The sequence below is a fragment of the Humibacter ginsengiterrae genome (assembly GCF_054780115.1).
Genome location: NZ_BAAGWY010000003.1, coordinates 227714 through 339882 on the forward strand (window position 1 = coordinate 227714; position 112169 = coordinate 339882).

The 112169-nt window shown below is 68.3% G+C and carries 110 protein-coding genes, 1 tRNA gene and 1 pseudogene (1 of these 112 cut by a window edge); 64 read left to right on the forward strand and 48 right to left on the reverse strand.

Features of this window, described 5'->3' with window-relative positions; translation table 11 throughout:
- Both ACYVII_RS05940 and ACYVII_RS05945 read left to right on the forward strand, forming a co-directional pair.
- Positions 1–428 carry the 3' portion of an EamA family transporter gene (locus tag ACYVII_RS05940; protein ID WP_460532470.1) on the forward strand. Its footprint begins 502 nt before the window's first position, so the window shows 428 of its 930 coding nt (coding positions 503–930); its start codon lies beyond the left edge, outside the window; it ends in the stop codon at positions 426–428.
- A 56-nt stretch (positions 429–484) separates the two neighbouring features.
- On the forward strand, positions 485–1606 hold the full coding sequence (locus ACYVII_RS05945; protein WP_460532473.1) for a M24 family metallopeptidase: 1122 nt from the start codon (positions 485–487) through the stop codon (positions 1604–1606).
- Between the two features lie 11 nt (positions 1607–1617).
- Here the strand turns inward: ACYVII_RS05945 and ACYVII_RS05950 are convergent, their stop codons facing one another.
- Complete coding sequence (locus ACYVII_RS05950) at positions 1618–2847, reverse strand: NAD(P)/FAD-dependent oxidoreductase (RefSeq protein ID WP_460532476.1); 1230 nt, start codon at positions 2845–2847, stop codon at positions 1618–1620.
- A gap of 42 nt (positions 2848–2889) precedes the next feature.
- Positions 2890–3567 (reverse strand): GTP cyclohydrolase I, encoded by a 678-nt coding sequence (folE, locus tag ACYVII_RS05955; protein WP_460532479.1) that lies wholly within the window; start codon positions 3565–3567, stop codon positions 2890–2892.
- Between the two features lie 134 nt (positions 3568–3701).
- On the opposite strand from folE, the gene ACYVII_RS05960 reads away from it, so the two are divergent.
- A complete protein-coding gene (locus ACYVII_RS05960; protein WP_460532482.1) occupies positions 3702–4361 on the forward strand; it encodes a helix-turn-helix transcriptional regulator in 660 nt (219 codons plus the stop codon).
- A gap of 55 nt (positions 4362–4416) precedes the next feature.
- On the opposite strand, the gene ACYVII_RS05965 is transcribed toward ACYVII_RS05960, so the two are convergent.
- A complete protein-coding gene (locus ACYVII_RS05965; RefSeq protein WP_460532485.1) occupies positions 4417–4890 on the reverse strand; it encodes an SRPBCC family protein in 474 nt (157 codons plus the stop codon).
- Between the two features lie 34 nt (positions 4891–4924).
- Positions 4925–5317, reverse strand: coding sequence for an ArsR/SmtB family transcription factor (locus ACYVII_RS05970; protein ID WP_460532488.1), 393 nt, complete (start codon positions 5315–5317; stop codon positions 4925–4927).
- A 156-nt stretch (positions 5318–5473) separates the two neighbouring features.
- Here ACYVII_RS05970 and ACYVII_RS05975 point away from each other — a divergent pair, with 156 nt between their 5' ends.
- The gene (locus tag ACYVII_RS05975) at positions 5474–6406 is read left to right on the forward strand and encodes an arginase family protein (RefSeq protein WP_460532491.1); all 933 of its coding nucleotides are present in this window, start codon (positions 5474–5476) and stop codon (positions 6404–6406) included.
- Positions 6407–6524: 118 nt separating this feature from the next.
- On the opposite strand, the gene ACYVII_RS05980 is transcribed toward ACYVII_RS05975, so the two are convergent.
- Complete coding sequence (locus ACYVII_RS05980) at positions 6525–7301, reverse strand: IclR family transcriptional regulator (protein ID WP_460532494.1); 777 nt, start codon at positions 7299–7301, stop codon at positions 6525–6527.
- Between the two features lie 101 nt (positions 7302–7402).
- Here ACYVII_RS05980 and hutH point away from each other — a divergent pair, with 101 nt between their 5' ends.
- From hutH to hutI, 3 genes are all read left to right on the forward strand, one after another.
- Complete coding sequence (gene hutH, locus ACYVII_RS05985; RefSeq protein WP_460532497.1) at positions 7403–8965, forward strand: histidine ammonia-lyase; 1563 nt, start codon at positions 7403–7405, stop codon at positions 8963–8965.
- 169 nt (positions 8966–9134) lie between these two features.
- Positions 9135–10820, forward strand: a complete 1686-nt coding sequence (gene hutU / locus ACYVII_RS05990) for a urocanate hydratase (RefSeq protein WP_460532500.1) — start codon at positions 9135–9137, stop codon at positions 10818–10820.
- 40 nt (positions 10821–10860) lie between these two features.
- Entirely contained in the window at positions 10861–12072 is a 1212-nt protein-coding gene (hutI, locus tag ACYVII_RS05995) for an amidohydrolase family protein (protein WP_460532503.1), read from the forward strand.
- Between the two features lie 2 nt (positions 12073–12074).
- On the opposite strand, the gene ACYVII_RS06000 is transcribed toward hutI, so the two are convergent.
- Positions 12075–12329 (reverse strand): hypothetical protein, encoded by a 255-nt coding sequence (locus ACYVII_RS06000; protein WP_460532506.1) that lies wholly within the window; start codon positions 12327–12329, stop codon positions 12075–12077.
- 235 nt (positions 12330–12564) lie between these two features.
- Here ACYVII_RS06000 and ACYVII_RS06005 point away from each other — a divergent pair, with 235 nt between their 5' ends.
- Together ACYVII_RS06005 and ACYVII_RS06010 are read left to right on the forward strand one after the other, a co-directional pair.
- On the forward strand, positions 12565–16305 hold the full coding sequence (locus tag ACYVII_RS06005) for an AAA family ATPase (protein ID WP_460532509.1): 3741 nt from the start codon (positions 12565–12567) through the stop codon (positions 16303–16305).
- A gap of 22 nt (positions 16306–16327) precedes the next feature.
- Positions 16328–16546: a hypothetical protein gene (locus ACYVII_RS06010; RefSeq protein WP_460532512.1), complete on the forward strand. Its 219-nt coding sequence runs from the start codon at positions 16328–16330 to the stop codon at positions 16544–16546.
- 125 nt (positions 16547–16671) lie between these two features.
- Here ACYVII_RS06010 and mscL read toward each other — a convergent pair whose 3' ends face one another.
- From mscL to ACYVII_RS06025, 3 genes are all read right to left on the reverse strand, one after another.
- Positions 16672–17166 (reverse strand): MscL family protein, encoded by a 495-nt coding sequence (gene mscL / locus ACYVII_RS06015; protein WP_460532515.1) that lies wholly within the window; start codon positions 17164–17166, stop codon positions 16672–16674.
- A 69-nt stretch (positions 17167–17235) separates the two neighbouring features.
- Positions 17236–17553 carry an FmdB family zinc ribbon protein gene (locus ACYVII_RS06020; protein WP_460532518.1) on the reverse strand — a complete coding sequence of 106 codons (318 nt, stop codon included), beginning with the start codon at positions 17551–17553 and terminating at the stop codon, positions 17236–17238.
- A 9-nt stretch (positions 17554–17562) separates the two neighbouring features.
- Positions 17563–18144, reverse strand: coding sequence for a 5-formyltetrahydrofolate cyclo-ligase (locus ACYVII_RS06025; RefSeq protein ID WP_460532521.1), 582 nt, complete (start codon positions 18142–18144; stop codon positions 17563–17565).
- A 79-nt stretch (positions 18145–18223) separates the two neighbouring features.
- On the opposite strand from ACYVII_RS06025, the gene galU reads away from it, so the two are divergent.
- The 9 genes from galU to ACYVII_RS06070 all read left to right on the forward strand — a co-directional run bounded on the left by galU (position 18224) and on the right by ACYVII_RS06070 (position 26130).
- Positions 18224–19171, forward strand: coding sequence for a UTP--glucose-1-phosphate uridylyltransferase (gene galU, locus ACYVII_RS06030; RefSeq protein ID WP_460532524.1), 948 nt, complete (start codon positions 18224–18226; stop codon positions 19169–19171).
- 100 nt (positions 19172–19271) lie between these two features.
- Entirely contained in the window at positions 19272–19925 is a 654-nt protein-coding gene (locus tag ACYVII_RS06035) for a GNAT family N-acetyltransferase (RefSeq protein ID WP_460532527.1), read from the forward strand.
- Positions 19926–20065: 140 nt separating this feature from the next.
- On the forward strand, positions 20066–21187 hold the full coding sequence (locus tag ACYVII_RS06040; RefSeq protein WP_460532530.1) for a hypothetical protein: 1122 nt from the start codon (positions 20066–20068) through the stop codon (positions 21185–21187).
- A 184-nt stretch (positions 21188–21371) separates the two neighbouring features.
- Positions 21372–22550, forward strand: coding sequence for an OmpA family protein (locus ACYVII_RS06045; RefSeq protein ID WP_460532533.1), 1179 nt, complete (start codon positions 21372–21374; stop codon positions 22548–22550).
- Positions 22550–23167 (forward strand): hypothetical protein, encoded by a 618-nt coding sequence (locus ACYVII_RS06050; protein WP_460532536.1) that lies wholly within the window; start codon positions 22550–22552, stop codon positions 23165–23167. The genes ACYVII_RS06045 and ACYVII_RS06050 overlap by 1 nt, the downstream gene beginning before the upstream one ends.
- 23 nt (positions 23168–23190) lie before the next feature.
- A complete protein-coding gene (locus tag ACYVII_RS06055; RefSeq protein WP_460532539.1) occupies positions 23191–24894 on the forward strand; it encodes a class I adenylate-forming enzyme family protein in 1704 nt (567 codons plus the stop codon).
- 177 nt (positions 24895–25071) lie between these two features.
- Positions 25072–25147: transfer RNA gene (locus ACYVII_RS06060), tRNA-Ala, on the forward strand.
- A gap of 220 nt (positions 25148–25367) precedes the next feature.
- Positions 25368–25787 carry a cupin domain-containing protein gene (locus tag ACYVII_RS06065; protein WP_460532542.1) on the forward strand — a complete coding sequence of 140 codons (420 nt, stop codon included), beginning with the start codon at positions 25368–25370 and terminating at the stop codon, positions 25785–25787.
- Positions 25788–25806: 19 nt separating this feature from the next.
- Positions 25807–26130, forward strand: coding sequence for a carboxymuconolactone decarboxylase family protein (locus tag ACYVII_RS06070; RefSeq protein ID WP_460532545.1), 324 nt, complete (start codon positions 25807–25809; stop codon positions 26128–26130).
- 142 nt (positions 26131–26272) lie between these two features.
- Here the strand turns inward: ACYVII_RS06070 and ACYVII_RS06075 are convergent, their stop codons facing one another.
- Positions 26273–28192, reverse strand: coding sequence for a BglG family transcription antiterminator (locus tag ACYVII_RS06075; RefSeq protein WP_460532548.1), 1920 nt, complete (start codon positions 28190–28192; stop codon positions 26273–26275).
- A 232-nt stretch (positions 28193–28424) separates the two neighbouring features.
- On the opposite strand from ACYVII_RS06075, the gene ACYVII_RS06080 reads away from it, so the two are divergent.
- From ACYVII_RS06080 to ACYVII_RS06130, 11 genes and pseudogenes are all read left to right on the forward strand, one after another.
- Positions 28425–28793 carry a PTS sugar transporter subunit IIB gene (locus tag ACYVII_RS06080; protein WP_460532551.1) on the forward strand — a complete coding sequence of 123 codons (369 nt, stop codon included), beginning with the start codon at positions 28425–28427 and terminating at the stop codon, positions 28791–28793.
- A gap of 37 nt (positions 28794–28830) precedes the next feature.
- Positions 28831–29100 (forward strand): HPr family phosphocarrier protein, encoded by a 270-nt coding sequence (locus ACYVII_RS06085; RefSeq protein WP_460532554.1) that lies wholly within the window; start codon positions 28831–28833, stop codon positions 29098–29100.
- Positions 29087–30820, forward strand: a complete 1734-nt coding sequence (gene ptsP / locus ACYVII_RS06090; protein ID WP_460532557.1) for a phosphoenolpyruvate--protein phosphotransferase — start codon at positions 29087–29089, stop codon at positions 30818–30820. The genes ACYVII_RS06085 and ptsP overlap by 14 nt, the downstream gene beginning before the upstream one ends.
- A 44-nt stretch (positions 30821–30864) precedes the next feature.
- A complete protein-coding gene (locus ACYVII_RS06095; RefSeq protein ID WP_460532560.1) occupies positions 30865–32484 on the forward strand; it encodes a PTS mannitol transporter subunit IICB in 1620 nt (539 codons plus the stop codon).
- Entirely contained in the window at positions 32481–32948 is a 468-nt protein-coding gene (locus ACYVII_RS06100) for a PTS sugar transporter subunit IIA (protein WP_460532563.1), read from the forward strand. The genes ACYVII_RS06095 and ACYVII_RS06100 overlap by 4 nt, the downstream gene beginning before the upstream one ends.
- The gene (locus tag ACYVII_RS06105; protein ID WP_460532566.1) at positions 32945–34120 is read left to right on the forward strand and encodes a mannitol-1-phosphate 5-dehydrogenase; all 1176 of its coding nucleotides are present in this window, start codon (positions 32945–32947) and stop codon (positions 34118–34120) included. The genes ACYVII_RS06100 and ACYVII_RS06105 overlap by 4 nt, the downstream gene beginning before the upstream one ends.
- A 326-nt stretch (positions 34121–34446) precedes the next feature.
- The gene (locus tag ACYVII_RS06110) at positions 34447–35721 is read left to right on the forward strand and encodes an HNH endonuclease signature motif containing protein (RefSeq protein ID WP_460532569.1); all 1275 of its coding nucleotides are present in this window, start codon (positions 34447–34449) and stop codon (positions 35719–35721) included.
- Between the two features lie 420 nt (positions 35722–36141).
- Positions 36142–37302 (forward strand): annotated as a pseudogene (locus ACYVII_RS06115) (NRAMP family divalent metal transporter).
- Positions 37303–37321: 19 nt separating this feature from the next.
- On the forward strand, positions 37322–38104 hold the full coding sequence (locus tag ACYVII_RS06120) for a hypothetical protein (RefSeq protein WP_460532572.1): 783 nt from the start codon (positions 37322–37324) through the stop codon (positions 38102–38104).
- Positions 38101–38331 carry a hypothetical protein gene (locus ACYVII_RS06125; RefSeq protein ID WP_460532575.1) on the forward strand — a complete coding sequence of 77 codons (231 nt, stop codon included), beginning with the start codon at positions 38101–38103 and terminating at the stop codon, positions 38329–38331. The genes ACYVII_RS06120 and ACYVII_RS06125 overlap by 4 nt, the downstream gene beginning before the upstream one ends.
- A 9-nt stretch (positions 38332–38340) precedes the next feature.
- On the forward strand, positions 38341–39330 hold the full coding sequence (locus tag ACYVII_RS06130) for an alpha/beta hydrolase (protein WP_460532578.1): 990 nt from the start codon (positions 38341–38343) through the stop codon (positions 39328–39330).
- On the opposite strand, the gene ACYVII_RS06135 is transcribed toward ACYVII_RS06130, so the two are convergent.
- A complete protein-coding gene (locus tag ACYVII_RS06135) occupies positions 39327–40016 on the reverse strand; it encodes a helix-turn-helix transcriptional regulator (protein WP_460532581.1) in 690 nt (229 codons plus the stop codon). The genes ACYVII_RS06130 and ACYVII_RS06135 overlap by 4 nt on opposite strands.
- A 163-nt stretch (positions 40017–40179) precedes the next feature.
- On the opposite strand from ACYVII_RS06135, the gene ACYVII_RS06140 reads away from it, so the two are divergent.
- Positions 40180–41565: an MFS transporter gene (locus ACYVII_RS06140; RefSeq protein ID WP_460532584.1), complete on the forward strand. Its 1386-nt coding sequence runs from the start codon at positions 40180–40182 to the stop codon at positions 41563–41565.
- Between the two features lie 73 nt (positions 41566–41638).
- On the opposite strand, the gene ACYVII_RS06145 is transcribed toward ACYVII_RS06140, so the two are convergent.
- Together ACYVII_RS06145 and ACYVII_RS06150 are read right to left on the reverse strand one after the other, a co-directional pair.
- On the reverse strand, positions 41639–42241 hold the full coding sequence (locus tag ACYVII_RS06145; RefSeq protein WP_460532587.1) for a bifunctional 4-hydroxy-2-oxoglutarate aldolase/2-dehydro-3-deoxy-phosphogluconate aldolase: 603 nt from the start codon (positions 42239–42241) through the stop codon (positions 41639–41641).
- Between the two features lie 16 nt (positions 42242–42257).
- On the reverse strand, positions 42258–43220 hold the full coding sequence (locus ACYVII_RS06150) for a sugar kinase (RefSeq protein ID WP_460532590.1): 963 nt from the start codon (positions 43218–43220) through the stop codon (positions 42258–42260).
- Positions 43221–43279: 59 nt separating this feature from the next.
- On the opposite strand from ACYVII_RS06150, the gene ACYVII_RS06155 reads away from it, so the two are divergent.
- The 5 genes from ACYVII_RS06155 (at position 43280) to ACYVII_RS06175 (ending at position 48404) form a co-directional block, all read left to right on the forward strand.
- Positions 43280–44644, forward strand: a complete 1365-nt coding sequence (locus ACYVII_RS06155) for a type III PLP-dependent enzyme domain-containing protein (protein WP_460532593.1) — start codon at positions 43280–43282, stop codon at positions 44642–44644.
- Positions 44644–46311 (forward strand): N-acyl-D-amino-acid deacylase family protein, encoded by a 1668-nt coding sequence (locus ACYVII_RS06160; protein WP_460532596.1) that lies wholly within the window; start codon positions 44644–44646, stop codon positions 46309–46311. The genes ACYVII_RS06155 and ACYVII_RS06160 overlap by 1 nt, the downstream gene beginning before the upstream one ends.
- 4 nt (positions 46312–46315) lie before the next feature.
- On the forward strand, positions 46316–47047 hold the full coding sequence (locus ACYVII_RS06165; protein ID WP_460532599.1) for an IclR family transcriptional regulator: 732 nt from the start codon (positions 46316–46318) through the stop codon (positions 47045–47047).
- Between the two features lie 61 nt (positions 47048–47108).
- Positions 47109–47492 carry a RidA family protein gene (locus ACYVII_RS06170; RefSeq protein ID WP_460532602.1) on the forward strand — a complete coding sequence of 128 codons (384 nt, stop codon included), beginning with the start codon at positions 47109–47111 and terminating at the stop codon, positions 47490–47492.
- 123 nt (positions 47493–47615) lie between these two features.
- Positions 47616–48404 carry an alpha/beta fold hydrolase gene (locus ACYVII_RS06175; protein ID WP_460532605.1) on the forward strand — a complete coding sequence of 263 codons (789 nt, stop codon included), beginning with the start codon at positions 47616–47618 and terminating at the stop codon, positions 48402–48404.
- A 14-nt stretch (positions 48405–48418) separates the two neighbouring features.
- On the opposite strand, the gene ACYVII_RS06180 is transcribed toward ACYVII_RS06175, so the two are convergent.
- Positions 48419–48760, reverse strand: a complete 342-nt coding sequence (locus tag ACYVII_RS06180) for an Asp23/Gls24 family envelope stress response protein (protein ID WP_460532608.1) — start codon at positions 48758–48760, stop codon at positions 48419–48421.
- Positions 48761–48889: 129 nt separating this feature from the next.
- Here ACYVII_RS06180 and ACYVII_RS06185 point away from each other — a divergent pair, with 129 nt between their 5' ends.
- The 4 genes from ACYVII_RS06185 to ACYVII_RS06200 all read left to right on the forward strand — a co-directional run bounded on the left by ACYVII_RS06185 (position 48890) and on the right by ACYVII_RS06200 (position 52375).
- Positions 48890–49615 carry a tyrosine-protein phosphatase gene (locus ACYVII_RS06185; RefSeq protein WP_460532611.1) on the forward strand — a complete coding sequence of 242 codons (726 nt, stop codon included), beginning with the start codon at positions 48890–48892 and terminating at the stop codon, positions 49613–49615.
- Positions 49616–49662: 47 nt separating this feature from the next.
- Entirely contained in the window at positions 49663–50367 is a 705-nt protein-coding gene (locus ACYVII_RS06190) for an ASCH domain-containing protein (RefSeq protein ID WP_460532614.1), read from the forward strand.
- 41 nt (positions 50368–50408) lie between these two features.
- On the forward strand, positions 50409–50840 hold the full coding sequence (locus ACYVII_RS06195; RefSeq protein WP_460532617.1) for a protein-tyrosine phosphatase family protein: 432 nt from the start codon (positions 50409–50411) through the stop codon (positions 50838–50840).
- 188 nt (positions 50841–51028) lie between these two features.
- Positions 51029–52375, forward strand: coding sequence for a pyridoxal phosphate-dependent decarboxylase family protein (locus ACYVII_RS06200; RefSeq protein WP_460532839.1), 1347 nt, complete (start codon positions 51029–51031; stop codon positions 52373–52375).
- 50 nt (positions 52376–52425) lie between these two features.
- Here ACYVII_RS06200 and ACYVII_RS06205 read toward each other — a convergent pair whose 3' ends face one another.
- The 7 genes from ACYVII_RS06205 to ACYVII_RS06235 all read right to left on the reverse strand — a co-directional run bounded on the left by ACYVII_RS06205 (position 52426) and on the right by ACYVII_RS06235 (position 58445).
- Positions 52426–54126 (reverse strand): amidase, encoded by a 1701-nt coding sequence (locus ACYVII_RS06205; protein WP_460532620.1) that lies wholly within the window; start codon positions 54124–54126, stop codon positions 52426–52428.
- A 29-nt stretch (positions 54127–54155) separates the two neighbouring features.
- Complete coding sequence (locus ACYVII_RS06210; protein WP_460532623.1) at positions 54156–55274, reverse strand: NYN domain-containing protein; 1119 nt, start codon at positions 55272–55274, stop codon at positions 54156–54158.
- Positions 55275–55350: 76 nt separating this feature from the next.
- Positions 55351–56112: a dienelactone hydrolase family protein gene (locus ACYVII_RS06215; RefSeq protein WP_460532626.1), complete on the reverse strand. Its 762-nt coding sequence runs from the start codon at positions 56110–56112 to the stop codon at positions 55351–55353.
- A gap of 168 nt (positions 56113–56280) precedes the next feature.
- Complete coding sequence (locus ACYVII_RS06220) at positions 56281–56709, reverse strand: pyridoxamine 5'-phosphate oxidase family protein (protein ID WP_460532629.1); 429 nt, start codon at positions 56707–56709, stop codon at positions 56281–56283.
- A 101-nt stretch (positions 56710–56810) separates the two neighbouring features.
- The gene (locus ACYVII_RS06225) at positions 56811–57191 is read right to left on the reverse strand and encodes a PIN domain-containing protein (RefSeq protein ID WP_460532632.1); all 381 of its coding nucleotides are present in this window, start codon (positions 57189–57191) and stop codon (positions 56811–56813) included.
- Positions 57188–57442: a ribbon-helix-helix domain-containing protein gene (locus tag ACYVII_RS06230; RefSeq protein ID WP_460532635.1), complete on the reverse strand. Its 255-nt coding sequence runs from the start codon at positions 57440–57442 to the stop codon at positions 57188–57190. The genes ACYVII_RS06225 and ACYVII_RS06230 overlap by 4 nt, the downstream gene beginning before the upstream one ends.
- A gap of 22 nt (positions 57443–57464) precedes the next feature.
- Positions 57465–58445 (reverse strand): protein kinase family protein, encoded by a 981-nt coding sequence (locus ACYVII_RS06235; RefSeq protein ID WP_460532638.1) that lies wholly within the window; start codon positions 58443–58445, stop codon positions 57465–57467.
- Between the two features lie 44 nt (positions 58446–58489).
- Here ACYVII_RS06235 and ACYVII_RS06240 point away from each other — a divergent pair, with 44 nt between their 5' ends.
- Both ACYVII_RS06240 and ACYVII_RS06245 read left to right on the forward strand, forming a co-directional pair.
- On the forward strand, positions 58490–59152 hold the full coding sequence (locus ACYVII_RS06240; protein ID WP_460532641.1) for a maltokinase N-terminal cap-like domain-containing protein: 663 nt from the start codon (positions 58490–58492) through the stop codon (positions 59150–59152).
- 279 nt (positions 59153–59431) lie between these two features.
- A complete protein-coding gene (locus ACYVII_RS06245) occupies positions 59432–61723 on the forward strand; it encodes an MMPL family transporter (RefSeq protein WP_460532644.1) in 2292 nt (763 codons plus the stop codon).
- A gap of 8 nt (positions 61724–61731) precedes the next feature.
- Here ACYVII_RS06245 and ACYVII_RS06250 read toward each other — a convergent pair whose 3' ends face one another.
- Positions 61732–62352 carry a LysE/ArgO family amino acid transporter gene (locus tag ACYVII_RS06250; RefSeq protein WP_460532842.1) on the reverse strand — a complete coding sequence of 207 codons (621 nt, stop codon included), beginning with the start codon at positions 62350–62352 and terminating at the stop codon, positions 61732–61734.
- Positions 62353–62501: 149 nt separating this feature from the next.
- On the opposite strand from ACYVII_RS06250, the gene ACYVII_RS06255 reads away from it, so the two are divergent.
- Entirely contained in the window at positions 62502–63374 is an 873-nt protein-coding gene (locus ACYVII_RS06255; protein ID WP_460532647.1) for a LysR family transcriptional regulator ArgP, read from the forward strand.
- Here ACYVII_RS06255 and ACYVII_RS06260 read toward each other — a convergent pair.
- From ACYVII_RS06260 to ACYVII_RS06275, 4 genes are all read right to left on the reverse strand, one after another.
- On the reverse strand, positions 63363–63806 hold the full coding sequence (locus ACYVII_RS06260) for a nitroreductase family deazaflavin-dependent oxidoreductase (protein ID WP_460532650.1): 444 nt from the start codon (positions 63804–63806) through the stop codon (positions 63363–63365). The two genes, ACYVII_RS06255 and ACYVII_RS06260, sit on opposite strands and share 12 nt — an antisense overlap.
- A gap of 2 nt (positions 63807–63808) precedes the next feature.
- A complete protein-coding gene (locus ACYVII_RS06265; RefSeq protein WP_460532653.1) occupies positions 63809–64663 on the reverse strand; it encodes an LLM class F420-dependent oxidoreductase in 855 nt (284 codons plus the stop codon).
- 92 nt (positions 64664–64755) lie between these two features.
- The gene (locus ACYVII_RS06270) at positions 64756–64962 is read right to left on the reverse strand and encodes a cold-shock protein (protein ID WP_460532656.1); all 207 of its coding nucleotides are present in this window, start codon (positions 64960–64962) and stop codon (positions 64756–64758) included.
- 90 nt (positions 64963–65052) lie between these two features.
- Positions 65053–66051, reverse strand: coding sequence for a fatty acid desaturase family protein (locus ACYVII_RS06275; protein ID WP_460532659.1), 999 nt, complete (start codon positions 66049–66051; stop codon positions 65053–65055).
- 331 nt (positions 66052–66382) lie between these two features.
- Between ACYVII_RS06275 and ACYVII_RS06280 the strand changes: the two genes are divergently transcribed.
- Complete coding sequence (locus ACYVII_RS06280) at positions 66383–67390, forward strand: LLM class oxidoreductase (protein WP_460532662.1); 1008 nt, start codon at positions 66383–66385, stop codon at positions 67388–67390.
- Complete coding sequence (gene cofE / locus ACYVII_RS06285; RefSeq protein WP_460532665.1) at positions 67387–68826, forward strand: coenzyme F420-0:L-glutamate ligase; 1440 nt, start codon at positions 67387–67389, stop codon at positions 68824–68826. Before ACYVII_RS06280 ends, cofE begins: the two co-directional genes overlap by 4 nt.
- Before the next feature lie 145 nt (positions 68827–68971).
- Here the strand turns inward: cofE and ACYVII_RS06290 are convergent, their stop codons facing one another.
- The 5 genes from ACYVII_RS06290 to cofD form a co-directional block, all read right to left on the reverse strand.
- Positions 68972–69790 (reverse strand): LLM class F420-dependent oxidoreductase, encoded by an 819-nt coding sequence (locus ACYVII_RS06290; RefSeq protein WP_460532668.1) that lies wholly within the window; start codon positions 69788–69790, stop codon positions 68972–68974.
- An 82-nt stretch (positions 69791–69872) separates the two neighbouring features.
- Positions 69873–71345 (reverse strand): flavin-containing monooxygenase, encoded by a 1473-nt coding sequence (locus ACYVII_RS06295; protein WP_460532671.1) that lies wholly within the window; start codon positions 71343–71345, stop codon positions 69873–69875.
- Positions 71342–73969 carry a bifunctional FO biosynthesis protein CofGH gene (locus ACYVII_RS06300; RefSeq protein ID WP_460532674.1) on the reverse strand — a complete coding sequence of 876 codons (2628 nt, stop codon included), beginning with the start codon at positions 73967–73969 and terminating at the stop codon, positions 71342–71344. The genes ACYVII_RS06295 and ACYVII_RS06300 overlap by 4 nt, the downstream gene beginning before the upstream one ends.
- 138 nt (positions 73970–74107) lie before the next feature.
- On the reverse strand, positions 74108–74521 hold the full coding sequence (locus ACYVII_RS06305) for a PNPOx family protein (RefSeq protein ID WP_460532677.1): 414 nt from the start codon (positions 74519–74521) through the stop codon (positions 74108–74110).
- A 43-nt stretch (positions 74522–74564) separates the two neighbouring features.
- Entirely contained in the window at positions 74565–75578 is a 1014-nt protein-coding gene (gene cofD / locus ACYVII_RS06310; protein WP_460532680.1) for a CofD/YvcK family protein, read from the reverse strand.
- A gap of 81 nt (positions 75579–75659) precedes the next feature.
- Between cofD and ACYVII_RS06315 the strand changes: the two genes are divergently transcribed.
- Positions 75660–76190 carry a PNPOx family protein gene (locus ACYVII_RS06315; RefSeq protein WP_460532683.1) on the forward strand — a complete coding sequence of 177 codons (531 nt, stop codon included), beginning with the start codon at positions 75660–75662 and terminating at the stop codon, positions 76188–76190.
- On the opposite strand, the gene ACYVII_RS06320 is transcribed toward ACYVII_RS06315, so the two are convergent.
- The 6 genes from ACYVII_RS06320 to ACYVII_RS06345 form a co-directional block, all read right to left on the reverse strand.
- Complete coding sequence (locus tag ACYVII_RS06320; protein ID WP_460532687.1) at positions 76144–76794, reverse strand: DUF805 domain-containing protein; 651 nt, start codon at positions 76792–76794, stop codon at positions 76144–76146. The two genes, ACYVII_RS06315 and ACYVII_RS06320, sit on opposite strands and share 47 nt — an antisense overlap.
- A 39-nt stretch (positions 76795–76833) precedes the next feature.
- Positions 76834–77739, reverse strand: coding sequence for an Fpg/Nei family DNA glycosylase (locus ACYVII_RS06325; protein ID WP_460532690.1), 906 nt, complete (start codon positions 77737–77739; stop codon positions 76834–76836).
- A 43-nt stretch (positions 77740–77782) separates the two neighbouring features.
- A complete protein-coding gene (locus ACYVII_RS06330) occupies positions 77783–78610 on the reverse strand; it encodes an ABC transporter permease (protein ID WP_460532693.1) in 828 nt (275 codons plus the stop codon).
- A 55-nt stretch (positions 78611–78665) separates the two neighbouring features.
- Positions 78666–79673 carry an ABC transporter ATP-binding protein gene (locus tag ACYVII_RS06335; RefSeq protein ID WP_460532696.1) on the reverse strand — a complete coding sequence of 336 codons (1008 nt, stop codon included), beginning with the start codon at positions 79671–79673 and terminating at the stop codon, positions 78666–78668.
- Complete coding sequence (locus ACYVII_RS06340) at positions 79670–80758, reverse strand: LolA family protein (RefSeq protein WP_460532699.1); 1089 nt, start codon at positions 80756–80758, stop codon at positions 79670–79672. The genes ACYVII_RS06335 and ACYVII_RS06340 overlap by 4 nt, the downstream gene beginning before the upstream one ends.
- A gap of 84 nt (positions 80759–80842) precedes the next feature.
- Positions 80843–81685: a DUF72 domain-containing protein gene (locus ACYVII_RS06345; protein ID WP_460532702.1), complete on the reverse strand. Its 843-nt coding sequence runs from the start codon at positions 81683–81685 to the stop codon at positions 80843–80845.
- Between the two features lie 72 nt (positions 81686–81757).
- Here ACYVII_RS06345 and ACYVII_RS06350 point away from each other — a divergent pair, with 72 nt between their 5' ends.
- Positions 81758–82360 carry a cysteine hydrolase family protein gene (locus ACYVII_RS06350; protein WP_460532705.1) on the forward strand — a complete coding sequence of 201 codons (603 nt, stop codon included), beginning with the start codon at positions 81758–81760 and terminating at the stop codon, positions 82358–82360.
- A 42-nt stretch (positions 82361–82402) separates the two neighbouring features.
- Here the strand turns inward: ACYVII_RS06350 and ACYVII_RS06355 are convergent, their stop codons facing one another.
- Positions 82403–82561, reverse strand: coding sequence for a hypothetical protein (locus ACYVII_RS06355; protein ID WP_460532708.1), 159 nt, complete (start codon positions 82559–82561; stop codon positions 82403–82405).
- A gap of 62 nt (positions 82562–82623) precedes the next feature.
- Positions 82624–83496 (reverse strand): DUF2510 domain-containing protein, encoded by an 873-nt coding sequence (locus ACYVII_RS06360; RefSeq protein ID WP_460532711.1) that lies wholly within the window; start codon positions 83494–83496, stop codon positions 82624–82626.
- Between the two features lie 113 nt (positions 83497–83609).
- Between ACYVII_RS06360 and ACYVII_RS06365 the strand changes: the two genes are divergently transcribed.
- A complete protein-coding gene (locus tag ACYVII_RS06365) occupies positions 83610–84005 on the forward strand; it encodes an RNA-binding S4 domain-containing protein (protein WP_460532714.1) in 396 nt (131 codons plus the stop codon).
- A 10-nt stretch (positions 84006–84015) separates the two neighbouring features.
- Here ACYVII_RS06365 and ACYVII_RS06370 read toward each other — a convergent pair whose 3' ends face one another.
- From ACYVII_RS06370 to ACYVII_RS06380, 3 genes are read right to left on the reverse strand one after another with little or no spacing between them, the layout of a single operon-like run.
- Positions 84016–84234, reverse strand: a complete 219-nt coding sequence (locus ACYVII_RS06370; protein ID WP_460532717.1) for a DUF6186 family protein — start codon at positions 84232–84234, stop codon at positions 84016–84018.
- A complete protein-coding gene (locus ACYVII_RS06375) occupies positions 84231–84908 on the reverse strand; it encodes a hypothetical protein (RefSeq protein ID WP_460532720.1) in 678 nt (225 codons plus the stop codon). Before ACYVII_RS06375 ends, ACYVII_RS06370 begins: the two co-directional genes overlap by 4 nt.
- A gap of 2 nt (positions 84909–84910) precedes the next feature.
- Positions 84911–86095 carry an acyl-CoA dehydrogenase family protein gene (locus ACYVII_RS06380; RefSeq protein WP_460532723.1) on the reverse strand — a complete coding sequence of 395 codons (1185 nt, stop codon included), beginning with the start codon at positions 86093–86095 and terminating at the stop codon, positions 84911–84913.
- A 149-nt stretch (positions 86096–86244) separates the two neighbouring features.
- Between ACYVII_RS06380 and ACYVII_RS06385 the strand changes: the two genes are divergently transcribed.
- Both ACYVII_RS06385 and ACYVII_RS06390 read left to right on the forward strand, forming a co-directional pair.
- Positions 86245–87261: an aldo/keto reductase gene (locus ACYVII_RS06385; protein WP_460532844.1), complete on the forward strand. Its 1017-nt coding sequence runs from the start codon at positions 86245–86247 to the stop codon at positions 87259–87261.
- 70 nt (positions 87262–87331) lie between these two features.
- Positions 87332–87706, forward strand: coding sequence for a tautomerase family protein (locus ACYVII_RS06390; protein WP_460532726.1), 375 nt, complete (start codon positions 87332–87334; stop codon positions 87704–87706).
- A 33-nt stretch (positions 87707–87739) separates the two neighbouring features.
- On the opposite strand, the gene ACYVII_RS06395 is transcribed toward ACYVII_RS06390, so the two are convergent.
- The gene (locus tag ACYVII_RS06395) at positions 87740–88516 is read right to left on the reverse strand and encodes a nucleotidyltransferase domain-containing protein (RefSeq protein ID WP_460532729.1); all 777 of its coding nucleotides are present in this window, start codon (positions 88514–88516) and stop codon (positions 87740–87742) included.
- 74 nt (positions 88517–88590) lie between these two features.
- The gene (locus ACYVII_RS06400; protein ID WP_460532732.1) at positions 88591–89802 is read right to left on the reverse strand and encodes an MFS transporter; all 1212 of its coding nucleotides are present in this window, start codon (positions 89800–89802) and stop codon (positions 88591–88593) included.
- Between the two features lie 467 nt (positions 89803–90269).
- Here ACYVII_RS06400 and ACYVII_RS06405 point away from each other — a divergent pair, with 467 nt between their 5' ends.
- A complete protein-coding gene (locus ACYVII_RS06405) occupies positions 90270–92753 on the forward strand; it encodes a ribonucleoside-diphosphate reductase subunit alpha (RefSeq protein ID WP_460532735.1) in 2484 nt (827 codons plus the stop codon).
- Between the two features lie 142 nt (positions 92754–92895).
- Complete coding sequence (locus ACYVII_RS06410) at positions 92896–93879, forward strand: ribonucleotide-diphosphate reductase subunit beta (RefSeq protein ID WP_460532738.1); 984 nt, start codon at positions 92896–92898, stop codon at positions 93877–93879.
- A 15-nt stretch (positions 93880–93894) separates the two neighbouring features.
- Here ACYVII_RS06410 and ACYVII_RS06415 read toward each other — a convergent pair whose 3' ends face one another.
- Together ACYVII_RS06415 and ACYVII_RS06420 are read right to left on the reverse strand one after the other, a co-directional pair.
- Positions 93895–94635, reverse strand: coding sequence for a YidC/Oxa1 family membrane protein insertase (locus ACYVII_RS06415; RefSeq protein WP_460532741.1), 741 nt, complete (start codon positions 94633–94635; stop codon positions 93895–93897).
- 88 nt (positions 94636–94723) lie between these two features.
- The gene (locus ACYVII_RS06420; protein ID WP_460532744.1) at positions 94724–94999 is read right to left on the reverse strand and encodes a hypothetical protein; all 276 of its coding nucleotides are present in this window, start codon (positions 94997–94999) and stop codon (positions 94724–94726) included.
- A gap of 124 nt (positions 95000–95123) precedes the next feature.
- Between ACYVII_RS06420 and ACYVII_RS06425 the strand changes: the two genes are divergently transcribed.
- Both ACYVII_RS06425 and ACYVII_RS06430 read left to right on the forward strand, forming a co-directional pair.
- On the forward strand, positions 95124–96011 hold the full coding sequence (locus ACYVII_RS06425) for an alpha/beta hydrolase (RefSeq protein ID WP_460532747.1): 888 nt from the start codon (positions 95124–95126) through the stop codon (positions 96009–96011).
- Positions 96008–96949, forward strand: a complete 942-nt coding sequence (locus ACYVII_RS06430; RefSeq protein WP_460532750.1) for an RNA polymerase subunit sigma-70 — start codon at positions 96008–96010, stop codon at positions 96947–96949. Before ACYVII_RS06425 ends, ACYVII_RS06430 begins: the two co-directional genes overlap by 4 nt.
- Positions 96950–96966: 17 nt before the next feature.
- On the opposite strand, the gene ACYVII_RS06435 is transcribed toward ACYVII_RS06430, so the two are convergent.
- Positions 96967–99006: a DUF5107 domain-containing protein gene (locus ACYVII_RS06435; protein WP_460532753.1), complete on the reverse strand. Its 2040-nt coding sequence runs from the start codon at positions 99004–99006 to the stop codon at positions 96967–96969.
- Between the two features lie 260 nt (positions 99007–99266).
- Here ACYVII_RS06435 and ACYVII_RS06440 point away from each other — a divergent pair, with 260 nt between their 5' ends.
- The 11 genes from ACYVII_RS06440 to ACYVII_RS06490 all read left to right on the forward strand — a co-directional run bounded on the left by ACYVII_RS06440 (position 99267) and on the right by ACYVII_RS06490 (position 111646).
- The gene (locus tag ACYVII_RS06440; protein ID WP_460532756.1) at positions 99267–100889 is read left to right on the forward strand and encodes a periplasmic substrate-binding domain-containing protein; all 1623 of its coding nucleotides are present in this window, start codon (positions 99267–99269) and stop codon (positions 100887–100889) included.
- 90 nt (positions 100890–100979) lie between these two features.
- Positions 100980–102080 carry an ABC transporter permease gene (locus ACYVII_RS06445; protein WP_460532759.1) on the forward strand — a complete coding sequence of 367 codons (1101 nt, stop codon included), beginning with the start codon at positions 100980–100982 and terminating at the stop codon, positions 102078–102080.
- A gap of 1 nt (position 102081) precedes the next feature.
- Positions 102082–103164 (forward strand): ABC transporter permease, encoded by a 1083-nt coding sequence (locus ACYVII_RS06450; protein WP_460532762.1) that lies wholly within the window; start codon positions 102082–102084, stop codon positions 103162–103164.
- Positions 103161–104897, forward strand: coding sequence for an ABC transporter ATP-binding protein (locus ACYVII_RS06455; RefSeq protein WP_460532765.1), 1737 nt, complete (start codon positions 103161–103163; stop codon positions 104895–104897). The genes ACYVII_RS06450 and ACYVII_RS06455 overlap by 4 nt, the downstream gene beginning before the upstream one ends.
- A gap of 102 nt (positions 104898–104999) precedes the next feature.
- Complete coding sequence (locus tag ACYVII_RS06460; protein ID WP_460532768.1) at positions 105000–105500, forward strand: methyltransferase family protein; 501 nt, start codon at positions 105000–105002, stop codon at positions 105498–105500.
- 149 nt (positions 105501–105649) lie between these two features.
- Positions 105650–106291: an FMN reductase gene (gene msuE / locus ACYVII_RS06465; RefSeq protein WP_460532771.1), complete on the forward strand. Its 642-nt coding sequence runs from the start codon at positions 105650–105652 to the stop codon at positions 106289–106291.
- A gap of 243 nt (positions 106292–106534) precedes the next feature.
- Positions 106535–107446 (forward strand): ABC transporter substrate-binding protein, encoded by a 912-nt coding sequence (locus ACYVII_RS06470; protein WP_460532774.1) that lies wholly within the window; start codon positions 106535–106537, stop codon positions 107444–107446.
- Between the two features lie 4 nt (positions 107447–107450).
- Entirely contained in the window at positions 107451–108455 is a 1005-nt protein-coding gene (locus ACYVII_RS06475; protein ID WP_460532777.1) for an amino acid ABC transporter permease, read from the forward strand.
- 68 nt (positions 108456–108523) lie between these two features.
- Complete coding sequence (locus ACYVII_RS06480; RefSeq protein ID WP_460532847.1) at positions 108524–109276, forward strand: amino acid ABC transporter ATP-binding protein; 753 nt, start codon at positions 108524–108526, stop codon at positions 109274–109276.
- A 77-nt stretch (positions 109277–109353) separates the two neighbouring features.
- On the forward strand, positions 109354–109920 hold the full coding sequence (locus ACYVII_RS06485) for a PadR family transcriptional regulator (protein ID WP_460532780.1): 567 nt from the start codon (positions 109354–109356) through the stop codon (positions 109918–109920).
- A gap of 4 nt (positions 109921–109924) precedes the next feature.
- Positions 109925–111646, forward strand: a complete 1722-nt coding sequence (locus ACYVII_RS06490) for an ABC1 kinase family protein (RefSeq protein ID WP_460532783.1) — start codon at positions 109925–109927, stop codon at positions 111644–111646.
- Between the two features lie 39 nt (positions 111647–111685).
- On the opposite strand, the gene ACYVII_RS06495 is transcribed toward ACYVII_RS06490, so the two are convergent.
- Positions 111686–112147 carry a MarR family winged helix-turn-helix transcriptional regulator gene (locus ACYVII_RS06495; RefSeq protein WP_460532786.1) on the reverse strand — a complete coding sequence of 154 codons (462 nt, stop codon included), beginning with the start codon at positions 112145–112147 and terminating at the stop codon, positions 111686–111688.
- Between the last annotated feature and the right edge of the window lie 22 nt (positions 112148–112169).

Consider the following 112169-nt stretch of genomic DNA (forward strand, 5'->3'; position numbering starts at 1 on the left):
GGCCACGCACGGGCGGAGCGGGTTACGGAGCGCTGGCCGGGGCATCCTTCGCGCTGCTGTTCATCGCCCTGGAGCGCTCCGGCACGTCGTCGGGTGTGTGGCCGGTCGCCAGCGGGCAGCTGGTGGCGTGTCTGGCAATCGTTCCCCTTGTCCTGATCAGGATCCACCGCGGCAGGGCGCCCGCCACGGCGATGCTCCCCGCCCTGCGCCTCCCCGCGATCGCCGGTGTTCTCGGCGGGCTCGCCGCGTTCAGCTACCTCTCCGCTACCGGGCTCGGCGAGCTCGTCATCGTCGCGGTGCTGACCTCGATGTACCCGGCCGTGACGGTGCTGCTCGCCCGTTTCGTGCTCGGGGAACGATGGAGCCGGATACAGGCGGCCGGACTCGTGCTGTCGGCGGCATCCGTCGCGGCGGTCGCATTGTCCTAGCGTCGCGGCCGTCGCCCAAGTGAACGGGATCCGGCACGACCTCCTAGGCTCGGATCATGGCAGAGCCCGGGCAGAGATTCGCCGCATCCGTCTACGCCTCCCGGCTGGATCGCGCGGCAGCGCTCGCCGCCGACGCCGGCCTCGACGCAGTCATCGTGACACCCGGGCCCGATCTGCAGTACCTGATCGGCTCGCGCGCCAGCACGTTCGAGCGATTCACGGCGCTCGTGATTCCGGCATCCGCAACCCCGTTCGTCGTCGCACCGCGCATGGAGCTGGCCGCCCTGCGCGCGTCGGCGCTCGGCGACCTCGAGATCGAGGTGCGCGACTGGGTCGATGGCGATGACCCGTACGCGCTGGCTCTGAAGAGCCTCGGCGTCGTGCGCCGGTTCGGACTCTCCGAGGCGACCCCCGCGCTGCACTCGATTCCACTGACCTCGACGGCGGATGCCTCGCCCGAGCTCGCGACGCCGGTGCTGCGCCGCCTGCGCATGGTCAAGGATGCCGCGGAGGTCGAAGCCCTTCGTGAGGCGGGCAGCGCCATCGATCGAGTGCACGCCCGCGTCGGCGAGTGGCTGCGACCGGGACGCACCGAGCGCGAGGTCGCTGCCGACATCGCCGCGGCGATCGTGGGGGAGGGGCACGCGGAGGCGGACTTCGTGATCGTGGGGTCCGGTCCGAACGGTGCCGATCCGCACCACGAAGTGTCCGACCGTGTGATCGGTGAGGGCGAGACCGTCGTCGTCGACATCGGCGGACCTACGGCACTGGGTTACAACTCCGACAGCACGCGAACTTATGCGACCGGCGAGGTGAGTGCAGGCATCCGGGATGCCTATGCCGCCCTCCAGCGTGCGCAGCAGGCGGCCGTCGACGCTGTGCGTCCGGGTGTCACGGCCGAGAGTGTGGACGCGGCCGCTCGCCGCGTGCTGCAGGATGCCGGCCTCGCCGACCGCTTCATCCACCGCACCGGGCACGGCATCGGCCTCTCGGTGCACGAGGAGCCTTACATCGTCGCCGGCAACCCCACCGTTCTCGAGCCTGGCATGGCGTTCAGCATCGAGCCCGGCGTGTATTTCCCGGGCGAGTGGGGTGCGCGCATTGAAGACATCGTGGTCGTGACCGATGACGGCGTCGAGCCGCTCAACCGACGCCCGCACGTGCTCGCAGAGGTGTAACCGGCGACGCCTCAGAGCTCGGCGAACGGCACCGCGGGGTCCACGAGCCTGGCTGGATCCACACGCCGCCCCTCGGCGATGAGCGGCTTGACCTGATCGACCACGTCCCACACGTTCACGTTCATCGCGGCGAGGATGCGGTCGTCAGGGCCGACCCAGAACGCCACGAACTCGCGCGCCTTCAGGTCACCGCGAACGAGTACCCGGTCGTATGCGCCCCTCGGCGCGTGCCCGATGTACTCCATGCCGAGGTCGTACTGGTCGCTGTAGAAGTAGGGCAGCTCGGTGAACGCGGTCTCGTCTCCGAGCAGCGATGCCGCCGCGGCGGCCGGCTGATTCAGCGCGTTGGCCCAGTGCTCCACGCGCACACGACGACCGAGCACCGGATGCTCGTGGTTGGCGATGTCGCCGACTGCGTAGATGTCGGCGTCGCTGGTGCGCAGCGTGGCGTCGACGAGCACACCGTTGTCGATGTCGAGGCCGGCCGACTCCGCCAGGGCCAGGTCGGGGGCGACTCCCACGCCGATCACGACAGCGTCTGCCGCGATCGTCTCGCCGCCCTCCAGTTCGACGCCCGTCGCGCTTGCACCGTCGGTCGTGATCGCGACGAGGCGCGCGCCGAGCCGAAGGTCGACGCCATTCGCCCTGTGCAGGTCTGCGAACACCGTCGCAGCCTCGGGACCGAGCACATTAAGCAGGGGAAGCTCCAGAGCCTCAATGATGGTGACGTCGGTGCCCGCAGACCGAGCGGCCGCGGCAACCTCCAGTCCGATCCAGCCGCCGCCGATGATGACCAGTCTGCGGCCTTCGCCGAACACGGCGCGGATCGCGTCGGAGTCATCGACCGTGCGCAGCATGTGCACGCCCTTCGCGTCCGCGCCGGGGATGGGAAGCCGGCGTGGAACGGACCCCGTGGCGAGCACCAGCTTGTCGTACCCGAGCGAGCGGCCGTCGTCGAGACGCACCTCGTGTGCTGACGCGTCGACATCCGTGACGCGGGTGCCGGTGAGCAGCGTCACGTCATTGCTCGCATACCAGTCCGCGGGATGCACCGTGGCGTCCTCGAGCGTTGACCTGCCCGCCAGGTAGTCCTTCGACATCGGTGGGCGCTCGTAGGGAAGGTGGTTCTCTCCGGCGACGAGCGTCAGCTCCCCGCGATAGCCGTGCTCGCGGAGCGCTTCGGCGGTCTTCGCTCCGGCGAGGCCGCCGCCTGCGATGATGACGTGCTCTGGTGTGCTCATGGTCCGTCTCCTTCGGCGGCTGGTGCGTTGGCTGGTGGTGTGTCAGGCGGCTATGCCGCAGAGCGAGAGGAACTCCTGCCTGGAGCGCGGGTCGTCGCGCAGTCGCCCGAGCAGCGCAGAGGTTACGGTGCTCGTTCCCGTGGCGAGTGCGCCGCGGAGCGTCATGCAGCTGTGCTCGGCCGAGACGACGACGCCGACCGCTTGCGGGTGCAGGTGCTCGTCGAGCCACTGCGCGACCTGCTTCGTCAGCCGCTCCTGCGTCTGGGGGCGGCACGCGAAGTACTCGACGACGCGCGCGAGCTTGGAGAGGCCGACTATGCGCTCGCCTGGCAGGTAGGCAACGCTGGCGCGGCCCGTGAAGGGCAGCAGGTGATGCTCGCACACGGAACGGACCGGAATGTCCCGTACGAGCACGAGCTCGTCGTAACCCTCCTCGTTCGGGAACGTCGTGAGATCGAACGGGCGAGGTGTGAACATCTCGGACCACGCTCTGGCCATGCGACCAGGTGTCGCACGGAGGTGCTCGGACTCGAGCGAGACGCCGAGTGCCAGCAGGAACTCCTTCGCCGCCAGTTCTGCGCGCTCGAGATCCGGCTCGTCCGCGGCGGTCACGACCCGCAACGGGGCCACCTTGGCCGGGCGCTCCGAATCGCGGAGCGCGCTGCCATCGCGGTCGTCGGTGAGCGGGTCGGGCATCCGTCGCATCGCCGCGCCGCTCATCGTCGTCCCGCCCCATCGCACATGGTCGTCCTCCTCGAACTGTCGGCGCTCCGGCTCTACTGCCAATATCCGCTGGTTTTAGATTCGTCCGACGAAGACCTTTTGTCAAGGATGATTGTCAATAGAATGGTGGCATGGAAACGCAGCAGCCACCGGAGTCGCTGACGAGGATCAGTGCGCTCGCCGATCCGGTGAGGCAGCGGCTCTACGAGTTCGTGGCGAGTCAGGATGCGCCCGTTGGCCGAGACGCTGCGGCCGAGTCGGCGGGCATCAGCCGAACGCTCGCCGCCTACCACCTTGATCGGCTCGCCGAAGTCGGGCTGCTCGAGGTGAGCTATGCCAGGCAGAACGACCGCACCGGGCCCGGCGCCGGCAGGCCGGCGAAACAGTACGCGCGGTCCGAGAGCGAGGTCTCCGTGACCGTGCCGCCGCGGGACTTCGGGCTTCTGGCCAGGCTGCTCGCGACCGCCGCCGAGACCGACGAGACGGGCGTCGTCGGTACCGCGCTGAACCGCGCAGCCGTCGATGAGGGCGTCGAGGCCGGGCGTCGTGGGGGAGAGCTGATCGGATGCCTGCGCGAGAGCGGCTACGAGCCCGCCGTCGATGACGATGGGGACATCGTGCTGCGCAACTGCCCGTTCCATCAGGTGGCTCAGCGTCAGACCGAGCTGGTCTGCGGCATGAACCACGCACTGGTCCGCGGCATTCTGAGCGGGGCGGGAGACGACCCCGACCGTGCCGAACTGGCGCCGTGCCCGGGACGATGCTGCGTAGTGATCCACCCCGACGAGTGAGACTGCAGAGTCGTGTGGCGACGGAGGGTGCATCCTCCGTCGTCACACGACCCGATCAGGCGGTGACGAGCGCCTCGAGCTTGTCGTAGCCGTCGCGCATCCCGTGCTCCATGCCGGATGACACCATGCCGTCGCGGGCTTCGAGGCTCGGGTAGACCGCGTGCCCTGTCAGGCGGGTGCGACCATCGGGCAGCGACTCGAATGCGAGCGATTCGATGCTCACGACGTCGGGGACTCCACCGAACTCGAACGTCTGGATGGCGAACTCGTTCTCGCGCACGGTGTGGAAGACACCACGGAACTCGTACTCGTTGCCCTGCGTGTCGCGGTGAACGTAGCGGTACCGCCCACCGGTGGTGAAGTCGTACTCCGCGATATCCATCTCGTAGCCCCGCGGGCCGTTCCACTGCTTGACCAGCTCGGGGTCGGCGTGCGCCTGGAACACCCGCTCGACCGGCGCATCGAACTCCCTCGTGAACTCGATGAACGGCACGCCCTCGGGCGCCTCGATGGTCAGTTCCTTGCTCATGATGGTTCTCCTTCTGTATCGAGCGCCGGTTCTCTCAGCGCTTGTTCTCTTCTGTGTGGTTGCCGGTTCGTCGAGAAGGGTTCTGCAGGCCGGCCAGCACGCTGTCGAGAGCTCGGAACGAACGCTCGTGCGCGAGCCGGTAGCCGTCGATCCACGCCGTGAGCTCTTCGAGCGCGCCGGGATTGAGGTGCACAGGACGCCGTTGCGCATCGCGTGTGCGGGTGACCAGTCCGGCTTCTTCGAGCACGTGGATGTGCCGCGAGACCGCCTGCACGGTGATGCCGAACGGCTCGGCGAGCTCGTTCACCGTCGCAGGGCCACGGCTCAGCCGCGCGATGATGGCGCGCCGCACGGCGTCGCCGAGCGCGTGGAACGCCCGGTCAAGGCGCTCCTCGTCCTGCGCGGCACCGGAAGTCGGCCGCTGCATTCTCAACAACATCCTTTATCAACGAACATGTTGAATACACTACCCCGGATGCGCCCAAAGTCAAGAGTTCCGGGAAAAAACGCCGTGTCCGGTCGGATGGACACGGCCTCTCCCGCGGCTCGACGTGCTCGGCCTTCTCAGGCATAGCGTGAGCCCATGACCGAGACCACGCTCTTCGAAGACCCCCACTGGCCGCGGGCAGGACGATGGCCGATGGCCGACTCGCTCGAGGCATCCGACCGCGTCGACGTGGGGATCATCGGCGTTCCCACCTGGCGCACCTCGCTCTCGGCGACGGGTGCGAACGCCACGCCAGCATCGATCCGGGCCGCGATCCAGCGCTACGGAACGTTCGCGGCGGGAGTCGACTGGCCCTCGGTGGCCGACTTCGGCGACGTGGCCGAGCCGGACGGCGACGGCGAGGCGGAAGCGATCGAGGCGGTGCGGCGGGCATCCGCTCGCAGCTCGCTCGTCATCGCGCTCGGCGGCGACAACGCGCTCACGTACAGCGTCGCGCTCGGGGCGTGGACGGCGCAGAGCGACGGCGACTCAGCCCCCGGGCAGAGCCGTGTGCAGGATGCCGGCCTCATCACCATCGACGCGCATCACGACCTGCGCGACGGCGTCTCCAACGGGTCACCCGTGCGGCGACTGCTGGAAGCCGGCCTCGACGGTAACCGCGCCGTGCAGCTCGGCATCGCCGACTTCGCCAACTCACAGTTCTACGACACGAGGGCGCGAGAGGCGGGCATCCGTGTCGTGCGACGTGACGAGTTCGAGCAGCGGCCGCTGGAGACGATCGTCGCAGAGGCGCTCGAGACCGCGGGGGCGGCAGGGGGTCCGATCCACGTGGACGTCGACGTGGATGCCTGCGACCGAGCAGTCGCGCCCGCCTGCCCCGCCTCCATCCCAGGCGGGCTCTCCGCGTACCAGTTGCGCCGCACGGTGCGCCTGCTCGCCCGCGACCCGCGCGTGACCTCGATCGACATCGCAGAGGTGGATGCGACGCGAGACGCCGAGGACGGCCGCACGGTGCGCCTCGCCGCCCTCGTCGTGCTGGAGGCCATCGCGGGCTTTGCGCAGCGCTGAGATGTGGAGCCGTCCTGCGCGCTCCCATCCGTTCACAACTCCTGCAGTTCGTCGTGAACGCGGCATACGACCACGACCATGACCGGGCAGTCGGCGATTCGTCGGCAGTTTGCAGGAGTTATGAACGTGCGCTCACGGCGGCTCCGCCCCCGATGCGGCGGCCGAGTTCCGCTGCGCCCCGCGCGATCCGTGCGGCGGTGGCCTCCATGTCGATGTCGCGTTCCGCGGAGAACGTCACGGCGACCGATGCCGCAGGCCACCCCACGTGGTCGGGCACGGCGACGGCCATCGACCGCAGCCCCTCCGTCACCGAGGAGTCCTCGAGCGCGTAGCCGCGCTCGCGGATCGCGCGCAGCTCGGCGCTCAGCTCCCGGTAGGTGGTGACGCCCGAGCCGGTGCGTGTGGTGAACGCTCCACGGTCCGGATAGAGCGCACGGACTTGCGCGGCGGGCAGCCCCGCGAGCATGGCGAGGCCCGACGCCGTGAGGTGCGCGGGAAGCCGCACGCCGACATCCGTCACGAGGTACGGGCCGTGCGGTGCCCGCTCCTCCACGAGGTAGACCACGTCGCGCCCGAGCAGCACGGTGAGGTGCCCGCTCAGTCCGAGATCGTCGACCAGCCTGGCCAGTACGGGGGCCCCGACGCGGGTGAGCGGCTGCTGCCGGTTGAAGCCGCTGGAGAGCTCGAACGCGGCCACTCCGAGGCCGTACTTCTTCAGCTCGGGGATCGGGATGACGAACCCGTGCTCGGTCAGCGTCGCGAGCAGCTGATAGACGGTCGAGCGGGGCAGCGCGAGGGTGCGCGCGAGTGTCGCAGCAGCGACGGGACCACGTTGTTCACTCATCAGCCGCAGGATGCGCAACGTGGCGTCGGCGGCGGGAGCTTTGCCCGGCATCCCGCCATAATACGCCGAAGTCGACGGTCAAGTCCGGTATACCGGACGTGGATCGTCCTTCGAACGCTCGCCGAAGAGTCCGCCTGTCGTGCAATGGATTCATGAGCACCGAAGCACCCGTTCTCACTCGCGAGGTGACCGTCGGAATCGGCCCCCTCTCCATCGCCGACGTCGTCGCGGTGGCGCGCCACGACGCCCGGGTCGTGCTCGATGCGGATGCCATCGCCGCCGTCGCCGAGACCCGTCGCGTGGTCGAGGCGCTCGCCGACGACCCCGAGCCGCACTACGGCATCTCGACCGGTTTCGGCGCGCTCGCCACCACGTACATCCAGCGCTCCGACCGCGAGCAGTTGCAGCTCAGCCTGATCCGCTCGCACGCGGCGGGGTCCGGCCCCGAGGTGGAGCGCGAGGTCGTCCGTGCGCTCATGCTGCTGCGTCTTTCGACGCTGATGACCGGACGCACCGGTGTTCGCGAGGCCACCGTGCGGGCATACGCCGGCATGCTCAACGCCGGCATCACGCCGATCGTGCGCGAGTACGGCTCGCTCGGCTGCTCGGGAGATCTGGCTCCGCTCGCGCACTGCGCGCTCGCGCTGATCGGCGAGGGCGAGGTGCGTGACGCCGCCGGCAACGTGGTCCCCTCGGCGGAAGCGCTGGCCGAGGCGGGCATCCGTCCGATCGTGCTGGCGGAGAAGGAGGGCCTCGCGCTCATCAACGGCACGGACGGGATGCTGGGGATGCTCGCGCTCGCGATCACCGATCTCGAGGCGCTGTACAAGGTCGCCGATCTCACCGCCGCGATGAGCGTGGAGGCGCTGCTCGGCACGGATGCCGTGTTCGCCGCCGACCTGCAGGCCCTGCGCCCGCAGGTGGGCCAGGCCGATTCGGCCGCGAACCTGCGCGCCATCCTCGCCGGGTCACCGATCGTGAAGAGCCATGCCGGCCCGGAGGACCCCACGGTTCAGGATGCCTATTCGCTGCGCTGCAGCCCGCAGGTGGCCGGTGCCGGCCGGGACACGATCGCGCACGCCCGCGCTGTCGCCGGCCGCGAGCTCGCATCCGCCGTCGACAACCCGGTCGTCACACTCGACGGCCGTGTCGTCTCGAACGGCAACTTCCACGGTGCCCCGGTGGGGTACGTGCTCGACTTCCTGGCGATCGCCGTCGCGGATGCCGCGAGCATCGCCGAGCGCCGCATCGACCGGCACCTGGATGTCTCGCGCAACAAGGGCCTCCCCGCGTTCCTCGCCGATCGCGCCGGCGTCGACTCCGGACTGATGATCGCGCAGTACACCGCCGCGGGGATCGTGAGCGAGCTCAAGCGACTGGCGGCGCCGGCATCCGTCGATTCGATCCCGTCCAGCGCCATGCAGGAGGATCACGTCTCGATGGGCTGGGCGGCCGCCCGCAAGCTGCGGCGCGCCATCGACGGCCTCACGCGGGTGCTCGCCATCGAGCTGCTGACGGCCGCCCGCTCGCTCGATCTGCGAGCGCCATTGCAGCCGGGCGCGGCGACCGCGGCAGCTCGAGACGTGTTGCGGACCCGTGTCGCAGGACCGGGCCCCGACCGGATGCTGTCGGCCGAGATCGAGGCGGCCGTCGCGCTCGTGGCCAGCGGTCGCATCCTCACCGCGGTCGAATCCGTGACGGGCCCTCTCCGATGACACCCACCTCATCCCCAGTGCCGTCTCGGCCACTCTCGCCGCCCCGACCACTCGATCATCGGCATCCGGAAAACAGGCATGGTCGCGCTCTCCGCTTGAGAACAGGCCACATGTGCCTGTTCCGCCGAGATCTGCCTGTTTTCAGCGGATGCAACCGAAGGAGAACACCATGAACGACCGTCTGCCCATCCACGCCCCGCGCGGCACGACGCTGCGCGCCAAGTCGTGGCAGACCGAGGCGCCCCTGCGCATGCTCATGAACAACCTCGACCCCGAGGTCGCCGAGCGTCCCGAGGACCTCGTCGTGTACGGCGGTACCGGCCGCGCTGCCCGCAGCTGGGAGGCGTTCGACGCGATCGTGCGCACGCTGGAGACGCTGGATGCCGACGAGACGTTGCTCGTGCAGTCCGGCAAGCCGGTCGGCGTGTTCCGTACGCACGAGTGGGCGCCCCGCGTGCTCATCGCCAACTCCAACCTCGTTCCGGACTGGGCGACGTGGCCCGAGTTCCGCAAGCTGGAGTCCGCCGGGCTGACCATGTACGGCCAGATGACCGCAGGCAGCTGGATCTACATCGGGAGCCAGGGCATCCTGCAGGGCACGTACGAGACGTTCGCGGCAGCCGCCGACAAGATCGCCGCCCGCAAGGGCGGGGGAAATGAGCAGAGTAACGGCACCCTGGCCGGCACGCTCACCCTGACCGGCGGATGCGGCGGCATGGGCGGCGCCCAACCCCTGGCGGTCACGATGAACGAGGGCGTCGTGCTCATCGTCGACGTGGACCGCGCGCGCCTGCAGCGCCGCGTCGACCACGGCTACCTCGACGAACTCACGGACGATCTCGACGACGCGATCGCTCGTGTCAGCGCCGCGAAGAACGAGCGCCGCCCGCTCTCGGTCGGACTCGTCGGGAACGCAGCCACGGTGTTCCCCGAGCTGCTGCGCCGCGGCGTGCCGATCGACATCGTTACCGACCAGACCAGCGCGCACGACCCGCTCAGCTACCTGCCGGAGGGCGTCTCCGTCGACCAGTGGCACGACGCCGCCGAAGCCGACCCCGAGGGGTTCACTGCGAAGGCGCGGGCATCCATGGCGAAGCAGGTCGAGGCGATGGTCGGATTCCTGGATGCCGGCGCGGAGGTCTTCGACTACGGCAACTCGATCCGCGCGGAGGCTCAGCTGGGCGGCTACGACCGGGCGTTCGCGTTCCCCGGGTTCGTGCCCGCGCACATCCGCCCGTTGTTCGAGGAGGGCAAGGGGCCGTTCCGCTGGGCGGCGCTTTCCGGCGACCCGGCCGACATCGCCGTCACCGACCGCGCGATCCTCGAGCTGTTCCCGAACGACGAGAAGCTGCGCAGGTGGATCACCAAGGCATCCGAGAAGGTGCACTTCGAGGGGCTGCCCGCACGCATCTGCTGGCTCGGCTACAAGGAGCGCCACCTGGCGGGCCTGAGGTTCAACGAGCTCGTGGCATCCGGTGAGATCTCGGCGCCGATCGTGATCGGCCGCGACCACCTCGACTCCGGTTCGGTGGCATCTCCGTACCGCGAGACGGAGGGCATGAAAGACGGCTCGGATGCCATCGCCGACTGGCCGCTGCTGAACGCGCTGCTGAACACCGCATCGGGCGCCACCTGGGTGTCGATCCACCACGGTGGCGGCGTGGGCATCGGTCGCTCGATCCACGCGGGGCAGGTGGTCGTCGCCGACGGCACCGACCTCGCCGCGCAGAAGATCGAGCGGGTGCTCACGAACGACCCGGGAACGGGCGTCATGCGCCATGTCGACGCGGGTTACGAACGCGCCGCCGAGGTTGCACGCGAACGCGGACTGCGCATCCCCATGCTTGAGGGGTGAGCACCACTTCCCGCCGGTTGAGCCTGTCGAAACCGCACCGATGAGCACGCTCTTCCTGCACGGCATCGGCCTGCTCGTGACGAACGACCCGCACGCCCGCGGAGCACGTGAGGGCGACGCGCTGGGTGCCGTGCCCGACGCCGCGCTGATCGCGCGCGACGGTGAAGTCGTGTGGGCCGGTCCGCAGGCCGACGCCGCCCCGCAGGTCGCGCGCCTGCTCCAGGGCGACGTGGAGCGGGTGGATGCCGGTGGTCGCGCGGTCATCCCCGGTTTTGTCGACAGCCACACCCACCTCGCTTTCGCGGGCGACCGGTCCGCGGAGTTCGTCGCCCGCATGGCGGGGGAGCGGTACGCGGCAGGCGGCATCCGCAGCACGATGGCGGCGACACGTGCCGCCTCCGACGAGCAGCTGCGCGCCACCCTGCTTCGGTTCGAGCGCGAGCTGGCGTCGCAGGGCACGACCACGTTCGAGGTGAAGACCGGTTACGGCCTCGATGTGGAGAACGAGGAGCGCCTGGCACGCCTGGCCGCCGAGGTGACGGAGGAGGTCACGTTCCTCGGGGCGCATGTCGTACCGCCGGAGTTCGCGGACGACCGCGGCGCCTACGTCGACCTCGTCGTCGGAGACATGCTGGATGCCTGCGCCCCGTACGCGCGCTGGATCGACGTCTTCTGCGAGGAGGGCGCGTTCACGGCGCACGAAGCGGCGCGCATCCTCGCCGCCGGCCGCGCCCGAGGCCTAGGAACGCGCATCCACGCCGGCCAGCTCGGCGTCGGCGACGGAGTTCGCGTCGCGGTGGAGGCGGATGCCGCGAGCGTCGATCACGCCACCTACCTCTCACCCGACGATGTGGCCGCGCTCGCCGGCTCCGACACGGTCTGCACGCTGCTGCCCGGTGTGGAGTTCAGCACGCGGCATCCCTACCCGGATGCCCGTACCCTGCTCGCGGCCGGCGTCACCCTCGCGCTGGCCAGCGACTGCAACCCCGGCTCCTGCTTCACCTCGTCGATGCCGTTCGTGATCGCGCTGGCCGTGCGTGAGCTGGGGATGACGCCCGACGAGGCGCTCTGGGCCGCGACGGCCGGCGGTGCGAAAGCACTGCGCCGTGACGACGTGGGCCGGCTCACGCCCGGAGCCAGTGCCGACCTCGTGCTGCTGGACGCGCCGAGCCACGTCTACTTCGCGTATCGCCCGGGCGTGCCGCTCGTGCGCCGGGTGTGGAAGCACGGCGTCGAGCTCCGGGTCGCGTAGCGTCAGTCGTCTTCTTCGTGGCGCAGCGCGACGCCCAGCGCGAACAGCGTCGCCACCCACTCGCCGATGAAGATGCCCCAGCGGTCGGACTGCGAGCGCTCGTCCTTCTTGACGCGCGAGACGATCCAGCTCAGGAACACGAGGCCGAGCGAGACGAACGCCGCGATGTAGGCGTGCTCGCTGCGGATGCCCCATCCGTTCAGCATCTTGATCGGATTGCTGCTGGCGAGTTCGACGATCTCGTTGCGCTTGCTCATGACTGCTCCTCATCGCACGTCGAAAGGTGTCGGGCACATCAGAACTCCGACGCACCCGCGACGCCGAGTGGCGCCGCTTCGAATGAGTGGAGCCTACGTCGGCGGAATCGGCCGGTACAGGCCCTTGACGCGGGGACGCCGTGAACTGCCGCCGCCCGCGACGCACCCCGCCGGATGCCGCAGAAACGGCCTTGCCTCACCCGCATCCGAGCATGCGCCGCATAGGGTTTCCGGTGTGCGGAGACCCGAGAAGCGACGCGACGTGGACTACACGTCGCTGGAGGCGTTGGAAGACGACGCTCTCGACCCGCGTAGCGCGACGGGTCCGTACACGGTGACGCTCGGCGATCCGAACGTGTCTCCCGGCAACATCGCCGAGCCCGTATGGGCGCAATGGCGCGACGAGGTGGCGGCGATCGGCGGCCCGTCGCCGCTGCTGCACTTCGTCGACACGCCCCGCACGCGCATCGAACTGAGTTCCACGCATCCGGGCGGACTCCCGCAGTTCATCACGGGCGATCGCACGCTGCTCTCCAGCCTCATCCGCGACGACATCGCGCTGCGCACCGCAAAGGCCGCGGCCGGCGCCATCACCGCGAAGGGCATCGAGCTGCGCGCCGTGCGCGGTATCGACGCCGTACACCTCGGTATCGGTCTGGCACGCTGGCGCAACGGAGCAGACGAGTACAACGCGCCCGTGCTGCTGCGGCCGGTCGCCATCCGGCGCTACGGCCGCGACTTCGAGCTCAAGCTGCGGGGCAAGACGTTCCTCAACCCGGAGCTGAAGCGCGCTCTGCACGACCAGTTCCGCATAGTGCTCGACGCCGAGGCCTTCGTCGCCCTCGCTGAGACGAACGGCGTGTTCAAGCCGCAGCCGGTGATCGACCGGCTGCGCTCGCTGACCAGCCACGTCGAGTCGTTCACGGTGCAGCCGCGGCTGGTCGTGTCGTCTTTCGCCGACGTCGCGCACAGCATGACCGAAGACCTCGGCGACTTCGAGCACGACGTACTGCTCGCACTCGCAGGCAACCCTGCGGCGAAAGACCGTGTGGAGTCCGCGTTCTCGCCCGCTGAGGTCGTTCCCCAGGACAACCGTCCACCCTCGATCGACACCCTTCTGCTGGATGCCGACCCCGAGCAGGAGGGCGTCGTCGCCCAGGTGGCCAGCGGCAACTCCATCGTCGTGAAGACCCTGCCGGGCACCGGCGCGACGCAGACGATCGTGGATGCCATCGGCGCGCTCGTCTCCCGCAACCGCCGGGTGCTCGTGATCGGTCCGCGTCGGTCCAGCCTGGATGCCATCGCCCACCGTCTCGACCAGGTCGGACTGGGCGGGGCTGCCGTGGCGACCCGTTCCGTTCGCCGCGACCTGATCCGGTCCATCACACGCAACGAGAAGACCACGAAGCCCAACGTCGCCGAGGTGGACGACGCGCTCGTGCGCCTGCGCCGGGTGCTGCTGGACTACCGGGGCGCGCTGACGTCACCCGATCCGGCGTTCGGCGTCAGCGTGCTGGACGCGCTCGGCGAACTCGCCCGGCTGGCTCTGCTGCCCTCGCCGCCGCGCACGAAGGCACGGCTCGATCGGGCATCCATCGTCGCGCTCGCGCATGACCGCACAGAAGCGGCCACGATCCTGCGCAAGGCGGCGGCGCTCGGTGAGTTCCGCTATGGGCCCAACGACTCGCCGTGGTACGGCGCAGACTTCCATTCGACCGCCGAGGCGACGGCGGCACATACCCTCGCGAAACGGCTGAGCAGCATCGAGGTGCCGAGACTCATCGACCGCTCGACCGCGCTCATCGAGGGCACCAGGCTGCGGCCGTTCGAGAACATCGCCGAGCTCGGCATCTATCTGCGGCTGCTGGCCGACCTGCGCGAGACGCTCGACCGGTTCCTGCCCGCCGTCTTCGATCGCCCGCTCGACGAACTGATCACCGCAACGTCGAACCGGCGCGACAGCCCCACGATGTCGGGCGCGACCAGGCGCCGCCTGCGCAAGCTCGCGTTGGAGTACGTGCGACCCGGCGGTCACGTAGCCGACCTGAACGAGTCACTGCGGCGCATCCAGCAGCAGCGCAAGCTGTGGAACCGATTCGCGGATGCCGGAGCCCCGCCCCGCGTGCCGGTCGGCGTCGCCGACGTGCAGGTCGCGTACCAGAAGGTCTCGGAAGACCTGATGAGCCTGGATGTTCCGCTCGGCAGGGCGCGCACGAAGGACTCGCTCACGTTGATGCCGCTCGGAGAGCTCACGCAGATGCTGGGCGGCCTCGCGGTGGAGTCCGAGGTGCTGGTCAACCTGCAGGAGCGCACCGCGCTCCTCACCCGGCTGCGCGAGCTGAGGCTCGACCCGCTGCTCTCGGACATGTCCGCCCGGCACGTCACGAGCGAGAACGTGGCTGCCGAGCTCGAGCTGGCGTGGTGGCAGTCCGTGCTCGAGACCCTGCTCGCCGACGACCGCGCACTGCTGGGTGCCAACACGCGTGTGCTGGACCGTCTCGAGGCGGACTTCCGGCTCGTCGACCAGGCACACGCCTCCGCGACCGGCCAGCTGCTCGCCGCGCAGCTGGCAGTGCAGTGGAAGATCGCGCTGGCCGACAACGCGGAGCAGGCCGATGCCCTGCGCCGCATGCTGAAGAACGGATCCGTCACCCCTGCCGTGCTGGCCGAGCGGGCGCCGCAACTCGGGCGCGTGCTGGCACCGGTGTGGCTCGCATCACCGTACGACGTGGCATCCCTGCCGCCGTCGATGGCGTTCGACACCGTCGTGCTGGTGGATGCCGGAGCCTGCACCCTGGCCGAGAACATCGGCGCTCTTCGTCGCGCCCGCCAGGTCGTGGCGTTCGGCGACCCGGTGACCCAGACGCCGTCGCCGTTCCGCATCGCCGTGACGGATGCCGGCCAGCCGGTCGCCGTCGAACCCGAACCTCGTGACGTGGATGCCTGGCACGATTCGTCTGCACTGGCCCGGCTAGCCGACCTGCTACCGGTGTACACGCTGACGCGCAGCTACCGGTCGGTGGGCGATGACCTCGCCGAGCTCGTGAACCGCCGCTTCTACGGCGGGCAGATCGAGTCCTTGCCGTGGGCCGGCAGCTATCTCGGACACGCCAGCCTCACCCTCAGCTACGTGCGCGGCGGCCACGGCATGCCGGACGGCGACACCGGAACCGTGGAAAGCGTCGACGCCGAGGTCGCTCGCGTGGCCGAGCTCGTGCTGGACCACGCACTGAACCGTTCGCGCGAGTCGCTCATGGTGGTGACGGCCAGCCCGAAGCATGCGGTGCGGGTGCAGCACGCCGTGCTGGCGGCATCCGCCAAGCGCCAGGAACTGGCCGACTTCATCCTCGGCGACCGGCCCGAACCGTTCACCGTCGTCACTCTGGAGGAGGCGGTGGCGCAGAGCCGCGACCGCGTCATCTTCTCGATCGGCTACGGGCGCACTCCGCACGGCCGGCTGCTGTCGTCGTTCGGTGCGCTCGGCGAGCCGGGAGGCGAGCGGATGCTCGCCGTCGGCCTGACCCGCGCCCGGCGCGCGATGGACATCGTTTCGTGTTTCCGCCCCGAAGACATCGACCCGTCGCGTATGCGCCACGGCATCGTCGCGCTCGCGCAGGTGCTCGAGGAGGCGGCGGAGATCGAGGCGTCGGCCGACGACGTTCCGGATGACTCGGAGCCGCTGCTCATCGACCTCGCGACACGGCTTGAGAGGCTCGGCATGAACGTGCAGCTCGGCCACCGCGGAGCGCTGCCGCTCGCCGCGTCGTACAGCGGCAAGGCCGTCGTGGTCGAGACGGACCGCGTGCTCGGCACGGCCAGTCTGCGCGAATCGCTCCGGCTGCGGCCCGAGGTGCTTCGACGCCTTGGCTGGCACTACGTGCGCGTGCACAGCTTCGAGCTCTTCGCCGATCCGGAGGCCGTCGCGCAGCGCATCGGCCGACTGCTCGGCGCGATCGAGCCCGACGAGAAGGCCTGAGCGAAACGCCTACCCTGGAAGGGTGACTGAGCGCAGAACGGGACGACGGGTGCAGCGTCCTGGCGCGCCCGGCGCCGACCCGGCACCGCAGTCCAGGCCGCGTGCCAGCGGGGGAGCGGATGCTCCGGTGCGGGCGTCCGAAGACACGGACCGCGCATGGGGTGACCGCTCCGACTCCAATGACGACAGGCTGAAACAGGACCTGCCGCCCCACTGGGGCGCGGGCGGATCGCGCGGCTGAAGCCGGCCGACCTGCACGTAGAGCCGACTGCCTGTCCCGATGTGTCGTTATCGCGGGGCCCTACGACACTCTGAGACAGGAACTTCCTAGCCTGGCCGTCGAGGCGCCCGCCCGGCCCGGAGTCGCTACTCCGTCGCGCCGTCGGCGTGCCGGCCGCCCGTGCCGCCGCCGGCCTTCGGTGCGGCCAGTTGGGCATCAGCCTGCGCTGCCAGCAGGTCGCGGATCTGCGTGAGCAGCTCCACATCGGCGGGAAGCTTCTCCTCCTCTGCAGGGGTCACTCCGCGGCGGGACTCCGCGAGCTTGCGGAAGTGGTTCATCGGCACGACGAACACGAAGTACACGACGACGGCGACGGCGAGGAACTGAATCAGCGCACCGATGATCGCGCCGAACGTCAGCCACGACGTGCCACCCGACAGAGTCGGTATTCCCACCTTCAGCGCGTTGTCCAGCGACTTCGAGTTGAAGATCGCGCTGACCAGCGGGTTGATCAGCCCCGCGACGATCGCGTTCACCACTGCGGTGAACGCGGCACCGATGACGACTGCGACAGCAAGGTCGATGACATTGCCGCGCATGATGAACTCTTTGAAGCCCTTGAGCACGCTGGATCCCCCCATGGTGCGCCGGCGTTCGGGTCGTCGGCCGGCTCTCGTTATTCGGTTAGATCGTATGGGGTTCGGGCCCGATCAGGCCGCAGATCCTGCGCTCGGCGCGCTAGCCGTGGTGCTCTTCTTCTCGGAGCTCTTGGAGTCGCTCTTCTTCTCTGAGGTGGCGGGTTTCGAGTCCGCGCCGGCATCCTTCTTCGCCGGCGAGGACTGCGAGGCGCCCGACCGCGAATCGGTTCGGTAGAAGCCCGAGCCCTTGAACGTGACGCCGACCGATCCGAAGACCTTGCGCAGCTCTCCGCCGCACTCGGGGCAGGTCGTCAGGGCCGAGTCGCTGAACGACTGGTGGATGTCGAAGGTGTGCCCGCATGCGGAGCACTTGTACGAGTAGGTGGGCATGGATCTCTTTCAGCGAAAGCGGATGATGCGGGTGGGGGTGACCGCGCCCGTCACCGGTTCGTCGTGCCGTTCGCGAGGCACTTCGTCGAGCACCTCGCCGTCGAACACCACGGCATACACCGGGGGACATTTTTCCATGCTGCCCAGGGTTTTGTCGAAGTAGCCCTTGCCCCAGCCCATGCGCATGCCACTGGCATCCACTGCGGCGGCGGGCACGATGATGAGATCGACGTCGTTGATCGCTATCGGCCCGAGCAGTTCGCCGACGGCCTCCGGCCAGCCGTGGATGCCCAGCGTCTCGGATTCGCCGTCGTCGACGGTCCAGTCCAGCAGGCCGTCTTCGCGGCTGATCGGCAGCAGCACGCGCAGGTGCTCGGCGAACGCCCAGTTCAGGAATGGCCGCGTGTTCGGCTCGTTCTGCCCGGACAGGTAGCAGGAGAGCGAGCTGGCGTCGTACTCCTCGACGAGGTGCTGCAGGTTCGCCGTGATGCCGGCATCCGCCTTCTCGCGCTCCGTGGTGGTGAGGTTCTGCCGGCGTTCCCGCAGGTCGGCGCGGAGCGCGCGCTTGGCGCTGCTCGGGTCGGAGGCCATACCGGGCATCTTAACGGTCCGGATCGTTCTGCACGCTGACGATTCTTCCCAGCCAGAAGTCAGCAGATACCCTGAGCAGATGGCCATCACCAAAGCTGTCATCCCCGCTGCCGGTCTCGGCACCCGGTTCCTGCCGGCCACCAAGGCGATGCCGAAGGAGATGCTGCCCGTCGTCGACAAGCCCGCCATCCAGTACGTGGTGGAAGAGGCCGTCGAGGCCGGACTGAACGACGTTCTGCTCGTCACGGGCCGTAACAAGTCGCCCTTGGAGAACCATTTCGACCGTGCGACCGAGATCGAGTCGACGCTCCAGGCCAAAGGCGACATGGAGAAGCTGCGCCGGGTGATGTACTCGACCGAGCTTGCCGACATGCACTACGTGCGGCAGGGCGACCCGAAGGGGCTCGGGCACGCGGTGCTGCGTGCGGAGAAGCACGTCGGCCGCCAGGCGTTCGCGGTGCTGCTGGGCGATGACATCATCGACAGCCGCGACGTTCTGCTCACCCGCATGATCGAGGTGGCAGAGCAGCGCAGGGCGACTGTCGTCGCACTGCTCGAGGTGGACCCGTCGCAGATCCACCTTTACGGTGCGGCTGCGGTCGACGCCACGGACGAAGACGACGTGGTGCGCGTGCGCGGCCTGGTGGAGAAGCCCTCCGCAGAGGATGCCCCATCGAACCTCGCCATCATCGGCCGGTACGTGCTGCAGCCGGAGGTGTTCGACGTGCTGGAGCACACCGAGCCAGGCAAGGGGGGCGAGATCCAGCTGACGGATGCCCTGCAAGAGCTGGCGGCGGAACCCGACGGTCCCGGCGTGTTCGGTGTCGTGTTCCGTGGTCGCCGTTACGACACGGGCGACCGCCTCGACTACCTGAAGTCCATCGTGCAGCTTGCTGTGGACCGTGAGGACTTGGGCCCGAAGCTGCGCCCGTGGCTGCGCGAGTTCGCGTCCGGGCTCGCCGACGAGCCCGACGACGGCGACACGCTCGAGGAGCCCGGAGTGGGCGAGCGCGCCACCCGCGCTTGATCGGCCCCGCGAACGAATAAGCTCAGCTGACGAAGCCCAGCCGTCGAGAGACTCCGCTGAACGGGGAACTCGGCTGCGAGAGAACCGAAGGCGACCATCCGTGTACGTGCCCAGCCTCAGCGAGGGTGCTGTGGGCATCCGCCCGATCCGGCTGCGCGATTCGCGCGCGCTGGAGAAGGAACTGCTCGACAACCGCACCTGGCTGAGGCAGTGGGAGGCCACCAGCCCGCACGGGCCGGCGGTGTTCGACACGCGGGCGAGCATCCGTTCGCTGCAGGCGTCGTCTCGTGCCGGTCACGGGCTGCCGTTCGTCATGGAGTACGACGGTGAGCTGGCCGGCCAATTGAACGTGTCGTCGATCACCTACGGGTCACTTGCCTCGGCCACCATCGGATACTGGGTCGCGCAGCGGTTCGCGGGCAAGGGCGTGACGCCCACGAGCGTTGCACTGGCGACCGATTACTGCTTCTTCCAGCTCGGGCTGCACCGCATGGAGATCTGCATCCGTCCGGAGAACGCGCCGTCTCTTCGCGTCGTGCAGAAGCTCGGCTTCCGGTACGAGGGGCTGCGCCGGAGGTACATCCACATCAACGGCGACTGGCGCGACCACTTCTGCTTCGCGCTCGTCGTGGAGGAGATACCGCAGGGCGTTCTCCGGCGCTGGAAGTCGGGGGAGGCGCCGCAGGATGCCGCCACCATTCCACCCGCGGATCTCGAGGCGGCGACGCATCCCCTCGTCGGCCGCGGCCACTGAATCGCGGGCAAGTTCGCGGACACACGGCCGCCGCGACGGCCAGGGATGCCGTCGCACGCCTACCGTAGTCACATGCACCCGGGGGATCGTGGACAGGGCCGCCCCATGGGCGGGTCGGCACTGGCATGCGGAGCGAGCTCGTGAACGGCGGAACGCTCAGCGGCGGGGTCGTGATCGCCCTTGCGGCGACCCTCTGGCTCGCCTACCTGCTGCCCACCTGGCTCCGCCGTCGCGACTACCTCAACGCCGAGCGCAACGCCGTGCGCCTGCAGCAGACCCTGCGCATCCTGGCCGAAACGGCCGAGGCGCCTGAGGAGGTGCGCGTCGAGGCCACGGCCCGCGAGGTCGCCCGCCAGCAGAAGCTTCTGAAGAAGGTGCGCGCGAAAGCGGATGCCGCAGCCCGCGCCCACGCGGCATCCGAAGCGCGTGCGGCCGCGTCGGCCGCCATGATCGCGCCGGAGAAGCCGTCGCGAACGGCGTCCGCGCGGGACTCCTCCCTCGGTTCCCGTGGGGGCTCCGCTGGTTCGGCGGGCAAGGCCGTCACCCGTCCGCACACCTCAACGCGGACTCGCACGGCGCAGCAGACGCGCGAGGAGCGCGAGCGCGCGTTCGCGCATGCCGTGCGTCGCACGCGCCTGGCCACCACGGGCGTGGTCATCGCATCGCTGGTCGGCATCGGGTTCGGCGCCTACTCGATGGTGACGGCGGAGTCATGGTGGCTCCTGGCTGCATCGTCCGCGCTGCTGGTCTGCGCCGTCGCCGTGCTGCGCCGGCTGGGGCAGCAGGTGGCCGCCCATCAGGCGGCCCGACGCTCGCATCTGCCCGTCGTGCGCCAGAATCCCGAGCTTTACGACCACGCGCTCTACGTCGAGAGGGATGTCGCGCTCGAGCCGGTCGAGGAACGCAACGCGAGCTGGGAACCGCAGCCGCTGCCGAAGCCGATGTATCAGTCGCCTGGATCGCGAGCGGCGACCGCGATGGCGTCGCTGGATGCGGCCGTCGCGTTGCGCCGAGCCGCAGCCAGGGCCGAGCTCGAGGCGCGCGCGGCACGGATCGCGGCGGCGAACGTTCCGACGCTTTCCGTCCCGGAGCCGGTGCAGGAGCCTCGGACCGGCGAGCCGGCATCCGTCGACGAGGCTGCACAGGCATCCGTGAAGCCGGCGGTTCCGAGCCGGTACGCCCGCATGGGGGTGCTCGACGACGTGCAGAGCGAGCATATCGATCTCGACGAGGCGCTGCGGCGCCGTCGCGCGGTGGGCTGAGCGACTCCTGGCCGGAGACATTCCTGGCGCTACACCTATCGGCATCCGCGCCAGCTTTTTCGTGTAGCGGGTGCCGATAGGTGTAGCGCGAAGGAGTCCGGCCGTCGCAGAGGTGCGCGGACGCGGCGCCATGGGGAGTGGTCCCCATTCCGGGAGCCGCGGTGGCTTTCCTAGGCTCGAAGGCATGGCCAGGGGGGAACACCGCACCGAGGGGCGGGAGCGTGCCGCGCGCTGTCCGGAGCGGTCGAGGGGGCGGGCGGGCCGCATGCTGGCGCGGGCATCCGCGCAGCTCTCCGGGGTGATCGCGGTTGTGCTCGGCGTGTCCATGATGCTCGCCCCCGCGGAGGCGACCCCGGAGAGGGCGGCCGCGAGCGAGACTGCCACGTCCAAGACCGTCCCGGTCGAGGCCGTGTTCCAGTACCACGCGTCGCACGATCCGACGCAGGGCATCATCCGCGGCGCCATCCACGCGGTGGTGCGCATCCCGGGAGGTACCGCCGTCTTCTACAGCGTCGGCGGTCCCGCCGACACCTCGGGCGCTGTGATGCCGAGCGTTGGCCTGCATACGCCGTACGACCCGTTCGCGGCCTGGGCAGTCGGCATCGTGGACACGAAGGGCCTGAAGTACTACATGCCGCTGTCGCGCCGGCAAGGGGACTGCCTGTGCAGCCGGGTCGGCGACATCTCCGATCTCTCCGGGACCAAGACGTCCCTCGTGGGATGGGCGGTGCTGCCGCCGCTTCCGGAGAGCCTCACCCACGTCACGATGCAGTTCGGCTTCGGCATCCTGATTCCCGACGTGCCCGTGATCACGCGGCTCCCGCAGCCCGCGGTCGCCTCCGGGTGGCCGGCGAGCGGTCTCGACTCGACGGAGATCCCGCTCGGAAAGGGATGGCCGAAGCTTCCGCCGACATCGGCTATCAAGACAGCGGATCCCGCCCAGTCGATCCGGTCGCTCGTACAGAACACCGCGAATCCGCAGGAGGCCACGAAGGAGACACCCGACACCTCGTCGATCTCCGTCGACTCCAACGTGCTCTTCGCCTTCAACGAGTCGACGCTCACACCGCAGGCGAACAGCGTGCTGGCGGATGTCGCGGCCAAGCTCCAGAAGGCAGGCTCCGGTACCGTCTCGATCGTCGGATACACGGACGACATCGGAGACGACGCCTACAACCTGGCCCTGTCGCAGGCGCGGGCGCAGTCCGTGCTCACGGCGCTGTCGAAACTCGTCACCAAGCCGGGGATCACGTTCACGGCCTCCGGCATGGGCGAGCAGGATCCGGTCGCCGACAACAGCACTCCGGAGGGCCGGCAGCTGAACCGTCGCGTCACGATCACGTTCACGAAGGCAGGCAAGTGATGGAGCAGTCGAAGCGACGTCCTGTCGTCGTCGTGGCAGCGGCCGCCGCGTTGGTTCTGGCCTTGTGCGGGTGCACCGGTCTCACGCATCCGTCGTCCACGGCGTCAGCAACGCCCAGCGCGGGCGCGACAGAACTGCCGGTGAAGGATGCCATCGCGAAGATCATGGCGAACGGCAAGGACCTGCCCGTGCTGGGCACGTCGAACGGCACGATCAACGGCCCCGGCGATCAGCCGGCGAAGGTCGTCGCGCAGCTGCTGCAGGTGAGTGCGACGTCGGACGCGACGCTCGTCGTGTGGCGGTTGGGGAGCGCGACGCATCAGACGGTGAGCACGACCTCGTTTCAGCTCTCGCATCCACCGCTGTTCGACACCCGGTTGCTCGGCGTGGTCGACCCGAGGGCGAAGATCACCTACCGGCCATACACCTATGTGCCCATTCAGGGGAACGGCGAAGACAACTCCTGCCTGTGCAGTGACCTTCCGAGCCAGGTCGATGGCGAAGGCGAGCTGCTCTACGCCATAGTGCCTCCGCTGCCGAGCTCGGTGAAGTCAGTCGATCTCACACTGCCCGGATTCGCCGACATCAAGGGCATCAAGGTCGGGCGCTCGAAGTAGCAGTCCGGCGTAGCCTGGCGCCCATGGGCACCATCACCGTGGATGACGTGGCTCGGCGACGTGACGCACTGGAACGCTCGCTCGGCCTCTGGGTTCCCCGCTCGCTCCCTGCGGCGTTCGACGAGGCGGCATGCAGGCATTCACACCGTCCGTACGTGATCACGGATGCCCGCACCCTCACCTACGCGGAGGTCGCGGAGCGCTCCCGCCGCCTTGCCGTCGGCCTCCTCGAACTCGGCGTGCAACCCGGCGACCGCGTCGCCATGCTGATGGACAACCGCCTGGACTACCCGGTGGTCAAGCTCGCGATCGCACGCGCCGGGGCGATCGCGGTCGCACTGAACTACTCGTACAAGGGCGACGAGATCGTGCAACGGCTGCGGCAGTCCGGCGCGAGCGTGCTCATCAGCGTCGACGCGTCGGTGGTGACGAACTTCCTCGCTGTCTTCGACGAACGCTTCCCCGGATGGGAAAGCGGCGTGCGCAGCACGGAGGCACCCGCGCTGCGCACGATCGTGCTCGCGGAGCACGGATGGCGATCGGGCGCGCTCACCGTTCCCGGCCTCTCCCGGGAGGCGGACGATGCCCGGCTGGAAGCCGTCGTCGCAGACATCCGTGCCGACGATGTCGCCGACATCGTCTTCACCTCGGGCACGACGGGCCACGCCCTCGGCGCAGAGCTCACGCACGACATGCTGCTGCGCAGCGCGTACGGCTCCGCGTATCACCGCGCGTTCGACGACGCCTGGCGCATCGGCTTCGCGCTACCGCTGTACCACGTGTTCGGATACGTCGAGGGGATGCTCGCGGCCATGTTCGTCGGCGGGGCCATCGTTCCGCAACGCATCTTCAATCCGCGTAGCGCCCTCGAACTGATCCAGCAGCACAGCATCAACGAGGTGCTTTTCGTGCCGACGATGACGGTCGCGGTTGTCGACCAGGCGGCCAAGGAGAACTATGACCTCTCCAGCCTGCAGTCGGTGTTCTCGGCAGCGGCGCCGGCGCCGGTGTGGTTGTGGAACCGGGTGATGAGCGACCTCGGCCCGCAGATGATCTTCACCGGCTACGGCCAGACGGAGGTGTCGGCGGCGACCGCGCTGACGCTTCCCGGGGATCCGATCGAACTCGTGTCGGAGGTGGTGGGCACTCCCAAGCTGGGCGGCCTCGCCGCCGAAGACGTCGGGATGCCGGATGACCGGCTCGCGGAATACCGCACGATCGACCCGTTCGACGGGCACGTGCTGCCGCAGGGTGAAGCGGGTGAACTCGTCGTGCGCGGACCGCAGGTGACACGGGAGTACATCGGAGACCGGGAGCAGACCGCCGCGGCGATCGACGCGGAGGGCTGGCTGCGCACCGGAGACCTCGGATTCGTCGACGACGACGGATACCTGCACTTGACCGGTCGGGCCAAGGAGCTTTTCAAGGTGGGCGGGGAACTGGTCGCTCCCGTCGAGGTGGAGCTCGTGCTGAGCGGGGCGACGGGCGTCAGTCAGGCGTTCGTGGCGGGCATCCCCGATGAACGGTACGGCGAGATCGGCTGGGCGTGGATCGTGCCTGCGGAGGGCGCGGCGATCGACGAGCGAGCGCTGCTCGCGCACGCCCGTGAGCACCTCGCGCCGTTCAAGGTGCCGCGCGGATTCACCGTGCTCACCACAGAGGAATTGCCGATGACCACGACGGGCAAGATCCAGAAGTATCTGCTGGTGCAGCGCATGCTCGAATGACTCCCATGTTCGACGGCGTTCGGGTCGCGCGGAGCTTCTGAGCGGAGGATGCATGACGGCGCCGGGGGAGTAACTGCAAGGATTCGGTGGGCTCTCGCGCTGCGGGATTCGACCTTGCGAAGGCCCTGATCGATTCCGACGGGGTCGTCGCTCCGTGCTAAAGTCTCATACGCACAAGGGGCTATGGCGCAGTTGGTAGCGCGTCTCGTTCGCAATGAGAAGGTCCGGGGTTCGAATCCCCGTAGCTCCACCAAAGACTTACCGAGTCCGACGAGCGTGTCTTACGTCAACGGCTGTTCGTAGTGCCGTTCCTAGGTTGACGTTTCATCCGCCCGCCGAGGCTCTTGCTCTGTCGTTGGCGAACCCTGGCACGAGCGGCCGCAACCCATACAGCCTTCATCACACACCACGTGATCGATGGTGGTACCGCCAGGGACTCCCTCTGCCGCGAAGACCGACCTACCGTTGAAGCCATGAGCGACACGAACTTCGACCAGATCTTCCCGCTCGGGGAGAAGAACGATGCCTACGCGAAGTACTTCGTCGGGCAGAGCTACCTGGCACCGCTGACTTCGGGGAGCGTCCCGGTGAGCAACGTGTCGTTCGAGCCCGGGTGCCGCAACAACTGGCACATCCATCACGGCACTGACGGAGGCGGCGACCAGATCCTGCTGTGCACCGCCGGCAGCGGCTGGTACCAGGCCGAGGGCGAAGAGCCCGTCAGCATGGAGCCCGGATCGGTGATCCGGGTTCCCGCCGGCACCAAGCACTGGCACGGCGCGAAGGCCGGTTCGTGGTTCTCCCACCTCGCGTTCATCACTCCTGGCGACGGCGTCAGCAACGAATGGCTCGAGCCCGTCACCGACGAGGTGTACGGCGCATTGCCGCGATAAGCGAGAGGAGAACTTTCACATGGCTGAAAAGGTCACAGCGGGCAGGGACGCGCTCGGCGACTTCGCCCCGACGTTCGCCGCCCTCAACGACGATGTGCTCTTCGGACAGGTGTGGTCTCGCGAGGAGCAGCTCTCCCCGCGCATCCGCAGCATCGTCACGGTAACCGCGCTGATGTCCAGCGGTGTGCTCGACAGCTCGCTGCAGCACCACATCGAACGCGCGAAGGGCAACGGCGTCACCGCCGAGGAGATGGCCGAAGTGCTGACGCACGCAGCGTTCTACGCCGGCTGGCCCAAGGCGTGGGCTGCATTCAGGATGGCCAAGGACGTCTACGGCGCATAAGGATGCCGGTGACCGAATCTGCTGGTCACCGAGCCGTTGTCGCATCCGGGATACGAGATCGCCGTCTCCTCACCATCGTGGGCCGAACTCGGCTATGACTTCATTGGTCTGGAGCACCTCGTCACGCTGATCAGTGCGTGAATCAGCTGTCGAACACGTGCACCAGTTCGTCGATGAACGCGCCGAACGTGGTCGAGCGGCGGGTGATCGCCAGCACGGCGTCGCGGTCGCTGAACACCTCGACGAACTGATCGAACACCGCCTGGAACCCGCTCCTTTCCAGGGCGTTGAACGCGATGAAGGCGATCACGTTCACCCTGGCATCGCCCCAGTCCATCGCCTGGTCGTTTACCACGATCGCGATCGCGGTCTCCGGCGCGGTCATCGCCATCGCGTGCGGGATCGCGAGGGTGTCGGTGAACGCCGTTGACGACATCCGCTCGCGCTCCACGGCGCCCTCGACGTAGGCGTCGTCGACGAGGCCCTTGGCACGCATCCGCTCGCCGAGCAGGCGGATCATGGCGAACTCGTCGGGGGCGTACAGGTTGCGGAAGAACAGGGACTCGTCGAAGTACTCGAGCAGCTCCCGCTTGATGCCGGCGCGTCTGCGGTGCCGGCGGATGCGTGCGACTGCCGCGCGCACGGCATCCGCGTCGGCACGGGTGAGGAACGGGCCGATCACGATGACGTCGTTCCGCGGCGTCGACGGCGGAATGGTCGTGAGCACGAGATCGGTGCCGAGCGACTCCCAATCCGGGTCGACGCCGGTCGCCACGGTGGTCACCAGGATGTCGTCGCCCAGCTCCCGTTCGATGCGCTCTCGCAAGAGCCGGTGGATGTCGTAGTAGCCCGGGCAGATGAGGGCGCAGGTGACGGCATCCGTGCGCCTGGACTGCTGTTCGAGATGCGCTCCGACGTGCATGGCGATGTAGGCGATCTCGTCGTCGGTCACCTGGATGCCGGCACTCTGCTGCAACTTCGACGCGACGTACACGGCCACCTCGTAGATGAGCGCGTACGTGGTCTTGATCGACCGGGTGAGCGGGTTGCGCGAGTAGTTGCGCTCGCTCGCCCTGGCCAGCAGGTTCTGCACGTGCAGGGCGAGGCGCATGGTGAACGGACCGTCGCGCAGGTCGATGGCGTAGCGGTCGGATGCCTCGGCCAGGATCGTGCTCACCGTGTTCACCACGTCCGGTCGCAGGTAGCTCTCGACGGCAGCCTCGTTGCGGTCGTTGCCGGGCGCTAGCACGCGAGTCGCGAGCAGGATCGCGAGCTGGTCGTACTCCTCGTCGTCGAGCTCGGTCTCGAAGTATTGGGGGACGAGCCGTCCCAACGTCGCGGCGGTGGCCGCGATCTCCGGGTCGACGACGGCGTCGCGCTGCGGCAGGTTTCCGCCCCGGGAGGACCGGTGGACGGCGATGGCGACGTGCAGGAGCACGTCGTTGATGCCGTACTCGTTGACGAAGTACCCGCGGTGGTCGAGCTCGCGGGAGAGGTCGCGCTTGAAGCCGGAGAGGCCGGCCAGGCCGAACTCGCTCTCGATGCGGGTCAGGCTCACGATCACCTCGTCGGACTCCTGACGGATGAGCCGACTCAGCATGCGGCGCCGGTCCAGCTCGGATCCCTGCAGCACGACGGCGCTTCCGTGGCGCGAGAGGGAGAGTCCGCTGTCGTCGAGCACCCGGCGCACACGCGAGAGGTCCGACTCCACGGTCGACTCGCTCACGAACGCTGCCTCTGCCTCGGAGTAGACATCGAGACCGTCGACGTCGTCGAGCAGGCGTCGAAGAAGCCGGCGCACCCGAGCGGACGGCGTATCGGACGCGCGATCGGCCCCCGTGAGCCGCACTCGGTAGGCGGTGTAGGCATCCGTGTTGAGTCGGTAGCCCTGCGCCGACGAACTGACCACATCGCGAGAGTCGGGGGAGTCCTTCAGCTCACCGACGTAGCTGCGAATGCTACGCGGCGTGACGCCGACGTGATCGGCGAGCTCTGCGGCCGTCACCCAGTCGCCCACACGGGCGAGGTAGTCGAGCAGCTTCGCCTGCCTGCTGCTGATCACGGCTCACCTCCACGCGCCATCGCACGGACTTCGGATGCATCCCTCGGGGCGGCGCGCATCGACGAACGGGCGAAGCAGCGCACGGGACCTGACGCCGAGTCAAGCACGCCAGGGCTCGCGCGTGCGCGACCGGGACGAGGATTTCCGGGGGTGCGGAAACAAGACGCGAGCTTCCGGGAGTGCGGAAGCAAGCATCCTGGCGCCGCGACCGCGACCGGGCGAGCATGGGGTCATGACGACGAGGTCGGGCGACGGCGAGCCGACGCAGATTACGGAGCCGCTGAGGGTGCTGGTCATTTGCGGTGCGGGGGCATCGAGCACCTTCGTGTCGCTGTGGATGCGTGCCGCCGCCGCCGCTCGCGGACATCGCGTCATCGTGACCGCATCGAGCACCTCGGCGCTCGCCGACGACGCGGTCGGCACCGACGTCGTGCTGGTCGGACCTCACCTGGCCGACCAGTACGACGCCATCGCGGAAGAGCTGGCACGGATTCGGGTGGCGGCGGCGTTGCTGCCGGAGTCGGTGATCCGCGAGAGGTCCGGCGACGCAGCACTGGATATCGCTCTGGCCGCCGCGGATGACACGAGTCGGGTCGAGTAGGAACAGCAAGTCGAACACGACGGGGAGAGAGACGAACATGGCGCAACGCACGGTGCAGGTCGGGTCGCAGCACGGGCTGCACGCTCGGCCGGCGAAGCTCTTCGTCAAGGCCGTCGAGGCGAGCGGGATGCCGGTGCGCATCGCGAAAGGCACAGGGCAACCGGTGAACGCGTCGAGCATCTTCGCCGTCATCGCGCTGGGCATCGACCACGGCGACACGGTGACGCTCAGCTGCGATCATCCGGAGTCATCCGCCGTGCTGGACTCGCTCTCCGAAGTTCTGGTGTTCGACCATGACAACGCCTGAACTCGCGACCCGACCGGATGCCATCACTACGGCGGGGCGTGTGCTCCAGGGCGTCGGCATCGGCCAGGCTGTGGTCGTCGGCCGAGTGCTTCGCGCCGCGGACCCCATCGCCGAACCCCTGCCGCAGCCGGCCGATGCTCCCGCAGACGACGAGCTGCGCCGCGCACGTGAAGCCGTCACGGTCGTCGCGGACTACCTCGACGACCGTGCCGAGCAGCTCGGCGGTCTCGCGGGCGACGTGCTCGAGGCGCAGGCCATGATCGTGCGCGACGAGACCCTGGATGCCGAACTGGAGCGGCGCATCCGGAGCGGGCTCGCCGCCGAGCGCGCCGTGTTCGAGGCGTGCCACGAACTGCGGGCACGGCTCATCGAGCTCGGCGGATACTTCGCCGAACGTGCGGGCGACCTCGACGACCTCGCTCAGCGGCTCATCGCCGAGTTGCTCGGCGTACAGGTGCCCGGCCTCCCCGACGCAGACGAGCCGTTCGTTCTCGTCGCCCGCGACCTCTCGCCGGCCGATACGGCTGAACTCGACCTCGACCGAGTGCTCGCCCTCGTGACGAGTGACGGCGGTCCCACCTCGCACACCGCCATCCTCGCCAGGGACAAGGGCATCGTCGCGGTCGTCGGCTGCGCCGGCGCGACGGAGCTCGCCGACGGTGACACAGTCATCGTCGACGCGGAGGCGGGCACGGTCATCCGGGAGCCGAACACTGCGGAGCGCGCAGCAGCGAGCGAACGAGCGGAGCGGCTGCAGGATGCCCGCACCGCGGCATCCGGTCCGGGTCGCCTCGCCGACGGCACGCCGGTTCCGTTGCTCGTGAACCTCGGTTCCGGCGACGCGGCCGCTGCGATCGCCGCCGGTGCCGAGGGCGTCGGACTGTTCCGCACCGAGTTCCTGTTCCTCGGCCGCGAACAGGCGCCGAGCGTGGCCGAGCAGCGCGACGAGTACGTGAAGCTGCTGAGCGCATTCACGGCGCAGCGTTCCGGCGACGCGGCATCGGCCAAGGTCGTGGTACGGGTTCTGGATGCCGGCGCCGACAAGCCCCTCCCGTTCCTGAACGAAACCGCGGAAGAGAACCCGGCGCTCGGCGTACGTGGCATCCGCGCGCTCCGAGCACGCGAGAACGTGCTGCACGACCAGCTGGCGGCCCTCGCCGCCGCCCAAGCGCAGACCGGCGCCGACCTCTGGGTGATGGCGCCCATGGTGGCCACGACCGAGGAGGCCGCGTACTTCACGCGCGTGGCCCGCGAGCACGAGCTGAAGACGGCCGGAGTCATGGTCGAGGTGCCGTCCGCTGCGCTCATCGCCGATCGCATCCTCGCCGAGTGCGACTTCGTCTCGATCGGCACGAACGACCTCACGCAGTACACGCTCGCCGCCGACCGGATGCTCGGCGCGGTGTCCGCGCTGCAGAGCCCCTGGCATCCCGCCGTCTTGCGCCTCATCGGCGAGGTCGGCTCAGCCGGACGAACGGCAGGCAAGCCGGTCGGTGTGTGCGGCGAGGCCGCCGCCGACCCGATGCTCGCCGCGGTGCTCGCCGGACTCGGCGTCACCACGCTCTCCATGGCGCCGACGGCGCTCGCCGATGTGCGGGCATCCTTGCGGCGCTTCACGTCCGAGCAGACACAGCGGCTGGCCGGGCTCGCGCTCGCCGCCGACTCAGCAGACTCCGCCCGGAGCGCAGTGCGCGACGCCGTCCGCGCCATCGCACCCTGACGCCATAAGCCCCCGCAGCACCTGAAGAATCGGAGTAATCCATCATGACGACGACGTCAGTCGCGAAACCGAGGGGCGCCCGCGTACGCGTGCAGCGCTTCGGCACCTTCCTCTCCGGGATGGTGATGCCGAACATTCCGGCGTTCATCGCCTGGGGACTCATCACGGCGTTCTTCATCGCCACCGGCTGGGCGCCCAGCGGCATACTCGGCGGCTTCGGAAATGCGGCCGACATCGGCTGGCAGGGCGCGGCGACACAGCTGGCGCAGGACGCCAACGGCCACACCTTCACGCAGTACGTCGGACTCGTGGGTCCGATGATCACCTACCTGCTGCCGCTGCTCATCGCCAACACCGGAGGCCGCATGGTCTACGGCGTGCGCGGCGGTGTTGTCGGCACCATCGCAACCATGGGCGTGATCGTGGGCACGAACATCCCGATGTTCATCGGCGCCATGATCATGGGCCCGCTCGGTGCCTTCGTGATGAAGCACCTCGACCGCATCTGGGACGGCAAGATCAAGGCCGGGTTCGAGATGCTGGTGAACAACTTCTCCGCAGGCATCGTCGGCGGTGCGCTCGCGATCGCCGGGTTCTTCGGCATCGCACCGCTTGTGGAGTGGCTCAGCGACCTGCTCGGCGCCGGAGTGAACTGGCTGGTCGGTGCGCATCTGCTGCCGCTGGTGAGCATCCTCATCGAGCCGGGCAAGGTGCTGTTCCTCAACAACGCCATCAACCACGGCGTGCTCGACCCGCTGGGCATCCAGCAGGCGCACGACACGGGCAAGTCGATCCTGTTCCTGCTGGAGACGAACCCGGGACCGGGCCTCGGCATCCTCATCGCGTACTCGATCTTCGGTCTCGGCATCGCGCGGGCCAGCGCGCCGGGAGCCATCCTCATCGAGTTCGTGGGCGGCATCCACGAGATCTACTTCCCTTACGTGCTGATGAAGCCCATCCTCGTGCTCGCCGCGATCGGTGGCGGGATGACCGGCGTCGCGATCAACGTCGCCTTCCACACGGGACTCGTCGCGCCGGCATCGCCGGGAAGCATCATCGCCATCCTCATCCAGACCGCACGAGGCGACTGGATCGGCGTCACGCTCGCCGTGCTCGGCGCGACCGCCGTGTCGTTCCTGATCTCCTCCGTGGTGCTGCGGGCGACGCGCAAGCGCGACCTCGCCGCTGGCGACGAGGATGCCTTCGCGTCCGCGGTCGCGCAGACCGAGGCGAACAAGGGCAAGAAGAGCTCCGTGCTCGGCTCGCTCGTCAACGAGGCGGAGACCGACACTGGCGACGCTCAGGGCGACGCGACGAGGCGACTGGTGCGCAACATCGTGTTCGCGTGCGACGCCGGCATGGGTTCGAGCGCGATGGGCGCATCCGTGCTGCGCAGCAAGTTCAAGAAGGCCGGCATCACCGATGTGCGGGTGCGCAACGAGGCGATCGCGAACCTGGAGGGCGACGCGGACCTCGTGGTCACGCAGCGCGAGCTCACCGATCGCGCCAGGGAGAAGTCACCCGGCTCGATCCACGTGTCGGTGGACAACTTCATGAACAGCCCGCGCTACGACGAGGTCGTGCAGCTCGTTGCCGAGAGTCAGGCGGCCGCCGAGGGCGGATCCACTCCGAACGATGACGAGATGGAGCCGGCGAAGCGATGAGCGACATCCTGACGCGGGAGAGCGTCGTGGCGGCCGGGTCGGCGACGACCAGGGACGAAGCGGTGCGTGAGGTGGGCCGCCTGCTGGTTCAGGCTGGCGCCGTGCACGAGGGATACCTGGATGCCATGCTCCAGCGGGAGCAGACCGTCTCGACGTACATGGGCAACCTGCTGGCCATTCCGCACGGCACGAACGACGCGAAGGGCGAGATCGTGCGCTCCGCGCTCGCGTTCGTGAGGTACGAGCATCCGATCGACTGGGGCGGCGACGACGTGCGCTTCGCGCTCGGGATCGCCGGTCTCGACAACGAGCACCTCGACATCCTGTCGCGCATCGCGGTGCTGTTCGCCGATGCCGACGACGTGCAGCGGCTGCTGGACGCTGCCGACGCCGACGCGATCTTCGCGCTGCTGTCCGAGGTGAACGACGATGAAGACGTCGATGCGCGCGAGGTGACCACGTGACTACCGCGGTGCAGTTCGGCGCGGGCAACATCGGCCGCGGCTTCATCGGCCAGTTGCTGCACGACTCCGGCTATGAGGTGATCTTCGTCGACGTCGCGGATGCTCTCATCGACGCGCTCGACACCGCCCGCGAGTACCGCGTGGTCGTGGTCGGCGACAGCACGACCACCGACACGGTGTCCGGGTTCCGCGCGCTGAACAGCGCGCGCGACCCGGGCGCCGTCGCCGCCGCGATCGCGGACGCCGCGATCGTCACGACCGCGGTCGGGGTGCGCGTGCTGCCGCTGGTGGCACCGGTGATCGCTTCGGGCCTCCTGGCGCGTTCCCCGGATCGTGGACCGGTCGCGGTGATGGCGTGCGAGAACGCGGTCGCGGCGACGGATGCCCTCGCCGCGGCCATCGCCGCCGCCGCCACCGACCAGCAGTGGTCGGTCATCGGGGAGCGCGCCGTGTTCGCCAACACGGCCGTCGACCGCATCGTCCCGGTGCAGCAGGCGCACAGCGGGCTGGACGTGATCGTCGAGGACTTCTCCGAATGGGTGGTGGAGGACGGCCCGTTCGACGGCCGTCCGCCACGGCTCGACGGCGCCAAGTTCGTGCACGGCCTTGCGCCGTACATCGAGCGCAAGCTCTTCACGGTCAACACCGGGCACGCCACCGCCGCGTACTGCGGACACCTCGTCGGCGCACGCACCATCTCCGAGGCGCTGGAGCATCCTGGCGTGTCGGCCGCCGTCGCGGCCGCGCTCGAGGAGACTTCCGCGGCACTCGTCGCCCGGCACGGCATCGACCCGGACGAGCAGGCGGCGTACCGGCAGCGCATCCTCGACCGGTTCCGCAACGTGCACCTGGACGACGAGGTGGAACGCGTCGCCCGCGAGCCGTTGCGCAAGCTGGGCAGGCATGACCGGTTCGTAGCACCGGCAGCGGAGCTCGCCGAACGCGGCACCGTGCCGTTGGCCCTCCTGCACGCGATCGGCGCCGCGCTGAGGTACCGCTCCGACGCCGACGAGCAGTCGCAGCAGCTGGGCGAACTGCTGCGACACGACGACCCCATCGAGGCGGTCGAGCGGATCACGGGGCTCGCGCACGGGCATCCGCTGTTCGCGCCGCTCGCCGTGGTCGCCGACGCTGCGAAGCGCGACGAATCGAGGATGCTCGCGGGCGCCTGAGCACGCGGCGCGTGCTTCGCGCCACACGTATCGGCATCCGCTACACGAATGTTCGGTAGCGGATGCCGATTCCCGTAGCGGATGCCGATCTGTGTAGCGGATGCGAGTTCCGGCGCTCGCGTGCGGCGGGTCTGGCGCCGCTGTGGTGCGTCTCTTCCTCCCCAGGCCGCAGGGTTGTGTGGTTATCAACAGGCCAGGTCAGAGCTGGTTTCCGTTGTCGAGGAATGTCGGTGGCGTGGCCTAGCTTCGAGGGTATGAACGACGTGGATCTGGCCCCGGCACTGGAGGGTGATGCTGCCTTCTGGTAGGAGCTTGCGGATGCTTCGTTGTTCGACGAGTCGGCCGAGCTGGCGTTCCTGGACCGGCCCGCGCGTTCGTCGACAGAGGGGTTCGTGTCGTCGGTGCGGACCGATTCCGGTGAAGCGTTGATGCGGTCGTTGTTCGAGGATGCCGTCTCCTCCCAGACGTTGGTGAACCTGGAAGCAGCACGGCAACTGTTCGCAGTAGGTCGGGCGTTCGAGTACGCAAGGGAAGAGCCGCGGATCTATGTCCCGGTGGGTGCGGTGGAGCGGGATCCGCGGGCGGAGGAGGTGGACTTCGCGGTCCGGGCTGTCGCGTTCGACCTGGCTCAGTGGTTGCACCTGAGTGAGAACACGGTCCGTTCCATGGCGTGGCAAGCCGAGGTCCTGAACAGGTCGCTGCCCCGGTTGAAGGACCTGTTCGTCTCGGGTCGGATCAGCCCGCAGCATGTGCGTGCCGCGGTGGAAGCCTGCACCGGGCTGCCGGATGCTGCCGCATACGACACGTATGACGAACGGATGGCGGGGATCGTCGAGAAGCTGAACCCTGGCGTGTTCGCCCGCCGGTGCCGCCTGTTGCGGGAACGGTTGTGTGCGGGCACGCTGCAGGAGCGGCATGAGGACGCCCACGCGAGACGACGTGTGGTGGTGGAGGCGGCCGCGGATGCGATGGGCTGGTTGAACCTCCACGCCTCGGTAATGGACCTCGCGCAGATCGAAGTCGCCCTCACCGCCGAAGCCCGCCGGTTGCGTACCCTGCCGAGTGAGACCCGCACCCTGGATCAGTTGCGTGCCGACCTGACCGTGCAGTGGCTGAAAGGCGACACCACCGGCAAAGAAGGCCGTGCGGGTGTGCGCCCGTTCGTGTTGATCGACGATGCCGGCCGGTTCGCTGAGCTCCTCGGGTACGGGCCGATCACCCCGAAGCAGGCGGCAGCCGCACTGCGGGACGCACCCTCGTTCCGGAAAGTCCTCGCGGACCCGATCCGTCCGGCGGTGTTGAACCTGGACACCACACGGTACCGTCCGGCCCCGGACCAGAAGACGTGGCTCACGTTGAAGTTCGGGCTCGATGAGGACGCGGCCCCGTTCCTGCCGGTCGGGATCGTCACCGGCGCCGAAGTCGATCACGTCATCGAACGACAACACGGCGGCCCCACGAACGTGGGGAACCTGGCCCCGTTCAAACCGAGACTGCACCGGATGAAGACCGTGACCAGGATCCGATTGGACCCCAAACCCGACGGCGGCATCCGAGTGAGAACACCCACCGGATACGACAGCGACCCACCACCCTTCTGACCGAAGCGACCGTCTCGCCGACGGGAAAGCTTCCGTCGACGAGAGAACATCCGAGGCCCTGCCAGGCTCGGTTCATGACGTCGGACTCACTCGTTTCGCTCTGGCCGGCCGCAGGCGTGCGTGCGCACGCGGGCAACCTCGAACTGCGCTGAATCGACCTGCGCCGGTGGCGCGTCAAGCCCTTCCCGCTGTGAGTGCCGATGCCGACGATGTGATCGGCTGGTCGATGCGGGCGCCGCGTCGACCCGGCGCGGCAGATAGATGGCTACCAGATGTCGACGGGAGGGCGCAGTGCACGACGCGGTGCAGCCGAGGGGGCGGCAGCAGAAGCGTGCAGGAAAGGCATCCTCGTCCGTCGGTGTCGCGGCGCTGGCTCTCGGCGTGCTGGCCGGCATCGGTGGATTCCTCGACACCGGCGGCGTGATCACCGCGGTCTCCGCCGGCGCCCGCTTCGACTTCGCGCTGCTCTGGACCGTCGTCTTCGGTCTGGTCGGCTTCTCCGTGTTCGCGGAGATGTCGGGCCGGGTCGCCGTCTCGTCGTCCCAGCCGACGTACGAGGTGATCCGAACGAGGCTGGGGCCGAGGCTCGGGGCGATACCGCTGGTGGCGAACGTGGTCGTGCACGTGCTCGTACTCGCGGTCGACCTGATCGGCATGTCGCTGGCACTTCAGCTGCTGACCGGCGTGCCGTATCGGGTGTGGGTTCCGATCGTCGCCGTCGTGCTCGCATCCGCGCTCTGGTTCCTCAGCTTCTCGAAGGTCGACACAGCGGCCGCCCTCGCCGGACTCACAATGCTGGTGATGATCGCGGCGATGGCCGCGCTCGCGCCGGACTGGCAACGCGTCGGCATCTCGCTCGTGCATCCTCAGTTAAAGTCGTCGTACTCCATTCCGACCTATCTGTTCGCCACCGCGTCGCTCGTCGGCTCGTTCATGACGCCGTACCAGTTCGACTTCTAGTCCTCGGGAGCCATCGAGGAGGGCTGGACCGGGCGCGACCTCAGGAAGAACCGCATCGTCGCCGTGATCGGCACCATCGTCGGGGCCGCCCTCACGCTCGCCGTCATGGGTGCCGGAGCGAAGGCGCTGTATCCGTACGCGCACGCCGTCGACTCGATCAAAGCGGCGGCGGCGCCCGCGGTGAAGGCGTTCGGCGAGATCGGATTCGTCGTCTTCGTGATCGGCGTGTTCTCGGTATCCCTGGCCGCGTGCGTCGAGCTGTGCCTCTCCGGCGGTTACGGCGTGGCGCAGTACTTCGGGTGGGAGTGGGGCAAGAGCGGGTCCCCGCGCAGCGCCCCGATGTTCAACGCGATCATCCTGATCATGATCGCCGTAGCCGCCGTCATCGACCTCTCCGGCATCGATCCGATCCAGTTCGCCGTGATCACGATGGCCTTCGGGGCGGCCGCCCTGCCGTTCACGTTCGGCCCGCTGCTGCTGGTGGCCAACGACCGGCAATTCATGGGGAAGCTGCGCAACACGCTGCCCATCAACATCGTCGCCGGCATCGTGCTCACCGTGCTCGCGGCGATCACGATCGCGACCATTCCTCTACTGGTGATCACCGGTGGCAACTTCTGATCGCGCTGAAGGCGCACGGATGCCCGCCCCTCCGACGGGAGGTGCGCGCGACGATGGTCCTTGGCTGGCTGTGTCGCAGGTCATGAACCACGCCATCCTGGACCGCAACGGCCGCCGCGCGGGACGCGTCGACGACGTGCTTTTCGACGTCTCGGACGACGCTCGGCAGGGTGACGGATCCACGGCGGGCCGCGCGTCGCGTGAGCTCGTGCTGCGTGCTGTCGTCTCGGGCCCGCTGCCCCGGCCGACACCGCGGGTGCTCCGATCGTTCTTCCGCCTCTGCTACCTGGCATGCGGCATCCGTGACCCGCGTCCTGCGGTCGTCGACTGGCGGCACGTCGAGGCGATCGACGCGCTCGTGCACCTCGACGTCGACCGGGACGAAGCGGGGCTGCGCACGGTGGATCGCTCGGTCCTGCGGGTCATCGCGAGGATCCCTGGTTCTGCCGGTCGAGGGAACCAGGCCACACAGCCACCGAGCGTGCGCGTTCCTCCCGCCGATCGTGCGGGCTCCCCGGGCGGAGTCCGGGAACCGGCGAGGGAAGGCGGTCCGATCGAACGCTTCAGCACACGGAGGGGCACGCGCGTGCTCGACGAACGGGGGAGCACCCTCGGCTACGTGGTCGACATGATCGTTTCTCCCACCCAGGATCGGATGGTCGTCGGCCGGTTCGTACTGGTGCATCGGCGATTCGACCTGCTTATGCACCGCTTCGCCCCGCGCGTCGACGCGTTCACGATCGAGGCAGACAGGGTGTGCGACATCACGGCTCGACCGTTCCGGCTGGGGGAGGCGACGTGATGGTGCAGGTCATCTCGTGGGCCGTCACCGTTCTGGTCTCCGCCGCCGTCGTCTCGTTCGTCGTCTCGATCTTCGCCGTCGCCCGGCTGCCCGACGAGCGGCCAGAGGTGCGCACGTTCGACCGCAACGGACATGAGAACGGTCCCCTTCAGAACCCGGGGGAGCAGATCGCTCCCGGTCGGTCCGGAGACCCGATCGGGCAGCGTCAGAACAAGAGCGAAGGATAAATTCGAAACATGACGGTACGTGCGGAGGTCTCCTGGGAGTTGGACGGCGTCACGATGGAGGGCACCATCGTGCGACCAGACGGCGCCGGACCGTTCCCCGCGGTGGTTCTCGTTGCAGGCAGCGGTCCCACCGACCGCGACTGGTGCTCGCCACTCCTGCCGGGACCCAACGGAAGCGGCCGGATGTTCGCCGAAGCGTTCGCCGAGCACGGCATCGCGTCGATCCGGTACGACAAGCGCGCATCCGGCCCGCACGTGATGGAGAACCTGCCGAAGCTCACCGGCAAGATGAGCATGCGGTCGCACCTCGACGAGCTCGCCGCCGCCGTGCACGTTCTCGCCGAGCAGGGCTACGTCGACCGATCGCGCATCATCGGAATGGGAAACAGCGAAGGATGCCTGCACGTGCTGCACTACGCGACCGGCGAGCATAACACTTCCTTCGCCGGTGTGATCCTGGCCGCTCCTCCCGGCCGCCCGGTCGGCGATGTTCTGCTCGCGCAGCTGGGGCTGCAGGCGAGCCAGACTCCGGGAGGAGCCGATCTCATGCCCAAGGTCGAGGAGGCCGCCGAGCGGTACGCCGCGGGCGAGCCGATGGATCTCGACCCTGCTCTCCCGGAGAACGTGCGGCAGGTGCTGAGCAGCTTCGAAGCACCGGCGAACCTGCCGCTTGCCCGCGAACTGTGGTCGGAGTCCGCCGCGGACGACATCGCCGAGCTGCGCGTCCCCGCGCTGGTGCTGATCGGAGGCAGGGACGTGCAGGTGGACGTGCACGCAGACGGGGACCCGTTGCAGAAGGCGGCGCATGGGATGGCGAATGTGACGTTCGCGTTCCCCTCGAACGCGAATCACGTCTTCAAGCACGACACGCGCAGCCCGGAGGAGGTGGCGGCCACGCCGGGGAACGGCTACAACGCTCCAGGAACGCGCCTCGACCCGGAGAGCCTGAACACGATTCTCGGCTGGCTGGATGACGTCGTCGGACCACTGCCCGATTAAGCAGGCTCTCCCGCGGAGCGGCGCGCCTCATCGAGGTAGGAGTACGCGGTGACGCGTGAGATGCCGAGACGCACCGCGATCGTCTCGACCGACTTGCGCATCTGGGTCGCACCATTCGCATCCAGCCGCTGCAGTACCCCGACCTTGTCGTCGCGCGACATCTGGTTGACCGGCTTGCCGACCTCGCGGATCGCATCGGTGATCATGGCGTCCATCACCGAGACCAGGTCGCGCCCGAAGTACTCGTCGGGCGCAGACGGCGACTCGGCCTCTTGTGCAGGCAGCAGCGCGTCGAGCAGGAACCGCGCCTGCTGCACGGCGCTGAGGTCGACGTTGATGCAGAGCGCGGCGATGATGCGGCCCTCGCGGTTGCGGAAGTATGTGCTCGAGCAACGCAGCTCGCGGCCGTCGCTCGTGAACCCGCGGTAACCGAATGCGTCGTGGTCCCCGAGCGGATCCTTCTGCACCTCGAGCCCGATGCTCGTCGACGGGCCGCCGACCTCGCGCCCCGTGACATGGCCGTTCTCGATGGCGGCGATGGTGTGACCGAGGTCGACATCGGTGCCGTCGAGGTTGTGCAGCACGACCTCGCACGAAGGGCCGCCGGCGGTCGCGATGGCGTGCATCACCGGACGGAAAGTGGCGAGCACCTCGTCGGCGCTCTCGAAAGTGCCGGGCCTGAGCATGGGCCTCCTTCTTGTGCGGCGTGTGGGGAGCCGGATGCTCGCCACACTATCCCTCCCGACTTCGAGCTGAACGAAATGTTAATCGAGTAGACATTGTGTTCAGATGAGACTACCTTAGCTCCCGAACCGCACCCCCGCCAGGTTCAGGAGTAAGGAGGCTCTGATGACCCAGGCATCCGGCGGCGCTCTGCCCGCCCGAAGCACGCTTTCCGCGAAACAGCGACGGATGGTCGCGGGCGGCGCCATCGGCACGCTCATGGAGTACTACGACTACTACCTGTACGGTCTCGCGTCGGCCGCGGTGTTCCCCGTCGTGTTCTTCTCGGGCGACGATCCCGTCGTCGCGCAGCTCTCCTCGTTCGCTACCTTCGCCGTCGGATTCTTCCTGCGTCCGGTCGGTGGGGTCATCTGGGGCATCGTCGGCGACCGAGCGGGACGCAAGACGGTGCTCATGATCACCGTGGTCGGCATGGGACTCGCGACGACAGGCATCGGCCTCATCCCCTCTGACAACACCATCGGGATCATCGCGCCCTTGCTGCTGCTGTTCTGTCGCATGCTCCAAGGATTCTTCGTGGGCGGCGAGATGGGCGGCGCGGCAACGATGGTCGTCGAGAACGCCCCGGTCGGGAAACACGGTATGTACGGTGCCTTCCTCATCTGTGGCGCCGGTGTCGCGAACATCGTCTCGGGTGGCCTCATGGCGGCCCTCGGCCTCACGGCGTCGTCATGGTTCCTCAGCTGGGGATGGCGCCTTCCGTTCCTGTTCTCGATCGTGCTGGCGATCGTGGCGATTCTGCTCCGCCGTCAGCTCGAGGAGTCCGAGGAGTTCACCGCCACTCAGGCGTTGCAGATCCAAGCGGCAGGCAAGAAGGCGAACCCGCTGATCGAGGCGTTCCGGCATCCGAAGAACGCCATCATGGGCATCCTGATCGGTCTTCCGCAGTCGATCGCGGGCTACGTCGTGCTGACCTACGGCCTCGCGTTCATGGTCGGCGACAAGCACATACCGGCGTGGATGGGCTTCGCCGGAACCATGATCGTCGGTGTTCTGCAGGTCTTCGTCGCGCCCGCGTGGGGAGCGATCTCGGACCGGATCGGACGCCGAACGGTCTACATCATCGGGTGCGTCGGCTTCGCGTGCATGGTCTACCCGAGCTTCATGCTCTTCAGCACCGGCAACATGTGGCTGATCTGGCTCGGCCAGATCCTCGGGTTCGTGCTGTTCGGCGTCGCCATGCAGGCGATCCTGTCGACCATGCTGGTGGAGATGTTCGATCCGGAAGCACGCACGACCGGCGTGAACATCGGCTACCAGATCTCGAACACCCTGGGAGGCGGGCTCGCGCCGTTCATCTGCGTGGCGCTCGTCGCTGCAGCGGGCGGAGCGATCTGGCCCGTGGTCGTCTACGCCGCAGCGATCTCGGCCATCGGGGTGATCGCGACGTTGGTCGCCTCAGTGCGGCCGGATGTCGAAGGCGCCGGGCGCCTGCACGCACTCGCCGCGACGAAGACGCCGGCGACGCCCGCCAAGGTGCCCGCGAACTGAACCCGAATCGCTGGTTGAGCTCGTCGAAGCCAACGCTGCTGTGCGGCGGTTTCGACGAGCTCAACCAACTGGATCAGCGCAGTAGGGCGGCCAAGGCCGGCAGCTGCTCAGGGTCTTCGAGCGCGGAGCCGACGGCGACCACGCGCACCCCGGCGTTCAGAAAGGAGGGGGCGGTGGAGGCATCCATGCCGCCCGTTGCCACGAAGGTGGCCTGCGGGAACGGGCCGCGCATCGCACCGAACCACCCGGTGCCGAGCAGGGACGCCGGAAAAGCCTTGAGCCAGGTCAGGCCCTCCTTCAATGCCGCCTGCACCTCGGATGCCGTCGCCACGCCGGGCAGCGCGGGTAGCCCTGCTTCATGCGAGGCGCGGACGACCTCGACGTCGAAGCCAGGGCTCACGGTGAAGGCGGCACCGGCATCCTTCGACTGGCGCACGTGCTCCGGCGTGACCACGGTGCCCGCACCCACGACGAAGCCGCGCTCGCGGGCGGCGTCTGCCACGACGCGAAGCGCCTCCACGTCGGTGGGAGTCTGCACGGGGAGTTCGACGGCCTGGATGCCGAGGTCCCACGCGGTGGTCGCGACCTTCAGGCTGCGCTCGACGCCCATGCCGCGCAGGATGGCCATGAGCGGCACCCCCTGGAAGAGGTCGCCGAAGGCTGAGTTGTCTGTCATGCGGGGCATCCGCCTTTCATCGGGGAGCGTCGGTTCGGGCCGGCTCGGACGCCGGCTGCTCCGGAACGAAGTCGCTCGTGGACTGCAGCACGAGGTGCGCGCGCTCGTGACCGGCGCGCAGCCTGTCTTCGGAGCCTGCGTTGTTGAGGAACGCGGCAAGGTAGCCGGCGGCGAACGCGTCGCCCGCCCCGACCGGCTCGACCACGACCGTCGGGATGGCCGGAACGAATGTCTCGACGTCGCGGTCATCCCGTCGCTCGAACTCCGTGGCGCCCACGTCGCCGTCCTTGACGACGAGCCGCTCCGGCTCGGGAAGCAGCGTGCGCACCTCGGCCGCGGTCTCGCATCCCCAGAGCGCGTTCGCCTCATCGAGTCCGACGAACACGAGGTCGGTGCGCCGGGCGAGCCCGAGCAGAAGCGGGGCCGCCGCTCCGGTCTCCCAGAGCGGAGCCCGATGGTTCACATCGAAGCTCAGCACGCCTTCACTGCCGGACACTCGCTCGACGAGGGCATCCATGAGTGCGGCGCAGTCCGCGGAGAGCGCCGGGGTGATGCCGGAGACGTGCACCACTTCGGCCTGCTCGAGCGGGATCTCAGCGATCGACCCCGCCGTCATGCAGGAGGCCGCGGAACCGCGACGGTAATAGAGAACGCCGTTGCCCGGATCTTTGAAGTACACCCCGGTCGGCGCGTGCGGGTCGACGACGACCCAGCCCACGTCGACTCCGCGTGCGGCGACCTCCCGACGGATGCGTTCGCCCAGCGCGTCGTCGCCGACCGCGCTGACCCAGGCGCTCGGGATGCCCAGCGCCGCCGCGTGCATCGCCACGTTGGACTCCGCGCCGCCCACGTGCAGCCGCAGCTCGCTCGCGGTGGCGAGTGGTTCGGCGTGCGCCGGCGTGATCATCGCCATGGTCTCGCCCACGGCGATGAGGCGCGGACGCAGGCGGCCCGCGGTGTACCGCATGGGGGAGGACATGCATCCAGTGTGAGCAGCGGATGCGTTCACTGCAACGTGCGTTGTAGCATTTGCACACGATGGGAAGGGACGCCATGACGGAACGGCTGCGGCTCGATGGGTTCACCGCAGAGCGGCTGAGTGCTCGAGACAAGGGCGTGCCCACGCGGGCGGTCGGTATGACGACGGCCGAGTTCCTCGCGACCGAACCCGAGCTGAGCGAGTTCTGGACCCCGCTCATCATGCTCGACGATGAGGCGATGCGGCAGAACGCGGCGACGATGAGTGAATGGACGCGCGCACGCGGCCTTCACCTCATGCCGCACGGCAAAACCACGATGGCGCCCGGGCTGTGGCAGCGGCAGCTGGAAACCGGATCGCTCGGCATCACGCTCGCCACCATGGGCCAGGTGCGCACGGCGCGCTCGTTCGGGCTCGACTCGATCATGCTCGCGAACTCCGTCGTCGATCCCCGTGCCCTCACCTACCTTGCCGGTGAACTGGCGGATCCCGCCCTGCGGTTCGTGTGCTGGGCCGATTCCTTCGACACGGTCGCTGCGATGGAGGAGACGCTGCGATCCCTCGCGCTTGCACGACCGGTGGATGTCTGCGTCGAGCTGGGCATGGGTGGCGGCCGCACCGGCGCTCGCAGCATCGCCGAGGCGACGGCGATCGCCGAGCGCATCGCATCGTCTTCCGTGCTCCGCCTCGCGGGCGTCGCAGGATACGAGGGCAGCCTGGCGCACGACCGCTCGGAGGCCGGGCTGCGCGTGGTGCGCGAGTACCTGATGCGGCAGATCGAGCTGCACGAGGGCATCCAGCGGCTGTATGACGACGGCGACGTCTACGTCACCGCCGGGGGCAGCGCGTACTTCGATCTTGTCGCCGAGGTGTACGCGCAGGCGGGCGCGAGTGCGGATGCTCCGCCCCGGCCTGGCGGAGGACGCACCCTGTTCACGCTGCGATCGGGCGCATACCTCATTCACGACGACGGGTTCTATCGCGGCATCTCGCCGTTCGACGAGGCGGCGCCGGACGCGGAAGGACCACGGCTTCGTCCGGCGATGCGCGGGATCGCGCGCGTGGTGTCCCATCCGGAACCCGGGCTCGCACTGCTCGACGGCGGAAAGCGCGACTTTCCGTACGACGAAGGACTCCCGGTCGCCCGGCAGGTTGCGGCCGACCTCGGAGAGGCCTGGTCGCCCCTGACTGATGCCTCCGTGACGGCGCTGAACGACCAGCATGCGTTCCTGCGTTGGGGTGCGGATGCCCCGCCTGCTGCGGCCGGCGGCCTCGAGTCGGCGGGAGCCGTCGCGCCGATCGGCTCCGTGGTCGCGTTGGGGCTCTCGCATCCGTGTACGGCGTTCGACAAGTGGCGGGTGCTGCCTGTCGTGGACTCGTGGGACTCCGGACGCGTCGTCGAGCTGGTGCGCACGTACTTCTGATGGGAAGCGACTCGGAACGGATCGTGCTGCGCGACGGCGCTGTCGTCGACGCGCCCGTCGGCGACGGCAGGGATGCTCCATCGCCGCGGCGTGCGGACGTCGCGATCGCGCACGGGGTGATCACCGAGGTGGGCGAGGTCGAAGCGCGCCCGGGCGACCGCGTCATCGACTGCACCGACCGCCTCGTTCTGCCCGGTTTTGTTGACGCGCACTCGCACGCCGACGGACTGCTCGCCGACGAGAACGTGCAGCGCGCACTGCTGAAGCAGGGCGTCACGACGGTGATCGCCGGCCAGGACGGCGTCTCGTACGCCCCGGGCGACGGCGCGTACGCTTCCGAGTATTTCGCGGCGATCGACGGTGCGCATCCGACCTACCGGGGTGGTGGGGTGGCGGCATTGCTCGCGGGCGTCGACGGCGCATCCCGTCTGAACGCCGCGTACCTGATTCCGGCGGGCACCGTGCGCTTCGAGGTGTGCGGGCGTTCGCAGGAGCCCGCGTCGCCCGATCAGCTGGCAGCGATGACCGCACTGGTCGAGCGGGGTATGCGCGATGGTGCCGTCGGGCTGTCCACCGGACTCGACTACGTACCGGGAGTCTTCCAGTCAACTCACGAGATCGCGGTGCTGTGCGATCCTGTCGCGCTCGCCGGCGGCGTGTACGTCAGCCACATGCGCGGCGGGTATGAGGCGAACGCGAGCGCGGGCATCCGTGAGATGCAGCGCATCGCCGAGTTGGTGCGCGAACACACGGGCCACGTGCTCCCGGTGCACGTCTCGCACTTCCATGCGGACGCCGACATCGTGCTGGGCCAGTTGGATGAGCTGGCGCGGGCGGGAACGGATGCGACGTTCGACACGTATCCGTACACGCGCGGCTGCAGCCTGCTCGGCATGCCCCTGCTGCCGCCCGAACTGTCCGTGCATCCGGTCGACGAGGTGGTGCGCGCCCTCGGCGACCCGGGCGAGCGTGTGCGACTGCGAAGGGACTGGTTCCCGCGGGTCGCGGAGAACGCCAGCCTCGGACCGGACTGGCCGCACATGCTCACGCTCGCGCATGTGGCGGCGCCGCAGCTCGCCTGGGCGCACGGGCTCACGATCGCGGATGCAGCGCAGCGGGCAGGGTCCGATCCGATCGACTTCGCGCTCGACGTGCTGCTCGAGTGCCGGTTGCAAGTCAACGTCGTGATGGCGGTGCGGCACGCCCGGCCGGTCAGCGAGCTCGCCCGCATCTTCGCGCACCCGGCCCACCTCGGCGGATCGGACGGCATCTTCATCGGGGCGCACCCGCATCCGCGAACACGCGGAACGTTCGCTCGCTTCCTGCGCGAGTATGTGCGCGAGACGGGCAGCTGGGCGTGGCCGGAGGCGGTGCAGCACCTCTCGTACGGGTCTGTCGCTCGTTTCGGGCTCGGCGATCGCGGGGTGGTGCGGCGCGGCGCGGTGGCAGACCTCATCGTGGTCGACCCGTCGGCGGTGGCCGACACCGCTACGTACGAGGAGCCCCTGCGAGAGGCAGTCGGAGTCGACGACGTTGTCGTCGCCGGTACTCAGGTGCTGGCGGGCGGAGAGCTGACGGATGCCCGACCGGGCCGCGGACTGAAGCGCACGTCCGGTGCTGCCCGGGCCGCTGCCGTATCCCGTCGCCACATCGAGGGCGAGGGGTGACCGCGTGTCGCAGAGCGTGAAGCGGGCCGCAGGCATCCTCGACTCCATCGCTGCCCAGCCGAAGACGGTGGCGCAGCTGGCGGAGGAATTCGGCATCCATCGCTCGACGATGTTCCGCGAGTTGCAGACGCTGGAGCAGGTGGGGTTCGCGCGTCGCCGTCACGACGGCACGTACGCGCCCGCCTTCCGCCTCGCGGTGCTGGGCGCCGCGTCGCTGGAGAGTCTCGACCTGCGCGAGGCCGCCCACGGCGCGGTGCGCCGGCTGCACCGCGCCGTCGGCGACACCGTGCACGTCGCGGCGCTCGTCGACGACGAGATCGTGTACGTCGACAAGGTGGAGGATGCCGGCCGCGTGCGCTTGTACTCCCGCGTGGGCTCGCCGGTGCGGCCGCAGTGCAGCGCGCTGGGCAAGGCGATCCTCGCCGGCCTCCCCGTCACCCGGCGCGACGACGTTCTCGCCGGAGTCGAGTGGCGCCGTTACACCGACCGCACGATCACCACGCGAGCGCGGCTCGACGCCGAACTCGAGCGGGTCGCCCACCAGGGGTGGGCGGCAGACGACGGCGAGTTCGAGGCGGTTGTGAACTGCGTCGCGGTTCCGATCACGAGCTCTGCGGGCGTCGTGGGCGCGTTGTCGCTCACCGCGCTCCGAGTCGTGCACGACCTCGGCGAGCTCGAGACACGACTGCCGTTGCTCCGCGAAACCGCAGGGCGCATCTCGCGCGAACTCGGGTAGCCGAGCGCGGGCATCCGCTTCAGCTGCGCACACGAGAACCACCACAGAAGGGAAAGTCACCATGACGAAGACCGCGATCCGCACCACGAATGCTCCGCAGCCTGCCGGGCCCTACAGCCAGGGCATCGTGGCGAACGGATTCCTGTACACGGCCGGATTCGGGCCGCAGGACCCAGCGAACGGGGGAGCGGTTCCTGACGGTGTCGCCGAGCAGACCAGGCAGGTGCTGCGCAACGTGAGCGCTGTCCTCTCCGAGCGTGATCTGACCCTGAACGACTGCGTGAAAACGACTGTGCACCTGGCGGATCTCGCCGACTTCGCCGAATTCAACGAGGCGTACCAGGAGTTCTTCGCCGAGCCGTACCCGGTGCGCACCACTGTCGGGTCGCAGCTCGCGAACATCCTGGTCGAGATCGACGTGGTGGCAGTGCTGCCGGCGGAGTGACCGCGCTGAACACGGTGCCGACCACCTAACAGCATCCGGCACGCGGTCAAGGCCTGCCGGCGGCGGTGCCGTGGTCGCTACTGTTCAAGCATCCGGAAAAGTCGAAGATGAGGGGATGCGCACGTGAGCGAACGGCAGTTCGAGCTCTCCGACAAGCGGCGAATGGGCATCACCGCCGCAGGCAATCCGTTCGCATCGCGGTGGGTGCTGTTCTGCCATCCAGCCCCGGGAGCCGGCGGCTTCGATCCGGACCCGCTCGTCACCGACACGTGCCCGCTGGACATCCTGTCGTTCGACCGGCCCGGGTATGGCTCGTCCGACCCGTGGACGGTGCCCCCGCAGCCGTCGCCGCAGCGCTGGGTGCTCGACGTGCAGGAGTTCCTCGAGACCTGCCGCACCGACGCGGAGTCCATCGGCCACGCCGCCTATCGCGACCTGGCTGTGTTCGGGTGGCGGGAAGGATGCATCTACGCGGCAGCGCTTGCGGCAGCGCTCGGAGATCAGGTCTCTGCGGTGGCCTTCGTCGAGCCGATGACGCTCAGCCAGGCCGCCCGGTCGCTTGCGGAGAGCGACGCGTGGGACGTGGACCGGCTGATGCCCGGCATCGACAGTGACGCGGCCTCCGAGTTCGCCGGGCTCCGCTCTCGGCTGCAACGGATGCTCGCCATCGCGCGCGAACAGGGCGAGGCCGGTCTAGATGCGGATCGCGCCGCCGTCAAACAGCAGGTGCTGGACGAGAGCCTGGACGCGATCCGGGCGCCCGCGCTCATCCTCACCAGCGACACGAAGGAGCGGAGGTCCGCCGCGAACCGGTACGCGAAGCGGTTGCCCGATGCGCGGATCGAGGTGGCCGACACGCCCGTGCCGATCGCTGGGCGCTGGTCGCGACTCGTCGAGTATTTCGAGAGCTAGGCCCCGTCAGCCGCTCAGCGGTCGCGGTCGTCCCTGGCGATCTCCTCCGGGGTGCCTCCGGTGCCGGCTTCGGGATTACCGCCGAACTCGGCCGGCAACCTGCCCTGCTGCGACAGCGAGCCGCGGCGGCGTCTGCGAACGATCGCGATCAGGATCAGCAGGATGCCGACGCCGGTGACGATCGCGGATCCGATCGTGAGCGATGTCTCCCAGACCGCGTTGTTGAGCGCGGTGTCTTTGCCTGGCGTGCCGAATCCGAAGAAGAACATCGCGATCACGCCGATCACGGTGAGCACGATACCGACCACCAGAAGCGCGATGCCGCGCGTCGGCTTGGTCATTCCGGATTCGGTCATGATTCACCCTTCGCCGTCGTCCTTGTCTACGGACGGTGCCCGGCGCGGTGCAGGGGTTGACACGGGCGATCGGGTGTCCCGGGGCCGCTTAGCCGGGAACCACCCAGCACGGCCTTCTATCTTCAACTCATGCGCGACCTCGACTGGGACGGATGCCGGAACGTCCGCGATCTCGGCGGCCTCCCCACGCCGCTCTCACGCACCGGCACCACGATCGCGGGCCGCATCGCCCGAGGTCCCCGCCGCGAACTACTCACGGATGCCGGGTGGGTCGCGGCCCAGAGCTGGGGCCTGCGGTCGGTCGTCGACCTTCGCAACGAGGGCGAGATCGGCCGCCGGGAAACGGATCCGATGGCCGAGCCCCTTGAAACTCTCTCGATCGTGCATGCACCGACCGAGGACCAGGGCCACCCGGAGTTCCAGGCGGTGTGCATGCCTATTCTCGACTCGCCCGAGTACTGGCGGCACAACCTGCGCATCCTGCCCGGTCACGTACGAGGTGCGCTGGTCGCGGTCGCCTCCGCGAGGCCGGGCATCCTGATGCACTGCTCCGCGGGTCGTGATCGCACGGGCATGATGAGCGCTCTCCTGCTTGCCAATGCGGGGGTGAGCGCTGACGACATCCTCGCCGACTACGCGGCCTCGGTGCGGGCCATGGCCGGCACGGCCTCGCACGCAGTACCCACGAACGACCGACAGGCGTCCTGGACGCCCGCGCAAGTGGATGCCTGGCTCACCGAAGTCGAGCCGTTCGTGCGAGCGTTCGTGGCCGACATCGACGAGGCCTTCGGCCTGCTAACAGTAGACGAACCGACTCGTGAGGCGCTGCGCGGCCTCCTGACCGATCAGACCTGATCGCAGGGCGGAGCGAGCCGCCGTTCCATTGCTGACAGGATGGTTCGGTGCTCTACCCACCCGAGAAACGAGTCCTCGACGCGGCGCTGCGTCAGTCCGAGCAGTTGATCGGGGATCCCAATCACACTGTGGCCGCGGCGGCGATGGACACGACCGGTCGCATCTTCACCGCTGTCAACGAGTACCACTTCACCGGCGGTCCCTGCGCCGAACTCGTCGTGCTCGGGCTCGCCGCGTCTGCGGCTGCCGGACCGCTCACGACGATGGTGGCCGTCGGCGACGAGGGGCGCGGCGTGATATCGCCGTGCGGCCGCTGCCGGCAGGTGCTGCTGGACCAGCACCCCGATTGCCTCGTCATCGTGCCGCACGGGCACGAGCTCACGACGGTTCCGATTCGTCACCTGCTCCCATACGCATACGCCGGGCCGGAGGCGAGCCCGGAGCGCTTCATCCGCTTCAGCCCGCGCTACTACGACGCGGTCGCATCCGGACGCAAGACCGCCACGACCCGATTCGACGATCCGTGCGCGCCGGGGCCGGCCTGGCTCGTGTTCGAGTTCGATGACGGCTACAAACGACTCCCGGGAATCGTCGAATCGATCGAGACGAAGCGCCTCGACGAGCTCACCGACGAGGATGCCCGCCTCGAGGGCGGAGGAACGGCCGACGACCTGCGCGCCGGGCTTCGTGGTCATTACCCAGGGATCCGAGAGGACGCAGCCGTCGACTTCGTTCGCTTCCGCCTGCGGTAGTCCGCTTCGCACGGCGGATCGCGCAAGCGAATAATGGACCCGTGGATGCCTGGGCCGAGCACCTCGACGGAGTCGTCACGTTCCCCGATGGCACGCGCGTACGCGGCCGAGGGCTCCATGAGGGAACGCCGGGCGGTGAGCTGACGCCTCAGTTCGGCCTGTACCTCACGGGAAAGCCGCACGTGGAACCGGACTGGGAGTGCCGATGGGTGCGCTGGCCGGATTTCCGTCTGCCGCACTCCACCGCCGAGGCGATCGGCGCGCTGGCCGAGGTGTTCCACCGGGCGGCCACATCGAAGGTGGAGATCGCCTGCGCGGGCGGAACGGGGCGAACCGGTTCGGCGCTGGCGATCCTCGCGCGGCTCAGCGGCGTTCCGAGCGGGGACGCGATCGCCTGGGTGCGGACGAACTACCGGCCGCGTGCTGTGGAGACATTCCGGCAGCGACGTTGGGTGGAGCGCACGCCGATCTGAGGCACCTCGCGGGTGTCCGCGCCTGTTCACGTGCCCGGCGGGAAAGAAACCCGTCCGGCCGGGCAGACGCCCAACCGCAGTGTCCCGCGTGCGCTGCGAGATGATGGATCGCCGTGCGCCGCGCAGCCGAGGTGGTGAGCGATGCCACGCCCGGACCGAGAGGAGTCGCCGTGAGGCGCAGCGATCGCATGCATGCCGTGACCGATGAGACGGTCGTGCTCGTCGACGCGGTGCTCGCCTACGCGAGGGAACGGATGCTCTCCACCACCACTCCGCTCGATCACACCGCCACTGAGCTCGAGCTGCGGGAACGGTCAGGGGCGACCGTTACCGAGGGTGGCATCGGTGCGGAACGAGCGCTCGAGGTGTTCGCGGACGTGCTGGCGCCTGCCTGCATCACGACGGACCATCCGGATTACCTGTCGTTCATCCCGACCGCACCCACCAAGGCGGCGACCGCGTTCGATCTCGTCGTGTCGGCCACCGCCGTCTACGGCGGATCCTGGCTCGAGGGGTCGGGTGCCGTGTACGCGGAGAACGAGGTGCTGTCTTTCCTTGCATCAGAGTTCGGCCTGCCCGAGAGCGCTGGAGGCGTCTTCGTGCAGGGCGGCACTCTCGGCAACCTCTCCGCCCTGGTGGCGGCGCGGGAGTCCGCAGCGGCCCGCGTCGCGGACCCGGGCGGTCGTCGGGTCGTCGTCTGCAATGCGGAGGCGCACTCGTCGATCGTCTCGGCAGCCAGGGTCATGGATGTCGACATCGTCACCGTCGATCCGGGACCGTCCGGCAGGCTGACCGGCGACGCCGTGCGCCCCGTGCTCGAGCGGCTCGGGGACCGCGTGTTCGCCGTCGTCGCCACCGCAGGTTCGACCAACTTCGGCATCGTCGATGACGTCGCATCCATCGCAGCGCTCAAGGATGAGTTCGCATTCTGGCTGCACGTCGACGGGGCATACGGCCTCGCGGGCATGCTGTCGCCGCTGGCGCGCCCGCTCTTCGCCGGGGTCGAGCGCGCGGACTCGCTCATCGTCGATCCGCACAAGTGGCTGTTCGCCCCGTTCGACGCCTGCGCGCTCATCTACCGCGACCCCGAGGCGGGACGCCGCGCACACACCCAGCATGCCGACTACCTCGACACGCTCACCGAGGCGGCCGAGTGGAGTCCGTCGGACTACGCCGTGCAGCTGACCCGTCGCGCTCGCGGCCTTCCGCTGTGGTTCTCGCTCGCCTCACACGGCGCGGGGGCGTACCGGGATGCCGTGACCGCGTCCATACGCCTGGCGCGCCGCATCGCCGACGAGATCGACTCCCGCGACGGGTTCCGCCTGGTGCGCCAGCCTCAGCTCTCGGTGGTCGTGTTCGAACGCGAGGGCTGGTCGAGGTCGGACTACGACGCGTGGTCGGCGCGGCTGCTACGCGATCAGCGCGCGTTCGTCGTGCCGAGCTCGCACGCGGGGCGCCCGAACACACGCTTCGCGATCCTCAACCCGCGCACCACGTTCGAATCGTTGGCGGGCATCCTCGACACGATGCAGTGACGCGCTCCGGAGGGAGAGAGCGCCCCCCGCGGTGGAGAAGGGTGAAGCTGCTACGGCAGCCGCGGCGTGCGCGGTGGCGTGGTGCGGCGCCGCCCGCTCGCCTCGAACGCGGCGGCGAGCGCGAGCAGCGCCGTGTCATCGTACGCACGGCCGGCGAACGTGAGCCCGACCGGCATACCGATGTCGCTCAGCGTGCCCATCGGCACGGTCATGGTCGGGATACCCAGGTGGCGCGGCACGAGGTTGCCGTTGGCGACCCACACCCCGTTGCGCCAGCCGAGGTCGGCCGAAGCCGGATTCACATCCATATCGGCGGGGCCGATGTCGGCGACGGCGGGGAACACCACGGCGTCGAGGCCGAGAGCGTCCATCCATTGCTCCAGATCGATGCGCCTCGTCTCCTCGAGCCCTCGCGCGCCCGCCTCCAGGTGCGGGATGTCGGTGAACGCCGCGTACGGATGCTCGCGCACCACTCGGGGGTACGTCGCGATGTCGTCGTCGAAGCCGGTGTACCGGTCGGGCAGCGCGCCCGCCGGCGCGGGGAAGATCTGCTCGCCGTCGACCGTGCCGAGATCGTGCAGTTCCGGATCTCCGTTGGCGGCGAGGAAGTCCTGCCAGGCCCAGGCAGAGAGGTCGACGATCTCGCTGTGCAGGAACTCGGGCGACACGAGGCCGCGGGTGAAGACGGTCGGAGCGCCTGGGCGGTCGCCCTCGTAGTTCGTGACGACGGGAAAGTCCACCTCCACCACGTGCGCTCCCGCCGCCTCCAGGTCGGCGCGAGCCGCCCGCCAGAGGTCAAGCACGGACTCCCTGGTCTGGATGCGCTGCCCCGTCGAGCCCCCGATGCCCGGGTGCCGGGCGGTGCCGGCATCCGGATCCGCATTGATGTACATGCGCGGCACGCCGAGGCGCTTGCCATGCAACGAGCCGCCCGCGAGCTCGGGGTACGACCTCGGCCGCACGGAGGAGGCGGCAGGGATCCGCACCCACGGCTGCGCCCGCCAGAAGTCGCCCCGCGTGTCGGGATCGTCTGCGACGATCACCTCGAGCACCTCGAGCAGATCTGCCATGGTGCGGGTGTGCGGCACGACGACGTCCATCGTGGGCACCAGCGGCCAGTTGCCGCGCACGGAGATGATGCCGCGCGAGGGAGTGTACGCACATAGCGCGTTGCACGACGCGGGCGCCCGGCCCGACGACCACGTCTCCTCGGCGAGCCCGAACGCGGCGAAACTCGCGGCGGTGGCCGTTCCCGACCCGTTGGACGATCCCGAGCCGAACGCGCTCGTGAGCCAGTCGGCGGTGTAGGGGCTCTCGGCACGGCCGTAGAGGCCGCGCTGCATGCCCCCGTTGGCCATCGGAGGCATGTTCGTCAGGCCGATGAGCACGGCTCCGGCGGCGCGTAGCCGCTCGATCGTGAACGCGTCGCGCTGCGCCACCAGGTCCGCGAACGCCGGCGAGCCGGCGGCCGCGGTCAGCCCGCGTGCCAGGTAGCTGTCCTTGGCGGTGTACGGGATGCCATCCAGCGGCCCCAGCGTCGCTCCCGCCGCACGCCGCTCGTCGCTTGCGCGGGCATCCGCAGCCGCTTCGGGATTGCGTACGACCACCGAGTTCAGTGCCGTGGCGGTGCCCGGAGCATCGTAGGCGTCGATGCGGTTCAGGTACGCCTCCAGCAACTCGACAGACGTCGTCTCGCCGGATTCGAGCGCCGAACGCAGCGTCGCGATGGATGCCTCGACCACGTCGAACATGCTCGGTTCCGTCTCCGATCCCGCCTGCGTCAGCCCTTCGCGCGACGTGGGGAGCGCTTCGGTGCAGGCCCTGCGGCATCCGGCTGCGGCTTCAGTCGCACGAGTTGCGTCGTACTGCTGTCATCGAGCTCGGCGATCTCCGGGCGGGACTTGATGAAGTCGGAGAACGACCGGTAGCCGAGCTGCTTCTCGCTGAACGAGGGGTCCATGCGCTTGATCTGCGATTTCACCGCGGAGGAATGCAGCCACTCCGAGTCGTCCTTCTCATGCCCGATGCGCAAAGCGCGATCGAGGAGGCCCGTCGCCTCCTCCTGACGATCACGGCTGGCGTCGTCAGCGTCGTCGAGCTCGGCGCTCTCGAGATCCGCCCGCGCGTCGAGCTCGGCGCGTTCCCGCGCAGTCGCTGTCTCCCGCTTCGACGTGCCGGCCTTCGCCGCCGACTTCGCCTTCGACGAGCGCCCCGCGGGGGACTTGGCGGATGTCGCGGCCGGAACCTCGGCGCCATCTGCCTCTCCGGACTCCTGGGCCGCTCCGGACTCCTCGGCCGTCTTCGTCGCCTTCGCCGGCGGCGTCGGCCGCTCCACTCCGGGCAGCGCGTCGTACGTGTAGAACTCGTCGCACGCCGCAGCCAACGTGCGGCTGGTCGATCCCGCGACGCCGATTCCGACCACGTAACGGCCGAGCCGCTTGCAGCGCTGGGCCAGCGGCACGTAGTCGCTGTCGCCGGCCACGATCACCACGTGCGTGAGATCGGGCAGACGGAACATGTCTTCGACGGCGTCGACGGCGAGACGGATGTCTGCACCGTTCTTCGCGTACGCCGCCGCCGGGAACAGCTGCACGAGGTCGACCGCGCGGCCGACCAGCTGGTGCCGGTACTCCGCGTTCACCGGTGCCGACCAGTCCGCGTACGCCCTGGTGAGCACCAGCGTGCCGAAGGACGCCGCGAAGTCGATCACCGCACCCACGTCGACCGTCGAGGCATCCAGCTTCGCGGCGAGCGAGGCATCCGCCGTCTCGTCCGGCGTGAACTGCCGCACCCGGTCGCGCTGGAACGAGTTGCGCCCGTTCACCTGGTCGTAGCGCGAGATGACGATGTTGTCGAAGTCGATGTAGACGGCGACGCGGCTTTCGGTGGTATCGGCCATGGGCTTCCTTCCGCTGACCGCTGCGTGGGCCGCGGCACGCTCCGAGCGTAGCCCGCGACCGCGTGAACTCGGTGCGTCAGGCCGTTCCGCCCAGGAGATGCCGCTCGAAGAATCGGGTGTCGATCTGTTCTTCGGGCACCCGGAAGTGGCTGCCGGGGAACGCGTGCAGCGTCTTGTCGCCTGACGCCAGGCTGTCGAACAGCGCGAGGCCGGACTCGCGGTCGAGTTCCGGGTCATCCCACGGAAGGAGTACCTCGACCGGGATCGTGATGCTTGCGGCCGCGGCCAGCAGCGCATCCGACGCGAAGACTCCGCCGAAGATCGCCGCGGCGATGCGCGAGTCGACAGCGGCCAGCCGGATGCCGATCTCGCTGGCCAGGGTCATCCCCTGGAAGCCGATGCGGGCATCCGTGCCGAGCTCGGGCAGCGTTTGCAGAGCGTCGATCGTCGCACGCCACTCGGGCACGGCGCGTTCGGCCAGGGAAGCGTTGAACTCGGAGACGATGCCCCCGATGGGCTTTCCGGCATCGCGGGCCCGTAGCATCGCTTCGATCCACGCCTGATCTTCGGGTGACCGGGCGCGGTCGCCGTGGCCGGGCGCATCGACCGCCGCGACAGTGAAGCCGTGACGCGAAACCGCCCGCCGGGCCCGGCCCGCGAGTCCCGGATGCCGCGCGTGCAGGCCCCCGCCGTGGCCCATCAGCAGCAACGGGCCGCCAGTCTTCGCTTTCTCGGGTGACCACAGAACGCCGGGAATGTCGCCGAGCATGAAATCGCGCTCGAGCACGCCATCGGATGCCGTGGCAGAAGTGAACTGAATTGGGTGAGTGATATGCATGGTGTCGTCCTCAGGGATCGCTTGTCTCGAGCGCTCCCGGCGACACCTACTTCAGTCGCGTGGTCGTGGACTGCGGGGGAGCACCCACTGCCGATACTGCGTTCATGGGTCTCACCTCCTGGAATCGAATCACGACCGCGAGAACGATAGCACGCTCGAGTGCGCCGCTCACCCCAGGCCGTACGCGCGGGACGGCGTCAGCTCGTACACGAGGCGTTCCTCCTCGGCCATGCGCGCAAGGAATGCCTCCTCACCGAGCTCCTTGCCGTACCAGGTCAGAGGGCCCTCCGGCCGGTTCTGCATGATGCGGAACAGTCGCAGGTTCTGCTGCGGAGCATCCGGTCCGTCGAGCACCGTGACCGTGCCCTCGATCGTGAGGTACGCATACGCCTCGTCGAAGACGAACAGCGTGCACCGGGGGTCGCGGCGCAGCCTACGTGTGCGCACCCGCCCCTGCGTTCCGCTGCTCCAGATGCGGCCGTCGACGAGCACCACGCCGACTCGCACCGCCTTCGGCATGCCGTCGCGGCCGTTCGTGATCATCGCCGCCGCGTGGTGGCCTTCGAGAAAGGTGCGTTGCTTCTCGTCCAGTTCCATGACTTCCAGCCCCTCGACTTCGCTATCGCGGCTTCGCCGCTCAAAGGCTCACTCGGCTCGGCACCGCGAGCACGCTCGCGGTGCTCTCACCTCAATCGCCTCTACAGCCGAAATGGCGGCCTCAGCCCGGCGAACATCGGAAAGTGCCTCACGTTCAGGGTCGCAAGTTCCGCACCACGGACATCCGCCGTCGCCGCGATGAGGTAGTCGGCGATGCCGATGCCCGAATGGCTTCGCCGGTACGTGCGCATGAACTCGCCCGCGCGTCGAGCCACCACCTCGGTCGCCGGCTCGACGTGCAGAGCGCCGACGAGTGCCCACACGTCCCGACGCTCTTCGGAGCGCATTCCGCCGGTGAGCTCCGTCAGCGTGACTGCGCTCACCATGAGCGGTCCTCTGACGCGCACAGCGCGCAACCATTCGCGAGCGCGCTCGTGACCCCGCAGGTGGGCGATGAGTACATCGGTATCGATCAGGATCACGCGTCGTGCCAGATCTGCTCGAGGTGCCGTTCGCGCTCTCCCGATTCGCGCTCGGGGTACTCGATCTCGGCCAGAGACCCGAAGGAGACGTCGATCGCCCCCAGATCGGCGGCGAGATCGCCGTCTCCACCGGCCAGCCCGCGATCGATCAGGCGCCGCACGACCTCGGCCCGGGAGACGCCTTCCTCGGCGGCAAGCCGGTCGAGGGCGCTCGTCTGCTCATCATCCAGGTAGATGTTGGTGCGGTGCATACACCACAATATACACCGGGGTTCAGAACGACAGCACGTCGGATGCCATGATGCGTCGCAGCGTACTCGCTCCGAGTTCGCTCATCGCCGGGTTGCTCCCGCGGTAGTACCAGACGAGCCCCATGGCCTGCTCGAACGCCCAGGCTGCGCCGCGCGCCCACTCCAGCGCTTCATCGTATTCTCCGGCTTCGTCACCACCTTCGAAACGGATGCCCGACCGCAACGCCGCGCGCAACTCACTCCGTGCGGGCTCCTCGAGCAGGTGCCACGCCGCGATGAGATCGAGCGCGGGATCGGCCGGCTGGAAGCCGCCGACGTCGAGCACTCCGGCGAGGCGCCCGTCTCGGACGAGCAGATTGGCGGGGATCAGATCGGTGTGCGACATCACATCGGGCGAGCGTCGCGGCAGACGGCGGAAGATCGCCCATGCCTCACGCAAGGCGGCGACGTCGAGTAAGCCCTCGCTGTTGTCGAAGCAGGTGGCCATCCACTCGTCGTGCGCACGCAGGTCGCCACCGCGGCCTGCGCCGCGGAACGACCGGCCATTCACGGGCGCCGCGCGGAGGTCGCGGATCAGGGCGGCGATGTCGCGGGCGAACCCGGTCGAGTGCGCCAGGGCATCCGGTGTCCCGAGCTCGCCGTCGATCCACGTCGTGATGCACCACGGGCCGGGGTAGCCGTGACCCGGCTCGCCGATCGCGATCACGGTGGGAGCCGGAACGCGCGTGGCGAGCGCGAACTCGTGCGCGGAATCCGCTTCGCGGTGCAGGGCGGCCAGTGCGGCATCCGGATCCTCGACGACGAGCGGCAGCCTGGCTGCAAGGTCGTCGCCGATGCGGAACAGGGCGTTCACCGTGCCGGAGCCAGGAGCCGGGCGCACCGGGAGCGCCGCCCAGCGCGGAAACTGCTCCGCGACGAGTGCCGCCACCGTCGTCGCGTCGATGTCGAGCTGACCATCGTGCATCCGGGAGGAGACGACGGCGTCGCGCGCAGCATCCGTCATGCTACGCCAGCGTAGGGCAGGCGTCCGTGTGCCAGGGTGGGCGCATGGCGCTCATCCATCACGCAGAACTCGTTCCGTCCAAGCTCGAGCTCCTGGCCGCCTGGTTGCCTTCGCAACCGTTCTGGCCGCAGGCGGCGAGCGCGCAACTCGAACGCATCGCCGCGTATCGCTTCGACGATCCGGCAGGCAAGGTCGGCATCGAGACGCTGCTCGTTCGCTGCCAGGCACCGACCGCAGCGGTGACGACGCTCCAGGTGCCGCTGACCTACCGCGAGGCGCCGCTGCAGAACGGGGAGGCGGCGTTCATCGGCAACACCCACCACAGCGTGCTGGGCACGCGGTGGGTGTACGACGCCTCGGGCGATCCTGTCTACATCGCCGAACTGGTGCGCGCGGTTGTGACCGGGGACCGGGAAGTCGAGCAGTACTACGAGGAGAACGGCGAGCGCACGGTGAAGCCCGGCGATGCGCACGTGCGCGGGAGTGGACATCCGGATGCTCCGGTGCCGGCTACGCCCGCGGATGCGTCGTCGCTCAGGTGCGAGAGCGACGCAGCGTCGACCGTCGTGAACGCGGGTGACGTGCGGGTGCGTCTGGTGCGCGATCTCGGAGCGCAGCAGGCCGGGCGGCCGCAGGACGGCGATGGTCTGCTCCTCGGCGACTGGGCCGGCGCCAGCGGAACGCTGCTCGCCGTGGTCGGTCGCTGAGCGGAGGGCTGCTGCTTTCGTGGACGAACTGGCCGACCCGAAGCACGAGAACCGCCGGTTCACGGTCGGCCACTGAGTGCCCGGCCGCTCCAGCACCTCCACCACCCACGTTCAGGTCGCGAAGACGGCCCTTATGCGGTGGGAATAGGGGCCGTCTGCGCGACCTGAACCGGGGGCGACGCGGGCGGCGGTCCTAGACTGTGCTGCGCTCGGGGCGAGCACTTGCACAACCGATGGAGTCTGTTGAGCGGCCCAGCCGCGAACACACCGGGAGGGTCGTTGACGCAGCCAACGAGTCGTGGTCCCGAGCCCGTCCGGGTCGGACCGATCGGACGGCTCGGCGCGACTGCCGCGCGGCATCCTTGGGTCACTCTCGTGTGCTGGCTCGTGGTCGTGGCGGCAGCGGCGGCCACGGCGCTCGGCGGAATCGGCGGGCAGACGCTGTTCGATCGCCTGGCCGGATCGGTCCCGAGCGTGCACGGCGAGAGCTCTGCCGGCGCCGACCGGCTCGCGTCGAGCTCCGGCAAAAGCGTCACGCTGCTGATCCACGGCGTCGATCTCTCCGATCGCGAGGTCGCGACGCGGACGACCGCGCTCGCCCGCGATCTGGCCGCGCTGCCGGAGACGACCGTGGCCGACCCGCTCGCCGCGCCCGGCGGCATCCAGAACCCGCAGGTCGCGCCTCTCGTCGCGAAAGACGGCAGAGGCGTCCTGATCACGGCGACCGTTGCCGCGGCGGGCGGCCACTCGGCGTCACAGGCCACCGTCGACGACCTGCAGCGGCTGATGGATGCCGCCGCCGACGATCTGCGCGCCGCCCACCGGGCCGCGACGGTCGCGGTCGGGAGCACTCAGCTGCTCACCGACTCGCTGATGTCGATCAGCGAGAGCGACCTGCGCCGCGGCGAGACCGTCGCGCTGCCCATCGCGCTACTCGTCATGCTCATCGTGTTCGGCGGGTTCATCGCGGCCGGGCTCCCGCTGATCGGCGCGGGCGCGTCGATCGTCACCTCGCTCGGCGTGCTGCTTGCGTTCACGTACGTCACCGACATCGCGAACACCGTGATCAATGTCGTCACTGCGGTCGGCCTCGGTCTCTCCATCGACTACGGACTGCTCGTGGTGAGCCGCTTCCGTGAGGAGTACCGGGCGGCGGCCGGGCGTGATAGCGCCACTACGGAGCGATTGCGCAAGCTGTACGGGCGCGACCACGACGAACCGGCGCAGCACCGCGCGATCAGAATCGCCGCGGTCGCCTCCGCGCTGGATCACGCCGGGCGCACCGTGCTGTTCTCCGGCACGACGTTCGCGATCGCCAGCCTCGGGCTGCTCGTCTTCGAGCCGACGTTCGTGCATGCCGTGGGAATCGCCGCGATCGCCGTCACGGTGATCGCCATGCTGTCGGCGACCACACTCATCCCGGCGATCATCGGCCTCACCGGGCAGAAGCTGCTGAGGCCCGGCGCGCTCACCCGGCTGCCCTGGCTCGGCCGGTCCATCACGCGGTTCGGCGACGTCGCGCCGGCGGAGGGCTTCTTCTCCCGGCTCACCCGCCGTGTGCAGCGGCATCCCGCGCTGGTCACGCTCGGCTGCGTGGTCGTGCTCCTGCTGCTCGGCAGCCCGGTCGTCACACTCGCTCTGGCCAACACGAGCATCGACGCCGTGCCGCGGGCCTCCAGCCAGTACACGTTCGAGACCACGCTGACCGACGAATTCCCGGATGCCGCACCCGCCGGCGTGCAACTGGTCACGACGACCCGTCAGCACCTCGTGTACTGGACGCGGGAGGTGACGAAACTCGCACACGTCGACTCGGTGCAGCAGCCGCAGAAGTCGGGCGAATCGTGGACCGCCCGAGTCGAGGTGAACCCGCGCGACGGGGTCGAGGTGGTGCGGAGCATCCGTGCCGATCCGCCGCACTTCGACCACTGGGTCACCGGCATCGACGCCGGAACCGTCGATCTCGCCGACTCGCTGGTGCGCGGCGCCCCGTGGGCGATCCTCATCGTCGCGGCCGGGACCATCGCGTTGCTGTTCCTCATGACCGGTTCACTCGTCGTCCCGTTGAAGGCGCTTCTCGCCAGCGCGCTCTCGCTCGGCGCATCGCTCGGGCTCCTCGTCTGGGGCTTCCAAGACGGCGCGTTCGCGGGCATCCTCGGCTTCGACGCCGGGCGGGTGTACGGCGTCGACGTGATCGTGCTGCTCCTCGCGCTGGCGTTCGGCTTCGGCCTGGCGATGGACTACGAGATGTTCATCCTCTCCCGCATCAAGGAACGGGTGGATGCCGGCCTGCCGGGTCGCGAGGCGATCGCCCTCGGATTGCAGCGCTCGGGTCGCATCATCACCTCGGCCGCACTCATCATCATCGTGGTGTTCGCGGGGTTCGCCACCGGCGACCTGATCATCATCAAGCAGCTCGGTGTCGCCCTCGCCTTCGCCGTGTTCATCGACGCGACCCTGGTGCGCTGCCTTCTCGTGCCGGCGTTCATGACCTGGCAGGAGCGCATCATGTGGTGGGCGCCGCGCTGGATGAAACGCGTGCACGCCAAGATCGGTATCGCCGAGAGCTGAGTGCATGCTCAACCGACACCGTCGTGGAGCGCCTCCAATGCGATCGTGACCGCGAGGACGAACATCGTCACGGCGATGAGCACGTCGAGCACGCGCCAGGCGACGGGGGAGCGGAAGAGCGGGCCGAGCAGGCGGGCACCGAACCCGAGTGCGGTGAACCAGATGGCGCTACCGAGTGCGGCGCCCAGTGCGAACCACCAGCGGTTCGCGCCATAGCCGTTGCCGACCGTGCCCATCAGCACGACGGTGTCGAGATACACGTGCGGGTTGAGCCAGGTGAACGCGAAGCAGGCCGCGACCGTTGCCCACAGGCCGGCCGGACCGGAACCCGACGCAGGATCGAGCTCGCCTGGCCGGAACGCGCGCTTTGCCGCGAGCACCCCGTACAGCACGAGGAACGCCACGCCGACCCAGCGCACGATGGCGATCGCCCACGGCGCTGCGAGCACGAGCGCGCCGACGCCGGCAATGCCCGCGGTGATCAGAACCGCGTCGCTGCCAGCGCACACGATCACGATGGGCAGAACGTGCTCGCGACGCAGTCCCTGCCGCAGCACGAACGCGTTCTGCGCTCCGATCGCCACGATCAGCGAGAGGCTGAATCCGAGTCCCGCCAAGACGGTGCCGATCCCGGAGCCCGCCGACCCGGCATGCACGGATGCCTGCAGTCCGGTCGCCGCGGACACGAGCGAGATAGGGAGGGGCACCCGACGACACTACGAGCATCCTCAGATGAAGTGAAGCTACTGTTTCTAATGCTGCATTAGCATCGCTTTCGATGGATCTGGACCTCGCGCAGCTCCGCGCCCTTGAAGCTGCCGTGACGCACGGCACACTGGATGCCGCCGCTCGCGCCCTGCACATCACGCCGTCGGCGGTGAGCCAGCGCATCCGTGCGCTGGAGGCATCCCTCGGGCGTGTGCTGCTCGTGCGCTCCAAACCCGTCACCGTCACGGAGTCTGGCGCCGCCGCGTTGCGCGTCGCGCGTCAACTGGATGCCCTGGCCGACGCGCTGGCCCTCGACCTGGCAGGAGAGGAGGGAGGCCGGCGCTTGATTCCGCTCGGCGTCAACGCCGACTCGCTTGCGACGTGGGTGCTGCCGGCGCTCGCGGGACTCGAGGGGATGGACTTCGAGTTCCACCGCGAAGACCAGGACTACACGGTCTCCTATCTGCGCGATGGCACCGTCATGGCCGCCATCACGGCCGACTCGGCGCCGGTGCAGGGCTGCACGGCGGAGCCGCTCGGTGTGATGCGCTACGTGCCGGCGGCCGACCGCGAGTTCGCGGCCCGCTGGTTCCCGCACGGCGTCACCGCCGCAGCGCTTCGAGCTGCGCCGTATGTGGACTTCGACCGCAAAGACGACCTGCAGCACCGTTACCTGCGCAAGCATCGGGTAGGCGACGAGAGCGCGCCGCGGAATCAGGTGCCGGCATCCGCCGACTTCGTCACCGCCGTGCGGCTCGGGTTCGGCTGGGGCATGATCCCCACCGTGCAGCTGCCGCAGGCGGGTCAAGAGGTCGTGGTGCTCGACGAGCACGGCATCGACGTGCCGCTCTACTGGCAGCAGTGGAATCTGCGCAGTCCCGCGCTCGACCGGGTGCGCGAGGCTATCCTCGCCGGCGCCACCGTGCTGCGGTCAGGCAGCTGAGACAGGCGTCAGCACGAACACCGGGATCTGCCTGTCGGTCTTCTTCTGGTAGTTCGCGTAGTCCGGCCAGACGGCGACGGCGCGCTCCCACCAGGCATCCCGCTCGGCACCCTCCGCCACGTGCACGATGTAGTCGTGCCGCTCCGGCCCGTCCTGCAGCTCGACGTTCGGGTTCTGCACGAGGTTGTAATACCAGGTCGGATTCTTGTCGGAGCCGCCCTTCGAGGCCACCACCGCGTACTCGCCGTCGTGCTCGACGCGCATCACCGGGTTCTTACGCAGCTTGCCCGATTTCGCGCCGACAGAGGTCACGACGACGATCGGAACGCCGCGCAGCGTGTTCGCCTTCGCGCCACCGGATGCCTCGAACTCCTCGACCTGCTGGCGCGCCCAGTCGGACGTGCCCGGTTCCCATTCCCCTGTCAACGGCATGCCTATGCAACCCTCTCTGCTACTGAACCCAAGAACTCGACGGCGTGCAGCGGATCGGGCACACGTGCCGAGACGTATGCGGTGGTGAACCCGAGCTCACGGAGCTTGTCGAGCCGGCCGACGAACTCGTCGAGGTCTGCCCCCGGCGTGAACGCTGTCGTCGTGGTCTTCTCGACCGTGTCGTAGTCACGCTCCTCGACATCGCACCAGTGGCGCAGCACGTCCAGCTTGTGGGCGGCATCGGGCGAGCCGAAGATGTTGCAGGCATCCGCGTATCTGGCCACGAACCGGAGCGTCTTCTTCTCCCCGACGCCGCCGATCATGAGATACGGCCTCGGCTTGCTCAACGGCTGCGGCGAGTTGAGGGTGCGACCGAGGTGGTAGCGCTCGCCGTCATACGGGCTCTCGTCGTCGCTCCACATCTGCAGGCAGATCTGAATGGCCTCCTCAAGCCGCTCGAAGCGCTCCTTCGTGGGCGGGAACGGGATGCCCAGCCCCTTCGACTCCTCCTCGTTCCAGCCTGCTCCGATGCCGAGTCCGGCACGGCCTCCGGAGAGCACGTCGAGCGTGGAGATCTGCTTGGCGAGGATGCCCGGCTCGCGGTAGATCACGCCCGTCACGAGCGTATGCAGCAGAACGCTCGACGTGTGCGCGGCGAGGAACCCGAGCGCCGTGTATCCCTCGAGCATCGGCTTCTCCGCGGTGCCGATGTTGGGGATCTGCCAGAAGTGGTCCATCACGGTGATGCGCTTGACGCCGGCCGCCTCCGCCTCCTGCGCGGCTCGGGCGAAGGTGGCGCCCAGCTGCTGCGGCGGTATGTCCCAGGTGAAGTCGGCGATGTGGAATCCGATGTCCATGCGTCGACGTTATCGTGACTGCCGCAGACGCAAAGCGCGGGCCGGAGGGGACCATCCCTCCGACCCGCGCCGTTGTGGTGTGCTGCGTGCTGTTACTGCGCGCTGCGGATGTTCGTGGCCTGGGGGCCCTTGGCACCCTGCTCCACGTCGTACTCCACCTTCTGGTTTTCTTCGAGGTTGCGGTAGCCGCTTCCCTGAATGGCGGAGTGGTGGGCGAAGACGTCGGCCGAGCCGTCGTCGGGGGCGATGAAGCCGTAGCCCTTGTCAGAGTTGAACCATTTGACGGTGCCGGTGGCCATACGTCGTATTCCTTTTATTCATGTTCGAGAACCGCGAACTGCGGTTCCCCGTGCGGCTGCTGTGATGCTGCCGACGTTCTTGATGTCGCGCTAAACCCCACGGTACTGCGCGATGACCGGACAGGCGAAGGGATCTCGAGCCTGCAGCCCGACCCGGTTCAGGTAGGCGATGACTATGCCATAGGAGTTCAGCAGTGTCGTCTCGGTGTAGGGCACGCCGTTGGCGGCGCAGTGGTCGCGCACGATCCTCCGCGCGCGAGCCAGGTGCGGGCGGGCCATGCTGGGGAACAGGTGGTGCTCCACCTGATAGTTGAGCCCGCCGAAGAGCATCGTCGCCCACCAGCCGCCGCTCACGTTGCGGGATGTCAGAACCTGCTTGCTGAAGAAGTCCAGCTTCGTGCCGGCCGGGATGATCGGCATGCCCTTGTGGTTCGGTGCGAAGGACGCGCCCATGTACACGCCGAACACCGCCAGCTGCACGCCCAGGAAGGCCGCGGCGATGCCCGGCGGCAGGAAGAAGAAGAGCAGCCCGAGGTAGAGCGCGAAGCGCGCAGCGAGCAAGGTGATCTCGGTCTTGCGACCCTTCACCTGGTTCCGTCCGAGGAGGTGCCGGGTGGATGTCAGGTGCAGGTTCACGCCCTCGAGCGTGAGCAGCGGGAAGAACAGGTAACCCTGCCGACGGGTGAGCATCGCCATGAGGCCGGTGCGCTTCGCCGCGTCTTCCTCGAGGAAGGAGATCGTGTCGACGGCGATGTCGGGATCTTTGCCCACCTGGTTCGGATTGGCGTGATGCCTGGTGTGCTTGTTCATCCACCACGCGTAGCTCATGCCCACCACGAAGGTGCCGATGTAGCGACCGAGCCGGTCGTTGGCGGGACCGGATCCGAGAATCTGGCGGTGCGCCGCCTCGTGCGAGAGGAACGCGAACTGGGTGAAGATCAGGCCGAGCACACCGGCCAGGATGAGCTGGTACCAGCTGTCGCCCAGAAGCACCATTCCGACGACGACGCCGGCCGTAGCGACGAAGAGGCACAGGGCGACCAGTGCGTAATAGGCGGGTGTGCGTCGCAAAAGACCTTGGGCCTTCACCGCGCGTGACACCTCTGTGTACGACGCGGCGACATCGACACGTTCATCCGATCGGCGACGAGTCGCGCGCACCGCGCCGAGACGACCTTCGAGAAGAGCCGTCGCCGTCGACGGTGCTGCTGATTCCGGTAATGCGGGTGCGGCGGTTGAAGCTGCGATGAGTATGCCTGTCTGATAGTCGGCCGTCACGGCCATCTCTATGCCAAAGGCAAAACGCCGATCGCTGTTTCAAAGGCTACCGCCGCACTCATGCCTCAAACCGCAAGTGCCCTGGCAATCGTGACGTGTCGCCTGTCGACGGCTCCGGGGCGCGATCGGCAGAATGGAGCGCATGGCCACGCGAGAACTCCAAGTCGGATACGCCGCGATGCTCGAGCAGTTCGCTCCGATGGAGGTCGTCGAACTGAGCGCGCACGCCGAACAGCACGGATTCTCGGGGGTGATGGCCGCCGATCACTTCCAGCCGTGGGTGCCGACCCAGGGGCAGGCATCCTTCGTCTGGAACGTGCTCACCGCGATCGGCGAGCGCACGAAGGGCGATCTCGGGCCCGGCGTCACCACGCCCAGCTTCCGCTTCCATCCCGCGATCGTTGCGCAGGCGTCCGCCACGCTCGCCGCGATGTATCCGGGGCGGCACTGGCTGGGGCTCGGGTCGGGTGAGGCGCTCAACGAGCACATCGTCGGCGGCTACTGGCCCGAGGCGCCGGAGCGCATCAACCGCATGTTCGAGGCGATCGACATCATCAAGAAGCTGTTCTCGGCGTCGCTGGCCGGTAAGGATGCCAAGCACTCCGGTCAGTTCTTCAAGCTCGAGTCGACGCGGCTCTGGACGATGCCCGAGCAGGCGCCAGAGATCCTCATCGCCACGGCGGGACCGGTGACCGCCAAGCGTGCCGGACAGAGCGTGGACGGTCTCATCACGGTCGGCGCACCGCTGGAGAAGATCAGCGGTCTGTTCGCGAAGTTCGATGAGGGTCAGCGTGACGCCGGCAAGAACCCGGACGACGCTCCGCGCGTGCTGCAACTGCACCTCAGCTGGGCTCCCACCGACGAGGAGGCCTTGGCGAACGCGATGCACGAGTGGCCGAACGGGGGCATGAAGTTCCCGAAGGCCGACATCCGTTCGCCGTTCGAGTTCGAGCAGATCGCGAAGCTCGTGCGCCCGGAGGACTTCCAGGGGCGCATGGTCATCTCCAGCGACCCCGACGTTCACCGCGCCGCGATCCAGAAGTACGTCGATCTCGGTTTCGACCGGGTCTACCTGCACAACGTGGGCCGCAACCAGCGGGAGTGGATCGAGGTCTTCGGGCGCGACGTGCTGCCCAAGCTGCACCGATGACGGCTGCCGCGCTCACCGCGTGGCCCGTTCCCGGCATCCGGGAGATCGTGCCTGGCGACGACCTCGCCGCGCTCGTCGGCGATGCACTGGAAGCGGATGCCCGCGAGCGGCCGGAGCGTAGCCTCCAGCCCGGCGACATCCTCGTGGTGACCAGCAAAGTGGTGTCCAAGGCCGAAGGCCGCGTCGTGGCGGCTCCGGACCGCGAGGATGCGATCACCGCCGAAACCGTGCGCGTCGTCGCGACGCGCGCCTACGACGGCGGTCTCACCCGCATCGTGGAGAACCGCCAGGGCGTCGTGGGTGCTGCCGCCGGAGTCGACGCGAGCAACGCACCGGACGGCGTCGTGCTGTTGCTGCCCGAGGATCCGGATGCCTCCGCGCAGGCACTGCGCGACGCCTGGAGTGCCCGCTTCGGCGTGCAACTCGGCGTGATCGTCAGCGACACCCTGGGCCGCACCTGGCGCATCGGTCAGACGGACGTTGCTATCGGGGCGGCAGGTGTGCGCGTCGTTGACGACCTTCGCGGGCAGACGGATGCCTCTGGCAAGCCGCTCGCCGTGACTCAGCCGGCCGTGGGGGACGAGTTGGCGGCGCTCGGCGACCTCGTGAAGGGCAAGGCGAGCGGATGCCCGGTGGCGGTCGTGCGCGGTGCCTCCCGCCTGGTGGTGGATGACGAAGCGCCGTTCATCACCGGTCGCTCGTTGGCCCGTACCGGTCCTGGCGACATGTTCCGGCTCGGCACCGACGAGGCGCTCGCCGAGGGATACCGGCGCGGACTGGCGACCGGACTCGCGATCGCCGCGGGAGCAGAACCCCGGTGGACCGTCGTCATCCCGTTCAAGGGAGGCGACAGCGCGAAATCCCGGTTCGCGGATGCGGCAGGGATCGACAGAAGGCAGCTGTCGGTCGCATTCCTGACCGACACCATTCGAGCCGTTCGAACTGCGCGTTCTCCGGATCGGGTGCTCGTCGTTACTGCCGACTCGCGACTGCGCGACGTGCTCGGCGACTTGGTCGATTGCGTGATCCCGGACCCTGGAACGGGTCTCAATAGCGCGGTCGCGGCCGGAGTGTCCGCCGCGTATGAGCGCTGGCCGTCGTCGTTCGTCGCCGTGCTGGTCGGCGATCTTCCAGCTCTTCGGGCCGATGACCTCGACGAGGCATTGCGGCTCGCGGTGGATGCGGCGAAGGGCGGGCATCCGTACGCGTTCGTTCCCGACCACGACGGAACCGGCACCACGGCGATCACGGCGGCGCCGGGCGCCGCGGTCTCCTCCCGTTTCGGAATCGACTCCCGCCTCCGTCATGCAGAGGCGGGTTTTCACGAGTTGGCCGTCCCGCAGGGCTCCACGTTGCGCCTCGACATCGACGACGCGTCGGCCCTGAACGAGGCTCGCGACCGCCTTGGGGAAGCGACCCGCGAACTCGTCGGCTGACCTCGCGGAGCTGCATGCGATGTTCGAGGTGATGCAAAATGCGCAATTTGCGGCACCTCGAAAATCGCTCGAGTACGAACGCCGGAAGTTGCGACGCCGCGACCGAGGGACGGGAGCGATGGATCGGCCAGGGGCCGCGTAGTCCTCAGCCGTTCGCGGCGTCGCGCCACTGGAGCAGTCGGTGCACGCTGTCCCAGTCGTAGTGCGGGGCACTGATCGAGAGCGTGTACAGGCGCGCTCCTAGCGAATGGAACTCGTCCAGCTCCGAGCGGGATGCAGTGCGCCCGGGCTCGACGGAGATCGTGATCTCGTCGCGGTCGCGACCGACGGTCTCGCACCAGCGGTCCAGCACACCCAGTTTGTGGCGCAGCGTGTCGGGGTCGGAGAAGCTGTGCCAGATATCCGCGTGCTCGGCGACGATTCGCAGGGTCTTGCGCTCGCCGCCACCGCCGATCAGTACCGGAATGTCGCGGGTCGGCGCCGGATTCAGCTTCTGCCAGCGCTGCTCGATGCGCGGCATGGCTTCGGCGAGGGCGTCCAGTCGGGAGCCTGCCGTGCCGAACTCATAGCCGTACTCGTCGTAGTCCCGCCGGAACCAGCCGGAGCCGATGCCGAAGATCAGCCGGCCGGTTCCTGGCATTCCGTCCGGAGCGGGCTTCGCGCTGATGTGGTCGACGGTGCGGGCCATGTCGGCCAGCAGATCCGGATTGCGGTAGCTGTTGCACGTGACGAGCGGACCGATCTCGATGCGCTCGGTCTGCTCGGCCCACGCGGCGAGCATGGTCCAGCCCTCGAAGTGCAGCCCGTCCCGCTCGCCGGAGAGCGGGTAGAAGTGATCCCAGTTGAAGGCGATGTCGACGCCGAGATCTTCCAGGCGCAGCAAAGTGTCGCGCAGGGTCGGGTAGTCGGCGTGCTGCGGCTGAAGCTGCACACCGATGCGAACGGGGGCGTCCTGACTGGGCACGATTCTCCTGGTGTTCGAGCGAGCACGGGGGCGCTCGCGGATCGGATGTCTCGACGTTAGCGAGCGCACCCGAAGCGTGGGATCAGCTCGCCACCGGAACGCGGTAGACGGCGGGGTCGAAGGTGCCGTTTCGCTCGCGGAACGTGTGTGCGTAGCCAGGCCACAGCAGGGCGAGGCGGCCGCTGCGCTCGTCCACGTACCAGCTCGTGCAGCCGCTCAGCCAGACCGTGTCGCGGGCGGCGGCGTCGATCGCGGCGACGTAGGCATCTTCGGCATCGAGCGGGATCTCGAGCGGATCGCCGGAGGCTCTGAGGTGGTCGAGCGCGCCGAGCACGTAGTCCAGTTGCGCCTCGATCATGTAGACGGCTGAGTTGTGGCCGAGGCTGGCGTTCGGCCCGTCGAGCACGAACAGGTTCGGGAAGCCGTGCACCACGGTCGAGGCGTAGGCGCGCATGCCGTCCGACCAGTGGTCAGCGAGCCGGATGCCGTCCCGCCCGGTCACGAGGTCGGCGAACGGCGGGCGCGTCGCGTGGAATCCGGTTGCGAACACAAGTACGTCCACCTCGTGGCGCGTGCCGGATTCGGCGACGGCGGTGGAGCCATCCATGTGCTTGAGAGCGGATGCCTCGAGCGTCACATTCGGCCGCTGCAACGCAGGGTAGAAGTCGTCGGAGAGCAGCACGCGCTTGCAGCCGATCTCGTAGTCGGGGGTCAGTGCGGCGCGCAGCAGCGGATCCGTCACCTGCGTTTCGCGGTGCGTGCGGGCCCGTTCGCGAAGCTCGCCGATGGCCTCCGGTACGCCGAGTCGCTGCGGGAACGCCGACTCGGCGTCCCAGAAGATCTGTTCGCGCAGGCTCTGGCGGGCGGCGGCATCCGTCAGCTCGTCGAGCTCTGCGGCGGAGTACGGGCGATCACCGCGTGGCACCACGTATGGTGCGCTTCGCTGGAACACTGTGACGTGACGCGAGCGACGGGCGAGCTCCGGCAGCAGTTGCACCGCCGACGCACCGGTGCCGACCAGGCCGACCCTGGCATCCGCGAGCGGCAGCGTGTCGTCCCAGGTCGCGGTGTGCATCGCGGGGCCTCGGAATCCGCCGAGGCCGTCGATCGAGGGGATGCGCGGTTCGCTCAGCCGGCCCACGGCGCTCACCAGAACGCGCGCGCGGTACTGAGCGGCCGGTGTGGTGACGAGCCAGCGCTCGTCGTCGGCCAGCCAGCTGGCATCCGTGACGGGCTCGCCGAACCACAGGTGGGGGAGGAGCCCCTCCTCGCGTGCGCACTCGCGCAGGTATTCCTGTAGCTCGGCACCGCTCGGGTACACGTGCGACCAGTCCGGCTTCGTGCGGAACGAGTAGGAGTACAGGTGCGACGGGATGTCGCACGCCACGCCCGGATACACGTTGTCGCGCCACGTGCCGCCGACGTTGTCGGCCCGCTCGAGGATCACGAACGACTCGTCCGCCCCGCTCTCGGCCGCGCGGCGCTTCAGGCGGATGCCCAGCCCGAGCCCGGCGAATCCGGCACCGACGATCGCGACGTCGACCTCGACCGTCATCCCGCGACCCGCTCGTACGTCGTCGTGCGCTGCACTAGAGGGCGCCCCACCTCGTCCGCGATGCGGCGCATGTCCGTGACACTGAGCACCCGCCCCTGCTCGGGGCCGGCCCACGGTGCGACCTCGCCGTCGATGAGCACGCCGCCCAGGTCGTCGACGCCGCCACGCAGCACCAGCCGCGTTCCGTGGATGCCGAGCTTCGTCCACGCCGCCTGCAGATGGTCGATCGTGCCGGCCAGCATGAGCCTGGCCACCGCGTGCACCGCTCGCGACTCGCGCAGCGTGGGCCCAGGCCGTGCGCCCGGGACGGTGACGGGGGAGTCCTGCGGCACGAACGGCATGGCGATGAACTCGGTGAAGCCGCCGGTGCGCCGCTGCAGGTCGGCGAGCATGCGCAGGTGCGCAACCTGATCGGATGCCGTCTCGATGTGCCCGTAGACCATCGTCGCGGTAGAGCGCAGCCCGGCCCGGTGCGCGGCCTCGACGGTCGTGGTCCACTCCGCGACCGGCAGCTCGGTCCTGCCGGAGAGGATGCTCCGGATGCGGTCGTCGAGAATGCGCGCGCCCGTACCGGGAACGGTGCTGACTCCCGCCTCGCGAAGCGCCCGGAGATATTCCGGCAACGGCATATGGAACCGCTTCGCCCCGTCGAGCAGCTCGATCGGTCTGTACGCGTGCACGTGAAGCTCGGGGTGATGCGCGTGGATCGCGCGCACGAGTTCCAGGTACGCGGATGCCGGCTCGCCGTCGCCGATGCGCCCCTGAACGCAGACTTCCGTGGCTCCGAGCTCTGCGGCCTCGTCGGCCAGCGCTGTGGCGAGTTCCAGCGTGAGCGTTCCCTGCGGCGTCTTCCCCAGCGTCTTCGGCGCCGAGCGTGCGTGTTCCTCTGCTCGAGGGTGCGCGTTCTTCCCACCGAGAGTGCCCAGGAGCGACGCGTCGATGTTGCGATTGACCACGTAGGTGATCTCGTCGCCGACGCGTTCGCGCCGTACGTCGTCCGCGAGGGCCGCGAGGGCTTCGAGCTCCTCGCCGTCTGCGCCCAGCAGCGCGACGTAGTCCGCGTCGTCGAGCCCGGACGGCTCGCGGCGGGCAGCCTCGAGCAGTCCGGCCACGCGAAGCGGCACGGGACTTAGCGTGGCGTCGGCACCTCTTGCAAAATACGCATTTTGCGTATTTTGCGCAGCAGTTGGACCGGGGATCGTCGCTTGGGGCTCGGAGCCTAACATGCGTGCCGGCCGGATGGACGCGGAGGCGCTGGACACGAGCTCCCACGGTCGCCCCACCACCGGTGCCGCCTCGTCGGCGAGCCCGTAGTCATCCGACAGCGCCAGCAGATGCGGGAGAACGGCCGGGTCGATCCACGGCTCGCCCTCGCGCACGAAGTGCGGGTGCGCCGTGAGCCGTTCGTGCAACGTGTAGCCGGCGAGTCCGGTGAGCCTGGCCAGTTCGTCGATCTGCGGCCACGGCCGTTCCGGATTGACGTGGTCGGGCGTGAGCGGGCTGACGCCTCCCCAGTCGTCGATGCCGGCGCGGATCAACAGAGCGAGCTCATCGTGATCGGTGAGGTTCGGCGGTGCCTGCACGCGGGCATCCGCCCCCAGCACGAGCCGGGTGACGGCGACTGCGGCTGCATACTCGTCGGCGGCCAGATCGGGGCGGTGCATCATGGCGGTCGCGTCCTTCGCCCTGAAGTTCTGCACGATCACTTCCTGCACGTGCCCCCACCGCGCGTGCGAGTTCCGCAGCGCGAACATGGCGTCGACGCGGTCGCGCACCGTCTCGCCGATGCCGAGCAGCACGCCGGTGGTGAACGGGATGCGCGAGCGCCCGGCATCGTCGATGACGCGCATCCGTACTGCAGGGTCCTTGTCGGGCGAGCCGAAGTGCGCCTGCCCCTTCTCTGACCACAACCGCACCGACGTGGTCTCCAGCATCATTCCCATCGAGGGTGCGACGGGCTTCAGCCGCTGAAGCTCGGCCCAGCTCATCACGCCAGGGTTGAGGTGGGGGAGCAGCCCGGTCTCCTCGAGCACCCGGATCGCCATGGCCCGCATGTACTCGAGCGTCGAGGCATAGCCGTGCTCCGCGAGCCACTCACGCGCCACCGCCCAACGGTTCTCCGGCCGGTCACCGAGCGTGAAGAGCGCCTCCTTGCAGCCCATCGCCGCGCCCTGCGTGGCGATCTCGAGCACCTCGTCCTCGGAGAGAAACGGCGAGATCCCGGCCTTGGCGAGCTTGCCGGGAGTCTGCACGAAGATGCAGTAGTGGCAGCGGTCCTGGCACAGGTGCGTCAGCGGAATGAACACCTTGCGGGAGTATGTGATGACGCCGGGCCGGCCCGCTCGCTCGAGGCCCTCGTCGCGGAGCCGGGACGCGATGCCGAGCAGGTCGTCGAGGTCGCCGCCGCGAGCGAACAGCAGCGTCTCAGCGTCGTTGTGCGCGGGTGGCATGCCGGCCTCCGCTGCTTCGCGCGCGCGATCCAGCGCCTGCGCCATGCGCTCGAGAGACGGACGCACCGCGGCCGTGCCGTCCTCCTGCGGCATCGACGAGGTGGCCACGGAGGCACCAGCGGATGCCTGGCGGCGCGAGGAGACATCGGTAACGGTCAGCTGCTCAGCGGCCACGGACATCCTCTGCGTGCTTAGCCGTCGTGGGAGCCGATCGGCTAACAGGAACAAGGGAAAAGAGAGATGCGACCCAAAGCCAGGCCATACAGCTGATTCGTGGCGAGCCTACTCGCACGGCCCCGGTTGTGAACGCGCTCAGTGTCGGGTGAGCCGTACCACCGGGATGAGGCGGTCCGTCTTCTTCTCGTAGTCGAGGAATCCGGGGTAGTGGCTCGTGAACTCCTGCCACGCGCTGTCGCGCTCGTCGCCCGTCAGCCCTGTGGCGTGCACCTGCACCTCGCCGTCGTCGGGCGTCTCGATCGTCAGATCGGGGTGGGCGAGCAGGTTGTGGTACCAGGCGGGGTTGTCCGGGGCGCCGGCCTTCGAGGCGGCGATAAGCCAGGCGTCCGGTGCCGTTCGCCACGCGGCGACGGGCGTGACGCGCTCGATTCCGCTCTTCGCGCCGGTGTGGTGCAGCAGCACGAGGCCGCGTCCGAAGTGGGTGACGGTGCCGCCATTGGCGCGGAACTCGTCGATAATCGGCTGGTTGTAGTCGTTGGGGTCTGCCATGAAGCCGATCGTAGGGAACGTGCCCCGCTGTGGAGCCAGTGTGTCAGCTCATGGCGAGATCGAGCGCCGCGGCGGCCATCTGCGAGGTCGTCGGCACGTCGCGCATCCACAGGGGAACGGCCCGGGCGGCGATGCCTGCGGCTTTCAGTGCGGGCACGGCGTCCGCATCGACCTCGTCGACCAGCCAGCCGTCGAGCAGTCCGCCGGAGCGGCGTCCGCCGTAGTGCAGGCCGACCGCCCCGGCGGACGTCTCGACGCCGATCACGGTGAGGCAGGCATCCGCCATGCCGCGCACGGCAGCGCCACCGATGATGGGCGAGACACCGACGACACGAGCGGAGGTCTCTCGTACCGCCTCCCGGATCCCTGGCACGTTGAGGATGGTCCCCACCGACACCACAGGATTGGACGGCGGCAGGATGACGACGTCCGAGTCGCGGATCGCCTCGATCACGCCGGGAGCGGCGACGGCCGATTCGAGCCCCACCTGCACGAACTCAGTGGCCGGAACGCCCGCCCGGTACCGCACCCACCACTCCTCGAAATGGATGAGCGACCCGTGCGGATGCTCGTCGACCGCCTCGCCCAACCGCACGTGCGTCTCCACTGGCGCGTCGCTCATGGGCAGCAGACGTGCCTGCGGCCGCCAGCGCCTGCACAGGTACCCGGTCGCCTCGCTGAGTGTCGCACCGTCGCGGAGCAGCTCCGTGCGCACGATGTGCGTTCCGAGGTCGAGGTCGCCGAGCGTGAACCAGTCCCAGCCCTTGCCGTAGGCCGCGATCTCGCCGGAGACCCGGCGCGTCTCGTCGTCGCGTCCCCAGCCCTGCTCCTCGCTGATGCCGCCGCCCAGGGTGTACATGACCGTGTCGAGGTCGGGGCAGACCTGCAGGCCGTTCAGCGTCATGTCGTCGCCGGTGTTGACCACCACGGTGACCGTCACGCGCGAGCCGCCGATCCCGTCCGGGTAGGCATCCGTCAGGTGCGCGAGGAGCCCGCGGGTGAAGCGGGCGCCGCCCACGCCGCCGGCCAGAACGGTCACACGCTGCAGATCGGTCATGCGGTCAAGTCAATCAGGTGAGGTTCGACGTTCGTGCTGGGGGCGACAGACGAGTGATGGCGTCTGCGTCAGAATCGACGCATGCACTCGCTGCGCACGTCCTCCCCGCTTCGCGCGGTGCGGGCATCCGTCGCCTGGTTCTCACGCACCCGGTTCTTCCGAACCGTTGGGCCCGCTGTCATGCCTCCTCTGGAACGGTTCATGGCCGTGGTCACCCGCGGCAGAGTGCAGCTGAGCGGTCTTCTCGTACCGTCGCTGGTGCTGCGCACGACCGGCGCGAAGAGCGGCCTCGTGCGCGAGACCACGCTGATGTACTGCCCGGAACCGCACGGGCGGATGCTCGTGACCGGCAGCAACTTCGCCCGTGACGCGCATCCGGCGTGGACTGCGAACCTGATCGCGCATCCCGACGCAGTCGCTGTGGTGCACGGCAGGCCGATTCCCGTGCGGGCACAACTCATCGGCAACGACGAGCGCGAAGATGTCTGGGACTACATCCAGCGGCAGTGGCCCGGGTACCGCGGCTACGAGCGCGCCAGCGGCCGAGTGCTGCGCATCTTCCGGCTCACGCCTGCCCCTGCGGCGGATCGGGCGGAGTCTGTTCGGCGGTAGGCGGGGCGGGCGGCGGCGCGTAAGGCGCCTGCTGGTAGGGCTGCTGCGGCGGGTAGGGCGCCTGCTGGTAGGGCTGCTGCGGATAATACGGCTGGTAGGGCTGTTGCGGGTAGGGGACCCCATAGGCGACGGCGTCGAAGCGAGCACCCATCGGACTGGACGGAAGCAGCGCGAGGATGAGCACGACGATCCCTCCCAGGTAGGGGATGAACCCGAGGAAGAAGAACGGACCCGCGAGGTTCGCATCGTGCAGCCGTCGCCAGGTGATCGCGAGGTTGCCGACGAGCGTTGCCAGGAACCAGCCGATGCCGACCACGGGATAGACGGCGAAGATCGGGCCGGGCGCAACGTTTCCGTAGGCATCCGCTATGCCGGTGGCGATGCCGCCGCCGACGCCGATCGCGATGGCGGCAAGGTACACGATCGCGTTGCACAGCGCCCACCACCAGTACTCACTGCGACTGGCGCGACCGGTGAACGTCGCATACTTCTTCCAGAACCGGCGGAAGGCGACCGGCAGGCTCGCCCCGTAGTGGGGCAGTTCGAGCGGCACCTGCGCATTGGGCGGAGAGTACGGCGGCGACGGCGGTGGCGTGTAACTCATTTGAGAACCCTATGACGTGCACTGCGCCAGGGGAAACGCCTATTTCAGCAGCCGCGACAGTACCCGATCGGCGAGCGGCTTGCCGCCGGTCTGGCAGGTCGGGCAGTACTGGAACGTCGAATCCGCGTAGATGACCTGCCTGATCGTGTCGCCGCACACCGGGCAGGGCTCTCCCGTTCGCGCGTGCACGCGCAGGTTCGACTTCTTCTCTGCCTTGAGCTCGGATGCCTTCAGCCCGTCCGCGCGCTGCAACGCCTCGCGGAGCGTCGACCGTGTCGCCTCATAGAGGGTGTGCACGTCGTCGGCGGTCATGTTCGCGGGCTTGAACGGTGACATCTTCGCCACGTGCAGGATCTCGTCGGAGTACGCGTTGCCGATACCTGCGACCCTGGACTGGTCGCGCAGCACACCCTTGATCTGGGCGCGGCCTGCGGCGGCAAGGATGCCCGCGAAGACCTCCTCGGTGAACTCCGGAGCCAGCGGGTCGGGTCCGAGTCGCGCGATTCCCGGTACCTCGCTGGGGCTGCGTACCAGGTAGATCGCAAGGCTCTTCTTCGTGCCCGCCTCGGTGATGTCGATGCCGGAGCCGTCGTCGAGCACGAGCCGCGCGGCGAGTGGGCCGGCGCTCCGCCCGCGCGGACGAGCGGCGGGAACCGGTGCGGCTTCCCTCCAGCGGATCCAGCCGGCGCGGGCGAGATGGACGACCAGGTGCAGCTCATCGAACGACCCGCTGCGCCCGCCGTCGTCCGTCGGAACGACCGTGGCGTCGAGAAACTTGCCGTGCCGGCCCACGCCGGCCACGAGCATCCCGTGCAGTGCCGACACGGGCGGGTCGAACGTCTTCAGCGCCGCGAACGACGTGACATCGAGCCGGTCGATGGCATGCCCCTTCAACCGGCTGTCGAGGTCGGCGGCCAGCGCGTGCACTTCGGGCAGTTCGGGCACCCGACCAGTCTGCACCGCACGTCCGACGCAGGGCCAGGGCCGCTCAGCTCAGGATGTCTTTCGTCGCGAACCTGCCGTACGCCAGGCATCCGAACACCACGACGTACCCCAGTTGCAGCAACGCGTTCTGTCCGTACGAATCCCACACGATCGGATCGCGCAAGAGGTCGCCGAATCCGAGCCAGTAGTGGGTGAACAGCCACGGGTGCACCCAGTCGAGTTGCGGGAGCTGGTCGAGTATCTGGGACACACCGGCGAGCACGACGGTGGCCGCCATGGCGCCGACCGGAACGGTGGTGAGCGTGGAGATGAACAGGCCGATGGCGCCCAGTCCGAGCAGTGAGATCGTGACGTAGCCGGCCATGAGCGCGGTGCGCACGAAGAAGCCGCCGGTATCGACGGTATCGCCGGAGAGCAGCGTGACCGGTCCGATCGGGAACAGCAACGCGCCGATCCCGATGCCGGCGAGCACGATCACCACGGTGGCTGCCAACGAGAACGCGACCACGCCCGCGTACTTCACGACGAGCAGACGGATGCGACCGGCCGGCGCGACGAGCAGGTAGCGGAGGGTGCCGAGACCGGCCTCGCCCGCGATGGTGTCGCCGGCCACGACGCCGAGCGTGAGCGGCAGGAACAGCGGGATGCACACCACGAGTGCGGTGAACCCCACGAAGAGCCCGTTGTCGGTGATCGCACCGAGGAAAGCGGGTCCACGTCCGCTGGAGCCCGCGCCGGTGACCCGCACCACGACGGCGATCAGCACGGGAACGGCGGCCAGCGCGACGAGCATGGCGATGGTTCGGCGACGACGGAACAGCGTGCCGAGCTCGGACCCCAGCAACGCGAACGGACGCAGGTGGGTGCTCATCGCGGCAGGCTCCGCCCTCTCCGGCGTCTCGGACGGTGCTCGCAGCCCGGCCGCCTCACCCTGCGACATCGAAGCCCTCCCCGGTCAATGCCACGAAGCGGTCCTCGAGCGACGGCGACGTCACGTCGAACCCGCGCACCCGAACGCCTGCGCCCACCAACGCGGCAACGAGATCCTCGGCAGCGGTGTGCGCATCCAGCGCAGCCGTCACGACCTCACCGGCGACGGAGGGTTCCAGACCGAGGCCGGCGAGCACGGATGCCGCGGCACGGGCATCCGGGGTGCGCACCACGGCCTCCCGGCCGCCGGTGGCCCGGAGCTCTTCCAGCGATCCGGATGCCACCAGCCGGCCCGCGCGCATCACGGCGACGTGGCTGCACAACTGCTCGACCTCGCTCAGCAGGTGACTGGAGACGAAGACGGTGGCGCCCTCGTCGGCGAGTCGACGAATGAGCGAGCGCACCTCGCGCGTCCCTTGCGGGTCGAGTCCGTTGCTGGGCTCGTCGAGCACAAGCAGTTCCCGTTCGCGCAGCAGTGCACCCGCAAGGCCGAGCCGCTGCTTCATGCCGAGCGAGTAGGCGTGCGCCTTCTTGTCAGCGGCATGCGTGAGCCCCACGCGGTCCAGCGCTTCGGCGACGCGGCGGTGCCTCGTCGCCGACACGGATCGCGGGTCGGCCGCGTCGAGTCGGCTGAGGTTCGCCCGCCCGGTGAGGAACGGGTAGAACGCGGGCCCTTCCACGAGCGCACCGACGCGGGGCAGCACGGTCCCGGATGCGCGTGGCATCCGTTCCCCGAGCAGTTCCACGTCGCCCGCGTTCGGCGTGGTCAGTCCGAGCAGCATGCGGATCGTGGTCGTCTTGCCCGAACCGTTCGGGCCGAGAAACCCGTAGACCGATCCTCGCGGAACCCGCAGGTCGAGCCCGTCGACCGCCAGCTGGCGTCCGAATCGCTTGGTCAGGCCGGTGCTGGCGATGGCGAGGTCCGCACCGGCCGACCCGCGGCCGCCGGGCCTGCTGCCAGCCGACGCGGCCGTCGTTCCGGGCGCCGCGCCGACCTGCGTCACTTGGCCGCCGACTCGAGCGCGCTGAGCGGCACCGCTCCCGCGTACGCGCGTCCGTCGGACGTGATCAGCACGGAGAACAGCGAGGTCTGCAGTCCGCGTCCTCCGTCTACCGACTGGGTGAGCTCGTTCAGCAGCTGCGACTGCCCGGCCGTGAGGCCCGACATCCCGGCTCCCAGCGACCCGGCGGGCACCGCCACGATCGACGTCCACCCGGACCCGATCACGGTCGGGCCCTCGAAGGACCCCGGCACGCGGTTGTCGGGATGCGAACCGTGCGGCGGCAGCGTCTTCTGTGTCACCTTCGCGCCCTTCGGTGGCGTGAAGGTGAAGTTCGACGCGGCCGGAGTGCCGAAGTCCACGCGCGTGAACGCGACGGACACTGCCGGGGTCTTCTGGCCGCGCGCATCGATCTCCGCGGCCAGCGGAACCCCGGTCCTCGTCTCGACCGAGAGAACGGCCTTGCCCACGAGCGTGTCGGCCGTCTTCGGCGTGATCGTCAGACGCCAGACGTCGTGCGACGCGACGGACCCCTTAGACACGGTCAGCGTGGAGGTCTTGCTCGCGTTCTGCACGAGTTCGTCGGCGAGGCTCTGCGGGGTGGCGGTCGGCGTTCCTGATGCTCCGTCGTGCGTCGCCGTCTTCGACGGCAGCTTCACGTGTACCGCCTTGTTCGTCTTCGAGTCCCACGTCCACAAGTCGGTTCCGTTGCGCACCACGTCGCGCTCGGCGAGGCTGTCGAGCACCTGGATGCGCTGCTTGCCGTGGCCGTCTACATACACCTGCGCCTTGTGCGAGGCGGTCAGCAGCTCGAGGATGCTCGACGCCTGAGCACTCGACGACCCGCTGCTTCCCGTACTGCCCAGCGCACCGGAAGGAAGCTCGGGCAAGCCGAGGTCGCTGGTCTGCTCGATGCTGCCCGAGTAGTGCGCATCCTTCGCGTTCGCGATCAGTGCCAGCACCTGCGCCGCGGACGGCGTGGACGTGCTCGCTTCGCGCAGCCCGCTCGCGAAGGCGGGCGCCGCAACGGCACCAGCAACGACCACCGGCGCCAGGACGGCGGGTAGCCATTTCAGAAGTCTCTTCATCACGAATCTCCTCGTGAAAGCTCGGGTATCGGCCCTGAGCGTCAGGCTAACCCCGGAATGCTCCGACCTGGCTGGGACGATCCATCACGTTTTCGGCAGACCGGCTCCCAGCAGCCCGGCCATCGCGACCGCATCGTGCGGGGCGTAGCCCTTCGCATCGTTGTCGAAGTAGACGTAGATGTCCCGATCGGCCCCGTTCATCGCGGACTGCCGCAGCATCCGGTCGGCCCACGTTCGCAGCGACCGGTCGTCGTATCCGCTCGTGTAGAGCTCCTCACCGCCGTGCAGCCTGGCGTACACGAAGCCGGCCGTCGGCTCGTCGAACACGGGAAACCGTCCAGCGGTGTCCGCCAGCACCAGGGCCACACCGTGACGGCGCAGGATGTCCGCAGTCCGGGCGTCCGCAAAGCTCGCGTGCCGCGGTTCCAGCGCGTGCAGCACCGGCGCGTCTCGTTCGATCGGCGGGACTTCGACGCGTTTCACCTTCGCGTCGTGTGCCTCAGCGAGCGCCGCTGCCTCCCGCATGGTCGACGGCAACAGCTCGCAGAACCCCTCGAGAAGCTCGACGTCGAACTCGACACGTTCCGGCAGCTGCCACAGCACCGGGCCGAGCTTGTCGCCGAGCAGCAGCACTCCGGAGGCGAAGAAGTTCGCCATCGCCTGCTCGATGCCGCGCAGTCGAAGCATGTGGGTGATGTAACGGCCGCCCTTCACGCCGAACACGAAGTCGTCGGGTGTCTCGTCGCGCCAGCGCCGATACGACGTCGGCCACTGCAGGGAGTAGAACGATCCGTTCAGCTCGACCGTGTTCATCCGGGTCGCGAGGTAGGCGAGCTCGTCCTTCTGGCGCAAGCCCCTGGGATAGAAGTCGCCCCGCCACGACGGGTACCGCCAACCGGAGGTGCCGACGAACGCTCGGGGGCTCATCCGTCCAGTCTGCCTGCCGATGCCCGGGGCGTGCTCGGCCCCGATCGTCGCGCGCGCAGGCACAATGAAGGAGTGTCGCGTGGACTGCTGATCATCGACGTGCAGAACGACTTCACCGAAGGCGGCGCTCTGGGCGTGCCGGGTGGAGCCGCCGTCGCGGCCGGTATCACCCGGTTGCTCTCACAGAACCGGGGGCGGTACGACCTCGTGGTGGCCTCGCGTGACTGGCACGACGCCGAGGGTGACAACGGCGGCCATTTCGCTCCGGCCGATGCCGAGCCCGACTTCGTCACCACCTGGCCGGTGCACTGCGTCGCGGGCACGTCGGGCGCGGACTACCACCCGGCACTGGATGTCGGCGGCGTGGATGTGCACATCCGCAAGGGACAGGGCGTTCCCGCGTATTCCATCTACGAGGGCACCACCGATGACGGTGCCGGTCTCAGCGCGGTTCTCGACTCGGCCGGCGTGCACGAGCTGGATGTCGTCGGCATCGCGACCGACTACTGCGTGCGGGCATCCGCACTGGATGCGCTCGCAGACGGACGGGATGTGCGCGTGCTCGTCGACCTCATCGCCGGAGTGTCACCGGAATCCAGTGCGAGGGCGCTGGAGGAACTCCGCGGGGCGGGCGCGACGCTGGCCCGCAGCGACGACCTCGCGGGTGAAGACTGAGGCGCTCGCCGAGCGTAGGCGCGCGACGGGGCTGGGACTGCCCTAGTGACTGCCCTCGATGGCGTGGTGCTCGGTGTCGACGATCGCGGCGCGCTCCGGATGCGTCTCGCGTGTGTGAGCATCCTTCGCCGAGTCGTAGAGGGCCCACAGGCAGAACAGCCCGAAGATCACCGCACCTGCAGCGAAGACCAAGTACTCCACGGAATGCTCCCTCTCGTCATGCCCGAACTCACCCTATCGCGAGCCCGGGCCCTATCGCGGACTCAGGACATGCCCGGTGCGTAGGTTCCCACGGTCGAGTAGATGACGTTGAACATCATGACGACCTTGATCACCACCAGCACGATGGCAATGACGAAGACCGCGATCAGCCCCCAGATCGGCCACATCACATCGGAGCCGCCGCGACGCCGGGCGACGACGGTGCGACCGATCACGTAGACGGGCTGGCTGAGGAACGTCCAGGCCCAGTGGAACGGGCGAACGAACCCGCGGCGCTGCAGTTCGCGCCAGTCGAAATACGCGAACATCACGCTGAGCCCGTAGATCACGAACCCGAGCGCGTCTATCAGGAGAATGCCCACGAAGAAACCGCTCATCGCGGAGGTGAAGCGGGCGACGTCTGCGTTGTCCGGCGTCGATCCGGAAGCGCTGAGCGCGATGACCGCGCGGAAGTATGAGGTGAAGTCGGCGAACATGAAGGCGATCGCCGTGAGCAGCGGGAGCCCGACCACCAGCCAGATCGCCCACGTCAGCGCGGATGTCCCGGGCCGCACGGGCTGGAACGCCGCCTGTGCGGGAGCGCCGGCGTAACCGCCTGGAGCGTAGGCCGGCGCCGGGGTCGGTACGTGGCCGGCCTGCGCCGCCGATGGCGGGTAGGGGGACTGGGCAGGAGCATGCTGGGCTGTGGCAGGCTGTGCCGGCTGTCCGTAGCCGGCCTGCACCGACGCTGGATGCTGCGCCGCGGGCGTGCTGGCATCCTGCCCCGCATCGTAGAGCGGCTGCGGAGCCGGCACCGCCGGACGGGAGTGCTCGGTCCATCGGGAGCCATCCCACCAGCGCTGCCCGCCCGGATTGTTCGGGTCGGGGTCCGGATACCAGGCCGGGGGTGTCTGATGCTGGTTCGGGTCGGTCATCGATGTTCTCCTGCGTCGCGTCTGTGCCCATCTCGGGGCACGCCGTGAGCGTAGCGCAACCGCTTAAGTGCGCTCCATCGCGGGTCTGCAACGCCCATGCCTACGATGGGGCGATGGCCGGTGGCACCAGCAGCGAACCGATGGCGACGGGCTCCACACGCGCGGACATCTGGGTGTGGTCGGTGCGCTTCTACAAGACGAGGTCGCTTGCGACCGCCGCTTGCAAGGCCGGCCACGTGAAGGTCAACGGAGAACGGGCGAAGCCGGCACAGATCGTGCGCGTCGGCGACGAGGTGCGGGTGACGACCGATCGCGAGCACATCGTCGAGGTGCGCGGCATCCTCACCAAGCGTGTCGGTGCACCCGTCGCTCAGGCGGCGTACCTGGACCGCACGCCCGCACGGCCGCCCCGGGTCGAACAGCCCGCCGCGGTCGTCCGCGAGCGCGGCGCGGGACGCCCCACCAAACGCGACCGCCGCGAACTCGAGCGGCTCCGCGGCCGTCATTGAGGCGCATCCCTCACGATGAGGCCGGCAATGGTGCCGCCGCGAAGAAGTGCCAGCCCAGCCACCACCAGAACAGCACGAGTGTGATGCGCACCGCTCTCGACGTCATCACCCGGTCGAGCAGCGAGCCGAACGAGGCAAGACGATCCGGAACCCGCCAGGCGTACCAGGCGAGCACGATGCCGAAGACACCGACCGAGATGAAGCCGGAGATCGTGATGATGCGGGTCACGGATGCCTCCCCCTGCGCAGCAGCGCCGCCCCGCCCACGATCCACAGCGTCGCGCACACCGCGCGGCCGACCGGGTTGGCGACGATCGGATCGATGAGGTCGGACAGCACCGGATGATCCCACTCGGCCTGCGGAGACGGCATCGCGAGGAAGAAGTGCAGCAACTCCCACAGGCAAAGGAAGACACCGGCGCACGCCCACAGCACCGCGGACCGGATGGCAGCGCGACGCAGTGCCTCCGCCTGCTGGACAGACCGCTCCGCCTCGGTGTCCACCGGGTAGATGTCGTCGTTGCGCCAGCTCACGATGACGGCCGTCGCCCCGATGACGCACACCACGACGAGGTCGGCGACGCCCCACTGGGGCGCGAGCGTGATGACGGCGACGGCGAGCACGCCGAGCACTATCTGCACGGCCAGATGCAGGCGGGGGAGCGGGTAGCGGTCGAGCCTGCGGAGCCAGCCGGCGGCGTCCGCCAGCAGTGCGGCACCCGCGGCGAGGAAGAAGGCGCCGTCGATCGGGGCGCCGCGGTAGATCTGGAACGATCCGCAGATCAGGAGGATGGCGATCCACCACCAGTCCAGGCGCAGGCGCGTGACGAACCGGGCGCGACGGTTGCGGGCATCCCGAAGCCGGCCGCGCTGCGGCCTCCGTGACGAGGAACGGCCCGCCACGATCAGGCCTCGATCGGACCCAGCCAGGCGGTCGCCACGGTCGAGTGGGCCGACTCGTCGTCCGACGGGTGGAACATGCCGGCGAGCACGTCCCGGTACAGTCGCCCCAGTTCGCTGCCGGCGAAGTAGCTGCCGCCGCCGGAGACCCGGATCGCCTTGTCGACCACGTCCCGAGCCGTCTCGGTGGCACGCACCTTCATGCCGACCAGCTTTGCGAACCACTGCCCTCCGTGGTCGACGACCATATCGACGTCGGCGGTGATGGCATCGAGCTGCGGGTACAGCGCGTCCTGTGCAATCGCGGCGTCGGCGATGCGCCAGCGGATGTCCGGATCCTGCGCGTACGACCGACCGTCGTTCTTCATCGAGGTGCGCCTCTTCACCGCCTCGACCGCGAGTTCCAGCGCCCGTGCCCCGATGCCCGTGTACACGGAGGCCAGCAGCAGCTCGAAGTTGGCGAAGATGCCGAACGTGAGCAGATCGGCGTTCGGACCGGGATCCAGCCTGCGCACGATGCGGTCAGCGGCAGCGTGAGCACCGTCCATCCGTGTGGAGTTGGACTGGGTGGCGCGCATGCCGAGCGTGTTCCAGTCGTCGGCGATCTCGAAGCCGCCCTCGGCGCGGTCGATGAAGCCGAACACGATCTTCGGCGCGTCTTCGCTCGTGGAGTCCAGCCCCATGGTGCCCAACCGGGTCCATGCGGGCGAGAGCGACGTGAAGATCTTGGTGCCGTGAAAGGTGTAGCCGCCTTGTCCGTCGGGGCGGGCATCCGTTCGCGATCCGAAGAGCACGAGGTCGTTGCCACCCTCACTGATGCCGAATCCGAACACCTCTCCGGCGCCCGCCTCGCGTTGCACGAACTCGAGCGAGTCGTCGCCGCGGTCGCGCAGCACCTTCGCGACGCCTGTCCACACCAGGTGCATGTTCACCGCGAGCGCGGTCGCGGGCGCAGCGGATGCGAGCCGCACCTGTTCGCGCGCCACGTCGCGCAGCGAGAGCCCCAAGCCGCCGAACTCCCCGGGCACCAGGGCACGGAGATAGCCGGAGTCGGTGAGCTCCGCGAGGTCCTCGGTGAAGAAGGCGTTGTCGCGGTCGTATCCTGCGGCCCTGGATCGGATGCGCTCCAGCAGTTCGTCCGACAGCACGCGCACAGCAGACTCGCTCACGGTTCTCAGGTTACGCCGCATGACCCGGGGCGCTGCCGGTTGACAAGGCACGCTGACGAGCTGGTCGCACCGCGTGCACGCGGGGTTGCACCCTAGCCGCGTCGGCATGGCCGCCGCGGCTCCAAGCTCCAGCGCGCGTCGCTATGGTGGCCCCTATGCAGGAGCGCACAATGGAGACCCGAACGCTGGGCCGCACCGGACGCACGGTATCCGTCATCGGACTGGGAACGTGGCAGCTGGGGGCCGACTGGGGAAACGTGAGCGAGGCGGACGCGCTCGCCGTGCTGGAGGCATCCGCCGAGGCCGGGGTCACGTTCTTCGACACCGCCGATGTCTACGGCGATGGACGCAGCGAGAGCATCATCGGCCGCTTCCGGGCGGCCCACCCCGATGCCGGTGTCACTGTCGCGACCAAGATGGGCCGTCGTGTCGATCAGGTGCCGGAGAACTACTCCCTGAAGAACTTCAGAGAGTGGATCGACCGCTCCCGCGCCAATCTGCGCACGGACACGCTCGACCTGGTGCAGCTGCACTGCCCACCGACCGCGGTGTACTCCGACGACGAGGTCTTCGACGCGCTGGACGCACTCGTCGACGAGGGCGCGATCGCGAACTACGGTGTGAGCGTCGAACGCTGCGAAGAGGCGCTCACCGCCATCGCGCGGCCCAACGTGGCCACTGTGCAGATCATCCTGAACGCGTTCCGGCTGAAGCCGCTCGAGCGGGTGCTGCCCGCCGCGCAGGATGCCGGGGTGGGCATCATCGCGCGCGTCCCGCTCGCGAGTGGACTGCTCAGCGGCCGTTACACGAGGGAGACGACGTTCGCGCCACAGGACCACCGCACGTTCAACCGGCACGGCGAGGCGTTCGACGTGGGCGAGACGTTCTCCGGTGTGGACTACGAGACCGGAGTCGAGGCGGCGGGGCGGTTCGCGGACGTCGTGGCATCCGCTCGCGGGCCGCTCGGCATCGAGTGCGCCGACAAGCTCACGCCGGCGAAGGCGGCTCTCGCCTGGGTGGCGCAGCAGCCGGGCGTCAGCTCCGTCATCCCCGGTGCCCGCAACGTGGATCAGGCGCGTTCCAACGCCGCCGCAGGATCGGTCGCGCCGCTGGGCGCCGAGTTCGACGCTGCGGTACGGGAGCTCTACGACGAGTACTTCCGCGCGAGCGTGCACGACAAGTGGTGACGAATGCGTCTGCCGAAGCCGTTCGTGCGCTGACGCCCACGAGTCTCCGGATCCTGGATAGTGTCAGCCCATGCCACTTGTACGCATCGACAGCACTGGCACGCCCATCGAGCTGCTCGAGAAACTGGGAGAAGCGGTCCACGACGCGCTGGTAGAGGCCATCGGCATCCCGGCGGATGACCGTTTCCAGGTGCTCAGCAGCGGAGGGTCGCGTGTCATCGCCGACCCGGGCTATCTGGGCATCCGTCGTGATGCAGGAGTCGTCATCGTTCAGGTCGTCTTGCGCTCCGGCCGTACGGTCGAGCAGAAGAAGGCGTTCTATGGCGCGGTCGCCGAGAAAGCCGCTGCCATCGGAGTCGAGCCGCGCAACATCCTGATCACGCTGGTGGAGAACGATCTGCCCGACTGGTCGTTCGGCGACGGCGTCGCGCAATACGTTCAGTGAACTCGGGCTTCGCGCCCCTGGCCGCTTTTGTCGTCACCTCTGTGCCTCGCGGAGGGCCCGCTCGCATGCCCCGCGGAATTCGTCGACGAGACGCGTGAGCGCGACGGGGTCGGGCGTCGCCGTGGCGAGCATCCGGTCGATCTCGCCGAGCTCGGCGCGAACGAAGAGCTGCTTCTCGTTGGTGACCCAGATTCCCCGCACCGCGAGCACGGCGTGCGCGGTGCACGTCGCCGCTCGGGCCAGCAAGCCGACGCACTGGGTGAGCCGGCCGGTGGATGCGTAGTAGGTGCGCGCATAGCCCAATTCCGCTTCCGCCTGTGCCCACCACGCACCGGGGGCGTGTTTTCGCAGCTGCGGCGGATACTCCGTGACATCGGGAAGCTCGCCGACGAGCACGCGCTTCGTGGCCAGTTCTGCCAGGACCGAGTACGAGGGCAGCCCGGCCACGTGGAACCACAGAGGCTCGGTGGTGAAGCGGCCTTCGCGGGTCTCGGAGATCACCCGATCCACGACGTCGAGGTCTCGGTAGTGCATATCGCTGGCGCGGCCGTCGATCTCCAGCCACGCTCCGCCGTTGAAGACCGTGTGAGGCACAGAGCTCCAGCTGCCGAGCTCGCCGACGGTGCCGGGCCAGCCCAGGTCGCGGAGCGATTGCGGATCGAAGCGGCCGCGGTAGTAGAGGGAGAAATCCCAGTCGCTGTCTGGGCGGTTCGTGCCCTCGGCACGGGAACCGCCGAGCGTCACCGCCTCCACGCCGGGCAGCGAGGCCAAGCGGTCGCCGACGTACTCGATGAAGGCCGCGTCGTCCATGAGCGTCACCGTAACAGGGCACCTATGCCGGTGGTTCGGGCGCCCCCTCGGCGGGTCGCTCGAGCGGGCGACGGTCAGCTAGGAGGCAACGGCACGGGCTCGGTGTCGGGTATCGGGCTGGCATCCTTTCCGCGCAGATCCGGGTGCCACCGCTTGCCGATCAGGGGAACGAGCACGCCGAGCGCTGCGAGCACGCCGGCGACCCAGAAGGCGCCGATCGCCGTGTAGCGGTCGATCAGGAAGCCGGCAACGGCGCTTCCCAGCGCTGCGCCGATCAGCTGCCCGGTGCCGACCCAGCCGTAAGCCTCCGCGGTGTCGGAGAACTTCACACTCGACGAGACGATGGCGAAGATCACGGCCAGCGCGGGCGCGATTCCGGCTCCCGCGATGACGAGCAGCGCTGCGAGCCACCAGATGTTCGTGATCCAGAGGCTGGCGAGCACCACGCCGACGAACACGATGAGCATCCGCCGCGCGAGCGCCCACGGTCCTATGGGCACGGCTCCGAGCGCGAATCCGCCGGCGAGCGAGCCCAGCGACCAGATCGCCAGCACGATTCCGGCTTCCGGTCCCTTGTCTCCGAAGTTGGCGATCACACCCGCCTCGATCGCCGCGCACGAGCCCACGAGCAGGAATCCGACGATGGTCGCGAGCATCACGGTCGGTCGGCGGAGCACTGCCCCGAAGCGGCGCTTGCTGCGTGGGATGCGCACCCTCCCGAGCTCGGGCGACGCCACGAACCATGCGCCGCCGGCCAGCATGACCGCCGCGCACACCAGCAGGCCGATGGTGGTCGAGATCTGCGTGGCGATGAACGTGATGACGACGGGACCTGCGATCCAAATGATCTCCTGCGCCGAGGCATCCAGTGAGAAGAGCGGCGTCAGGAGGCGCGAGTTGACGAGCTTCGGATAGATCGTGCGCACGGCCGGCTGCACGGGCGGCGTGGCGAGGCCCCCGACGAGCGCGACCGCCATCGTGACGGGGATCGGCATGACCACGAGCGCGATCAGTGTGATCGTCGCGGCGCACACCGTTGTCGTGGCGATGAGCACGGGGCGCATGCCCACCCGTCCCATCAGACGGCTGGTGAGGGGACCGGCGACCGCCTGACCTATGCTCGCGGCGGCCAGGACCAGGCCGGCGGCGCCATACGTGTGATGCACGCGCTCGATGTGAGTGAGAAGTGCGAGCGAGAGCATCCCGCTGGGGAATCTCGCGGTGAGCTGCGCAGCGATGATCCGGCCGACACCGGGCGTCTTCAGCAGGTCCGAATATGCGCTCACTAGCGGTCAATACTATGCGCCGACCGGCCATTCTCCGCGCCCGGGGGACGGTGTGGACGCGGCGCGGATCAGCTGTGGAAAATGGGGATAAGTCGGCGAACTTATCCACATTCTGTGGACGACACGCCCACAACATCTAGGGTTGAGCGCTGCTGAGCACCCCGCTATATAGTGGTCACACGCCGGTCCAGTCGGGGCCTCCCGAGGCCGGCAGAACGCTTGAAGAACCGCGTCGCCACGAGCGCACGAACCGGATGTCAGCGGTCTGCCGGACGATGAGTGAAGACGACGCGCGGCGCGGGGATCCGGGTACGAGCCCGGGGTAGAACACGGGGAGATGGGGCGTCGGGCCGAAGGGCGTGCGGTGGCACGTCGAACGGCCGGGCTGCTTCGTCGACTCCGCTCTCCGATGTGGAGTCGACGGCATCCGAAAGGGTGCCACGAGCAGTAGTGGAGGAAGAGGCGAAGTGACAATCACGGTCGTGAAGCGCAACGGCGAGAGGGAGCCGTACGACGCGAACAAGATCAACCTGGCGATCGAGAAGGCCTCGGAGGGGCTCGACGAGAACATCACCTGGGTCACCCAGATCGCGAGCGAGCTCGAGCTGACCCTGTTCGACGGCATCACCACTCAGCAGTTGGACGAGGCCGTGATCCAGGTGGCGCTGCAGAACGTCAAGGATGACCCTGCTTTCGACACCGTCGCCGCCCGGCTGCTGCTCAAGACCATCTACAAGCGCGTGCTCGGTGACTACGAGAACGATGACGACCTCAAGCGACTCCACCGCGAGGGCTTCCGCGCCTACATCGAGCGTGGCGTCAAGGAGGAGTTGCTCGATCCGCGCTTCCCCGATCTCTTCGACCTCGACCGACTCGCTTCGGTGCTCGAGCCGGCCAACGACGGGCTGCTCAAGTACATCGGCCTCGTCACGCTGAACAACCGCTACGGCATCAAGGCGCGCAATGGTGATCCGCTGGAGGTGCCGCAGTACTTCTGGATGCGCATCGCCATGGGCCTGTCGCTCAACGAGACCGATCCGACCGGCATCGCGATCGAGTTCTACGAGACGATGTCTCGCCTCGACTATCTCGCTGCCGGCTCAACGCTCGTGAACGCCGGCACGAAGTTTCCGCAGCTCTCCAACTGCTTCGTGATGGAGATGCACGACGACATCGAGCACATCGCCAAGAGCGTGCGCGACGTGATGTGGATCACGAAGGGCACCGGAGGCATCGGCCTGTCGGTGACGAAGCTGCGCTCGCAGGGCTCGCCGATCCGGTCGAACAACACCACGTCGACCGGTCCGATCCCGTTCATGCACACGATCGACTCCGTGCTCCGAGCCGTCAGCCGCGGCGGCAAGAAGTTCGGTGCGCTGTGCTTCTACATGGAGAACTGGCACCTCGACTTCCCTGAGTTCCTCGACCTGCGTCAGAACTCCGGCGACCCGTACCGTCGCACCCGCACCGCCAACACGGCTGTGTGGATCAGCGACGAGTTCATGAAGCGCGTGCAGCACGACGAGCCGTGGTACTACTTCGATCCGCTCGAGGTCGCCGACCTCAACGAGCTCTACGGCAAGGCCTTCTCCGAGCGCTACGCGCACTACATCGAAGAGGCCGAGGCCGGCCGCCTTCGCATGTTCAAGCGCACCACGGCTCGGTCCGTGTTCAAGGACATGCTGATGAGCCTGCAGACCACCAGCCACCCGTGGCTGACCTGGAAGGACACCATCAACAACAGGGCCCTGAACAACAACACGGGCACGATCCACCTGTCGAACCTGTGCACGGAGATCTGCCTTCCGCAGGACATCGACAACATCGCGGTCTGCAACCTGGCCTCGATCAACCTGTCCCGTCACTTGCAGGACGACGGCACGTTCAACTGGACGACGATCGAGCGCAGCGCCCGCCTGGCCATTCGTCAGCTGGACAACCTGATCGACATCACGATGTCGTCGGTCCCCGAGGCAGACAACGCCAACCTGAACAACCGTGCGGTGGGCCTCGGGATCATGGGCTTCACGGATGTCGTCGAGCGTCTCGGACTCAGCTACGAGTCCGAAGAGGCGTACGACCTCATCGACGAGGTCGCGGAGCGCATCTCGTACTACGCGATCGAGGAGTCCGCCGACCTGGCCGCCGAGCGTGGCGCGTACCCGAATTTCCAGGGTTCCCGCTGGTCGCAGGGAATGGTGCCGTTCGACACCATCGCGATCACGGAACAGGACCGGGGCGTCGAGATCAAGGTCAACCGCAAGACCCGCATGGACTGGGACGCGCTTCGCCAGCGGGTGAAGAGCGGCATGCGCAACGCGACGCTGATGGCGGTCGCGCCCACCGCATCCATCGGGCTCGTCGCCGGGACCACACCCGGCTTCGACCCGCAGTTCTCCCAGATCTTCAGCCGATCGACCTCGAACGGCAAGTTCCTCGAGGTGAACCGCAACCTGGTCGGCACGCTTCAGCAGCACGGCCTCTGGGAGAAGGTGCGTGAGCAGGTGCTTCGCAGCCAAGGAGACATCCAGGGCATCGCCGACATCCCCGACGAGATCAAGCGCGTGTACAAGACGAGCTTCCAGCTCTCGCCCTACGCGTTCCTCGAGGTCGCCGCGCGCGCCCAGAAGTGGATCGACCAGTCGATCAGCCGCAACATCTACCTCGAGACGCGCGACATCGGCGACATGGTCGACATCTACGCGGCGGCGTGGGAGCGCGGTGTGAAGACCACCTACTACCTGCACATGAAGCCGCGCCACCAGGCCGAGCAGACGACCGTGCGGGTGAACAAGGCCGAGGAGATCGGCGGTGCTCGCAAGGGCTTCGGTGCGGTGCCGGCCGGGGTCGGAGCAGGCGCAAGCGGTACGGATGCCGGCAGTCAGTCATCCGCACCGGCTCCCGCTCGTCGCGGGTTCGGCTTCGGCGGTGTCGCTGGAGGTGACAAGTGATGGACGACCAGCGCACCGCAGAGCAGTTCGTGGGCGAGTACTTCGTGCCGGAGGATCCGATGGATGCCTTCCAGTGCGACTCCTGCCAGTAGCGCGCGACCACCCGACCGACCACGAGAACGAGATAGAGGCGTAGAGAACGATGGGCATTCTGGGAACCGGCATCGAAGAGGGGCTGCTGCTCAAGCCGGTGAAGTACCAGTGGGCGATGGACCTGTACGACCAGGCCGTGGCGAACACCTGGTTCCCGAACGAGGTGCAGTTGGGCGAAGACCTGGCGGACTTCAAGAAGATGACCGATGAGGAACGGCATGCCGTCACCTTCCTGGTCAGCTACTTCAACCCGAATGAGCTGCTCGTGAACAAGGCGCTCGCGTTCGGCGTCTATCCCTATCTCAATTCGGCCGAAGCCCACCTGTACCTCGCGAAGCAGATGTGGGAAGAAGCGAACCACTCGATGTCGTTCGAGTACGTGCTCGAGACGTTCCCGATCGACCGCGAGCAGGCGTACGCCTCGCACGTCGACATCCCGTCGATGGCGCGCAAAGAGGAGTTCGAGGTCAAGTACATCCGGCGCATGCTCGAGCAGAAGCTCGACATCACCACCACCGCGGGCAAGCAGGACTTCATCCGCAACCTCGTGGCATACAACATCATCCTCGAGGGCATCTGGTTCTACTCGGGCTTCATGGTGGCGCTGTCGTTCCGGCAGCGGAACCTGCTGCGCAACTTCGGCTCACTGATCGACTGGATCGTGCGTGACGAATCCCTTCACCTGAAGTTCGGCATGAACCTGATCCTCACGGTGCTGGAGGAGAACCCCGACCTGCAGACGCCGGAGTTCGCCGCAGAGATCAAGAAGATGATCATCGACGCGGTGGAGATGGAAGAGGAGTACAACCGGGACCTTCTTCCCGGCGGCATCCTGGGGCTGAACGCGAACTACATCAACCAATACGTCAAGTACCTCGCCGACCGGCGGCTCGAGGAGCTCGGGTTCGGTCCGGAGTACAACGTGACGAACCCGGCGAAGTGGATGGCCGCGGCGAACGACACGCTCGAGCTCGTCAACTTCTTCGAGTCGATCAACACGTCGTACGAGTCGAACGCGAAGGCCAGCAGCTAGCCCGCCCTTGCCTGCTCAGGCAGTGAGGTAGTGGCGCACGGCGATCGTGCGTTCGGCGCTCGTCCACGACATCGACACCACCAGATAGACGGATGCCGCCACCGGCGCGATAGCCGCGAACACGACGCTGAGCAGCGGGAGCCAGCTGAGCACACTGGCGAGGCGAGTCGGTTCCGGTGCACCGGGGTCGACCTGCCTCGCTGAATGCAGCGCGACGCGGCGCGACACTATGGCGACCGCGGCGATCGCTGTCAGCAGCGCCAGCGGGAGAGCGAGCTGAGCGAACGCTCCCGCGGCGATCAACTGCCCGAAGGATGCCCCGAGCGGCGACCCGAGAACCGTGTGCGCAAGCAGCGCGTTGGCGTGCCCCGCCACCGTGGTCCTGGTGAAGACGCCGTACACGACGGAAATGACGGGGATCTGCAGCAACGTCGGCAGCACGCCGGCGAACGGTGACACGCCTTCTGCGGTGTAGAGCTCCTGAGTCTTGCGGCCGAGGGTCGCGGGGTCTTTGCGGTGCCGGCGCTGCAGTTCGCGAAGTCTCGGGGCAAGACGGCCGCGCGCGACCTGCGCCCGCGCGTTGACGAGCCCGACGGGCAGCAACGCCGCGCGCACCGCCAAGGTGACGAGTGCGATCGCGGCGAGAGCGGCCACGCCTGTCGGCACGACCGTGGCGAATGCGCTCGTCAGGCCGGTGATGAGTGCAGCGGCGCCGTCGAGCACCGCCGCAAACGGTGGGAAGGAAAAGGGGTCCATGAACGTGTCCTCAAGGTCTCGTGTGATCGGTCGGTGAACGCGTGAAGCGAGCGCCGACACGAGCCGAGGAGTTCAGACGGTGGCGCCGCTATGGTCTCGCCGACGGGGGTCGTGCGTGCATGAGAGCACGGACATCCGTGTGCGTCGGTGTCGCGGTGGCGGTCGCCGCGAGCCAGGCGATTCGGGTAGCGCTCAGACGGGTCGGTCGTCGTCCGGCGCTTTCGGCGGCGAGAACGGCGGTTCCGGCCAGGACTGCCATCGATGCGACGGCTACCAGAACAGCCGCCGATGCCGCGTGCGACGTGTCGAGCCCGGCGACCGCGACGAGCGCGATCAGCAGAACGGGCACCAAGCGACGGAGCATGCGCCGATCGTATCGCGGCGTCCAGCAGCGATACGCGACAGCGGCGCGGCGGGTGCGTCGTGCGCGGCCTCGGGAATACCTCACGCCGCGATTCCTCCATGCGTCTCACTACGTCTATCCCTGTATGACGACAACGACGAAAACCGACGCCCCGGTCACTGCGAGCTCGACGGCAGACATCAATCGCGCGCACTGGGAGGCCCTGGCACGCGGCGAGACGACCGATTGGGAGCAACTCGGCGCGGAGCCGCGATGGGTGACGGTCGAGCGAGCAACAAGCCCTGATGGCCTCTGGCTGCGACCAGACGATGCCCGATCTCTCGAAGATTCCGGTGGCGTCCTCCTCGCGATCCACGGCGGTGGCTTCATCGGCGGCTCGGCGTCCACACACCATCGCATGTTCGGTCACCTGGTCGCGGTGAGCGGCATCTCGGCGTTCGCCGTCGAGTACGGGCTGGTTCCCGAGTACACGTTCCCTTCCCAGGTGGACGCCGTGTTCGACGCGTACCGGGCACTGCTTGCCGACGGAAGGAGGATCGCGCTCGTCGGCGACTCGTGCGGAGCCACGCTCGCCATCGGCGTTGCCGCTCGCGCCCGCGACGAGGGCTTGCCCGTTCCAGCCGGGCTGCTGCTTCTGTCGGCCTGGTCGGATTTCGAGGCGACCGGCGAATCGTACGAGACGGGGACGGACCCGTTCTTCACGCGTGAGGTGGTGCGCGGACTCGCCCGCGGCTATCTGAACGGACAGGATCCGCGTGATCCGGCAGCGGCACCGTTGTTCACCGACCTCCGCGGCTTTCCGCCGACGTACATCCAGGTGGGAGCTGAGGAGTCGCTGCTGGACGACAGCATCCGACTGGCCCGGCGCTTGCGCGAGGCAGGCGTGCGAACCCGCGTGGACACCTACGAGGGCCAGCTACACACGTTCCAGATGACGGCCGGACGTACGCCGGTCGCGGACGACGCGATCACCGAGGGAGCGACATGGTTACGGTCGATACTGAACCCGTGACCAGTGACGACGCCGTGCAGGGCATCCCCGGAGTGCATGGCGCCGACACGATGGGCGCCTTCGACGCTGCGGTCTCGTCGCTTCGGCACGAGCTGGTCACGCACGCCTACCGCATGCTGGGCTCCTGGGACGACGCCGAAGACGCGGTTCAGGAGACTCAGCTCAGAGCCTGGCGTTCGTGGGACGCATTCGACCACCGGGCATCCGTACGCACCTGGCTGCACCGAATCGCCATCAACGTCTGCCTCGATGCGCGGCGCTCCCGAACGCGTAGGGGGCTCCCGTTGGAACTGCCTCCGGACGATCGCATCGCGACAACCGCAGATGATCCCGCTCGCTGGCTGCAACCCGCACCGGGTGATGGCGACGACCTGCGGCTAGCTTTGGTCGCAGCCCTGCAGCTGCTTGGCCCGCGCCAGCGTGCCGTGTTCCTGCTGAGAGAGGTGCTCGACTTCCCGGCCTCCGAGGTCGCCGACATGCTCGGCACCACAGTCGTCGCTGTGAAGAGCTCGCTGCAGCGAGCGCGCGTGCGGATCCGCAGCCAGTCCCGCAGGCCGGACGACCTGGTCGAACCGAGCGATCCCATCGCCCGGCGGCTGCTTGGCGCATACATCTCGGCCTTCCAGAGCGGCGAGGTCGCCCCGCTCCTGGCGGTGCTCCGTGCCGACGCTTCCCTGGAGCTGATGCCGTCCGGCGACTCGTTCCGCGGCATGGATGCCTGTGCGCCTGTCTTCGCAGCGGCCGTGGGTCGTCCGGGCGACTGGTCCATGCGCCCGGTGGTGGCCAACGGCCAACCGGCCGCCGTGGTCGACTGGAAGGGCAGCCCGTATGGAATAGCGGTTCTCGATGTGCGTCGCGACGGGATCGCGCGGGTATCCGTCTTCGAAGGTGCAACGCTCGCAAGCTCGTTTGCCGAGTGGTCCACGGCGCGCGCCTGACGCCGGCGGCTCTCGCCTCAGACGTGCATGCGGAAGTCGTACCGCTCCGGCGGCGGAAAGTCCCGCGCCGCCTGCTCGCGCACGGCATCCGTCACCTCGGCGCCTTCGCGTTCCGCCAAGCGGGCGGCCTGGTAATCCACCCACAGCCCGTCGAGTGAGGTCTCGCCCTCCTTGAGGTCGGCGATCTCGATGCCCTCATCGAGAAGTCGTGCGCAGCGGTCGAGGTCGCCCACCGCCAGAGCGGAGGCAGCCTCCGCGTAACGGATGCGTCCATCGGCTCGCTGCGCGGCGTCGAGCGACTCGATGAGCGCCAGCGCATCGGTGGCGCGGCCGCTGTCGTGCAGCTGGCGCACCGCCTCGATGGTGAGGGGCAGCAGGTGCGGGAGGAGCGTGTGCGCCTTCGCGTAGGCATCCGCCGCCGCGACCACGTCGCCATCGCGCGACGCCGCAACGGCGAGATTGCGCCACGCCCATCCGTTGTCAGTCAGCGCCACGGATGCCCGCCACGCCTCGATCGCGGAATCCCACCGCCCCTGCGCCACGGCCAGCACGCCCTCGTGCAGGCGGGCCGTCCAGCCGGGTTGCGCCGCCACGACCGGCTCCCACGCCGGGTCGGACTGGTACGAAAGAGGCCCGAAGCCCGGCTCGGCGTCAGATGCCGGATCCGGTTCGACGGCAGAACCACGCTCGAGCGCGTCGATCCACCAGGCCTGCTCCGCGCCGAGATCGCTCGCCGGGAAGGGCGTAGCGGCGGTCGACAGCGACGGCTCGCCCGCCCGCCTGCGCCGGGCATCCTCGAGAGCACCCCAGCCGGACGCTCGCTGCAGCATCTCCACGACCTCGTCCGCCCGGGCGTCGCGGCCGTCCTCCCGCGCGAGCACCTCGTCGGCCCGCGTGCGCGTCACCGCGTCACGGGCCGCGAAGACCGCCTGCTCCCACGAACCGTGCACCGCAGCAGGATCGGCATCCGCCAGTCCGTACACCTCGCTCCAGCGCCACGTCTCGCCGGGCGGCATGGGCACGTGCTCGAGCTGCGTGCGCGCCAGTCCCGCCTGAATCTCGAGGTACGGATGATCGCCATCGGTCAGCCAGCGCTGCCAGTGCCTGCTGCCCTGCGCCTGTCCCCAGAGGAAGAGCTTGCGACCGCGCAGCCGAGCGGTCGAGGCCTGGAAGAGTCCCTTGCCCTCGCCGTCCAGGGCGGCGATCCACGGCATCGGCGCCCGGTTCAGCTCGAAGAAGTAGTCCGCGGCGTCGCGCGACCGCGTGGTGTAGCTGCGGTCAACGCCGTCCGCGTAGGCACCCGGAAACGGCACTGTCGAGAGAACTCCCTCGTAGCCGAATCGGTAGGCCGAGTCGGCGGGAGCGACGACGCGCACATCCTCCTGCTCAGGCACAGCGATGTTCGACCACCAGTAGACCGGAACCTCGATGTCGCGGGGATTCCGGACGGTCACGGTCACCACCAGCAATGGAGCATCTTGCGCGAGTGAGGCGTCGATGCTCACGACGAGCCCGCGCATCCGCTCGTACTCGTACATGCGCAGCGCCTGGCTGCCGTCCTCACGACGTACCCGCACCGCGTGCAGCGGTGAGCACGTCAGCGGCCAGTGCCCGGTGGTGCCGAGGTTCCATTCCACGCCGCCGGCGAACCAGGCGTTGCGCAGAGCGAGATTGGCCGGACGGAACACGGGGTTGCGATGCAGCAGTTCGCGCCTGGTCCGCTTGTCCACGAGCGACCAGAGGCGACCGCCCAGGTCGAGCAGGAACTCGGCCCGCATCGACTCGTTCTCCAGCACCGCCACCGGATGCGCTGCTTCGCGCAGCCCGCGGGAGTATCCGTCCTGCATCAGGTACGGCAGCACCGTCTCGACCTTGCCGTAGCCCAGGCCGAACCGCAGCTCGTCGTCGACGTCGTCGGTGCCGGCATCCTTGTGAAGGTCTCGCGAGCCCGCGATGGGCGGCAGAGGGTTCACGAGGCCGAGATCGCCGGAGGGCATGACCACCTCCTGCACGGCGAGAGCGGAGGAGGACGGCGCCGAAGAAGATTGCTCGTTCATCCTGGCCCATGTTCTCAGAAGACGCAGGAATCCCGAACGGCGCGATCGTTTCTTGCGCGAACGCGCACTCTTATGCGCGATTCTCGCTCCATGCGTTTCCATCGAATAACGATCGTGCGAGGCGTCCTCCGTCGATTGCCGGGTCTCGATCGGTCGTGTGTTAGGACATAAGGACCCGTGAAAGCGCACCCCCTTCTGTGCGCCCTCACAGAACGATGATCCAGATCGCACCGATCGGTCAGCAGAGAGGCTCTCCCCGTATGAAATCGGCACCATCTCGTCGCGCGCGCGTGCTCCTGGGCGCATCCGCGCTCGCCGTCTCCGCCCTGGCACTGGCCGGATGCTCCGGCTCAGGCGGATCGGGCGGCACCAGTGGCGGATCGCTCACGATCGGCACCACCGACAAGATCACCAGCATCGACCCCGCCGGCTCGTACGACAACGGCTCGTTCGCGGTGATGAACCAGGTCTACCCGTTCCTCATGAACACCCCGTACGGCAGCCCGGACGTGAAGCCCGACATCGCCGCGTCGGCATCCTTCACCTCACCCACCGACTACACGGTGAAGCTCAAGAAGGGCCTCAAGTTCGCGAACGGTCACGCGCTGACGTCATCCGACGTGAAGTTCACGTTCGAGCGCCAGCTGAAGATCAACGATCCGAACGGTCCGGCATCGCTGCTCGGCAACCTCAAAGACGTCACCACCCCCGACAAGCTGACCGCGGTGTTCCACCTCAAGGTGCCCAACGACCAGACGTTCCCGCAGGTGCTCTCCAGCCCGGCCGGTCCGATCGTGGACGAGCAGGTGTTCTCCGCCGACAAGGTCACGCCCGACAACACGATCGTCAAGGGCGACGCGTTTGCCGGCCAGTACACGATCAAGAGCTACAAGGTGAACAGCCTGATCCAGTACAAGGCCAACCCGGACTACCAGGGCCTCCTCGGTCCCGCGAAGACCGGCACGATCAACGTCAAGTACTACGCGAGTGCGCCCAACATGAAGCTGGACATCCAGCAGGGCAACATCGACGTGGCCTTCCGTTCCCTGTCGGCGACCGACATCGACAGCCTGCGCTCCGACAAGAAGGTCAAGGTCGTCGATGGCCCCGGCGGTGAGATCCGCTACATCGTGTTCAACTTCAACACGATGCCGTACGGTGCCACCACACCGGATGCGGACGCGAAGAAGGCACTCGCCGTGCGTCAGGCGGCGGCGGACCTGATCGACCGCAAGGCCATCGCCAGCCAGGTGTACAAGAACACCTACACGCCGCTGTACTCCTACGTGGCGCAGGGTCTGACCGGTGCGACCGAGTCGCTGAAGCCGCTGTACGGCGACGGCAACGGCGGTCCGTCGCTCGACAAGGCGAAGCAGACGCTGCAGGCGGCAGGAGTCACCACTCCGATCAACCTGAGCCTGCAGTACACGCCGGACCACTACGGCCCGTCGTCCGCCGACGAGTACGCCATGATCAAGGACCAGCTGGAGAACGGCGGCCTGTTCAAGGTGAACCTGGCCTCGACCGAGTACGTGCAGTACTCCAAGGACCGCGTCGCCGACGTCTACCCGGCCTACCAGCTCGGCTGGTTCCCGGACTACTCGGACGCCGACAACTACCTGACACCGTTCTTCTCGAAGGACAACTTCCTCTCCAACCACTACGACAACCCCGACGTGCAGAAGCTCATCACCCAGCAGGTGGGCACCACAGACAAGGCCGCACGCGCCAAGCTGATCGGGCAGATCCAGGACAAGGTGGCGAACGACCTGTCCACGCTGCCCTACCTGCAGGGCTCGCAGGTGGCCGTGGTGGGCGCGGGCGTCAAGGGCACGACCCTCGACGCCTCGTTCAAGTTCCGGTACGCGCCGCTGCACAAGTAGCGTCGAGGAACACCCGCTCGGGTGGTCCGGCCATCAGCGGCCGGACCACCGGGGCGCGTCCGGCATCACCATCTGTTCAACGAGGAAGTCATGACAGCCCTGCTCGATGCATCCGACCCGCTCGCACAGACGTCGGCACCGGCATCAGCGCCAGGCAGGAGTCGCTCAGGCAGCGGACTGCTCCGCTACATCATCATCCGATTCCTGCTCATCATCCCGACGGTGTTCATCCTGGTGACCGTCGTGTTCTTCCTGATGCGCACGACCGGAGACCCGATCACGGCTGCGCAGGGCGGCAGGCTCCCACCGGACGAGCTGGCCAGGCGCATCCACGAGGCCGGTTACGACCAGCCGCTGATCGTTCAGTACTTCCAATACCTGGGCGGCATCGTCACCGGCAATTTCGGCACCACGTTCAGCGACCATCAGCCGGTCGCCACCGTTCTGGTCACGTATGGCACCGCAACGCTCGAGCTCGCGTTCTACGCACTCATCGTGGCCTTCATCGTCGGCGTCCCGCTCGGGATGCTCGCCGCCTACTTCCGCGACAAGGGCTGGGACGCGCTCCTACGCATCTTCGCGATCCTCTGCTACGCGACCCCGGTGTTCTTCGCGGGCCTGCTGCTCAAGCTGATCTTCTCGGTGTGGCTCGGGTGGCTGCCCGTCTCGGGTCGCGCGACGACCGGAGACGAACTGACGATGCAGTCGCTCGACCATCCGACCGGCATCTATCTGATCGACGCGTTCCAGACCGGCGATCCCGCCGTGCTCGGCGACGTGCTGGCGCACGCTGTGCTTCCCGGTATCGCGCTCGGCTTCCTCACCGCAGGGGTGTTCCTCAGGCTGGTGCGCACCAACGTGATCAGCACGCTGTCGACCGACTACGTCGCATCCGGTCGCGCGCGCGGCGTCAGCGAGTTCCGCCTGGTGCGCAAGCACGCGTACCGGCCGGCCCTCATCCCGATCATCACGGTGATGGGCTTGCAGATCGCGCTGCTGCTAGGCGGTGCCGTTCTCACCGAGACGACGTTCGAATGGAAGGGGCTCGGCTTCCAGCTCGCTCAGTACCTGCAGGCCCGCGACTACGTCGCCGTGCAGGGGATCGTCGTCATGCTGGCGGTGATCGTCGCGTTCACGAACTTCGTCGTCGACGTCATCGCGGCGCTCATCGACCCGAGGGTGAGGTACTGAGATGGCCACCACCGCCACAGTGCCGGTCTCCCGCCCGGCCAAGCGAAGCATCTGGTCGAAGGTGCCCGTCGTTCACCAGGTGCGGCAGTCCGTCGGCGTGCAGCGCGGGATGCTCATCGCCGGCCTCGTCATCACCACGGTGTTCGTGCTCGTGGCGATCTTCGCGCCGCTGATCGCGCCGTACGGCTTCGCGCAGCTGCATGGCGCAGACGGCAAGGACTTCGGATCGCAGCAGCCACCGAGCCCCGCGCACATCTGGGGCACGACTGTGGGCGGATACGACGTCTTCTCCCGGGTGCTCTGGGGCGCGCAGACCGCGGCCCTCGTCATCATCATCGCCGTCGTACTGTCGATCATCGCCGGAGTGCTGCTCGGCCTGGTCTCCGGCTACATCGGCGGCTGGATCGACCGCGTGCTGGTCGTCATCTGCGACGCGATCTACGCGCTGCCGACGCTGCTGCTGGCCATCGTGATGTCGATCGTCATCTCCGGCGGCCAGTCCGGGCTGTGGGCGGGGATCTTCGCCGCGGCCATCTCGATCACCGTGGTCTACATCCCGCAGTACTTCCGAGTGATCCGCGCCGAGGCGGTGCGCATCAAGTCCGAGGCGTACGTGGAGTCCGCGAAGGTGATCGGAGCATCCAGCGGCCGCATCATGTTCAAGCACGTGTTCCGCAACTCGACGCGGACGCTGCCGCTGATCTTCACGCTGAACGCCTCTGAGGCGATCCTCACGCTGGCGGGGCTCGGCTTCCTGGGCTTCGGCATCGAGCCGTCGTCGGCCAGCGAATGGGGCTATGACCTGAACAAGGCGATCGCGGATGTCACGAGCGGCATCTGGTGGACCGCACTGTATCCGGGACTCGCCATCGTGCTCGTGGTGCTCGGCATCACACTGGTGGGCGAGAGCCTCAACGACCTCGCCGACCCGCGGCTTCGGGGCCGGCGCGCGGTAGCCGCGGCGTCCGCTGAGACGGCGGACATCAGCGTCGTGCCGAGCGGACCGAACGAGGCTCCCGGCGGGCTCGAAGGGCTCGAACCGGGCGCCGGCATCGAGGAACAGGGAATCGAGGTGCGCGAATGAACGCGGGCGCGCGAGTGAACGGGGCGGCGAAGGCGTCGCAGACATCCGGTACGGATGACGCGGTGCGCATCCGCGACCTGAACGTGTCGTTCGCGACCGACGCCGGAGCGGTGAAGGCGGTCGACGGGGTCAGCCTGCACGTGGCACCAGGGGAGGTGCTGGCCATCGTCGGCGAGTCCGGCAGCGGCAAGACGGTCACGGCCCGCACCATCCTCGGGCTCCTGCCCGAGACGGCCACCTCCTCGGGCGCCGTGCTGGTGAGCACCAGCCAAGGACACGTGGATGTCGTCACGCTCAGCAACCGGCAGATGCGCGAGGTGCGCGGTCCCGCCGTTTCGATGGTGTTCCAGGAGCCGTCCACCGCGCTCAACCCCGTCTACAAGGTGGGCTGGCAGATCGTCGAGGGGCTGCGGGCGCACGGCAAGGTCTCGAAGGCTCAGGGACGCGAGCAGGCGATCGAGATCCTGCGCAAGGTGGGCATACCGGATCCCGAGACGCGGGTGGACTATTACCCGCACCAGTTCTCCGGCGGCCAGAAGCAGCGCATCGTCATCGCAATGGCACTGGTGCTCGGGCCGCGCCTCATCGTCGCCGACGAACCGACCACCGCGCTCGATGTGACAGTTCAGGCGGAAATCCTCGACCTGCTGCGCCGGTGCCGGGTCGAGTTCGGCTCGGCGATCGTGCTCATCACGCACAACATGGGCGTCGTCGCCGACCTCGCCGACCGCGTGGCCGTGATGTACAACGGCAAGCTCGTGGAGGAGGCGGACGTCTCCACTCTGTTCGCCGACCCGAAGCAGGACTACACGAAGAAGCTGCTGGCCGCCGTCCCCCGCATCGGGGAGGGCACGGCGCAGGCTCGCGAGAGACTGGCCGCACGACCGGCGGAGTGGGCGGGAAGCGAGCCGGTCGTGAAGGCGTCCGGGCTGCGCATCCAGTATCCGGGTCGCATCGGGCAGAAGGGATTCGTCGCGGTCGACGGCGTCGACTTCGCGATCCGGCCTGGCGAGGTGCTGGGGCTGGTAGGGGAGTCGGGTTCGGGCAAGACCACCATCGGCCGGGCGATCGCCGGGCTGACGAAGGTGACGGGCGGCTCGCTGAAGGTGCTCGGACACGAGATGAACGGTGTCTCAGAGCGCCGCTTCCGGCCGGTGCGCGATCGTCTCGGGTTCGTGTTCCAGGATCCGGCGTCGAGCTTCAACCCGCTGCTCACGATCGCGCAGTGCGTGGCCGAGCCGTTCATCGTGCACGGCAAGGCGGACAGCGTCGCGGATGTGCGCGACAAGGTCGACGAACTGCTCGAGGCGGTGCAGCTGCCGCGTGCGTACGGCGACCGGTACCCGCACGAGCTCTCCGGCGGCCAACGCCAGCGGGCCAGCCTGGCACGCGCCATCGCGTTGAAGCCGCCGCTTCTGATCGCGGACGAGCCGACGAGCGCGCTCGACGCCTCGGTGCAGCAGAAGGTGCTGGAGGTGTTCGCCGACCTGCAGAGCGAGTTCGGCTTCGCCTGCCTGTTCATCAGCCACGATCTCGCCGTCGTCGACATCGTGGCCGACCGCATCGCGGTGATGCATCACGGGCGACTCGTGGAGGAGGGCACGGGCGAACAGGTGCTCTCGGCACCGCAGGATGCCTACACGCAGCGGCTGCTGGCATCCTTGCCGGTTCCCGACCCGGAGCAGCAGGCGAAGCGGCGTGAGCAACTGCGAGAGCTGGTCGCGGAGGGCTAGGTCCAGGACTTATCTGCACCGTTCACAGGTCATGAATACCGCTCGCGACAGAAGGCGTAACTCCTGGCACTCATCGCGTCGGCGCGCGTACCGTTGCGTCTGATGGCCATCGAATCGGATGCTCTGCGACGGGTGCCTCCACCCGCCTGGCTGGCGATTGCGTGGCTCGTTGGGCGGTTTGTGGGCCGGTCTCACCGGACGCCCTGGTCGACTGCGGCATCCGCCGGCGTCATCGCAGGGTGCGGACTCCTCGCTCTGTCAGCCGTGGCGGCGCTGCGCAGCCACGGCACCACGATCACTCCCGAGCGTCCGGAACGCGCGAGCTCGCTCGTCACAGACGGGCCATTCGCCTTCTCGCGCAACCCGATCTATCTCGCCATGGCCGGCATCCTCGTCGCGCACGCGGTGGCGCGGCGGTCCGTTGCCGCTTTGCTGCCGGCCGCGGGGTTCGTCGCACTCATCGACCGCGTGCAGATTCCGGCGGAGGAGCGCGCCCTGCGTGGCCGGTTCGGCGATCGCTTCGACCGATACCACCGGGCTGTTCCCCGCTGGATCGGCGTGCGGCAGGCATTCGGTGCCAGAGGTGCGGCCAAGTACCTGTAGCGATCGGAGATCGAGGTCCCGTGTCGCTGTATGACGGCGGGATCGGCGCGTGGGGAGGGCCTCGCCTAGCCTCGAAAAGCATCCGCGTCGCATGGGAGGGTGATGTCCCTGCGCCGAGATCGCTGAACCGACCGAGAGGAGAGACGCACATGACCGAGCCGCTTCGCGTCGTCGCCGTCTCCGGCAGCCTGCACAATCCGTCGAAGACCGACGTGCTCATCGACGAGGTCTTGCGACAGCTCGGAGAGGAGCTGCCGGTCGAGCCGCACGTGATCCGCATCACGGATGTCGGCCCGCAGTTCGCCGGCGTGCTCGACCGCAAGGCGCTGCCGCGATCCGTCGAGGACGAGCTGCGCCGCGTCGAGACCGCAGACCTGCTGGTGGTGGCCTCGCCGGTGTACCGGGCATCCTTCACCGGGCTCTTCAAGCACTTCTTCGACTTCGTCGACCAGTACGCGCTGGTCGACACCCCAGTGCTGCTTGCCGCCACGGGCGGGAGCGAGCGCCACTCGCTCATCGTCGAGCACCAGCTGCGTCCGCTGTTCGGGTTCTTCCAGGCCCTGACGCTTCCGGTCGGCGTGTACGCGCACGAGTCCGACTTCGACGGCTACCGCATCGACTCGCCGCTTCTCGTGGAGCGCATCAAGACTTCGATCCGGCGCGGACTGCCTCTCATCACTTCGAGCGTGCAGGAGAAGCGGCGCATCCGCCAGTCGCTGGAAACGGGTGAGGAGTTCGAGCCGAGCGTGGCGCCGAACGAGCCGCAGCGCCCGGTGCGCCTATTTACGTAAGACCGCTCCCGTCTGCGCCGGGCACCTGCGATCGGCGCGCAAAATCGGCGTCCCGGATACCGGACACGAAATGTTCGTGAAATGCGGGGACCCTACCCTTTTCGTGAGGCGCTTCCGACCCGATCGTGCTCTGACCCCGCTTCTGACTTACGTAGACTCTCGTCAGTCAGTCGTCTCATCCGGCGATCCCGTCGTCGTTCACACAGCACGCGTCGCGCCTCAAAGACGAGGAAAGGTACATCCATGCGAATTCGATACGCACTCCCGGTGGTCGCCGTGGCCACGGCGCTCCTGCTCACCGGATGCGTCGACAACTCAGGTTCCGGTTCCGGGGCGACCTCCGGCTCCGGCACATCCAACCCGTACGGCGTGACGAAAGACGACGCGCTCGCCAAGACGCTGCCGTCCACGATCTCGAAGGCCGGACAGATCACGGTCGGCGTCGACGCGACCTATGCGCCGAACGAGTACAAGGACGCCAACGGCAAGCCCATCGGCTGGGACATCGACCTCGCCAACGCCATCGGAGCCAAGCTCGGCGTCAAGATGAACTACACGATCGCCAAGTTCGACAACATCATCCCGAGCATCACGGGCGGCCGTTACGACATCGGCGTCTCCTCGTTCACCGATACCACCGAGCGCGAGAAGCAGGTGGACTTCGTCAACTACTACAACGCCGGCATCCTGTGGGCGTCGCTGAAGGGCAAGACAGTCGACCCCGACAATGCGTGCGGGCTCAAGGTCGCCGTCGAGGCAGGCACCTACGAAGACACCGACGAGGTTCCCGCGAAGTCGAAGGCATGCACGGATGCCGGCAAGCCGGCCATTCAGGTGCTCAAGTACGACGGACAGGATCAGGCGACCAACGCTCTGGTGCTCGGTCAAGTGGACGCCATGAGCGCCGACTCCCCGATCACGGAGTACGCGATCAGCAAGCAGGGCGGCAAGATCCAGAAGGCGGGCAAGACCTTCGACATCGCGCCGTATGGAATCGCGGTCGACAAGGGCGCGCCGCTGACCAAGGTGATCCAGAAGACGCTGCAGTCGCTCGTCGACGACGGCACCTACCTGAAGATCCTCAAGAAGTGGGGCGTCGACGACGGCGCGGTGAAGACCATCGAGATCGACGCTGCATCGAAGGCGTCGTCGTAGGCCGATGAGCGACTCGCGTTCCTCCGGCGAGGCGGGCGGAACACCGTCCGCCTCGCCCGGCGTGCCGACGGCATCCGTTCCCGCCCAGCGGCCGGAGGCGATCAGAGCGGTGAAGCTGCGGCATCCGTGGCGCATCGCCATCGCCGTCATCCTCATCGTTCTGCTGGTGCTGTTCGTGCTCGACGCGGCGCAGCGCAAGGCGTTCGGATGGCCGGATGTCGCCAAGTACCTCTTCGACATCCGCATCAGCCAGGCTGCGCTCATCACGCTCGAGCTCACCGTCTACTCGATGATCATCGGCATCATCCTCGGGCTCATCCTCGCCGTCATGCGTCTGTCGCCGAACCCGGTGCTGAAGGCCGTCGCCTGGCTCTACCTGTGGATCTTCCGCGGCACTCCGGTGTATGTGCAGCTGGTGTTCTGGGGCCTCATCACGCTCATCTACAACACATTCGTGATCGGCATCCCGTTCGTGCACACGTGGGCGGTCATCCCGATCACCTGGGTTCCGCCGTTGTTCTTCATCTCCGTCGTCGGACTGTCGCTCAACGAAGCGGCCTACATGGCCGAGATCGTGCGCGCAGGGCTCCTCTCCGTCGACCCCGGCCAGGAGGAGGCGGCGAAGGCGCTGGGCATGTCGTGGTGGCAGACCATGCGACGAGTGGTCATTCCCCAGTCGATGCGCGTGATCATCCCACCGACAGGCAACGAGGTCATCTCGATGCTGAAGACCACCACGCTGGTGGCGGCCGTGCCGTTCACGCTCGACCTGTTCGGCCGCTCGCGCGACATCTCGGCGGAGACGTTCACGCCCATCCCGCTGCTCATCGTGGCTTCGTTGTGGTACCTGTTCTTCACCTCCATCCTGATGGTCGGGCAGTACTTCCTCGAGAAGCGGTTCTCCCGGGGTACCGGCCGGGGCAGGCCGGCGGTGGGAGTGGCGGATGCCGGGGTGAACGCGTCGGGAGCGGTCGCGGGAGTGGGCATCGACATCGGAGGAAAGGGATGAGCGGCTCGGTGAGCGGCGCGGCCACGAACATCAATCCGGCACCGGCCGGCGCGCAGGCATCCTCGCCGATGGTGGAGGCGATCGCGGTCTCGAAGAGCTTCGGCAGCAACGAAGTGCTGAAGTCCATCAGCCTCAACGTGCGCCGTGGCGAGGTGATGTGCGTCATCGGGCCGAGCGGCTCGGGCAAGTCCACGTTCCTGCGCTGCATCAACCACCTCGAGCGCATCGACGCCGGGCGCCTCTACGTCGACGGCCAGCTCGTCGGATACCGGCAGAAGGGCGACAAGCTCTACGAGCTGAAGCCCGGCGAGGCGGCGTTGCAGCGCCGCGACATCGGCATGGTGTTCCAGCACTTCAACCTGTTCCCGCACATGACGGCGCTGGAGAACGTGACGGAGGCGCCGATGCGGGTGAAGGGCATCCGCAAACAGGATGCGGTCGCGCACGGCCGCGAGTTGCTCGCCAGGGTGGGCCTCGGCAATCACGCCTCGCACTACCCGTCGCAGCTCTCGGGCGGTCAGCAGCAGCGGGTCGCGATCGCCCGGGCTCTGGCGATGGAGCCGAAGCTGATGCTCTTCGACGAACCCACGAGCGCGCTCGACCCCGAGCTCGTCGGAGAAGTGCTCGACGTGATGCGAGGACTCGCGGAGAGCGGCATGACGATGGTCGTCGTGACGCATGAGATGGGGTTCGCGCGCGAAGTGGGCGACTCGCTCGTCTTCATGGACGGCGGGGTCATCGTCGAAGCGGGCGACCCGCGGCAGGTTCTGACGAATCCGCAGCACGAACGCACCAAGGCGTTCCTTTCGAAGGTTCTCTAGATGGTGGTCGCGGGCTAGCCTGGGCGATATATCGCGATATATGTCGTGGATTTGTTCGCGCACCTCTGGAGGTCATGATGAGCGGTTCGTACACGAGCGGTGCTTTCGGTGCCGGCGGTCTGGGCGGTGCCGGTTCCGGGCACCACGCGGTCGATGCGATCGATCAGCTGCGCTCCATTCTGATGGGGCACCGGGGAGGCCCGCGCGCAGCACGCGGCGACGTTCGTTCCGCCATCCTCGCGCTTCTGGCCGAGAAGCCGATGCACGGCTACCAGCTCATCGCCGAGATCGAGAAACGCAGTGGCGGCGCCTGGAAGCCGAGCGCCGGTTCGGTGTACCCGACCCTGCAGCTGCTGGTCGACGAGGGGCTCATCGCGCAGGAGGTCGCCGACGGTCGCAAGACGTATTCACTGACCGAGAGCGGGAGAGCCGAGACGGATTCCTCCGCACGCAAGACGGCTCCGTGGGAAACGTTCGCTCTTCACGATCTGCTCGGCGTAGGTCCGCTGCCCAAGTCGGTCGTCGACCTGGCGCACGCGGCAGCGCAGGTGCGACGCACCGGGACGAGCGAGCAGGTGGACCAGGCGGTCGCGGTGCTCGACGACGCCCGGCGCAAGCTCTACTCGATCCTCGCCCAGGACTGACCGGATGCCGTCGGCATCCGGATCGCGAGCGGCTCCTTCCACTGAGAACGGGGCCGCTCGTTCCCGCTACCGTCGCATTCTGCGGTTCGCGCTGCGCTACCTCGTGCAGACGTGGTGGTACGAGGTCTTCCTCGTTCGCATCGGTCTGGAACGCGTAACCGAACGTGGTCGCTCGGCTCGGCTGACGAGGGTCGCCCAACGCTTCCACGTGCTCGCCGTCGAGCTCGGCGGGCTCATGATCAAGGTGGGACAGTTCCTGTCGTCGCGACTCGACGTGCTGCCGCCGGAGATCACCGCGGAACTGGCCGGGCTTCAGGACGAGGTGCCACCGGCATCCTTCTCCGCGATCCAAGAGCTCGCAGAGGCCGAGCTGGGTGTTCCGTTGAACCAGGCGTATGCCTGGTTCGGGGAGGAGGCGGTGGCGGCGGCCTCTCTCGGGCAGGCGCACCCGGCCCGGCTCGTGGAGTGGGATGCCGTGGAGACCGGCTTCGAAGGCGTGGTCGTGAAGGTGCAGCGGCCGGGCATCCAGACCATCGTCGACGTCGACCTCGCTGCGCTTCGCCGGGTGGCCGGATGGCTCAGCCGCTTGCGGGTCGTCTCCGATCACGTCGACCCTCGTGCACTGGTCGCGGAGTTCGCGAAGACGAGCTTCGAGGAGATCGACTACCTGCACGAGGCGATGGGCGCCGAACGTTTCGCCGAGATGTTCGCCGACGATCCGCGGGTGAACGTGCCCGAGGTCGTATGGGAGCGCACGACACGGCGCGTGCTCACGCTCTCCGATGTCTCGGCCATCAAGATCAACGACGTCGACGCCCTGCGGGCCGCGGGCATCGATCCGTCCGAGGTGGCCGCGGTCTTCGCCGAGGTCATGTTCGAGCAGCTCTTCGGCCACGGCTACTTCCACGCCGATCCGCACCCGGGCAACATCTTCGTGACGCCTGTGCCGGGTGCCGGCTCCGGCCCGGAATGGCGGCTCACGTTCGTCGACTTCGGCATGATGGGCGAGGTCACCGACGAACTACGCGACGGACTGAGGCGGCTGCTCATCGCGGTCGCCTCCCGCGACGGTCGAGAGCTGATCACGAGCATCCAGGAGGTAGGCATCCTGCTGCCCACGGCCGACACCGGCGAGCTGGAGCGAGCGATGACGCGACTGTTCGACCGGTTCGGCGGCATGGGCTTCGCGCAGCTGCGCAAGGTGGATCAGCGCGAGTTCCGCGACTTCGGCCAGGAGTTCGGCGCAGTGGTGCGCTCGCTGCCCTTCCAGCTGCCCGAGGACTTCCTGCTCGTCATCCGCTCGATGTCGCTCACCTCGGGCGTCTGCAGTTCGCTCGACCCGGAGTTCAACATCTGGGATGCCATCGAGCCGTTTGCGACGAGGCTGATGCGCGAGGAGAGCGGCAACGTCGTGCGCTCGGTGGCGCGCGAGGCGCTGACGGCGGCAGGCATCGTGCTGCGGCTTCCGCAGCGCATCGATCAGCTGATCACGCGCATCGATGCCGGCACCGTATCGGTCGCGACGCCTGCCATCGACCGTCGCCTGAGCCGCATCGAACGTCTCATCCGCAGGGCCATCGGCGCCGTGGTGTTCGCCGCGCTCCTGGTCGGCGGCATCCTGCTGCTGCAGTTCGTCGCGCCGCTCGGCATCGTGCTGATGTGCATCTCGGAGATTCCGCTCGCCTACGCGGTTCTGGCCGGAGCGCCCCGCGCGCCGAGCCGCTGAGACCGCACTTAGCAATGTCGGGCTGCGCCCGACCGGCGACTATGCGGGATCATCGCCCCGGTGAGTCACGGTCGACGCACGGGAGTGCAGGGCGACGAGAACTCGTCGGAGTGCGGCCTCGCTTGCCGAGTCCGTACCGGCGAGGAATTGGCGCTCGGTCTTCTGCACGATGCGGAGGGCTTTCCCGTATGCATCGGCGCCGGCCTTCGTGAGCTCGACGACGTTGCGCCGCCGGTCGGAGGGATCGGTCTTGCGGGCGATGATTCCCTTGCGCTCCAGAGTATCGAGCATCCCGACCATCGTGGTGCGATCGATGCCGATCCGCTCCGCCACCTGAAGCTGTGAGGACCCGGGGTTCCGCACGATCACCCGGAGCACGCCGAGCTCGCGGGAATTCAAGTCAACGCTTGCCAGCGCGGCATCCGCGCGCGCCTCGTATGCGAGATACGCGTGCTTCAGGAGAAAGCCGAGGGGGAGTTCCTCGTCGCGAGCACTTGTCATGCCCTGAGGATAACCGTAGGCT

Coding starts and splice junctions, on each gene's coding strand:
- ACYVII_RS06480 (WP_460532847.1), top strand. CDS start 108,524: ATGGTGGAGGCGATCGCGGTCTCGAAGAGCTTCGGCAGCAACGAAGTG.
- ACYVII_RS06135 (WP_460532581.1), bottom strand. CDS start 40,016: ATGCTCAGGCCCGGCACTTTCGAGAGCGCCGACGAGGTGCTCGCCACT.
- ACYVII_RS05970 (WP_460532488.1), bottom strand. CDS start 5,317: ATGCAGCGGCCGACTTCCGGTGCCGCGCAGGACGAGGAGCGCCTTGAC.
- ACYVII_RS06365 (WP_460532714.1), top strand. CDS start 83,610: ATGGCCGGTGGCACCAGCAGCGAACCGATGGCGACGGGCTCCACACGC.
- ACYVII_RS06085 (WP_460532554.1), top strand. CDS start 28,831: ATGGCGCAACGCACGGTGCAGGTCGGGTCGCAGCACGGGCTGCACGCT.
- ACYVII_RS05965 (WP_460532485.1), bottom strand. CDS start 4,890: ATGAGCAAGGAACTGACCATCGAGGCGCCCGAGGGCGTGCCGTTCATC.
- ACYVII_RS06155 (WP_460532593.1), top strand. CDS start 43,280: ATGGGAAGGGACGCCATGACGGAACGGCTGCGGCTCGATGGGTTCACC.
- ACYVII_RS06130 (WP_460532578.1), top strand. CDS start 38,341: ATGACGGTACGTGCGGAGGTCTCCTGGGAGTTGGACGGCGTCACGATG.
- ACYVII_RS06470 (WP_460532774.1), top strand. CDS start 106,535: ATGCGAATTCGATACGCACTCCCGGTGGTCGCCGTGGCCACGGCGCTC.
- ACYVII_RS06345 (WP_460532702.1), bottom strand. CDS start 81,685: ATGAGCCCCCGAGCGTTCGTCGGCACCTCCGGTTGGCGGTACCCGTCG.
- ACYVII_RS06330 (WP_460532693.1), bottom strand. CDS start 78,610: ATGAGCACCCACCTGCGTCCGTTCGCGTTGCTGGGGTCCGAGCTCGGC.
- ACYVII_RS06360 (WP_460532711.1), bottom strand. CDS start 83,496: ATGACCGACCCGAACCAGCATCAGACACCCCCGGCCTGGTATCCGGAC.
- ACYVII_RS06485 (WP_460532780.1), top strand. CDS start 109,354: ATGAGCGGTTCGTACACGAGCGGTGCTTTCGGTGCCGGCGGTCTGGGC.
- ACYVII_RS06440 (WP_460532756.1), top strand. CDS start 99,267: ATGAAATCGGCACCATCTCGTCGCGCGCGCGTGCTCCTGGGCGCATCC.
- ACYVII_RS06160 (WP_460532596.1), top strand. CDS start 44,644: ATGGGAAGCGACTCGGAACGGATCGTGCTGCGCGACGGCGCTGTCGTC.
- ACYVII_RS06065 (WP_460532542.1), top strand. CDS start 25,368: ATGAGCGACACGAACTTCGACCAGATCTTCCCGCTCGGGGAGAAGAAC.
- hutH (WP_460532497.1), top strand. CDS start 7,403: ATGAGCACCGAAGCACCCGTTCTCACTCGCGAGGTGACCGTCGGAATC.
- ACYVII_RS06100 (WP_460532563.1), top strand. CDS start 32,481: ATGAGCGACATCCTGACGCGGGAGAGCGTCGTGGCGGCCGGGTCGGCG.
- ACYVII_RS06385 (WP_460532844.1), top strand. CDS start 86,245: ATGGAGACCCGAACGCTGGGCCGCACCGGACGCACGGTATCCGTCATC.
- ACYVII_RS06420 (WP_460532744.1), bottom strand. CDS start 94,999: ATGCTCCGTCGCTTGGTGCCCGTTCTGCTGATCGCGCTCGTCGCGGTC.
- ACYVII_RS06070 (WP_460532545.1), top strand. CDS start 25,807: ATGGCTGAAAAGGTCACAGCGGGCAGGGACGCGCTCGGCGACTTCGCC.
- ACYVII_RS06280 (WP_460532662.1), top strand. CDS start 66,383: ATGGCCACGCGAGAACTCCAAGTCGGATACGCCGCGATGCTCGAGCAG.
- galU (WP_460532524.1), top strand. CDS start 18,224: ATGGCCATCACCAAAGCTGTCATCCCCGCTGCCGGTCTCGGCACCCGG.
- ACYVII_RS06180 (WP_460532608.1), bottom strand. CDS start 48,760: ATGACCGAATCCGGAATGACCAAGCCGACGCGCGGCATCGCGCTTCTG.
- cofE (WP_460532665.1), top strand. CDS start 67,387: ATGACGGCTGCCGCGCTCACCGCGTGGCCCGTTCCCGGCATCCGGGAG.
- ACYVII_RS06145 (WP_460532587.1), bottom strand. CDS start 42,241: ATGACAGACAACTCAGCCTTCGGCGACCTCTTCCAGGGGGTGCCGCTC.
- ACYVII_RS05945 (WP_460532473.1), top strand. CDS start 485: ATGGCAGAGCCCGGGCAGAGATTCGCCGCATCCGTCTACGCCTCCCGG.
- ACYVII_RS05960 (WP_460532482.1), top strand. CDS start 3,702: ATGGAAACGCAGCAGCCACCGGAGTCGCTGACGAGGATCAGTGCGCTC.
- ACYVII_RS05980 (WP_460532494.1), bottom strand. CDS start 7,301: ATGCCGGGCAAAGCTCCCGCCGCCGACGCCACGTTGCGCATCCTGCGG.
- ACYVII_RS06095 (WP_460532560.1), top strand. CDS start 30,865: ATGACGACGACGTCAGTCGCGAAACCGAGGGGCGCCCGCGTACGCGTG.
- ACYVII_RS06305 (WP_460532677.1), bottom strand. CDS start 74,521: ATGGCAGACCCCAACGACTACAACCAGCCGATTATCGACGAGTTCCGC.
- folE (WP_460532479.1), bottom strand. CDS start 3,567: ATGAGCGGCGCGGCGATGCGACGGATGCCCGACCCGCTCACCGACGAC.
- ACYVII_RS06435 (WP_460532753.1), bottom strand. CDS start 99,006: ATGAACGAGCAATCTTCTTCGGCGCCGTCCTCCTCCGCTCTCGCCGTG.
- ACYVII_RS06415 (WP_460532741.1), bottom strand. CDS start 94,635: ATGGACCCCTTTTCCTTCCCACCGTTTGCGGCGGTGCTCGACGGCGCC.
- ACYVII_RS06445 (WP_460532759.1), top strand. CDS start 100,980: ATGACAGCCCTGCTCGATGCATCCGACCCGCTCGCACAGACGTCGGCA.
- ACYVII_RS06255 (WP_460532647.1), top strand. CDS start 62,502: ATGGATCTGGACCTCGCGCAGCTCCGCGCCCTTGAAGCTGCCGTGACG.
- ACYVII_RS06150 (WP_460532590.1), bottom strand. CDS start 43,220: ATGTCCTCCCCCATGCGGTACACCGCGGGCCGCCTGCGTCCGCGCCTC.
- ACYVII_RS05950 (WP_460532476.1), bottom strand. CDS start 2,847: ATGAGCACACCAGAGCACGTCATCATCGCAGGCGGCGGCCTCGCCGGA.
- ptsP (WP_460532557.1), top strand. CDS start 29,087: ATGACAACGCCTGAACTCGCGACCCGACCGGATGCCATCACTACGGCG.
- ACYVII_RS06045 (WP_460532533.1), top strand. CDS start 21,372: ATGGCCAGGGGGGAACACCGCACCGAGGGGCGGGAGCGTGCCGCGCGC.
- ACYVII_RS06235 (WP_460532638.1), bottom strand. CDS start 58,445: ATGACGGATGCTGCGCGCGACGCCGTCGTCTCCTCCCGGATGCACGAT.
- msuE (WP_460532771.1), top strand. CDS start 105,650: ATGACCGAGCCGCTTCGCGTCGTCGCCGTCTCCGGCAGCCTGCACAAT.
- ACYVII_RS06185 (WP_460532611.1), top strand. CDS start 48,890: ATGCGCGACCTCGACTGGGACGGATGCCGGAACGTCCGCGATCTCGGC.
- hutU (WP_460532500.1), top strand. CDS start 9,135: ATGAACGACCGTCTGCCCATCCACGCCCCGCGCGGCACGACGCTGCGC.
- ACYVII_RS06220 (WP_460532629.1), bottom strand. CDS start 56,709: ATGGAACTGGACGAGAAGCAACGCACCTTTCTCGAAGGCCACCACGCG.
- ACYVII_RS06050 (WP_460532536.1), top strand. CDS start 22,550: ATGGAGCAGTCGAAGCGACGTCCTGTCGTCGTCGTGGCAGCGGCCGCC.
- ACYVII_RS06205 (WP_460532620.1), bottom strand. CDS start 54,126: ATGTTCGACGTGGTCGAGGCATCCATCGCGACGCTGCGTTCGGCGCTC.
- ACYVII_RS06490 (WP_460532783.1), top strand. CDS start 109,925: ATGCCGTCGGCATCCGGATCGCGAGCGGCTCCTTCCACTGAGAACGGG.
- ACYVII_RS05975 (WP_460532491.1), top strand. CDS start 5,474: ATGACCGAGACCACGCTCTTCGAAGACCCCCACTGGCCGCGGGCAGGA.
- cofD (WP_460532680.1), bottom strand. CDS start 75,578: ATGACCGATCTGCAGCGTGTGACCGTTCTGGCCGGCGGCGTGGGCGGC.
- ACYVII_RS06460 (WP_460532768.1), top strand. CDS start 105,000: ATGGCCATCGAATCGGATGCTCTGCGACGGGTGCCTCCACCCGCCTGG.
- ACYVII_RS06140 (WP_460532584.1), top strand. CDS start 40,180: ATGACCCAGGCATCCGGCGGCGCTCTGCCCGCCCGAAGCACGCTTTCC.
- ACYVII_RS06210 (WP_460532623.1), bottom strand. CDS start 55,274: ATGGCCGATACCACCGAAAGCCGCGTCGCCGTCTACATCGACTTCGAC.
- ACYVII_RS06395 (WP_460532729.1), bottom strand. CDS start 88,516: ATGGACGACGCGGCCTTCATCGAGTACGTCGGCGACCGCTTGGCCTCG.
- mscL (WP_460532515.1), bottom strand. CDS start 17,166: ATGGGGGGATCCAGCGTGCTCAAGGGCTTCAAAGAGTTCATCATGCGC.
- ACYVII_RS06260 (WP_460532650.1), bottom strand. CDS start 63,806: ATGCCGTTGACAGGGGAATGGGAACCGGGCACGTCCGACTGGGCGCGC.
- ACYVII_RS06380 (WP_460532723.1), bottom strand. CDS start 86,095: ATGCGGCGTAACCTGAGAACCGTGAGCGAGTCTGCTGTGCGCGTGCTG.
- hutI (WP_460532503.1), top strand. CDS start 10,861: ATGAGCACGCTCTTCCTGCACGGCATCGGCCTGCTCGTGACGAACGAC.
- ACYVII_RS06475 (WP_460532777.1), top strand. CDS start 107,451: ATGAGCGACTCGCGTTCCTCCGGCGAGGCGGGCGGAACACCGTCCGCC.
- ACYVII_RS06410 (WP_460532738.1), top strand. CDS start 92,896: ATGGGCATTCTGGGAACCGGCATCGAAGAGGGGCTGCTGCTCAAGCCG.
- ACYVII_RS06200 (WP_460532839.1), top strand. CDS start 51,029: ATGCATGCCGTGACCGATGAGACGGTCGTGCTCGTCGACGCGGTGCTC.
- ACYVII_RS06170 (WP_460532602.1), top strand. CDS start 47,109: ATGACGAAGACCGCGATCCGCACCACGAATGCTCCGCAGCCTGCCGGG.
- ACYVII_RS06020 (WP_460532518.1), bottom strand. CDS start 17,553: ATGCCCACCTACTCGTACAAGTGCTCCGCATGCGGGCACACCTTCGAC.
- ACYVII_RS06450 (WP_460532762.1), top strand. CDS start 102,082: ATGGCCACCACCGCCACAGTGCCGGTCTCCCGCCCGGCCAAGCGAAGC.
- ACYVII_RS06320 (WP_460532687.1), bottom strand. CDS start 76,794: ATGAGTTACACGCCACCGCCGTCGCCGCCGTACTCTCCGCCCAATGCG.
- ACYVII_RS06495 (WP_460532786.1), bottom strand. CDS start 112,147: ATGACAAGTGCTCGCGACGAGGAACTCCCCCTCGGCTTTCTCCTGAAG.
- ACYVII_RS06455 (WP_460532765.1), top strand. CDS start 103,161: ATGAACGCGGGCGCGCGAGTGAACGGGGCGGCGAAGGCGTCGCAGACA.
- ACYVII_RS06080 (WP_460532551.1), top strand. CDS start 28,425: ATGACGACGAGGTCGGGCGACGGCGAGCCGACGCAGATTACGGAGCCG.
- ACYVII_RS06025 (WP_460532521.1), bottom strand. CDS start 18,144: ATGGCCTCCGACCCGAGCAGCGCCAAGCGCGCGCTCCGCGCCGACCTG.
- ACYVII_RS06120 (WP_460532572.1), top strand. CDS start 37,322: ATGCCCGCCCCTCCGACGGGAGGTGCGCGCGACGATGGTCCTTGGCTG.
- ACYVII_RS06390 (WP_460532726.1), top strand. CDS start 87,332: ATGCCACTTGTACGCATCGACAGCACTGGCACGCCCATCGAGCTGCTC.
- ACYVII_RS06315 (WP_460532683.1), top strand. CDS start 75,660: ATGCACTCGCTGCGCACGTCCTCCCCGCTTCGCGCGGTGCGGGCATCC.
- ACYVII_RS06240 (WP_460532641.1), top strand. CDS start 58,490: ATGGCGCTCATCCATCACGCAGAACTCGTTCCGTCCAAGCTCGAGCTC.
- ACYVII_RS06055 (WP_460532539.1), top strand. CDS start 23,191: ATGGGCACCATCACCGTGGATGACGTGGCTCGGCGACGTGACGCACTG.
- ACYVII_RS06000 (WP_460532506.1), bottom strand. CDS start 12,329: ATGAGCAAGCGCAACGAGATCGTCGAACTCGCCAGCAGCAATCCGATC.
- ACYVII_RS06270 (WP_460532656.1), bottom strand. CDS start 64,962: ATGGCCACCGGCACCGTCAAATGGTTCAACTCTGACAAGGGCTACGGC.
- ACYVII_RS06425 (WP_460532747.1), top strand. CDS start 95,124: ATGACGACAACGACGAAAACCGACGCCCCGGTCACTGCGAGCTCGACG.
- ACYVII_RS06340 (WP_460532699.1), bottom strand. CDS start 80,758: ATGAAGAGACTTCTGAAATGGCTACCCGCCGTCCTGGCGCCGGTGGTC.
- ACYVII_RS06265 (WP_460532653.1), bottom strand. CDS start 64,663: ATGGACATCGGATTCCACATCGCCGACTTCACCTGGGACATACCGCCG.
- ACYVII_RS06215 (WP_460532626.1), bottom strand. CDS start 56,112: ATGCATATCACTCACCCAATTCAGTTCACTTCTGCCACGGCATCCGAT.
- ACYVII_RS06295 (WP_460532671.1), bottom strand. CDS start 71,345: ATGACGGTCGAGGTCGACGTCGCGATCGTCGGTGCCGGATTCGCCGGG.
- ACYVII_RS06230 (WP_460532635.1), bottom strand. CDS start 57,442: ATGCACCGCACCAACATCTACCTGGATGATGAGCAGACGAGCGCCCTC.